The organism is Megasphaera vaginalis (ex Srinivasan et al. 2021) (assembly GCF_000478965.1).
GTDB lineage: Bacteria > Bacillota > Negativicutes > Veillonellales > Megasphaeraceae > Megasphaera > Megasphaera vaginalis.
This window is the reverse complement of the sequence record NZ_AWXA01000007.1, coordinates 1-115343: the sequence shown is the minus strand read 5'-3', so window position 1 is coordinate 115343 and position 115343 is coordinate 1. Positions and strand designations below refer to the sequence as shown.

Genomic DNA, 115343 nt, shown 5'->3' with positions numbered 1-115343 from the left:
GACAGGAAAAGATAAATTATTTTTTTCACATAGTACAACTTCTTTTTATAGAGTAATACAAACAGCCATTTTTTTCCATAGTTTCCGAATGAAATTACTTAATCATTTTTACATCAATCATATTCCGATTCGGCATACGCTGTTATTACGAAATAAGAACCGTCAGGCCTTTTTATCGTTTTCTGTATCCAGGCGACCTATTCCGTACCGTTATCACCTTATTTTCATCGCCCGTTCAGAAAAACGGCGTCTCTCCCCTAAACGGCGGCGCCGCCGCTTGCCGCCTGCGCCGTGCGGAACTATGGACGCGTTTTCCTTCGCCGCCCTTGACGGAAAGCCGCCTTATTCCGGCTGACGCGCTTTGTCCGTCAGTTCCAGCCAGCGCTCCGTCATGGCGTCGATTTTCGCCGCCGTCTCTTCCTGCTCCGCCAAATAGGGGCGCTACGGCGGCGTAATCGCTGCCGGCGGCGGCGATGGCGGCGGCGAGGCCTTTGGCCAGGGCTTCGTAGCGTTCCAGTTCGGCAGACAGCGTCGCCATTTCCTTTTCTTCCCGCGTCGTCAGGCCCCGTTCTTTTTTGTCGGCTTTTTCTTTTTGCGGCGCCGTCTTTTCTTTTTTTACCGCTCCTTCCGACGGCGGCAGCGCCGATTTTTCCAGATAATCGCTGTAATCGCCGTCGTAGCGGCGCCATTCCCGTCCTTCGAGCACGAAGAGCTTATCGACGACGCGATCGAGAAAATACCGATCGTGAGAAACGACGATGACGACGCCCTGGAAAGTGTCGAGGTATCGTTCCAGAACGGTGAGCGTCGGAATGTCGAGATCGTTCGTCGGTTCATCGAGGAGCAGCACGTTAGGCTGATCCATGAGCAGCCGCAGCAGGTAAAGGCGGCGCCGTTCTCCGCCGGAAAGTTTGCGGATCGGCGTGTATTGCATTTCGTCGGTAAAAAGAAATTGTTCCAGCAGCCGACCAGCCGAAATCGTCTGCCCGAATTGATTGGTAAGAAAGCGGCGCGTTTCTCTGACGTAGTCGATGACGCGCAGCTCCTCGTCCAACGGCGGCACATGCTGTCGGAAAAAGCCGCAGGAAACGGTGCTGCCCGTACGCAGCGTTCCCCGCGTCGGCTGCAGTTCTCCTGCCAAGACCTTCAGCAGCGTCGATTTACCGACGCCGTTCGGCCCGACAATCCCCAGGCGGTCATGTTTGACGACGCGATAGGTCAGATTGCGAAAGAGCTCTTCCTGTCCCGTATAGGCGAAAGCGACGCCATCCATGTCGATAATCGTCTTGCCGAGCCGGCGAGACGTATCAAAAAATCCCACCGTTTCGTCGGCTTTGGCCGTTTCGCCGGCGCAAAGGGCTTCATAGCGGTCGCGCCACGCTTTCTGCTTCGTCGATCGCGCCTGCGCGCCGCGCCGGATCCAGGCCGTCTCACGGCGAATGACGTTGCGCAGCTTTGCCGCCGACGCCGCCGCTTCTTCCAGCCGTTGCTACCGCAGCAGCAGGTAGTCGCCGTAATTGCCTTCGTAGCTATACAGCCTGCGGTCGTCGAGTTCGACGATGGAGGTGACGATGTGGTCGAGAAAATACCGGTCGTGCGTACTGACAAGGATGGCGCTCTTGCTGTTGCGCAGGTATTCTTCCAGCCAGATGATCGTCAGTTCATCGAGGTGGTTCGTCGGTTCGTCGAGAATCAGCAGATCACAAGGCATGATCAGCGCCCGGGCCAGACCGAGCCGCTTTCGCTGGCCCCCCGAAAGGGCGCCGACAGGAGCCGTCAGTTCCGTTACGGACAATTTTTGCAAAATAATCGCCGCTTCGTGCTCCAGATCCTAGGCCGCAGCGGCATCCATCGCCGCCGTCAGTCCGGCTACGGCCGCGTCGTCGCCGGCGGCAAGGGCTCCTTCATAGCGGCGCAGGAGCCTCATGACCGGCAGGTCGCCGTCAAGAACGCTTTCCAGTACCGTCTTCTCCGGATCGAACTGCGGTTCTTGCGGCAAAAAATGTATTCGTCCTTTCGGATTTCGCCAGACCGTACCGCCGTCGCAGTCTTCCTGTCCGGCGGCAAGGCGGAGCAAGGTCGTTTTGCCGGCGCCGTTCAGTCCGATGAGTCCCGTCTTTTGGCCGCTGTCGACGGCAAGGGAAAGATCCTCGAAAAGGCCGCGCGTGCCGTATGCTTTTTTAACTTCTTCCAGGCGTATGATATGCATCGTTTTCATCTCCATATGATGATAAATTTCAATTTACTCCTGTTATACAATAGCGGCGCGGCACACGTCAAATCCCCTGTCGGTTCCGCCTGCGGCAAAAGCGCTTTTTTCTTACTTTTTCTTGCTCCTGTGCTGAAATTACAGTACAATGAAAAGCAATCATCGAATAAAGGAGTTTTTTTATGTTCCAGACAAATATTCTTGTTTTATCGGCCTTTGCCATCTATTTGCTCGCCATGCTCAGCATCGGCATCTACTATTCCCGCTCGCAGCAGCGCCTCAGCGACTATATTCTGGGCGGCCGCAGCCTCGGCCCCTGGATCACGTCCATGAGCGCCGAAGCTTCCGATATGAGCGGCTGGATGCTCATGGGGCTGCCGGGTTTCGCCTACGCCATCGGCATTTCCGCATTCTGGACGGCTCTCGGGCTGTGTCTGGGCACCTTTTTGAACTGGCATTTCGTTTCCGAGCGCCTGCGCAACTACACGGAAGTCGCCAACAACAGCTTGACGATCCCCGATTACCTGAAAAACCGGTTTCACGATGATTCCAACATCATCCGCTTGATTTCCGCCGTCTTCATCCTGATCTTTTTCCTCATCTATACATCTTCCGGCTTCGTCGCAGGCGGAAAACTGTTTCAAACCGTCTTTGGACTGGACTATACGACGTCCCTTCTCTGCGGCGCCTGTGTCGTCGTCTTCTACACTTTCCTCGGCGGGTTCATGGCCGTCTCGTGGACCGATTTTATCCAGGGCTGCATGATGTTCTTCGCCATCGTTCTCGTCCCCGTCACCGGTGCGCTTGCCGTCGGCGGCGGTAGCGTCATCGCCGAGCGTCTCGTCACGGAGTCGCCGCAGCTGCTCCAGCTCGTCCCCGACAGTACCATGACCGGGATCATCGCCATCATTTCCGCCATCGGCTGGGGCCTCGGCTACTTCGGCCAGCCTCACATCCTCGTCCGCTTCATGGCCATCGGCAATCCCGGCGAACTGCGCAAGGCCAAGCATATCGCCATGACCTGGGTCATCATCTCCCTGACGGCGGCCGTCCTCGTCGGCCTTGTCGGCAAAGTGGCGCTGACGGAAACGCTGGTCGGCGCCGATGCGGAAAAAGTATTCCTCATCATGAGTCAGGATCTTTTCTCGCCTTTCATGTCCGGTCTCATCTGGTCCGCCGTGCTGGCCGCCATCATGAGCACGGCCTCTTCCCAGCTTCTGGTCACGTCTTCGGCTATTTCCAAGGATTTTTACAATGCTTTTATCCGCAAAGACGCGAGCGAACGGGAACTGATCTATGTCAGCCGTTTCACGGTTCTCCTCGTCTCCGCTCTGGCCTTGGTACTGGCCGCCAATCCGGATAATTACATTCTGACCATGGTGGCATACGCCTGGGCCGGCTTCGGCGCCGCCTTCGGCCCGACGATCTTACTGTCCCTGTTCTGGCGGGAAATGACCCGCAACGGCGCTTTCGCCGGCATCCTCGTCGGCGGCCTGACCGTACTGATTTGGAAACAATTCGCCTGGTTCGGCCTGTATGAAATCGTTCCCGGCTTCCTCTTCTCCTGCCTGGCCATCTATCTCGTCAGCAAGCGGGAAGGCGGACCGGGCCGTGAAATCGAAGAAGAATTCGATACGGCCATCCACTTCAAACAGAAAATATCCGTTCTGCACAATGAAGACTAACAACAAGGAGCCCCTTCTTGACGAAGGGGCTCCTTGTTTTCATCGGCTGCGTCCAGATAGCCATTTTTATTTTTATGGCATCAGACGACTTGAAAAAGATAGAATTTCAGATAATTCGTTTCCGGCACGTTCCAGAGAATCGGGTGGTCCGGCGACTGCTGACGACCTTCGATCTGGCGCAGGCAAACGCCGGCATCGGCCGCCGCGTCACGCAGCATGGCGCGGAAAAGCTCGTCCGTCATGAAATGGGAACAGGAACAGGTCGCCAGATAGCCGCCGCGCGGCAGGAGCTTCATCGCCTTCCGATTGATCTCCTTGTAGCCGCGCACGGCATTGCGAAGCGTATGGCCGGACTTGGTGAAAGCCGGCGGATCGAGGATGATAAAATCGAAATCATGCCGCTTTTCTTCGGACAGCTGCGTCAGCAGATCGAAAACATTGTCCTGAACGGCAAACACGCGATCTTCCCGGTGATTGCGGCGAATATTCGCATTCGTCTGCGCTACGGCCTCGGCGGATATATCGACAGCCGTTACGGACAGCGCGCCGCCTGAAGCGGCGTTCAGCGCAAAGGCGCCCGTATGGGTGAAACAGTCCAGGACGCGGCGTCCCGCAGCCAGTTTGGCGACAGCCAGGCGATTATATTTCTGGTCCAGAAAGAAACCCGTCTTCTGTCCGTTTTCCACATCGACTGCATAAGTGATGCCGTTTTCTTCAATTTCCGTAATAACGGAGCCCGGCGAAGGCAAAAAGTCCGCTTCGTACCACCCCTTGTTCATCATCAGGCCGTCGAGTTCCCGGACGCTCACGTCGTTCCGTTCATAAATGCCGCGGACGGCGACGCCGTATTGCTTCAACTCTTCAACCAGGGCGCGAAAGATGACGTCTTTGACCGTATCCATGCCGTAACACAGCGTTTGCGCAACGAGAACGTCGCGATAAAGATCGACCGTCAGGCCCGGCAGTTGGTCGGCATCGCCAAAGATCAGGCGGCAGCAGGAAAAATCGGTTTCGCCCATTACGGTACGGCGATAGGCGACGGCATATCGGACACGGCGCCGCCAGAAATCTTCCGTAAAGGTATCGTTGGCATTGTTCGAAAGAAGGCGCACGCGGATCTTGGAAATGTCGTTGGCGAAACCCGTACCGAGATAGCGTCCCTTATCGGAACAGACGTCGACGAGATCACCGGTCTCGTAAGCGCCGTCAACGGCGGTCACTTCTTCTCCGAAAACCCAGGGATGCCCGCTCCGCGCGGCCCTTTCCCCTTTGCGTGTCAAGTATAATTTGGCGTAAGGTCTCATAGCGTTTCCTTTACAGAATATAATGGCTCAAATCGACGTTTTGGACGACGTCGTTCAGTTTACCGGCGACGAAGGCCTCATTGACGACTACTTCTTTTTCCTCCCTGTCCGGCGCTTCGTAGGCCACTTCTTCCAGAATTTTTTCCAAGATCGTATGGAGACGGCGGGCGCCGATGTTTTCCGTTTCCAAATTGACGCGATAAGCGTACTCGGCAATGGCGCCGATCCCGTCAGGCGTAAATTCCAGCGTAATGCCGTCGGCTTCGAGAAGGGCCCGATATTGCTTTACCAGCGATTGATTCGGTTCGGTCAGGATGCTGCGGAAATCGTCGACAGTCAGCGACTGGAGTTCGACGCGGATCGGAAAACGGCCCTGCAGTTCGGGAATCAGGTCGGACGGCTTCGATACATGGAAGGCGCCGGCAGCGATAAAGAGAATGTGATCCGTCTTGACGGGGCCGTATTTGGTGTTGACCGTCGCGCCTTCGACGATGGGCAGGATATCGCGCTGCACGCCTTCACGGGAAACGTCGGGACCGCCGGCATGTCCTTTTTCGGCGATCTTGTCAAATTCGTCGATAAAGACGATACCGGCTTCTTCCGTCGCCGCGACGGCTTTTTCTATGATGACGTCCATATCGAGACACTTGCCCAGTTCTTCTTCCTTAAATACTTCACGGGCTTTGGCAATGGACATTTTTTTCTTCTTTTTCTTCTTCGGCATAATGCTGCCGAGCATTTCCTGGAAGTTATTCGTCAACTCTTCCGTCGAATTGCCCGTCAGAATCCCCTGAATCGCCTTATCCTGCTCCGTCACTTCAATTTCGATTTCCCTGTCATCCATACGGTGAGCGGCAATATCTTCCAGCAACTGCTGCCGTTTTCCCGACGGCGCGTCCTGCGGCTGCGGCGCCGGTTGTGCCGGACTTTCTTCGGGCGCGCCGAAAAGAAGTCCCAACGGGTTGTTCGGCTGCGCGGACGTCGCCTCTTTTTTCGGCCAGAGTACCTGCAGAATCCGCTTGTTGGCTTCCCCTTCGGCCTTGGCTTCATACCGCTGTCCTTCTTCTTCCTGTACCATGCGGATCGCATTGGCGACAAGATCGCGTATCATCTGTTCCACGTCGCGGCCGACGTAGCCGACTTCCGTATATTTCGTCGCTTCGACCTTGATAAAAGGCGCGCCGACGAGACGGGCCAGTCGCCTGGCAATTTCCGTTTTGCCGACGCCCGTCGGGCCGATAAGCAAAATATTCTTGGGAATAATTTCGCTTTGCATCTCTTCGCTCAGTCGTTTGCGGCGCCAGCGATTGCGCAAGGCGACGGCGACCGATTTTTTCGCCGCTGCCTGACCGACAATATATTTATTCAGTTCCGCCACAATCTGTTTCGGCGTCAATTCACTTTCGTTCATCATCAGACCTCGTTTCTTACAATTCTTCGACAATAATATGGTGATTCGTAAAGACACAGATATCGGCAGCAATGTGCAGCGATTTTTCGGCAATTTCAGCGGCCGACAGCGCCGTGTTCTGCTGCAGCGCCCGCGCCGCCGCCAAGGCGTACATGCCGCCGGAGCCGATGGCGGAAATCCCGTCGTCCGGCTCAATAACTTCGCCGTTGCCGGACAAGAGGAGGATTTTGTCCTTGTCCGCTACCAGAAGCAGCGCTTCCAGCTTGTGCAGGATCTTATCGCTGCGCCAATCTTTCGCCAGCTCTACGGCGCTGCGAACGAGATTGCCGTTATGCTCGTTCAGCTTGTCTTCGAATTTATCAAAAAGGGAAAAGGCGTCGGCTACGGAGCCGGCAAAACCGCTGATGATCTTGCCGTGATAGAGACGCCGCACTTTTTTCGCCGTTCCCTTCATGATTACCGAATTCCCCATCGTCACCTGGCCGTCGCCGGCAATGGCGACTTTCCCGTCTTTTTGTACGGCTACGATCGTCGTAGCATGAAATGTTGCCTCAGCCATTTATATCCACTCCTTAACCTGGTCGATCTCCGCTAACGCCCGCTGTGCCAAAAGGGCATTTTTTTCCCGCTTTTTCATTTTCTTTTTGAGCCCGAGGGGGTCCATAATGCCGAAGTTGATATTCATCGGCTGGAAATTTTCGTTCGGACCGGCGGCAATATACCGGCTTAGGGCGCCGATGGCCGTTTGCCCGGAAAGGGTCAGGCACGCTTTGCCCTGTAAGAGCCTGGCGCCGTTGACGCCTGCCAGCAGCCCCATCGCCGCCGATTCCAGGTAGCCTTCCACGCCCGTAAGCTGACCGGCGAAAAAGAGCCGCGGCTCCTTGCGGTATTGCAGCGTCGGCAGCAGGAGCTCCGGCGAATTGATGTACGAATTGCGATGCATGACGCCGTAACGGACGAATTCGGCGTGTTCCAGCCCCGGAATAAGGGAAAAGACCCGTTTCTGTTCGGGAAATTTCAGGTGGGTCTGAAAACCGACGATATTGTACAGCGTCGCGCCGCCGTCGTCCTGACGAAGCTGCACGACGGCGTAAGGCAAGGCGCCGTTTCCCGGCAATTCGAGTCCTACCGGCTTCATCGGTCCGTACCGCAGCGTGTCGATACCGCGGCCGGCCATGACTTCGACGGGTATACAGCCTTCAAAGACGCTGTCATCTTTTTCAAAGTCATGGAGTTCGGCGCATTCAGCCGTCGTCAATTCCTGCCAGAATCGCTTATATTCTTCTTCCGTAAAGGGGCAGTTCAAATAATCGGCGCCGCCTTTGCCGTAACGGGCGGCACGGTAAACCTTCGTCATATCGAGGGACTCGACAGTGACGATCGGCGCCGCCGCGTCGTGAAAGTGGAAGTACGCCTCCCCTGTCAGCCGCTGTATCGCCGCCGTCATGGCCGGACTGGTCAACGGCCCTGTAGCGGCGATGACGATCTGATCGTCCGGCAGGGACTGTATTTCTTCTTGGCGAACCGTAATCAACGGATGGTGCCGCAGCGCCTCGGTCACCGTTTGACTGAAGGGAAAGCGATCGACGGCCAGCGCGCCTCCTGCCGGCACGCGGTGCCTGTCGGCTGCCGTCATGATCAGCGAGCCGAGACGCCGCATTTCTTCTTTCAACAGACCTACGGCATTTTCAATGTTGGCGGCGCGAAACGAGTTGCTGCAAACCAATTCCGCAAAAAGTTCCGTATGATGGGCCGGCGACGGCACGGCGGGCCGCATTTCCGCCAATTCGACGGGAATGCCGCGCCGCGCGAGCTGCCAGGCCGCTTCGGACCCCGCCAGACCGGCGCCGATAACAAGTACGCTATTCTTCATTTACGATCTCACCTTTTTTATGATTTTCACATTCGCTATTGCTGCAAAACAGTTTGTCCGGTCCTTTTTTATAATGCTTGACCGTCATGATGCTGCCGCACTTGGCGCATTTTTTATCGACAGGCTCGTTCCAAAGGACAAAGTCGCATTCCGGATAGGTGCTGCAGCCGTAAAAGATACGGCCCCGCTTTGATTTGCGCTTGATCAGCGTCCCCTTGCCGCACTGGGGGCAAGTAATGCCGAGGTCTTCGACGATGGCTTTCGTATTGCGGCAGTCGGGAAAATTCGAACAGGCGAGAAATTTGCCGAAACGGCCGAATTTATAGACCATAGGCGCGCCGCAGCGTTCGCAAACCTGCCCGGAATCCTGGCCGGCTACGGTGACTTTTTCCATATGTCCTTCGGCTTCTTCGATCTCCGGTCGGAAGACGTCGTAAAATTCGCCGAGAACGTGGGCATATGTATCGCTGCCCTGTTCGATAGCGTCAAGCTCTTCTTCCATATGGGCCGTAAAGCTGACGTTGATAATCCCTTCAAAATATTCTTTCAATAAGTTGACGATGACGACGCCCAACTCTGTCGGAACAAATTGTTTGTCTTTCTTTTCAACGTAATTCCGATTCTGAATCGTATCCATAATCGGCGCATACGTACTGGGGCGGCCAATCCCCTTTTCTTCCAGCGTCTTGATCAGGCTGGCTTCCGTGTATCGCGGCGGCGGCTGCGTAAAATGCTGTTGTCTGTCGATTTTCCGATTATGAACGACCGTGCCGGTCTTAAGCTGCGGCAAAACGGCAGCGGTCTTGTCGTTTTTGGCATCTTCATACAATTCCGTAAATCCTTTGAAAAGGACGGTATAACCGGCGGCGCGCATTTCGTAATTGCCGCTCATAATGGTGATCGTCATATGTTCCGTTTCGACCTGCGCCATCTGGCTCGCCAAAAACCGGTTCCAAATCAGCGTATACAGACGCAGCTGATCACGCGAGAGGTAGGCCGCCACCGCTGCCGGCGTCAATTCGAGCGATGTCGGGCGGATGGCTTCGTGCGCGTCCTGACTCGACTGCTTGGTCTTATACGTATGCGCCTTGGCAGGAACATATTCGGAACCGTAACGGGCGGAAATAAATTCCCGCGCCGCCTGCACCATATCATCGTTGATACGCGTCGAATCGGTACGCATATACGTGATCAGGCCGACGTGGCCTTTGTCGCCGATATCAAGCCCTTCATAGAGCTGTTGGGCCAACATCATCGTCTTTTTCGCGCCGAAATTAAGTTTACCGACACATTCCTGCTGCATTGTCGACGTCGTAAAAGGGGGCTGCGGCATCCGTTTGCGGCGCCGTTTTTCGACTTTCGTAATCAGATCGGGATCCTGACTGCGTTTATTTTTTTCCCATTGCAGGGCGGCGGCTATCTCTTCCGCTTCTTCCGCCGTATTGATTCTGATTTTTTTGCCGTTAATTCTGGCCAGTTCCGCCGGCAGCTCCAACCCGTCGTCCGTCGCATAAACGCCGCTGACGGTCCAGTATTCTTCCGGCACGAAGGCGGCGATTTCTTCTTCCCGTTCACAGATCAGGCGCACGGCGACAGACTGCACGCGACCGGCACTCAAACCCTTGCAAACTTTTTTCCACAAAAGGGGACTGAGCTTGTAACCGACGATGCGGTCGAGAACGCGCCGCGCCTGCTGCGCGTCGACGCGGGGCAAATCAATGGGCTGCGGCTCATCTATTCCGCTGAGGACGGCTTTTTTCGTAATCTCATGAAACATGACGCGGCACGGCTCGTGCAGATCCATATCGAGGATATGAGCCAAATGCCAGGAAATTGCCTCGCCTTCACGGTCCGGGTCAGTCGCCAGATATACTTTTTTCGAGCGGACGTATTCATGCCGCAGCTCGTCAATCAGTTTTTTCTTGTCATACATATTGGTATAACTCGGCTTAAATTCGTTTTCAATGTCGACGCCGAACTGGTTGCGCGGCAGATCCCGGAGATGGCCGCGGCTGGCAAGCACCTTGTAGGACGGACCCAGGAAGCGTTCAATCGTCTTCGCCTTGGCCGGCGATTCGACAATGACCAGATTTTTGGCGTTTTTCGGCAGCGGATCCATCTTTTTCAGCGGTTCTCGCTTCGGCAGATTGACAGTGCCGCTGATGACGGTCTTTTCCGCATCGTCACCCTTTTTTTTGCGGCTTCTGCTCTTTTTTTCGTATCGTCAATGACGATCGTTCTCTTAATCGGAAATTCCAGCATCTATATCATCCTTATTTTATCAATGACAGAAACAGGCGCGGTAAAGCCTGTGTATATCAACCTAGTTTTACATAATACACTATAACGCTTTCTCGTTCAACTGCAAGACGCCGGAATCATAAAAAAAGAAGGATTGCCTGCAACCTGTCGCATCGGCAATCCTTCTTCGTTATATATCTTTCGGCCCGTTACAGGCTTTAATTCGGCTCAGCGCCCGTTTTAAGGCTAATTGAGCCCGTTCGACATCAAGATTTTCCGCCCGTTCGCTAAGGCGCTTTTCAGCCCGTTCCTTCGCTTTTTCCGCACGCCGTCTGTCAATCTGTTTTGACAATTCCGATGACGGCGTAATGACGGTAATCTTATTTTCATTGACTTCCAAAAATCCGCCTGCAATGGTCATGCAGTCACGCGTGCCTTCTTTGTCGTAGACTAGCGGCCAAATACGCAAAGAGGCGATAAGCGGCGCATGATTCGGCATGATGCCCAAATCCCCGTCCAATGCGCGAACGCGAACGAAATTCACGTCATCGTTAAAGACGGTAACATCAGGCGTAATGACTTCCAAGCGGATGGTTTTGCCGGTTTCTGCCATCGCCTATTCTCCTTTCAGAGTCTTGGCCTTTTCATATGCTTCCTGAATATTGCCGACCATGTAGAACGCTTGTTCCGGCATATCGTCGCACTTGCCGGAAAGAATTTCTTTGAAGCCTGCAATCGTTTCCTTCAAGGGAACGTAGCGGCCTTCCTGACCGGTAAACTGTTCGGCAACGGCAAAGGGTTGACTCAGGAAACGCTGAATCTTACGGGCACGGGCAACTGTCAGCTTATCTTCTTCCGACAATTCGTCGATACCGAGAATAGCAATGATATCCTGCAAGTCGTTATACTTCTGCAAGATCGATTGTACGGCGCGGGCCGTTTCATAATGATCTTCGCCGATAATGTGGGGATCGAGGATACGAGACGTCGAATCGAGAGGATCAACGGCCGGGTAAATACCGAGTTCGGCGATCTGACGCGACAGAACCGTCGTCGCATCCAAATGCGCGAAGGTGGCTGCCGGCGCGGGGTCCGTCAAGTCGTCGGCAGGCACGTAAACGGCCTGTACCGACGTGATGGAACCGTTCTTCGTCGACGTAATGCGTTCCTGCAGGGCGCCGACGTCGGTTCCCAGCGTCGGCTGATAGCCTACGGCCGACGGTATACGGCCGAGCAGAGCCGATACTTCCGAACCGGCCTGAATGAAACGGAAAATATTGTCGATAAAGAGCAAAACGTCCTGATGTTCTTTGTCGCGGAAATATTCCGCCATCGTAAGACCGGTCAGGCCGACGCGCATACGGGCTCCGGGCGGTTCGTTCATCTGTCCGTAAACCAATGCCGTCTTATTAATAACGCCTGATTCCTTCATTTCGTTCCACAAGTCGTTGCCTTCACGCGTCCGTTCGCCTACGCCGGTAAATACGGAGTAGCCGCCGTGTTCCGTCGCGACATTGTGGATCAGTTCCATGATCAAAACCGTCTTGCCGACGCCGGCGCCGCCGAAGAGACCGATCTTGCCGCCTTTTACGTACGGCGCGATCAGATCGACGACTTTGATCCCCGTTTCAAGGATCTCCGTTTCCGGCGACTGGTCTTCATATTTCGGAACGGGACGATGGATCGGCCAATATTCATCGGCTTCCACTTTATCGTCTACCTTATCTACCGTTTCACCGAGGACGTTGAAAATACGTCCCAATACGCCTTTCCCTACGGGAATCTTGATGGGGTTTCCCGTATTTTCGGCGCTCATGCCGCGTACCAAGCCGTCGGTAGAGCTCATGGCAACACAACGGACGACGTCATCGCCCAGGTGCTGCATGACTTCAGCTACGAGGTCAACGGACTGAGCGCCTTCACCGCCGGTAACATGAATGGCGGTATAAATTGCCGGCAAGTCTTCTTCTGCAGAAAACCGCACGTCAATTACAGGTCCGATAACCTGAATTACTTTCCCAATATTATTACTCATGAAGAGGTTCTCCTCTCTAATACATGTATATACGCGCTGCTTACAGAGCATTCGCTCCGCTGACGATTTCCGTCAATTCATTCGTAATGCCTGCCTGACGTACTTTATTATAGTTAACTGTCAGCCGTTCGATCAATTCGCCGGCATTATCCGTCGCCGACGTCATGGCCGTCATCCGCGCGCCCAACTCGCTGGCCGCCGATTGGAGAAGGCCGTTGTACAAAAACCTCTGCACATAATGGGGCAACAGCGTTTCCAACACCTGCTGCGCATCGGGAACGAAGAAATATTCTTCCGACGGCCCCTCTTTCTTTACCGTCGCCGGCATGATCGGCAGCAGCCGTTCCGTAATAACTTCCTGCGACAACGCCGAGCGGAATTTCGTATAGATGACATACACGTCATCAACGGTACCGTCAAGGAAGGCAGCGACAGCTTTATCAGCCAGCTGCTGCGCATGCGTGAACTGCGGCTTATCGGAAAAACCGCTCCACCGTTCTGCCGGCGTCACCCGCAGATGCCTTAAGTATTCGTTCGGTTTCCTGCCGCTGGCGTAGATGGTGAGCGCATCTTTATCCCGGCTTTGCAGGACGGCGGTCATGGCCTTGTTGATGTTGGCGTTAAAGGCGCCGGCCAGACCTTTGTCGGAGCCGATGATGATATAGCAGGTGCGTTTGACGTCACGCTGTTCGAAAAGAGGGCTGTCACTGCTGCCGGCCGCCGCCGACAGGCGCTGCAACATGCCTTCTATCTTTTCTGTATAAGGAGCCGTTGCCAAAGCCCGTTCCTGTGCACGGCGCAAACGCACGGAAGATACCATTTTCATGGCCTTCGTGATTTGCTGCGTATTGGTAACGGACTTAATCCGCCTGTTTATTTCGCGTGCACTCGGCATAGACTATTCCTCCTCTTTGACTAATTCGTGGGATGCGCCGTAATCCTTCGTGAATTCGGCGATCGCCTTTTTGAGGATTTCTTCGTCCGCTGGTGCAAGTTCCTTCGTTTCTTTAATGTGCTGGCCCACTTCGGGATGGTTTGCGTGCATGTAGGCGATGAATTTTTCTTCAAATTCCGTAATTTCATCGACCTGAACAGGCATCAGGTACCCTTTGACAGCCAGATAAATTTCCATTACCTGATCTTCGACCGCCATCGGCTGATACTGCGGCTGAATCAGCATTTGCATCGTCCGTTCGCCGCGATCGATTTGCGCTTTCGTATTTTTATCGAGGTCGGATCCGAACTGCGCAAAAGCGGCCAATTCACGATATTGCGCCAGATCCAGACGAAGTGTGCCGGCGATCTTCTTCATGGCCTTAATCTGCGCCGAACCGCCTACGCGGGATACGGAAAGGCCGACGTTAATAGCCGGACGGACGCCGGAGTTGAAAAGTTCCGTTTCCAGGAATATCTGTCCGTCCGTAATGGAAATAACATTTGTCGGAATATATGCGGACAAATCGCCTGCCAGCGTTTCGATGATCGGCAGGGCCGTAATCGAACCGCCGCCCAATTCATCGGACAGCTTGGCAGCGCGTTCGAGCAGGCGGGAGTGTAAGTAGAATACGTCACCGGGATAGGCTTCACGTCCCGGCGGACGACGGAGAAGCAAACTCATGGCGCGATAAGCCTGGGCATGTTTCGACAAATCATCATAAACGCAAAGAACATCTTTTCCCTGATACATGAAGTATTCGCCCATGGAAACGCCGGAGTACGGAGCCAGGTACTGGAGCGGCGCGCCGTCAGATGCACCGGCAGCGACAACGATGGTATAGTCCATCGCGCCGTGTTCTTCCAGCGTCCGCACAACGCGCGCTACCGTCGAAGCTTTCTGCCCGATAGCGACATAGACGCAGATGACATCGCTGTCTTTCTGGTTGATAATCGTATCAATGGCGATAGCGGTCTTACCGGTACCGCGGTCACCGATGATCAGTTCACGTTGTCCGCGGCCGATGGGAACCATGGAGTCAATAGCCTTCAACCCGGTTTGTAACGGCTTTTTGACAGGTTGCCGGTCGGCAATGCCGGAGGCACGCAATTCTACGAGACGGGATTCGGTCGTATTGATTGCGCCTTTGCCGTCAATGGGCACGCCCAACGGATTCACGACACGGCCGATCAGGGCATCTCCGACGGGAACCTGCATAACGCGGCCCGTACGGCGAACGGTGTCGCCTTCTTTAATCAATTCATCATTTCCCAATAAAACGGCGCCTACATTATCTTCTTCCAGATTCAGGACGAGGCCGTACACGTCGTGAGGAAGTTCCAGCAATTCGCCGGACATGGCCTTATCCAGGCCGTAGATGTGCGCAATGCCGTCGCCGACTTCCAGGACGGTGCCGACGTCGTCGACATTGGTTTCGACGTTATAGTCTTCGATCTGTTTTTTGATTATCGCCGTAATTTCTTCTGGCTTCATATTCATTTTTCGTCCGTCACCTCATTCGTTACATTCACATTCAGCAGTGAATGTTTCATATTACGGAGCTGCCGCAGCAAGCTGCCGTCGATTACTTGATCACCAATCTGGATGACGACGCCGCCGATAATAGACGGATCGGTGTAGTATAACGGTTCGATCTTCTTGCCTGTCATACTTTCAAGGCTGGCTACAAGTTTAGCTTCTTCTTCGGCCGACAACGGTTTGACGACACGGATCTTGGCAATATCGATATTCTGCGCAGCACGTGACAAATCGATGAACCCTTCGATCGCTTCGGCAATCGCGGCTTCTCTGCGCCGATCTACCATGACATAAAGAAATTGACAGACAATGGGCGACAGAACATCGGCAAAAACCTGCCTGATCGTATCCTTTTTCGCGGCCTGCGGCACCAGGGGATGAGCCAGAAATTTACGCAACTCGGGATTTTCCCGAAGCGTATCCCGCACACTTTTCAATTCCCTGCCATATTCGTCAAGTTTCTGCTGTTCCGTGGCAATATCGAACATTGCCTGGCTGTACTTACTGTAAACGACTTCCGGTATCATGATCAGTTACCGTTAGCCTGCCGCGCATCCATCTGTTCGATGCATTCGGCGATGAGCTTTGAATTCATATCTGTATCCATATTCTTTTTGAGCAGCTTTTCTGCCACAGCCATAGACAGGTTCACTACTTCATTACGCATTTCACGGATAGCAGCTTCTCTCTCGCTGGCAATCTGCGCCTGCGCCAACTCTTTTTCTCTGGTTATCTGTTGGCGAATGGCATCCAAATGTGCCTGCCCTTCCACATCGGCCTGTTTGACGGCCTTGTCAATAATAGCCTGCGCTTCTGCCCGGGCTGTCTGCAATTGCTTTTGATAGTCGAGCTTCAGCTGTTCAGCTTCTTCACGTGCGTTTTCGGCACTGCTCAGATCATCGGCAATCTTATTCTTGCGGTCTTCCAACACCTTTAAAATAGGCTTATAGGCGAATTTCGCCAAAATAGCGACGAGGATAAAAAAGTTGATGAATTGGAAGATCAGTGTACCGTTGATGGTGACCAAGGTATTTCCCTCCTTTTATCATACCTATGCCAAAGCATATCAGATAAGCGGATTGGCAAATACTAAGACGATGGCGATAACGGCTGCAATAATAGGCATGGATTCGATCAGGCCTACGGAGATCAACATGTTGACGAGAAGCTTACCGCCCATTTCCGGCTGACGCGCCGTACCTTCGAGCATTTTAGCGGCTGCATGGCCGTCACCGATAGCGGCGCCCAAAGCTGCCAAACCGATACCAATTGCTGCACCTAATGCGGAAAATGCCAATACTAATGAATGATCCATGATATAATTCCTCCCTGAATGTAGATAAATGAAAATCTTACTTGTTTCTGCGCATTTGTTCTTAATCGGATTCTAAGGAATCTGCCAAATACGACGTAACCAGAATTGTGAAAATAAAAGCCTGAATCAGGCCGATGAACAGACTGAAAATCAACCAGACGATCGGCACCCCTGCCGGCACCAGTTTATATAAAACTTCCAGCAGTATCTCTCCGGCCAGAATATTGCCGAAAAGACGGAAGGCCAAAGTCAACGGTTTGGTAAACTCTTCCAGAATATTCATGAGGACAAAAGGAACAAAGGGTTCAAAATAATGCTTGACATGCTTCTTGACTCCTTGATTCTTCAGCGCCACGTAATGGACCATGAAGGTCGATACCAGTGCCAATCCCAGCGTCGTATTCAAGTCATTCGTAGGTGAAGCCAACAGATGCGGGCTCGGTAAAAGACCGAGTTCATTACTGAAAAGGATGAATAAGAAGAATGTTAATAAGACAGAGACGACTTGTTGCCACTTCGGCCCCAGCGTTTCCTTGAATTGGGCCAAAAGAGCCTCAATGATCATTTCAACGGCATTTTGCAATCCCGAAGGAACAAGCGCCCTGCTTCTCGTCGCACTTACGGTCACGATAATGACCAACAGCGCTACTAGCCACGTCAAGTAGATCGTATCCATATTGACGCCCATTCCCAAAAACTGAATTATCAGATGATGCCCCGTGTGCAGTTCCAAGAATTCCACCTCCTTCCTTATTCAGAATGTCGTACGAAAATACTCACGGTTTCTGCAAAGATCAATAATCTGTAGGTGAAAATGCCGCCTACAAAAGAGAAGATATTAATCTGCGGAAACTGTAAAACCAAAATAACGGCCAGCACGATCAGTAAAAGCCTGATAACGGCGCCGGTGCGAATGAAATGCAGCGCTTTAACCGGCTGCATCTTTGCAGAACGGAAAAGGCGACTGCTCAGCATCAAAAAATAAACAATATTGAGCAAACTGCCGATAAACCAACCGGAAAGGAGTCCGTATTTTCCGGCGGCAGCCATGACGGCAGCGCCGACAAGGGTCAAGGCCGTGAGGCGGAGCAGCGTTTTTTTTACATACCGTACAAATTCGTCCATGGGCACTCCCCTTCGCGCCGCGTTCAGCGCTCATCATCTTCTTGATAAAGTGCAAGCGCCCGCTTGTACAAGGACCAAAATCCGGTCGCCGCTCCCAGAAGTGCGCAAAAGATCAAACCGAAAGGCTCACTGTTCAAGAACCCGTCAATAAAGCGCCCGATCAGAACGCCGACGACGATATTGACGAACAGGGTCAGCCCCAAAGAAGCGGCGACGGCAATTAAATGCAGCAAACCTGTATTTTTTCCGTTTTTCCGAATCATCTGCCACCACGACACTTATCCGTTTTCATAGAGCAGTCCGTTTACGGCAACAAAATGCCCTCGTAAAAAAGACTGCATACTCATTTTATCACTCATAATATTCTGAAAGCAACTTTTTACGTATGGTTTCTTTTTATCATTATTTTCATGTATCAGTTTACTGCAATTCGCCGAAGGGACGGCGAATTTTTTAAAGAAATTCTTCCGGTTTTTCTTTAAATTTACAGAAAACATACAAAATCGCCTGAACGATCCGTTTCGCCGCTAAGCCGTCTCCGTAAGGATTAACGGCATTACTCATCTGCTCGTAAGCAGCATCGTCAGTCAACAGCTTTTTTGTTTCCCCATAGACGACATCCTTACGGGTGCCGATCAATCGCACCGTACCGGCTGCAATGGCTTCAGGACGTTCCGTCGTATCGCGCAAGACCAAGACGGGCTTGCCCAACGACGGCGCCTCTTCCTGAATGCCGCCGGAATCGGTGAGGACCAGACAGCTGCGATTCATTAAGTTAGCAAACGGTTCATATTCAAGCGGTTCAATAAGATGTATTCGCGCGGCGCCGGACAATTCTTCTTCGACGACGCGGCGCACCAGCGGATTGCGGTGGACGGGAAAAACGATTTCCGTATCGGGAATTTCGTCGATAATAGAACGCAATGCCTTATAAATATGCCGCATGGGCTCGCCGAGATTTTCCCGCCGATGCGTTGTAAGCAGAATCATCCGGCGCCGGCCGAAATCGATTCCCTGCAACTCGTCATCGGCGAAACGGTAATCGTCGCGAACCGTATTCATCAGCGCGTCGATTACCGTATTTCCCGTTACGTAGACGGAATTCTCCGCAATGCCTTCGCAAAGAAGGTTTGCCTTGGCCGTAGGCGTCGGCGAAAAATGAACGGCCGTCATGGCGCCGGTCAGCTTGCGATTCATCTCTTCCGGAAAAGGGGAATAGATGTTTCCCGTGCGCAGGCCGGCTTCGACATGCCCTACGGGAATTTGCTGATAATACGCCGCCAGCGCTCCGGCGAAGGTCGTCGTCGTATCGCCGTGAACCAGGACGAGATCGGGTTTTTCTTTTTCCAGCACGGTTTTCAGCCCCTGCAGCGCCCGTGTCGTAATATCATATAACGTTTGGCCCTGCGACATGATATCCAGATCGTAATCGGGCCGAATACGGAACAACTTCAAGACCTGATCCAGCATCTGCCTGTGCTGCGCCGTAACGGTAACGACCGTCTCGATTTCTGCAGCATGCTTTTTCAGTTCCAAGACGACTGGAGCCATCTTGATCGCTTCAGGCCGTGTACCGAATATGGTCATCACCTTGAGCATGAACGTGCCACCTCCAAATTCATTTTACCGGCTTTTGCGCCGCCGGGTTCGGCATTTTACGTAAGATGCCGATGCGCTTCGCCGTATAAATAATCGCCGTCAGTACAATAAGGACGGTGATTATTCCCGTCTTATAGCTGACCGTCGCCACAAATACGGCGACAAGGCCTAAGATCAACGTAATCAGATACATAATCAGTACGGCCTGTTTTTGCGTCATGCCTAAAGCCAGAAGGCGATGGTGCAGGTGCCCCTTGTCAGGCTGAAAAACAGGTACGCCGCTCATCTTACGGCGCACAATGGCAAAGAGCGTATCCAAAATAGGCAGCCCCAAAGCGATGACCGGCACGACGAGAGCCACGGTAGCCGCCGTTTTCACCAGGCCGAGGACGGCGACGACGGCCATGGTATAGCCGAGCAGCATGCTGCCCGTATCGCCCATGAAAATCTTTGCCGGATTGAAGTTATATTGCAAAAAGCCGAGCGAAGCACCGGCCATGGCGACGATGATCATTGCCGGCAGGTACTGATTCATCGTGACGGCAATAAAAAACATGGCAATGGACGCGATGACGGAGACTCCGGCGGCCAGACCGTCCAAGCCGTCGATAAGGTTAACGGTGTTGGTAAAGCCGATGATCCAAAAAATCGTCACCGGTACGGCGATCCAGTCAGGCAGCACGATAAGCGTCCCGAAAGGATTGGTCAGCCATTCGATCCGAATCCCGAAAGCTACGGGAATGGCTGCGGCGATGATCTGACCGGCAAGTTTCACCTTCGCCGGAATATTGCAAATATCATCCCAAATGCCCAGAGCGACGATCGCCGTGCAACCTGCCAGCAGTCCGAAAAGCTCGCTCGTCAGGGGCATGCAAAAAAGAACGGAAACGATAAACCCGGCAAAAATCGCCAATCCTCCCAGACGCGGAATGATACGGGTATGCACCTTTCTGGCGTTGGGCCGGTCCACGGCGCCGACTTTAATAGCCAGCTTCTTGACAGCCGGAGTCAACGCATAGGCCAAAATGAGGGAAATAAAAAAAGGCACAAAATATGCTTGCACGAAATACGCCTACTTTCTCTGAAATCGCTGCTACGCTCTAATTCGTCAAACTGCGCATCGGCGCCGGAATACGACCGCCGCGGGCAATAAAATCATCGGCTTTATAGGAGTTGACGGCAATGACGGGGCAATGTCCCAAGAGACCGCCGAATTCCACGGCATCGCCGACGTTCTTACCCGGAACCGGGATCAGGCGGACTGCCGTCGTCTTATTATTGATCATGCCGATCGCCGCTTCGTCGGCAATAATTGCCGCGACAGTCGCCGCCGGCGTATCGCCGGGAACGGCGATCATATCAAGTCCGACGGAACAGACACAGGTCATGGCCTCCAATTTTTCCAACGTCAGGCTGCCGCGAGCAACCGCTTCGATCATCCCCTTATCTTCACTGACGGGAATGAAGGCGCCGGACAGGCCGCCGACACGGGAAGACGCCATAAGACCGCCTTTTTTTACGGCGTCGTTCAACAATGCCAGCGCCGCCGTCGTACCGCTGGCTCCACAACTTTCCAGTCCCATTTCTTCCAAGATGGCGGCAACGCTGTCCCCGACCGCCGGAGTCGGCGCCAAAGAAAGATCGATAATACCGAAAGGAACGTGCAGGCGTTTGGAAGCTTCCATCGCGACCAACTGCCCTACACGCGTGATTTTGAAAGCCGTCTTCTTGATCGTTTCGGCGACGACATCAAAGGGGGCGCCCTGCACTTCTTCCAGAGCCCGCTTCACGACGCCGGGCCCGCTGACGCCGACGCTGACGCAGGCATCGCCTTGTGTTACGCCGTGAAAAGCGCCGGCCATAAAGGGATTATCTTCAACGGCGTTGGAAAAGACTACCAGTTTGGCACAACCTAAAGCATCATTTTCTTTTGTCAGAAAACTCAATTCTTTGATGACGCGGCCCATTTCGGCAACGGCGTCCATATTGATGCCGGCCTTAGTCGAAGCGACGGCAACGGAACTACAGACGAGATCGGTCGTGCTCAACGCCTCGGCGATGGAAGCGATGAGCTTTCGATCCCCTGCAGTATATCCCCGTTCGACGAGCGCGGAAAAACCGCCGATAAAATCAATGCCGATTTCCTTCGCCGCCTTGTCCATAACCTGCGCAACAGGCGCGTAGGTTTCCAGGTCGCTGGAATCGGCTACAATACCAATCGGCGTTACGGAAACGCGCTTGTTGATGATGGGCACGCCGAATTCACGGCCAATATCTTCACCCGTTTTCACCAAGTTTTCCCCATATTTCGTGATCTTATCATAAATATTCCGGCACAATGTCTTGCCGTCGGCGGCGCAACAGTCGAGAAGACTGATTCCCAGCGTTATCGTTCGAACGTCAAGATTATTTTTCTGAATCATCTGATTCGTTTCTAATACGTCATGAATCGTCAGCATATCGTCACTCCTTATCCGATGCGGTGCATGGCATTGAAAATTTCCTGATTCTGTGCCCGAATTTCCACGCCCAATTCATCTCCCGCAGCCTTCAGCAGGGACTGCAATTCGCTCAATCCGATAGCGGCCCCTTCGGTATCGACGATCATAACCATATTGAAAATACCGTCTAAAATCACCTGATTAATCGTTAAAATATTGATTGCCTGTTCCGCCATGATGCGGCTGACGGAAGCAATAATTCCCGTACGGTCTACGCCGACAACAGTAATAACCACCTTCATAAATATGCCAACTCCTCTATATTTGACTGTCATATACGTTATTATAGCATGTTAATGTTGCAAATTCCATAACGGCAACGATGCATAAACTACCTTTTTCTATCTGTTTATATTTATTTGGCTAAGGCTTTAGCAATTAAATTTTTTCCTTCTTCCAGCAATTCATTTGCATGTTCTTCAGATACAAAGCTTTCGGCATACAGCTTATACATGTCCTCCGTTCCCGACGGCCTGGCAGCGATCCAGCCGTTTGCCAGGGATATCTTGACGCCGCCGACAGCGTAATCGCCATACGGGGATTTCGAGAGAACGGACAAAATGGGACTGCCGCAAAGAGAGGTCTCCGACACGTCAGCCGCCGTCAACCTGCTGATTTTATCCTTCTCTTCCAGCGATGCCGGCGCGTCACTGCGGACTGCCACCGGCCGCCCCAGCGAAGCGCACAGGTCAGTATAATACGGCAAGGGAGATTTTCCGGTAACAGCCTTGATTTCCGCTGCCAGCAGACACATTACGATACCGTCCTTATCGGTCGTCCAAACGGCGCCGTCTTTGGCAACGAACGAGGCGCCGGCACTTTCTTCGCCGGCAAAAGCGATTTTTCCTGCCGAAAACAGAGACCCGAAATACTTGAACCCGACAGGTACCTCATAGACCGGCACTGCCAACTGTTCCGCCACGCGTGACAGCAAATCCGTCGTCACGACGGTCTTGGCAATTCCCTTGCCGCTGAACTGCCGATGCGTCAACAGATAATGAGCCGCAACGGTCAAATACGCGTTGGCGGAAATCATGCCGTCGCGTCCCGACACGACACCGAAGCGATCATAGTCGGGATCGTTGGCCAAAATCAGATCATACGCCGTAGCCGCCGTCGCCACGGCAGACATGACGTAGGACGAAGAGCAATCCATCCTCACCTTGCCGTCGTGGTCATAATTCATAAAGGTGAATTGCGGATCGTACGAATCATTGACGAAATCGATGGGAATCCCGTACTGTTCCGAGATCTTATGCCAGTAGTTCATTCCCGAACCGCCTAAGGCATTGACCAGAATACGGCTATTACCGCGGCGAATAGCGTCCATGTCCAGCATGGTTTCCAGTTCGCCGACATACAGCCCCTTGAAATCGTAAGGCGTCCCGCAGGCCGCGCCGGCAGCAACGCTTCTGACCTCTCGGTTCCCGCCTGCCAGCAAACGGTTCGCCTCCGCTTCTATGGCTTGCGTAATCGCCGTTTCGGCAGGGCCGCCGCTGATCGGATTGTATTTGATCCCGCCGTGCTCCGGCGGATTGTGGGACGGCGTAATGATGAGACCGTCAGCCAGTCCCTGCGTGCGTTCCCGATTATAACGCAAAATCGCCCGGGATACGGACGGCGTGGGAACGAAGTCATCATCGCTGTCAACAAAGGCCTCGACGCCGTTCGCCGTTAACACGGAAAGAACCGTATGGTAAGCCAATTTGGACAAAAAATGAGTGTCGGCGCCGACAAAAAGAGGCCCCGACGCGCCGAAAGAACGGCGCAGCGTGCAAACGGCCTGCGTGACGGCTGCTACATGGGCGGCCGTAAAACTGCCGTTCCCGGCCTGTCCGCGATGCCCCGACGTGCCGAAGCAGACACGCTGCGCCGGCTGCGTTACATCGGGCTGAATCGTTGCATAGGCCGTCGCCAACTGCTGCAAATCGATGTAATCTTCCTTTCTTATTCTCGTACCTGCTAATGCATGAATCGCCATCTCCGTCACCTTACCCATCTGATTTTGACAACCTAATGAAGTTTCTATACAATAGGATCAATAAAGCAAACTGTCTTCAATCAACAGACTTTTGTCTTTACAAGCTCAATTATACCAAATTCGAATTACTTCGGACAGTACCGAAACGAAAGGATAACAGATCATGAAACTGGTTTCCTGGAATGTAAACGGCCTGCGCGCCGTCATGAAAAAAGGCTTTACAGAAATTTTCAACGAACTGGACGCCGACATCGTCGGTCTGCAGGAAACAAAATTGCAGGAAGGGCAGATCGAATTGACGCTGCCCGGTTATGAACAATATTGGAACTACGCCGACAAAAAAGGCTACAGCGGCACCGCCGTCTTTACGCGTATCCAGCCGAAAGCCGTAACCTACGGCATGGGCATTGACGAACACGATCACGAGGGCCGGTTAATAACGCTGGAGTTCGCCGATTTTTATTTTCTCACGTGTTATACGCCGAACAGCCAAAGCGAATTGGTCCGACTGCCATACCGCATGAAATGGGAAGACGATTTTCGCACCTATCTGCTCGGCCTGACCGATAAGAAGCCGGTTATCGTCTGCGGCGACCTGAACGTGGCCCATGAAGAAATCGATCTGAAAAACCCGAAAACCAACCGCAACAACGCCGGTTTTTCCGATGAAGAACGGCAAAAGATGACCGATCTTCTCGCCGGCGGCTTTATCGATACGTGGCGCTATTTCTACCCTGATACGGCCGGCATCTATTCCTGGTGGAGCTACCGTTTCAAAGCGCGCCAAAACAACGCCGGTTGGCGCATCGATTACTTTTTAGCGTCTCAAACGCTCGCCGACCGTCTGCAAGACGCTCATATTTATACCGATATCGAAGGCAGCGACCACTGTCCCGTAGGACTTTCGCTGCGCTGAACTTCCATTGACGCCTATTACCGCTTGTGGTAAAATACGTAGCGTATTCGACCATGCGAGTGTGGCGGAATGGCAGACGCACCAGACTTAGGATCTGGCGTCTCACGACGTGAGGGTTCAAGTCCCTCCACTCGCACCAAGCAAAAAGACATCCCTCGCGAGGGATGTCTTTTTTTATTGAAAAACTGCGCCAAACAATACCACGTCTCTCTTATCTCTTATCTCTTATCTCTTATCTCTTATCTCTTATCTCTTATCTCTTATCTCTTATCTCTTATCTCTTATCTCTTATCTCTTATGAACGGCGTTGTAATCCTCCTCGCTGATAGCTTCCAGCCATTCTGTACTAACCCCTTCGCCGCTGATACCGATCGACAAATGGGAAAACCACGAATCTGCCGCTGCGCCGTGCCAATGCTTGATATTGGCCGGAATGTGAACAACGCTTCCCGGCATCATTAAGACGGCTTCTTTGCCCCATTCTTGGTAATAGCCCCGGCCGCCGACACAGATCAGCATCTGTCCGCCGCCCTTGAGGGCACGATGACTATGCCAATGATTACGGCAGCCCGGTTCAAAGGTGATGTTGTGAATCACGACCTGTTCTTCCGACAGGGACGCCAAATAACTTTGACCGTCAAAATACGCTTGATAATCATCGTTCTGCCTATGGGGAAGATCAATTCTTTTTCATATTGTTCCTTATCTTTCATCTCTATCCTTCCTCTCATCATCTGCCGGTCTGTGTTATTCTTTTCTCTGCCGCCCCAGATATACGCTCTTTGAAATACTTCTTTGAAATCAGTGAGAAAGGCATTGCCCGAACCAAAGGCCGACAGCCATTTCTTCCGCTCGACTAAGTGAAAATTTCCTCGCCTCTGCGCCGCAACATAAGACCGGCGTCGGTAAGGACAACATGCCGGCAGCGCACAAAAAGCGGCGCCTTCACCTCCGCTCCCCATTGGCGGCTGAAAGTCAGCTGCGTCAAAGGAAGCAAGGCTGTTGATCGGGAAATATTTTCTTTTTGAGCAACAGCCAACTAATATTGCAGCGATCACGTTCCATCGCTATCCTGAACCTTCACTGATGATAGCGTCATTATATGCTTTTTCACTCCTCTATAGCCGTAAATCGTTGATGAATGACGCCTTTTCGTCCCGTAACGTTCCTATTCCACTCTTTCGATGGTCACATCTGCATCGCTGCCGTCGGCGAAGATACTCAAATCGCCGTTCAAATGACCTAACTGCTGCCGTTCAAATTCTTCGCCGTTCTGTTGATAAAGAATGACAAAGCTGCCGCGCGGCGCCCAGTAAACGATATCGCCCACGTCATACCGATCGGCCCGTAAATGTTCCGTCGGCAAAGCGCCTTGACCATAGCGGTACGTCATTTCACGGCCATAGAGATTGACCATGTGCAAGTGCAAAGGGAATTGTTTTAACAAGGCTTTTGTCGCTGCATTGTTTTCCAGCGTGCCATATAAGCTTTGTCCACGCACCGTCACTTTAATGGTATACATTCGTTTTTCCTCCTCCCTATCCTGTCCGTCCATAACCTGCTTCAACGCCGTTTCTCCCTGACTGAGAGATGATTCGTCAGCCTTGCTCGGAACGCAGCCCGAGAGCAGGAGCAATAAACAGGCTGCTAATAAAAGAACACTCCATTTCGCTTGCATATATTTCATCATTGCCGTCTCCTTCACGCGCATTTTCTTCTCTGCCGGAATCAAGGTTCGCCGCCCACGGGTTCCATCCGACTCGACACAGCGCCGGACAAGGACGAAAACGGAAAAAGAAAGATCCCCATACTGTCGATATCGAAACCAATCGCCTCATTGAAGCAACTCACCTTATCCCCTTACCGCGTCATTTTTAAAGAGATCTCTCCCGATCGCTGCCGTATCGTGAGCGCTACCTTCTCGGAACGGTTATCCTCTCGTGCCGTATGACCTGCATGCGGCGCTCCCTTCGCAGCAACGGGATAAGCAGTTGGTCCCTGTCACGAAAAGTCGCTTAAAAACCGCTTTCACTTAGCCACTCGGAAAGACCGTCCGTCCCGGAACCGTTCGGCAAAGTCAAACCCGGCAGCACCGTGGCTCCATGAGCTTGCCGGCGTATATTGTCAACGCTTTGATCGACAGTACTGCCGCCGCTGGTGCAAAAGGGAAGAATGATTTTTCCTTCCCACGTCGCCGCTGCCAAAAAGCTGTCGACGATCATCGGTTCTTCATACCACCAAATCGGATAGCCTAAGATGATGACATCGTACAACGAAAGATCAGGCAGAGGGTTCTTGATCTTTGGCCGATATGCCTGCTCCTGCTCCTCTTTTGCCTGTTCCGATACGTCACTATGAGACCCCGTGTAAGGCTTTTCAGGCATTAACTCATACACGTCGCCGCCTGTCTTTTTCCGTATCTCATATATAACGTCTCTCGTCGTTCCCGACCAGGAGTAATAGACCAATAAGACTCGTTTATCTTGCAGACTATGGGGCGCCGCCGCAGTTTGCTCCCTTGGCGTGACAACCGCTCTATTTCTCATCATATACATTCCTCCCGGCAACAATACCAATACACTCAGTATACTTACAATCTATAAAATAATTTTTTTATTTTTCTTCATTGTCTCTCCTTCAATCTTACTATCTCCATCTTGCTTTCAGTATACAAGCAAAACGAAAACATAGCTAATACCTATGTCAACTATACACATATACTTAAGAAGCATGTTTTTTTGCAAAAAAAATCCCTTGCCACAAAGGCAAGGGATCAACTGCTCAGAATTCCGGCTCAATAAGTCCGTATTTACCATGTTTCCGTTTATAGACCACACTGATCGTATCCGTGTCAGAGTTGAGGAAAACGAAGAAATCATGACCGATGAGATTCATTTGCAGAATCGCTTCTTCCACATCCATCGGCCGTGCGGCAAATTTCTTGGTTCTGACAACTTCAAATTCTTCTTCCGGAGCGTCAGGACCTTCTACCAACGCGGCATGGAAGGAATCGCCCTTCATGCGGCGCGCAATTTTTGTCTTATATTTATGGATCTGACGCACGATCTTGTCAAAGCCGAGATCAATTGCGGCATACATATCGTCATTACGTTCTACAACCCGCAGCACGACGCCGTCGACCTTGACTGTAAGTTCAGCAATTTTAGTGTCTTTTTCAATAGAAAGAACGGCCTGCAAATTCACTTCGCTATCGAAATACTTGGTAACCTTTTTCTCATGCTTCAGTACGTACTCCTTTAATGCCGGAGTAATTTCAATATTCTTACCTCTTACAACTGCTGCCATAAAAATCCCTTCCTTTCATAAAGGAAATAAAGCTTGCACCGTATTTCCCCTTATATTTTATATATTCAACAGCAACATGCAAATTCCTGCTGTGAAAGTTTTGCAATAAACGGCAACTCCCGTTTGACATCATTTCCCGTTCATGATAAGATAAACGGCAACAGCATAATATACTGTTCATCCAGAGCAGCAGAGGGACTGGCCCTATGAAGCTGCGGCAACCCCCACTCGGGAAGGTGCCAATTCCATCGGAGATTCCGACAGATGACATGAGCTTAGTTCTGGTGCGCCGTCAACTGTTGACGGCTTTTTTTATTTTACAAACTGTGTTTTAAGGAGCTGATACCGTGATTATCCTGGAAAATATCACCAAAACTTACGGCGGCAAGGCGAAGGTCACCGCCTTAAACGGCATTGATCTGACGATCGAAGACGGCGAGATATTCGGCATCATCGGCAAGAGCGGCGCCGGTAAATCAACGTTGGTGCGTTGCATCAATATGCTGGAAAAACCGACGAGCGGCAAAGTCATTATCAATACCAAAGAGCTGACGGCAATGAACGACAGCCAGTTGCGCCGGGAAAGAAAAAACATCGGCATGATCTTTCAACATTTTAATCTCCTGTCTTCACGTACGGTTTTTGACAACATTGCTTTCCCCCTCGAATTGATCGGAGCCTCAAAAGAGGTGATCAAAAAAAAGGTCGATGAATTGCTTGATCTCGTAGACCTGACGGACCGCCAATACAATTATCCGTCCCAATTATCTGGCGGCCAGAAACAACGCGTCGGCATCGCCCGGGCCCTGGCCAGCGATCCGAAAATTCTCCTCTGCGATGAAGCCACATCGGCCCTCGATCCGCAAACGACGAAATCGATCCTCGACTTGTTGAAGAATATCAACAAAAGCCTGAACCTTACGATTGTCCTGATCACGCATGAAATGGCGGTCATTAAAGAAATCTGTGACCGCGTCGCCGTTATCGAAGGCGGCGTTATTAAAGAGCAAGGGCGGGTTGTCGATATTTTTACGGCCCCGCAATCACAAACGATGCAGGACTTCGTCAAATCCGTTATCAATACGGAAATCCCCGAGGGAATCCGTAAAATGGGCATCAGCGACCAACCGGCGCCTGACCGCAATATGCTCGTGCGCCTTCGCTTCAAAGGCGAGATTACGAAAGATCCGGTCGTGATGAATATCGCCAAAAAATCAAATGCCGCCGTCAGCGTCCTCTACGGCGACATCGACTATATCCAGGACGAGCCCTTCGGGTATCTCGTCATCGTCATTATGGGCGACATGGAAACACAAACGGCAGCATTTTCATACATCAAGGAATTACCCATTGAAAGCGAGGTTTTAGGTTATGTCCCCGGAAATCATTAAATTACTGACGCAAGGCATAGAAGAAACGGTATTCATGGTTTGTGTAGCGACGTTCATCGGCTCTTTGATCGGCATCCCTCTCGGCGTCACCTTGGTCACTTCATCGAAAGGCCATATTCTGGAAAACAGTTTCATCAATCGTATTCTCGGCACTGTCGTCAATATTGTCCGTTCCGTGCCGTTTATTATTCTTATGGTCGCCATCATCCCGTTGACCCGTATTATTGCCGGCACTTCAATCGGCACGTTAGCAGCCTGTGTCCCGCTGACGATCGTCGCAATTCCTTTTCTCAGCCGCCTCGTCGAAACCTCGATCCGCGACGTCGACTTCGGACTCATTGAAGCAGCGCAATCCATGGGAGCCACACCCTTTCAGATCATCTGTAAGGTACTCTTGCCGGAAGCGCTGCCGACAATTATTAACAATGTTACCGTCCTCATCGTCAATCTCATCGGCGCATCGGCAATGGCCGGTGCCATCGGCGGCGGCGGACTCGGCGATATCGCCATTCGTTACGGCTATCAGCGGTTCCGCGCCGACGTCATGCTGGCGACGATCATCATCCTCATTATCGGTGTAAATCTGATTCAAAGCGGCGGAGATTGGATTTCCCGAAAAAAGAATAAACGCTGAACATATGCGCCGAAGGCACCGTATCATTGCATACGGTGCCTTCTTAATGGGTAAACGATATAACTATGTAGACCATGCGTGTTATTTTTCGGCAGCCGCTGCCGCAATCATTGCGACAGGCTATTGCCCATCCCGCACCTTTTTCGAAAAGAGAATCCGCTCAATAGGGCCGGCCATCGTACAGCCGATCAGTATCAACAGCAAACCGATAACGGCGCCGCACGTAATCGGCTCGGATAAAATCACGGCAGAGAGAACAAGGGCAATAACGGGTTTGAGGAAGAACGCAAACGACGCATTCGACGGCCCAGTCAGTTCGATGGCCTTCATGAAACACAGATAGCCGAAACCGGTAACGACAAGGGAACAATATAAAAGTGACCAGATCGTCTGTGAATTAATTCCGCCAAAAACAGGATCGCCGTGAATGTGCAAGAAAATCAACAAAAAGGCGCATCCAATAAGAAAGCTGAAGGCGTTTTCCACGTTGCCGCCCAATTTTTCGATACGCAATTTGCCGAGAGTCGTGTATAAAGCGAATACTACGGCGGCGGCAGCAGAAACGCAGAGTCCGAAATTGCCGCTCCTCACGATGGCGACAGGATCGGCGACAATGATCAGTCCTGCCAAACTGAGCACAAGGGTAATCGCCTTTCTCCTCGTAAAGGCTTCATGAATGATAAAATAAGAAAAGATCATGACAAAAACCGGGTTGCTGGAGAAGACGATGGCCGCCAACCCTGCATTGGCCATGTTGACGCCGATTTGAAACAGGATCATGCTGAAGCAAACATTTACCAGTCCCAAAACGGCCAGATACATCCAGTCCCCCTTATTCAGGCGAATGCCTCGCTGCCGCACATCGCGCACAGCAAGCGGCAAAAGCAGCAACCCGCCGACAAGAAAGCGAAGAAAAGTCAGCTGAAAAGGCGTAAACGCCGTTCCTGCGATTTTTAGCGCTATTTCCATCGTCCCAAAGGCTATGGCTGTCAAGACGATGCAAAGGATACCTGTTTTTGATGACATTTTGCATACCTCCTGTTTTCCAATACGCTTTACAGTATACGCCAACGACTGTTGAACTGCAACCGTCAGTTTTTCCTCTACTGTCGTCACCCTGTTTTTTAAGAACAAAATTCATTTATTGCTATAAGCGCCAACACAAAACCTTGCGTGCAACTGCCCTTTTCCCGTCGCTGCCGGCGGTTCCCCTTTCCATGACCGGAGAAAATGTTTACGTCACCACGACGAAAACAGACGCCCCAATTAACAAAAAAACGGCCTCTCCATAAGGAAAGACCGCTTGTATGCTGATGGTGACCCAGTAGGGATTCGAACCCTAGACCCACAGCTTAGAAGGCTGTTGCTCTATCCAGCTGAGCTACTGAGTCAAAGACGAAGTTGTAATAAAAAATGGAGCGGGTGATGGGAATCGAACCCACGTAACCAGCTTGGAAGGCTGGCGCTCTACCATTGAGCTACACCCGCATGCGACAGTGGTCGGAGCAGCAGGATTCGAACCTGCGACCCCCTGGTCCCAAGCCAGGTGCGCTACCAAACTGCGCTATGCCCCGTCAACGGTATAAATTATACCAACGTCATCACTGTTTGTCAACTGAGAAAAGTGCTTTTTTAACGAATTGACGGCATGTTACGGCCGTTAAAAATTTCGATCATTTCCTGCCGCAGCTGTTGCCTGATCAGCCTGCGGTCTTTTTCCGTCAACGCATCGGCTGTCGTGTTGAACAGGTAGTTATTTAAGTCAAATTCATTCAAGATCATCTTCGTATGAAAGATATGTTCCTGGTAAACATTGACATCTACCATATTGTAACGATTGCGCGTCTTCGGCGCAATATAATTCTGAATAGAATTAATGCGGTGATCAATAAATAACTTTTTCCCCGTCAGATCACGTGTAAACCCGCGGACACGATAATCAAGGGTAACGATATCAGAGTCAAAGCTGTCGAGGAGAAAATTCAATGCATTGAGGGGCGATATGCGACCGCAGGTGGATACATCTATATCGGCACGGAAGGTCGTCACGCCTTTTTGCGGATGGCTTTCGGGATAAGTATGCACCGTCAAATGACTTTTATCGAGATGACAGACGACATCGGCATCACTTTCCTTCATTTCTTCTTCAGAAATAAGTATTGTGACGCTGGCTCCCTGCGGATCATAATCCTGACTGGCAATGTTCAAAATATTTGCGCCGATAATGGAAGCAACTTGCTTCAATATTTCCGTCAAGCGCTGTGCATTGTATTCTTCGTCAATATATTCAATGTAATGCCGTCGCGCTTCTTCCGTATCGGCGTAACAAATATCATAAATATTGAAACTCAACGTTTTCGTCAAATTATTGAAACCATAGAGCTTTAGTTTATTCTTTTTCACTGTCATCGTAACATCGTACCTCTGCCAATAGGATCAAATTTCATAAAATCGGATATCTTTCAAGATACCGTCTGCACAAAGGGCAACGGCGAAGGTGCCGCGACATCCGTCGCGCGGCAATGCGACACTCCCGGGATTGACGAGCGTTATGCCGTGCTGTTCAGTCATGAACCGCCGATGGGTATGACCGAAAACTACTAACAAAGCTTTTTTCTCTTCTCCTAAGGCCAACAGTCCTTTCATTCGCTCCGCACCGTACCACTGATGGCCATGAACGGCAACGATGGGCACACCGCCGAAGGAAACGACGCCGTGCTCCGGAACCGACGCCGGCGCCAAGTAATCATTATTGCCGCGGACAACATAGACCGGACGGTCCGTATAAACAGCCAGATCGTCTGCGTCTTCACAGTAATCCCCGCAATGGATCCAAGCGTCGACAGCAGGCACTGTTGCCGTCATTTTTTCCAGTGCCGCAAAATGTCCGTGACTGTCGCTTACCAAGCCGACCCGAATGTCATTCATGACTCAGGCGGTCCGCCAATTGCCGCAGCGCCCGGCCGCGATGACTGATCTGATTCTTTTCTGCCAAGGACAGTTCCGCCATCGTTTTTCCTAATTGGGGAAGATAAAACAAGGGATCATAACCGAAACCGCCGGCGCCGGCATAAACGTCACGCACGATGCCATCGCACCGTCCTTCCGCCGTTTCTTTGCTGCCGTCAGGACGGATCAGAACGAGAACGCAGGCATACGAGGCAGTCCGTTTCTCGTAAGGAACATGGGCCAATTCGCGAATCAACTTCCGGTTGTTTCTTTCATCATCGCAGTCTTCTCCGGCATATCGGGCCGAAAAAACACCGGGCCTGCCGTCCAATGCATCGACGATAAGTCCCGAGTCGTCAGCCAGACAAGGCAATCCCGTATGTTTCATATAATAAGCCGCCTTAAGCGATGCATTCTCCATAAATGTCAGTCCCGTTTCTTCCGGCTCAGCCAGCGACGGCATGAGCTCCCGGACAGAAAGGACACGATATCCCAGCGGTTCCAGCACACTTCGAAACTCTCTGATTTTGCCGTCATTATGTGTCGCCATGACGATCGTAGCCGGCCCTTTCATGCATCCGCCCCGGCAGCCTTTTTCGCAACGGCCGCATAATTTTTGATAATAACGATCGGCGTCTTCTGCGAAGCGTTGCCGAAGGGATTATCAATCAGGATCCTGGCGATCTCATTCGGATCCAATCCCTTGGAATGTCCGAGCACGGCGGACCGCTTCAAATCGTTAACGTCAGCCACACAAGCCCCGTAACAACCTAACCGCTCCTTGATCCGTTCCGCCACCGTATCCGGTTCGGCAGGACCATAAACGATACATTTGTCGAAAGGAGGCATCGTGCCGGTCACGTCATCAGTCAGCGACGCCTGCCGGCAGAGCTTGTACCACACGCCGTTCTTACCGAAAAGTTTGGCAATAAAGCCGATGATAAAGCAAACAAGCATTTTCCATTCACCCTCAAGCTCCATTGCCGCCTGCATGCCGTACAGGCTGGCCATACTTCCTTCACCGGGAACAAACCGACGCATAAGACGGGCCTGCCAGGACGGCGTCAATTCTTCTGGCCGCGTATAACGGCGTTGCGTAATAGCCACAACGCTTTCGGCCGTACAAATAATATCATCGGGCCCGACCAGTTCCCGCGCATAAGACTCGATGACATCCACAATATCATCTTTATCTGTCAGAATGCGCGTTTTTACCGGGATTAATTCCAAATTTGCCATGTCACATTACCTCCTACGCATTTTCCAATGCACGTTTTACTTCCGATGCTTTCAGCGTAATGCGGGCTTTGTGAATGAACCATTCGCTGCGCGCCACGACTTGGTAGACCAGATCAATAGCCATGTCGGGAAACGTCTGCAAATCCTCGCGAATCATACGATTTTTGCTGATCAGCGTGACGGTCACGCGAAGATTGCCGCCCTTGCCGGGATAATAGATGACCGACTCCCAATATCCGTCGTCCCGCTCCGCATCTTTATTCGCCAATTGTGCCTGCACGACGCACTTGTCAAATTGTTCACGCGGCAACAACGTCCGGGGATAAAAATCCATAATCGTTCCTAATTGTTTACCGCCGTTGCGAAAAGGGACTTCCGTTTCGAAAACGGCTGTATCTCCCGTCAGGCTGATAAGGGCAAACGGTTTGCGATGGCGCGCTTCAATGACGAAATGCGCGTCGCCCTGATGCCAGGCATAGATGCGGAAAAGGATATACAGCAATGCGCCGATACCGATGAGAGCTATGACAATGTTCAAAATAAGATACAGCAACACGAGGCAGGACTCCTTTGTGATGAATACATCAGGTCAATGAAATTTCTTCTACTGTAAACTTGTGGGGCGGAATCAGATGGGCCGCACTGTTGCCGCCGCGCTCCGCTTCGGCGGTGAAATAAAGATGCAAGGCTCCCTCTTTGCCGTCTTGTTTCAGCAAATCGTCCTTTTTCAGGACATCCAGGGTCTGCAGAGCCATTTCATGAGCCGGGTCGACAAAGACAACGGCATCGCCGCAAAGCGATTCAAACAGATTTTGAATAAAAGGGAAATGGGTGCAGCCGAAAATAGCCGTATCGGCGCCGGCGGCCAGAACGGGAGCTGTGTATTCTTTGAGCGCGTCCATAATCTCCGGACCGGAAACGATTCCCCGCTCGATCAAACCGGCAAGAGGCGGACACGGCTGTTCGATAATCGTCAGCGTCGGATCGACAGCGGCGGCTTCCCGGCGATGAATGTGCTTGCCGATCGTCAACGGCGTTGCAAATACGCCGATCCGTTTCTTTAAGCTGATCTCTTTCGCCGTTTGAATACCGCGGCTCATCCCGATCAACGGAAACGGTACCGTCTTGACAACAGTATCATAGGCTACGGCCGTCGCCGTATTACACCCCATGGCAACGAGCTTTACCCCTTTTTTCTCCATAAAATGAAGGATCTGCCGCGTATAGGCAATAACCTCCGCAGCCGTCCTGGTTCCGTAAGGATTCCGCTTCGTATCCCCCAAATAAATGATATTTTCATAGGGCAACAGAGTCCGCAGCTTATTGACAACCGTCAAACCGCCGATGCCGGAATCGAAGACACCGATAGGCCGTTCCTTTCTATCCAACGGACATGCCTCCATTACCTGCCGCTTTTTTGTCCTCTTCATACATGCTCTGGAAGCGCCGGAAATCGCTGTCAGAAAGGCGCGCAATCTTGCCGCTCGCCTGATGTGTAAAGACATTCTGTGTCGTTCCTTCGGCCAAAACCGTATCGTCATAGTCGCGAATAAGGCGGTAGGAGAAAACGACCTGCGCACGGGACAACTTGATCAGTCTGGTTTCGATACGGATGACGTCGGCAAATCGGATCGGAACGAGATAGTTGCAAGAAACACTTTTTATAGGAAAGACAATTCCTTCATCCATCAATTTGAACAGATCGACGCCGGCCGCTTCAAAGTAAGCGCACCGGCCGCATTCAAACCACCGGATATGATTGGAATGATGGGCTACGCCCATCAGATCCGTTTCGTAAAAACGAACCTTTTCTGTAATGGTGACCATACTACATAACTCCTCAAATAATTGACATTCATTTAATTTTATGATGTTTAAAAGTGTTTGTCAATTTGATTGTTACTGCCGTTGCAGCGGTAATCGAGAAAAGAAAACAAAACAATTCCAACAGAACGCTGCCGCGCCCTGTTGGAATTGTCATATTATTTACACCTTTGCAAAGGGAATTAAACGCTTTACCTTTTCCCGATGTTCCGGCTTGATATAGGTGCCGGCAAAACGCCAGGCTGCTGCCAGTACCGCGGCATCGTCAACCCAACCGAATCCTAAAATCGTATCCGGCAGAAAATCGAAAGGTAAAATCGCATAGCCGATCGCTCCCATGAGGACGAGCCTGACATAGTTCGGCGTGTCCTTATCCTGCATACAGTAATACGCCGCTAACAGCTTCGGCAAAAAATGAATCTTGTGACCTGCCGTACGCAGGAAAAGAATAAATTTTCCAGGTGTGTAAAAACGAGCAAAAAAGGTTAGCCATCTTACCATACAGTATCACCTTTTCAATTACTCATCCAACGGAATTTTAGCATCTTCGACAGCTGCGCGAACCTGTTCTTCGACAGATTTTTCTTCGGCGGCAACAGCCTTTTCCGCTTCCTCTTTTTCAGCAGTTGCGGCGGCAGCCTGCTCCTTTTCGGCAGCAACGTCCTCTACGAGCGTATCCCGATGCCGTACGTGCTGAATGGCTTCCTGTCCCTTCTCCTTCACTTCCATAACGACATCTTTGGCGGCATTGCCCCATTTCTTCATGTAATCGACCGTTTCATCGCCAAGGGGAATGTTTTTCAACGGATTGGCGCGAAGCCTGTCAACCTGTTCCCTTGCCTTGTCTTTCCATTCGGACATCATATCGGCATACGGCGCCATGTCCGTAGGCATGCCATCCTTCAACCAACGCTGCGTCACCCGTCCCAGGCTGTATGTAATGCCGACGGCAACAGGCACTTGGATCGCGCTGAAAGGAATCAGGGTCGTTAAAAAATTGCCGGCCATGCGGCTGCCCATGGCGCCCAGAAACGCCAAAACGGCACGCTCCGTCAACTTGACGTCATATTCTCTGGCAATACGACTGACCAAGTATACTTCATTAGCCATAAGCGCGACAGTCCCCAACAGCGGCGCAATAACGATGGCTCCGGCACGGGCGGCAGCCCAGCGGCAGAGGGTCTCCACCTTGAGATCGACATCTGTCGTCGTCTTGTCTATCGTGTCCAAGACCGTCAGCGCCGTGCTCTGTTCGCCGGCATCCTGCGTCGTCTTCGCATTAGCCAGCTCTTCCTGCAATTTAGCGACTTCATCTTGCAATCGTTTCATTTCTTCCAATTCTGCTTCGGTCATTTGAACCACCCCGTTTGTATGAACTAGAACATAGGTAAAGGTTTATCTGTGTTTATTATATTTTCCCATGTTTTCACCAGCTTGTCAAACCGCCGTCAACAGGCAGCGAAGCCGCTGTTATGAACGAAGCATCGTCACTGAGCAAAAAGGCGACGGCTTTTCCCACTTCAGCCGGTTCCGCCAAACGCAGCAGCGGATAATGCGAAGCCAGATCCGCTTCCGTCAAAGTCGGATCGGCAGCCAGTTGTCGTGCCAGGAGCGGTGTCCTGACATCACCGGGACAAACACAGTTGACACGCACCTGATGCGGCGCTGCCTCCAGCGCCAACGAACGGGAAAAAGCCAAGACGGCGCCTTTTGTCGCGCAATAGAGCGAGCAGGCTACATTTCCCTGCAGCGCCGCGTCACTGGCGACGGTAACGACAGCGCCGCCGCGCCGTTTCAAATACGGCAACGCGGCCCGGCAAAGATAAATGGTGCCGTAAACGTTGACGGAAAACATGGACTGAATGTCTGCCGCCGTAAGAGATTCCAACAGTTTTTCATCATAAAAACCGGCCGCCGTCACCAAACCGTCCAGGCTGCCGAAGTGAGCCGCCGTCTCGTCGGCCAGGGCAGTGCAAACGGCCTCGTCCGTTATGTCACCGGCAAGAAACAGGACGCGGCTGCCGCCGCCAAGAAGGCGCAGCGCCGCTTCTCCCCGCTCCCGGTTCCTGCCGTTGAGCACAACCTGCCAATCCCGCCGCAGCAGTATCTCCGCCGCCGCCAAGCCGATGCCGGACGTACCGCCGCTGATAAGAACCGTTTTTCTCATGCCCGCTCCTTTCCTTTCTAAAGAATTCCGACGTATTCAAGCAGCAATTTACCGATCAGAACCGTCGTCACCGTCAGCATGACATACCGAATAAACGACGAGCCCCTGCGGATCGCCAGACGCGAGCCGAAATAGGCGCCGCCGAAGATGGCCGCCGCCATTACCAGCCCCTGAAAATAAAGGATCTGCCGCCAATAGATAAGCAGGGCGAGAGAAGTCGCATTGCTCATCAGATTCAATACCTTCGCGTTCCCGGCTGAAACGATAAAATCAAAGCCGAGCATGGCAAAAGACATGATCAGAAACGTCCCCGTGCCGGGACCGACAAAGCCGTCGTAAGCGCCGATAAGAAAAGCGGCGGCTATCCCCTTGGCAAGGCGGCGCCGAATCGTTTCGGCCGACCGTACCTGCACGCCCAGATCACGTTTCGTAAAGACAAAAACGGCAGTGCCGATCAAGGCGGCGATGACGATGGGACGCAAAAGAGCTGCAGAAAGAAAAACCATAAGCGTACAACCCGCAGCCGCTCCTAAAAAAGTAAAAGGCAGTAATTTTTTCAGCAACGCCCTGTCAACTTTTCCGGCACGCCAAAACTGCCAGGCACTCATGACGGCGCCAAAGGTGGCGGAAAACTTATTCGTTCCCAAGGCAAAGTGAGTGGGCATCCCCGACGCCAGCAACACCGGCAGGGAAACGAGACCGCCGCCGCCGGCAATGGAGTCGATAAAGCCGGCCAAAAAACCGCCGCCAAGGAGCAGCAAAAAAGTGTACAAAGACATTGTCATACCAAAAATTTCCAAGTTTCTTCCCCCATTTACATCAGATCCGTCACAAAGACGAAATCGATTCCTTCATGATGCAATTCATCAATCATTTCCCGAATGGCGGCAATCGTCTTCGCCCGGCAATGGCCGATAACGACGGCGCTGCCGTTGGCCTTGGCGATCCTGCCGGCCTGACGCAGCCGCTCCTTGACCGCTCCGACGTCGGCATCATTGTCGATAAACAAGTTGTTCCGCGTCTCCGGAACGCCCATGGCCTCTGCCGTCTGCGCCGCTACAGAAGCGCTGTTCGTACGGCTGTCCAGAAAAGAAAGACCCCGTTCCTTCAAAACGGCCATGACCGCCTTCATCGTCCTGCTGTCGGCGGTTGCCGCCGAACCTTGATGATTATTCATGCCGACGGCATGAGGAACCTGATCGAGAAGTTCGGCCGTCGTCGCTTTGATTTTGCTGTCACTCATATCGCCGGAAATGAAGATCTCTTCCGACGAAGCCACATTCAGCGGTTCCATCGGCAAATGAACGATAATTCGGCGGCCCGCCTGATAACCGCTTTCGGCGCTTGCCGCCGTAGCCGACTTGAAAGGCATGACGGCATAAGTCAATTTGACAGGCAACGCATTCAGCTCTTCAATGAGCCCCAAATTGCTGCCGCAGTCATCAATAACGATGGCCAGACGGCCTTCCGTTTTGGCCGGCGATGCCGACGGCGCACCGCTCTTATTCTTTGCGGCATCCTTTCCCGCCGGCTTCGCGAGCGTATCCCTGACTGCCTTCGCCGCTGCGCTGTCCGTTCCGGAAGCCGCAACATAAACCTTAGCTACGACTAAAAAGAGCTGTTCTTTATCCAACATGTCAAAAAGCGCAATGTCGTATTCCGTCACCTCGCTGCCGCCGATCTGCTTGCTTTCCGTACGGTATAACGTCACTTTGCCGCCGCTTTTAGCCAACTCTTGCTCCAAAGCTTCCTTGGAAAATGACGGCGGCGGCGCAACAAAGACACTTTCCGTCGTCCAGAGAATCTTGCCGCCCGTCTGCCGCCGCGCCGCCTCCCGATCTTCGGTCTGCAACGTTTCCGCCGTATACCCCTGCGACTTCAGCCAGGCTGTCACTGCAACTTGAATCTCACCGGACTCTTTCGTATAATCGGCGTTTTTTCCGTCATCCTCAAGCCCCTGCAATTCTTCAAACTTCGTGTCGGCCAGCTTTTCTGACACCGTACCGCCGTTCAGCAGCCAATATGCTCCGATGCAGAGGGCGATCAGCAGGATCAAAACGGCTGCCGGTCTGAGTGAACCGCCTCTTTTTCTTTGCCTCATCATCATTCCTCCTAAACAAAAAAGCGGCCAATACCTGCAGGTATTGCACCGCTCTTATCCGAAACGTCACACAGACGGCTGTGAGTAAGGCCGTTCCGCACGGTCGGGCCATTTCCTTTCGGGCGCGAGCATTTGCATGACGCGCCGGCCAATACGCCGCGCGCCGTCACGACGACAATTCAGAGCCGCCGCCGAAAGACGCTGCAACTTGTCGGGGTGTCCCAACAAATCGGCAACAACGACAGACAGCTGCTCCTTGCTCTTTACCCAGCAGGCGCAGCCTTTTTCCTGCATATACGAAGCGTTTGCCTCTTCCTGTCCCGGTATGGGACTGAACAGAACGAGCGGTACTTGCGCCGCCGCCGCTTCCGTACAAGTCAGAGCGCCCGGCTTGGTAACGAGGAGCGAAGCATTGACCATCAGCTGCGCTATCTGATTCGTGTATCCCCACACGTCCACGGGGTGCCGCATGGTCTGCTTCAGCTGCGACAGCTCATCGAACAGATCGGCATTATGGCCCGTAACGACGGTAAAAGAATCAATCTCCGTCAAGCAGTCGAGAACGGAGAGGGATTCCTTGATCGAACCCATTCCCAGACCGCCGCCCATGATCAATACGTTACGATTACGGCGATGTCGTTCATCCCACTGCCAACGGTGCTGTAAAAACGTATTGCGTACAGGAATGCCGGAAACCAAAACCCGGTTGCCGTCGACTTCCTGACCGATCAAAATTTCTTTCAGCTGCGACGCGGCGACGCAATATTGATCGATCTGCGGATAGATCCAAAGCTGATGGATGGCAAAATCCGTGATTACGCCGACAAGGGGAACGGACAAGCGATGCTGCCGCTTTAAAAGAGCTGCCGCCCCGGCGGGAAAAGGGTGCGTGAAAATGAGAATATCAGGTTTCCTGTCCGCCAACACGCGCAGCATTCGGCGTTTAAGTCCCCAGGCGATAAGAGTCTTTACCGCCAGACCTTTCTTATACCCTTGAGAAGAATAATACATCAAATCGTAGAGAATGGGAAAAACATCGAGGATTTTAATGTACGTTTCCTTGACCAGATTGTCAAAGGAAAGAAAATCATTGGAAAGAAAGTCCAAATGCTCAACTTCACATTCTTCCGGTATGGTTCGCAAATATTCTTCTATCGCCCGTGCAGCCTGTGCGTGGCCTGTCCCGATGGAGGCAGACATGATCAGCACTTTTTTTCTAGCCATCACTATTACCTCTCTTATGTGGAAAACGATACGCTGTATCTGCTGTATATGCAGGAAAAATAAAGGGCCGTAACGAACAGCGGCCCTTGTAGATACAAATTATTTTTTCTTGTTAACTAAGTCTTTAAGCTGTTTGCCAGCCTTAAACGCCGGTGTCTTAGAAGCTTTGATCTTGATAACTTCATTGTTGCGCGGATTACGTCCTTCACGAGCTTTGCGATGACGGACTTCAAAAGTACCGAAACCGATAATCTGAACCTTATCACCTTTCTTCAGTGTTTCGCTGACCGATTCGAAAACAGCTTTCACAGCTTTTTCAGCATCTTTTTTTGTCAAATCGGATTTTTGAGCTACGCTAGCAATCAATTCAGTTTTGTTCATTACAAGTCCTCCTTTAATTAGTTACATCTATATAATAATCCGGCTAACCTCATAGACCGCGTTCGATTGCTTTGGCGTCCTGCCAGAAACGATCCAGTTCTGCCAGTGTATAGTCTTCCCATTTTCGTTGCGAACGCAACACGCACTCTTCCACATGAGAAAACCTACGGCGGAACTTACTGTTAGCACGATGTAACGCACATTCCGGTTCAATTTTATGCCGTCTGCATAAATTAGCCAAGACAAATAATACATCTCCTGCTTCTTCTTCAGCATGATCTGCATCGTTCTCTCCCAACGCTTCCCGCCATTCCGACAGCTCTTCTTCGAGCTTGTCCCAGACGGAAGCGTCTTCAGGCCATTCAAAACCGACTTTCGCCGATTTTTCCTGCAGCTTCAGCGATTCAAGCAAGGCCGGCATTCCCTTGACGACTCCGTCCAAAAGATGCTGATGCCGCTGACGGCGCTCTCCCTGCTTAATTCTATCCCAGTTTAACACACTACCGCTACTATTTTCAAGGCTTTTTTCGCCAAAAACATGGGGATGACGGCGTATCATCTTTGTCGTCACATGATCCACAATTTCCTGTGCCGAAAAAAGTCCTCTTTCTTCTCCGATGCGGGCGTGAATCACGACCTGATAGAGGATATCGCCCAGTTCCTCGCAAATGCCTTCATCGTCACCGGCGTCAACGGCGTCGAGCATTTCGTACACTTCTTCCAGCAGATACCGCCGCAACGATTTATGGGTTTGCGCTTTGTCCCAAGGGCAGCCGGCTTCACCGCGGAGACGGGCCATGACGGAGACAAGGGGCGTCAGATCAAAGGGCAGCGAAGGTGAGGCCGGCCGCGGCAGTACCAAGCTCGTCAAATGATCGATCGTTTCCAACCTGTCCAATTCATACAACTTGACAGGCCTGACCGCTTCATCAGGCAAACTGATGTGATAAACAAGCAGCGCCTCGTATTCGTCGCCATATATATCCATGAGGGCCAGTTTGACATCGGAGGCGACCTTTCTGTCATAGATCTGCGTGACGATAACCGGCGCCGCCGGCGGCAGCAACGAAGCAATATCGCTGCTGTCGATGACGGTCAAGCCATTGACGGGATCGAGGCGAAGCCGTGTATACAACGTTTCCAGAAAACTCATTCCCGGCAACACTTCGACCGTTACCTCTGCTCTATTTCCCGCTGCTTCCAGAAGCTGCACCGTTTTTTCGGCGACGACGGGACTGCCGGGAACGGCATAGACGACATCGGTATCGGCCGCTTTCTGCAAAACATACTCGACGATTGCCGCGTAGACCGCCGCAAAGGAATCTCCCTGTTCGTAAAAACGATCCAGCGCTTCATACGGGATCCCCTCCTGATCCAACCGGGTGACGGAAGGGTGAATTGCCGTTCGCAGCAAAAGGCACGGCGCTTCCCGCATCGCCTGCATTGCCGCCACGGTGATCAGCCCCGCATCGCCGGGACCCAGCCCGACGATCCGTATTTTTTTCATATCTGCATTTCCCCCTTATTTTCTTAAATGGTCCGATACGTTCTTCAACTTGGCGCCGACAACAGGTATTTTTCCGACCAGTTCACTGTCGACGGCGCGAAAGGCCAATAGGCTGACAAGATAAACGACTGCCGCCGTGCCGATGGCCAAAAGTGTTGCCGCCGTATCCGGCAAAAGCGGTCCGGATATTTCCGAAACGATCCATGCCGTTCCCGCCATGGCCGCAGCGGACAGAAATATTTTCCCCAAGTGCAGCCAATCCATTCGATAGGCGACATAACGGCCGGCAAACCAGAGATTCAAAGCGGCGGCAACAGCTAAATCCGCATTGGTCGCCCATGCGGCCCCTGCTTCCCCGAGCCAGGGGAGCGCGGTCAGGTACCAGCTCAATCCTATTTTCAGCACCGCTGCAACCAGAATGCAGTACAAGGGCACACAGGCCTTGCCGATCCCCTGCAAAAGGCCGCTCGTCACCTGCTGTACACCGATCAGAAAAGCGGCCAAAGAAAGAACGCAAATAGCGGGACCGGCGGCAGCCGTCCCATATAACAGTCGTGAAATGGGCGTCGCCAGTACGGCAAGGCCGAAAAAAGAAGGGACTGTAATCAAGTTGGCAATGGCCATGGCGGCATGAGTTCGTCGCAGCACGTCGCTCCGCGTACCGCCGGTATACGCCGCCGACACGGCCGGCACCAGGCTCGTGGACAACGCGATCGTCAAAATTGCCGGCAACTGGATCAGGCCGTTGGCCATACCGCTCAAATACCCGAAGTGCGTCGTCGCTTCCGAAATGGTATAGCCGGCTTCAGTCAAGCGGTGCGGCACGATAAAAAGATCGATACTGGCTACTGCCGGCAAGAGCATGTTGGCCGCCGCAACGGGAATCGCCAAGGTCAGCAACCGCCGCACGATATGCAAAGACGATTCCCGCGCTGCCGCACCGTTAGACAAAGCGGCATATTCCGCCGAACGCAAATGGCGAAAATAGAAAAAAAGCATGACGGCCAACCCGGCCGCAGCACCCGGAACGGCGCCAAAAGCGGCGCCAGCGGCAGCCTTCTCCAGTCCCGACGGAAACAGCAGAAAAGCCAGGGAAAGCATGACGCAAACACGGATGAACTGGTCGCACATTTGCGACACGGCAGTCGGCGTCATCAGCTGTAGCCCCTGAAAGTAACCGCGAAAGCAGCAGGTAACGATCGAAATGGCCAGCGCCGGCGCCAAAACGGCGAGGGAGAGCTGGACACGACCGTCGCTGACGATACCGGCAGAGACGAGAATGGAGGCGGCAGGAATCATGGCGGCAGCCAACAAGACGCCGCAGCCGCCCAATGCCAACAGCGCTATCTTCAGTATCCGCCGTCCTTCTCCGTATGCGCTTTGCGACGCTTTCTCGGCGACAAGGATCGACACGGCAATAGGAATGCCGGCGCCGGCAATACTCAGCAGCAAAATGTAAAGCGGATAGGCCATTTGATAAAGACCGATGCCTTCACCGCCGAGAATACGCGACAGGAGTATCCGGTTGACGCCGCCCAGCATTTTGACAACAACGCCGGCAACAGTCAGGATCATGGCGCCTCGCAAAAAAGATGTCTTACGCAAAGGACCTCTCCTTTCTTACTTTCTCAAAGCCTTGAAAAATGTATTCAATATAAGTCAATACATCGGGGATATTCTTCAGCGAAAACCGCAGCAGTGTCGGAATGCCCGGAACGGGACGGCAACGGCGCCGCAGAACCGGTTCCAACGCAGCTGCCGGCGGCATAACCGCTACCTCCTGCCATTTCAGTTCGATGTATTCCGCTTTTTGCCCGATATAAACCAGGCCCAGAGAACGTCCTTGCAGACGCAGCCGCGTAGCGAACAGAAGCGTCGCTACCGGACGCGTCGGTTTGCCATAGCGGTCGATCAGTTCCTTTTTCAACGCCGCCAACTCGTCTGTATTTCTGACCAGTGCCAACCGCTGGTACATTTCGATCTTCTGGCCGCCGTTTGCAATATAGGCGGCATCGATGAACGCATCGACATGAACTTCGAAGACCGTATGCAGCACAGGCTTTTCCCGCCGCTCCGCATGCCGTACTTTGGCGATGGCCTCTTCCAGCATCGTACAGTACATGGCAAAACCGACGCTGGCTATATTACCGTGTTGTTCCCGTCCCAGCAGATTGCCGGCGCCGCGGATCTCCAGATCGCGCATGGCAATTTTAAAGCCCGAGCCCAATTCGGTAAATTCTTTTATCGCCTGCAAACGTTTTTCCGCCACTTCCGATAAAACCTTGTTACGACGGTAAAGAAAATAGGCATACGCCATCCGGTGACTTCGTCCGACGCGGCCGCGCATCTGGTAAAGCTGCGAAAGACCGAGCCTGTCGGCATCGTAGATGATGATCGTATTGGCGTTGGCAATATCCAAGCCGTTTTCGATCAAACTCGTGCACAGGAGGACATCGTATTTTCCTTCATAAAAATCGAACATTGTCTGTTCCAGCAGCGGCCCGGTCATCTGTCCGTGCGCCGTACCGACAGCGATATCCGGCAACAGCGCTTCCAGTTCGAGACGCATGCGGTCAATCGAGGCGACGCGGTTATAAACGAAAAAGACTTGCCCGCCCCGTCTCTTTTCACGCATAACGGCATCGCGGACAATACGGGCATCGTACTCGGTCACATATGTCTGTACCGGAAAACGGTCGATCGGCGCCGTATCGATGATGCACATCTGCCGCAAGTGGACAAGCGACATATGCAGTGTTCGCGGAATAGGCGTCGCACTTAGCGTAAGCACGTCGATGTTCGCAGACCAGGCCTTCCACTTCTCTTTTTGGGCAACGCCGAACCGCTGCTCTTCGTCAACGACGAGAAGGCCGAGGTTTTTAAATTGCACATTCTTGTTCAAAATGCTGTGCGTTCCGATGAGGACATCGACGGCGCCGTCTGCGGTACGGGCCAGAATCGATTTCCGCTCTTTATACGAACGGAAACGATTGAGTACTTCACATTGAACGCCGAAGCTGCGGAACCGTTCGGTAAACGTCTTAAAATGCTGCTGCGCCAGCACCGTCGTCGGAACCAGCACAGCAACCTGCTTGCCGCCCATAACGGCCTTGAAAACGGCGCGGATGGCGACTTCCGTCTTGCCGAAACCGACGTCGCCGCAGACAAGACAATCCATCGGCGCCGGTGCTTCCATGGCCGTCTTGATCTCCTGAACGGCCTTCAATTGATCCTGCGTCTCTTCATAAGGAAACGCTTCCTCGAATTCCTGCTGAAACGGCGTGTCCGGCGGAAAAGCAAACCCTTCTACGACCTCCCGTTTAGCATAAAGGGCCACCAGCTTTTCCGCCAGATCGTCAATCGATTTTTGCGCTTTCGAACGCGCTTTCTGCCAATCGCTGCCACCCATACGGTGCAGCTTCGGCGTATCGCCTTCATTGCCGATATATCGCTGCAACAGCTCAAGCTGGTCTGTCGGCACATACAGGACATCCTGTCCGGCATAGTGAATCTCCAGATAATCTTTATGAACACCGTTAACGGCGATCGTCTTGATCCCGAGATAACGACCGATGCCGTGCATTTCGTGAACGACATAGTCGCCGCTCTTCAAATCGGTAAATGCGCTGATTTCCTGTGCTTTGCCGAAATGACGCCGCAGCCGTTTTTTCTGCATGCCGTAAACGTCACGTTCAGCAACGAATACCGTTTTGGCATAAGGAAGTTCGAACCCGTTGCCGATTTCACCGCTGACGATATACATGCCGGGACCGGTCACTTCAATCTGCCCGTCGAGTTCCTTATAGGCCAAGCCGCACTGCCGCAGCCAGGCCGCAAGCGATCGGGACCGGTCACGGCCGGTCATGACGAAGATGACGCTGTATTCCTTCTGCAGCCATTCATGCAGCTCATCGGCAAGGAGATTGAATTGTTTTTGAAATGTAGCAACGATTTTTGCCGTAAAGCTCGTCACTGCCTGCGGCGCCAGTTCCGCAGCAGCCTGAGACAACAAGGAAAGGACAATCTCCGTCCCCTGCCGATTTTTGCCTGCCCACGTGCGCCACGGCGCCAGCTGGCGGCCGTACTCCGCCGTTTCGCCGAGACTCTTTTTTAACGCTTCGCGAATCCGGTTTGCTTCGTCCCAGATAATGACGCCGTTAGCCGCGTAATCAAGCAGTGTGTATTCACCGCCGTCAGCAGCCAATGACAACGGCAAAATACGCACAGACGAAAGAGTGTCGACAGAAGTCTGACTGATCGGGTCGAAGGGGCGGATGCTTTCAAGTCCGTCTCCGAAAAAGGCAAAGCGCAGCGGTTCTTCGTAATTGACCGCATAGATATCGATAATATCGCCGCGAACCGAAAAATGACCGCGCCGCTCCACCATGTCGACGCGTTCATATCCATCGGCAACCAGATCCGTCAACAGCTTCTCCCGGTCATATTCAGCCCCGACCCGGAGAGCGACGGCACTGCTGTCGATCTGCTGCGGCCCGACGATATACTGCGCCGCTTCCTCTGCAGATGCCAGAACGATGATCGGCTTCTCTCCGCGAAGGCGGCCTAATATTTCCATTTGCAGCGCTGCCCGTTCCATGCTCCTGGCAGTCGTATGAAAGGAAGCTCTGTCGACGAAGGGAAACTCGTATATCTCCCGGCCGGCAGCAAAAAAGCGCAGATCCGTATGCCACGCCGCCACCTGTTCTTTCGTTGCCGCAACGATAAGCAAATGAGCAGGAGCAGCGGCAATGCCGCAGGCCGCAAAAGCAGCCTTGACTGAACCGCCGAGACCGTAAACGCCGTACCGCCCCGGTTTCGCAAAAAACGCAGCGCCGCTGCGTATACTGTCATCCGTTTCCAGAAAGGAAAATAAATGATTCATCCGTTTTTAACCTCACAACAAAGGGGGCTTTAGGAAATCTAAAGCCCTTTTGCATCCGTATGGTATTCATCTGTCTGAACGATTATACCACAATGCGATTTGCTTGCGCAATGAAGTAAAACCCTATATAATCAATAGTGATTTTATTTTATTACGAAAACGAGGTATTTGAATGTCACTGATAGAGGAAGTAAACAGCCGTCGTACTTTTGCCATCATTTCTCACCCCGACGCCGGCAAGACGACACTCACGGAAAAATTGCTGCTTTACGGCGGCGCCATTCATCTGGCAGGCTCCGTAAAAGCCAGAAAAACGACAAAACACGCCGTTTCCGATTGGATGGAAATCGAAAAACAGCGTGGCATTTCCGTTACCAGTTCCGTATTGCAGTTTGACTATGAAGGGCATCACATCAATATACTCGATACCCCCGGACACCAGGACTTCAGTGAAGATACATACCGCACGTTGATGGCTGCCGACAGCGCCGTCATGCTCATCGACGTTGCCAAGGGCGTCGAAGCACAGACGAAAAAGCTGTTCCGCGTCTGCAAAGAACGGGGCATTCCCATTTTTACGTTCGTCAACAAGATTGACCATTTCGGCCGTAATCCCTTCGATTTGCTGTCCGAAATAGAAGATATTCTCGGCATCCGGGCCTATCCGATGAATTGGCCGATCGGCATCAACGGCAATTATCAGGGCATTTACGATCGAAATGCCGCTTCGATCGAACTGTTCGAAAAGGACACGTCTCACGGTCAACACAAGCTTGCTTCGACAAAAGGTTCCGCCGCGGATCCTCTTTTCAGCGACTTATTGGACGAAGACGTCCACCAGTCGCTCATTGACGATATTGAACTGCTCGACGAAGCAGGCGACGATTTCGATATGGAAAAAGTAAAAAACGGTACGCTGACACCGATGTTTTTCGGTTCGGCAATGACCAATTTCGGCGTCAAGCCTTTTTTGGATAAATTTTTAGAGCTGGCGCCGCAACCGCAGCCGCGCAAGTGCCTTGAAGGTACGGTTTTACCGGATGCAGAGCAATTTACGTCATTCGTGTTCAAAATTCAGGCCAACATGAATCCGCAACACCACGACCGCATCGTCTTTATGCGCATTTGTTCCGGAAAATTCGAAAAGGGAATGACCGTGACGCACCGCCAATCGGGAAGAACCTTGCGACTCATGCAGCCGCAGCAATTTTTGGCAACAGAGCGGACGATCATCGAGGATGCTTATCCGGGTGATATCATCGGCGTTTTCGACAGCGGCAATCTCGGCGTCGGCGATACGCTTTTTTCAGACAAGAAGACCGTCACCTTCGCCGACTTCCCGACGTTCCCGCCGGAGTTGTTCGCCCGTATCCGCGCCAAGGATTCGATGAAACGAAAACAATTTCTGAAAGGCATGACGCAGCTGGCCCAGGAAGGAGCAGTCCAGATCTACGAAAACCTGGGCTCCATGGAAAGCTATATTGTCGGCGCCGTCGGCCAACTGCAGTTTGAAGTATTGGAATACAGATTGAAACACGAATACGGCGTCGATCTGGAAATGAACACGCTGCCCTACTCCGTCGCCCGTTGGATCGAATCGGACAGTCAGACATATGAGCACCTGAAAAATATCGACAGCGCCATGATCGTTAAAGATCACAAACAACGCGTCGTCCTGCTGATCACTAATGAGTGGCAAGCCAATTGGATTATTGAACGCAATCCGGACTTTCATTTCTGTGCGACACCGGACGAACTCGCCCTGCCGGCAACATTGATGGAATAATCAAAAGCACTCTCCGCAAAACGCGAAGAGTGCTTCTTCGTTTTACATAACATGGGAACACGTTATTTTTTCTCCGTTCTGCTGCGCACGGCCGACAGCCTGACAACGCGGTCATGTTTCAGCTTCGTCAGATACATGGAGCCGCCGATGATGAGAAGGCCGCCGCTTAAAGTAAGCAGCGTCAGCATTTCATCAAAGATAACGAACCCCCACAAGGCGTTGAAAAAAACGCCGATATAGGCGACAAAGCTGACGACGACAGGATTCCCGTAGGTATAGGAATCGGTCATCCAAATTTGAGCGGCAATGGTAATGATGCCGAGCAGAACATAAAGGAACCATTCTCTCCCGTCAGGCATAATAAAATCCGTTCCCATAAGAGCGAGCCCGGAAATGGCGGCACAAACAAGAAAATACAGAACGATCTCGTCCTGATGATGACGCCCCGAACGGGTCAGCTTGCTGACTGTCGTATAGGCTGCGGCGGCAAACACGGCCTGCGCCAAAACGAAGAGCGAATAGCTATTAAAGGAAGAAAAATTCCACGGCCGCACGACCAAACAAGCCCCGAAAATAATAACGAAGAGCGGTATGACCGCCCCCTTCGGCAGGGATTCCTTCAAAAAAACGACGGCAAAGATCATGACAAAAAATGCCGACAACTGTGACAAGATGGAAACATCGGCCAACGGCATCCCGCGCAGGCCGTAAAAAATGCAAACCATGCCGATACCGCCGGCGATACCTCGAAATACCAATGCCGGACGATCTTCGTGAGACAAATGAATATGTTGCGCCTTCATGATCCCAATGAGCAGCAGCGCACTGAGAAATCCTCTGAAAAACGCGATCTCGCCGGTCCCCATCGTAACGGAAAGCTCCTTGACAATCACATTTTGAAGACTGAAGGCAAGGGCGGCCAAAACGGAATAAACGACACCTTTGTTCAACGCTTCTCCACCTCTAGCCCTTTTGTTTGTTTTTTTCGTAAATCGTATCAATAAAAGCCAACACGGCTTTTTTCATTTCTTCTTTTTCAAGGGTTTGATTGAAGCGGAGCTCTTTTTGCCGCAAATCGGCCAACGGCTGCGGCAAACCGAGAGAGGTGACGGCGCTGATTTCCCCCAGGGCAAGGAAGGGATCCGCAGCCTCGGGAAGCGCTAAAGCACGGCAAATGACGGGCGGAAATTTATACGGATGAGCCGTTGCCATCACGACGGTATGCCGTCCTTCCGTCAGCCCCCGCTTGCGTCGGTTCAAGTAAACGCCGTATGCCACCGCCGTATGCGGATCCAGAAGATAACCGCAATCGTTATACACGTGGCTGATAACGGCCCTGGTTTCATCATCGTCGATCCAGTCTCCGTCAAAATCCTGCCGCAACGAGGTCAGTTCCGCCGCGCTGACGGCCATCTTCCCCGTACGCGCCAGCTCATCTTCCCAGGCCGCCACCCTTTGCGTATCTCCACCGGCGACATAGTACAAGAATCGTTCAAAATTACTGGACAGGAGAATATCCATAGACGGACTGTCCGTCGTATAAAATTCGCGGTTCATGTCATAGACGCCATTTTTAAAGAAATCCGTAAGAACGTTGTTGCGATTAGATGCGCAAATCAGTTTGCCAATGGGCACGCCCATCTTTTTGGCAAAATACCCGGCCAAAATATTGCCGAAGTTCCCGGTCGGAACAACGACGTCAACAATTTCTCCGGCAGCAACGGCACCGTTTTCCATCAGCGATGCATACGTTGCGGCATAATAAACAATCTGCGGCAGAAGACGCCCGATATTGATCGAATTGGCACTGGAAAAAAGGATATTTCGTTCAGCCGCATAATCGCGAACATCTTTATCGACGAAAATCCTTTTCAGAAAACTCTGCGCATCGTCGAAATTTCCTTGAATAGCGGCAACACGGACATTTTCCCCTTCTTGCGTGCGCATTTGCCGCTCTTGCATGGGACTGACTCCGTCATTGGGACAAAACACCATAATATGCGTACCCTTTACGTCTTTAAACCCTTCCAGGGCCGCCTTGCCCGTATCGCCGCTCGTGGCTGTCAGAATCAGTATGTCTTTACATTCGCCTTCCTGTCTTCTGGCCGCAGTAAGCAAATGGGGAAACAGGGATAGCGCCAAATCCTTAAAAGCCAACGTCCGGCCATGAAAGAGTTCGGCCAAGGTCACATCCGTATCCAGGGAGTGCAACGGCACAATACGCGCATCGCGAAACGTATCCGCATTATAAGCAGCCGCAGCCAGCGCCTTCCGTTCTGCAGCCGTAAAATTGGTAAAGAAATAGGACAGAACCAATTCTGTCAATTCCTGATATGATTTATGGTCAAGCGTTGCAGACGATAAAACTTGTTCGGGAAATGTTTCAGGCACATACAAACCGCCGTCTGCAGCCAAACCGTGAAGCAAAGCATACGACGGCGAAACAGTTTCCCCGGATCTGGTACTGCAATAGTTCATAAATAACCTCCTCATAAATGTAACAACAATTGAATGATGTCTTTATATTATATCAAACCGACTGCACAATACAACTCAAAAAAAAAGCGAGATATCCGCTGGATATCTCGCAGTCAGCTATGCTAATCAACCTTGATGCCGGTCCGGCGCAACGCAATAATAATCGGGGTTACAATAACACCGGAAATCAAAGCCTCCGGAATACCGTTGGCAATGGTAATTCCGGTCATGATATTAACGACGTTCATCAGCGGAATGCCCTTACTTTCGGCATAGGCGGAACCGACAAGGAGTGTAAAGGAGCCGAGAAACATCACGGTATGACAGACAGTCGCCAGAACGGCCGTTACCGCCGTCCTGATCGTTTCCGTCCCTTTCATATGGCGATACAATTCGTAAGCAACCAGCCCTAACAGTATGCGCGGCACAATACAAATAATCGCGTCATAGGCGATATTATACTGTACGGCAAAGAGGAGCAACAGACTGGGCGCCTGCAATGTCCTGATAAAAGAAAAAAGCCCGAAAATAAATCCAACGACGATACCCACTTTCCTGCCTCCTGCAATGCTGCCGATAATCGTCGGGATATGCAGGATCGTCGCATTCATGACAATAAGCGGGATAAACCCGTAGCCGGTCAATCCGAGAAAAATGGTGATTGCCGCAAGAAATCCTGTCACTGTCAATTGACGCACATTCATAAAGCCGCTGTGTGCCGGTACTTGATTGATCTTTTCCATCGTAGCCTCCGTTCTTGTTCCTGTACAGATACAAGTCGCAATAAATTGGTGTTTTCAGAAAAGCATTCCAGTTCATCTCCCTGCGGATAACGACTGAAACGGGTCTATTCCTTTTCTGCATTTAATACATCGTGAGTATATCATATATAAAAGGGATTGCCAATAGATTGCCTGATACTTTAAGCATGGCATTGCGGTATGAATATCAATTCTCTTTCAGATAATACGCTGTGCCTCCTTACACGGCACAGCAAGCCATTCTTTCGGCTACTGTCCGCCGCAAATCGTCAGGGCTTCAGAAACGGAACCGACAATATGCGACGCCGCCAGCCGCACCTGCAACGGCGAATCAAAAAAGGTAAAGCTCTTCGCTGCAGCCTGCAGCATGGGAATATCATTATAAGAATCACCGATCGCCGCCGTTTCCGCTACGCCGTAATGAGCTTTGACGCATTGCAAGGCAGCGCCTTTGGAAACGCCGTCAGCTACGATATCGACATTAGCGACATTTTGGAATGCCCTTATTTCTCCGCCGCACCACGCATTGATCTGTTCAGCCATAGCGGCGGCCGCTTCCGGTGTCCACACATGGAAAGACATACCGTAAACGGCCATGCCAGAAAGACTGTCAAAGGTGTCGATATGCTCTTGCATCGCATTTCCGGCGGCAAAGATATAAACACCTCCGGCGGCATGAATAACACTGAGCGTATCCGCTTTATACCGTTCATAGATCTGCCGCAATCGTTCCGTACTTATCTCGCTGGCGGCGATAAGCTGACAGTCTCCGTCGAGAACCAAAGCGCCGCTCGTCAAAATATAGAAATCAAAAGGAATATCTCCGGCGGCATGGCGTATCCCCCGCAAGGACCGCCCCGTACTGATTCCGAAAAGATTTCCTGCCGATTGAAAGCGGCGAATTTCTTCTCTATCCTCGATACGGCAACCGCTTTTTTCCGCCCCGAAATACAGGGTATTATCAAAGTCGCTGGCAAAGGCAATGGCGTGCTTCATCCGTTTCGATTCATCCTTTCTTCCTCCGCCCCTCTTGCAGAGGAAAAGGGGAAATAAAAAAATCCTGCAGAAGAACTGCAGGATTTCGTTCAGTTTTTTATGCTTCCACGGGATAAACGCTAACCTTACGATTAACGCGGCCAGCACGTTCAAAAGCAACCTTTCCGGGAACCAAGGCGAACAACGTATCATCTTTGCCGATGCCTACGTTAGTGCCGGGATGGAAATGAGTGCCGCGCTGGCGAACGATGATGTTGCCCGCTTTGACAACGACGCCATCATGGCATTTGACGCCAAGACGCTTTGCTTCGCTGTCGCGGCCGTTACGCGTGCTGCCGACGCCTTTTTTATGAGCGAAGAGCTGCAAATCAAAATTGAACATTTCGTTCACCTCCTGCCTCTGATGAATATACTGCGACATACTTTTCGTATTGTCGTGAAATTTCCTGTAAACCTAATTGCAATGTTTCCATAATAACTTCGGTCTCATCTGTCACTGCTTGCAGACGAACGGATACAAAACCGTCCTTTACAGAATAGGACAACCGACCGCCGGCATACTTCAGCAGACCTAAAAGAGCCGTTTGCGTCAATGCGGAAACAGCTGCGCAGACAATGTCGGCGCCTGCCTCGCCGTAATCGGCATGACCGGAAGCTTCGAATCCGGAAAACCTATGTTCTCCATTACGAAATAAGGAAACCGTAATCATTAGCCCTCAATCTTTTCAATGGCAACCTTGGTAAACGGCTGACGATGACCCTGACGGCGGCGATAGTTTGATTTTGCTTTATATTTAAAAACAAGAATCTTCTTTTCTTTGCCCTGAGCCAAAACCTTCGCCGTAACCTTGGCGCCTGCAACAACAGGAGATCCGATCTTGATATCTCCGTCATTACCGACTGCCAATACCTGATCAAATACGACTTCGGAATCAACATCGCCGGCCAGTTTTTCAACAAAAATATTGTCGCCTTCCTGAACACGATACTGCTTTCCGCCGGTTTCAATAATAGCGTACATGAGTGACACCTCCCTCACAATATACTCGCTGAATACGGCGCCTTGCGGACTTAAATGCCTCTCCATGCGGCTTACCTTCACAGCCACTAAGTATGCTATGACTTTTCTATTTTATATGACTTTTTCATATTTGTCAACTTACTTGCCGTTGTTGTCAAAATAATCAGCCAAGCCCTTGACGATGCTTTCTGCAAAATTCTGCTGCTGTTCATCGGTATTCAATGTCCGTTCTTCACCGGCATTGGAAATAAAGCCCAATTCCAACAGTGTAGCCGGCATCTGCGTATGCAACAACACGTAATAGTTGGCAACACGAATACCACGATCATCAAAGGAAGTCGCCTTCATGTTCTGCGCGTGGATACGAGTGGTCAAAGCGGAATCATACGCCGTTTTGCCGTTATAATATGCCGTCACTCCGCCGGCGTCGGCGGCAGACGAAGAATCAATGTGAATGCTGACAAACGCGTCGGCACCGGCAGCATTGGCTATGTTGCAACGGGCTTGCAGTTCTTCGACGGCACCGGCATTCGGCGCATAAACGTCAACATCACCGGTACGCGTCATGACGACATTGGCGCCGGCGTCATGCAAAAGCGTCTGGACTCTTTTGGCAATGCCGAGGGTAATATTTTTTTCAAAGGAATAGGAACCGACAGCTCCGGAATCCGTACCGCCGTGACCGGGATCAATGCAGATCGTCTTCCCTTTCAGTCCTTTGGTCAAACTGTAATTGCGGCTGCCGCTATACGTCGGCACAGGCAGGGCGGCGCCGCCGCTCTTTCCGTCCGTCGTATGGGTTCGCAAATTAAGCTCATTCCAATGGTTCCACTGCTTAATCTTCCCCGACTTGTCATTGACGTCAATGACGACACGAGCCGGTTTGTTATTTTTAGCATCTGCCGGCAAGGTGAAAACGTGCAGATCATCTTTGCCGACCGCCTGCGGAACTTTGATATCGACATAAGTCGCCGATGAACGCTGCGACAACGACACTTTCGTAATAACGCGGGGATCTGCCGTATATGTCTTGTCGACATCTTTTTGAAGCACCGTGTTAGGTAAAGAAACAGTAATGTATTCACCGCTTTTATCAATATACAGTTTTGGCGTAACCTTCTTGGTCACGTCCAGAACAGTTCGGACAAAGGGTGTATTGGAATCGTTGCGCGTAGCAATACGGACACTGCTGATTTCCGCTTTGGAAGCAGCCTGAGCCGGCAGCAGCGGACATAAACAAAGGAACAACAACAGCGGTAACAGTAACAGTTTTTTCATTGCACATACCTCTCTAGTTAAAATGCTGACGGACTCATTATAGCACAATCTGCTTCCAATAGTAAGAAAAGTCGTTATTGTTCACAAAGCTGACATATTTGTCAACTTTATCACAATCGCCGCGTCAGCCTTCTATAAGCGGCCGCCGCAATACAGGCAAACGGCGCCCTTCATCCAACTCGGCCAAAACCCGCGGTATCGCAGCGGCGACCTCGAGTGGAGAGTATCCGTAGGGACCGTACGCCTGTCGGCAGACATCCCCTGCGGCACCATGGAGATAAACGGCGGCACAGGCCGCTTCCGTCAGCCCCAAATCGCGATGCGCCGCCAGAGCGGCCACCATACCGGTCAAAACGTCGCCCATACCGCCGCAAGCCATGCCGGCATTCCCGGTCGGATTCAAATACGCGTTACCGGTTTTCCGGGAAACGATTATCGTCGGCGCACCTTTTAAAACGAGCGTGACATTCCAGCGTTTCACGAAGTCCTTCGCGGCACGAATGCAGTCCTCTTTGATCGTCGCGACGGAAAGACCGCTGAGTCGGCCGAATTCGGCCAAGTGCGGCGTCATAATGATACGTTCACCGTGGGCCGCAATAAATCCCCGTTCTTCGGTAAGCGCGTTCAGCGCATCCGCGTCAAGAACGATAGGACAAGACGTTTCCTCAATCAGCTTTTTTAAAAATGACGTCAGACCGCTGTCTTTACCCATACCGGGCCCCATAGCCAGCGCGGACCAGCCATGCGCCGCCGCAGCCAAAACGTCTGCATCGCCGGGGGCAAAGGAAGAACCGGCCCCGACGCCGCGCACCATCACTTCCGGTACTCTGCCGATACAGTACGGAGCCGTTGCCGCCGGCACCTGCAAAAATATCTTGCCGGCGCCGGCGCGCATGGCGCCTTGCGCCGTCATCAAAGCGGCGCCGGCCATATCGTTCGACCCGGCGACCACGGCAATTGTGCCATGCGTTCCTTTATGGCTGTCAGGCTGACGGGGCGGCAGCAGTTCCGCAACATCAGCCGATTCCAAAACGTAAGCGCCATCCGTCTCCTGTTGCCGCAGTAACGGCGCCGGCATGCCGATCGGATCGAAACGAAGCTCACCGACGCTGGTCTTACCGGGATAAAAAAGCTGTCCCCGTTTCAGCGCGCCAAAAGTCACCGTCAAATCGGCAAACAGAGGTCCCCCCGCGCCGTCAGCGCCGTCAGTGACGCTGACGGCGCCCGTGTCGGCATCAACGCCGCTGGGCATATCGACAGCAATGACCTTGATCCGTCCCATAGCCGCCGCCTCATTTATTTTACCGACAATATTCCGCACCGGCTGCCGCAATTCACCATGGAAACCCGTACCGATCATGGCGTCAATAACGACTTGGCTGGCAAACAGGCGATGACACAGAAGGTGCCATGCTTCAAAGGACTCGCCATAGTCGACGACAATACAGTCAGCCCCGGCCAATTGACGCAGCGAATGCAAATGGCACTGCGCTTCCGGGCTATACGCCGCCGCTTGCCCCAAAACATACACGTATACGCGGGCGTCGGCAGCTAAAAGATGCCTGGCGATGACAAATCCGTCACCGCCGTTATTCCCTTGCCCGCAAAAAATGATGACATCCTTATTCGCCCATCCGTCAAGGTAAGCCGCACCGGCCGTCACAACGGCATGACCGGCATTTTCCATCAGTACCGCCGGCGGCATACGGTAAATCCCGGTCATGGCCGCCGCATCCATCGCCTTCATTTGCGCCGTTTGATTTACTTTTTTCACGTTCAGGCCTCCCTGTCTTCTTCCCAAATCACCTGCGCGACGGCATAATCGCCATCATGACTGATCGATACTGCCGGCGGCCGCGTCGACCTTGCCGCTGCCGCAAGGGCATGAACGCCGCTGAGCCGCAAAAACGGCGCACCCAGACGATCATGATCCACTTCGACGTCATGCCACGTTCCTTGTCGAAACCCTGTGCCCAAGGCCTTGAAAAAAGCCTCTTTAGCTGCAAAAATACCGGCCAGCGAATGATACCGGCTTTTTTCACGCCGATTGCAGTAGGCAATTTCGGCAGGCGTAAAAAAACGCTGTAATGCTTTTTCATGGCGCTTTGCCATGGCTTCTATCCGTCCGATTTCGACGATATCAATTCCTATGAACATGAAACCTCCAAAAAAAGTACCGCAATTCCCTCGGGAACTGCGGTATAAATTACCATTTCTGCATGCGGATGCAAAGGGAAAGTCCTTCCAACAGAACGCGAAACGTTCCAAACGACACGGTTACATCGGGATAAACGGCGCTGGCAACCTTATAAGAGAGCGTTACTTCCCGCTTTTGGTAATCATAGCTCAGACCATGCAAATTACTTTCAAATGTATACTTCGGCAACGGCACCTTGAACTGCGGCGGCCTTTCTTTTTCCAACCCGCGCAACAAGCGGCCGAGAAAAGCCTGTTTTGACCCCTTTGACTGCAACAACCCTTCAGCATGCAGTATCTCTTCTACAAAGTTATCCAAAACGGACATTTTATGCTTCACTTTCAGCAAAGAAATGGTCGTGTATCTTTTGCACGGCCTTATCGACGCTCTCTTCGGCGATCAGGCAAGTAATGCTAATTTCTGAAGTCGAAATGATTTCGATATTGATATCATTATCGCCGAGAATGCCGAACATGCTGGCTGCAATGCCGGGATGCCCCGCCATACCGGCGCCAACGACAGAAACCTTGGCCATCTTATCGTCGATCAAAATATCTTCAGCCCCGATTTCGCCGCGTATTTTAGCGAATACATCGCGTACGGCCGGCAATTCGGAACGGGAAACGGTAAACGTAATATCCGTCGTCCCTTCTTTGGCAACACGCACGCTCTGCACGATCATATCGACATCGATATTCTGATCCGCCAATTCGGAGAATATTTTATACGCATGTCCGGGCTGATTGAGCACGCCCAGAACCGTTACTTTGGCCACATTCTTGTCTTCGGCAACGCCGCGAATCAAATACTGCTTAATTTCCATCGAGTAATCCTCCTGTATCATTGTCCCCTGCACATCGGAAAAAGTTGAACGAACGTGGATCGGCACGTTGAAACGGCTGCCCATTTCCACGGCGCGCGGCTGCATAACACCGGCGCCCAGCTTCGCCATCTCCAACATTTCTCCATAGGTGATTTCGCCCATTTTCTGCGCATTGGTAACAACGCGGGGATCGGATGTGTAAATACCGTCAACGTCAGTATATATTTCGCAAGCATCGGCATGAATGGCGCCGGCAATGGCGACGGCCGTCGTATCGGATCCGCCGCGGCCCAAAGTCGTAATATCGCCATGCTCCGTAATCCCTTGAAAACCGGCGATGATAACGATATTGCCGTCCTTTAATTCGTCGATAACGCGCTGCGCCTGAATATCAAGAATCCGTCCCTTATTAAAGGCGTCGCTCGTCGTGATGCCCGCCTGCTGACCTGTCAGCGAAATCGCTTTATGCCCCGCTTCCCGGAAAGCCATGGCCATGAGCGCAATCGATACTTGCTCACCTGTCGAAAGGAGCATATCCATTTCGCGCCCGTAGGGCTTGGAGGTTATTTCCTTGGCAAGAGCAACTAAATCATCCGTCGTATCTCCCATTGCGGAGACGACGATAACGATTTGGTCGCCAGGTTGTTTTCCTGCCAAAACACGCTGTACGATTGCTCTCATCTTATCCGGCGTAGCAACGGAACTGCCGCCGAATTTTTTAACGATCAGTGCCAACTTGAATCCCTCACTTTTATATTGATAGAGACAACAGGAACCATTTTCCCGCTATTTCACTTATTGTTTATGATATCATGCCCCTATGTAATTGTAAAGAAATTATCACTTTCTCTGCAAGCAAATGCAAAACAAGCTGTCCGCAGATGCGGACAGCTTGGTATCTGCAAGCTGATGAGTAATCAATAAGCCGAGTTTTGTTCTGCCTGCGCAGCGGTAATCATCTATCTAGACAGACCATTACTGGCCTGTTCAAGCGACACAACCCGGAAGATCAGCGGGCCACTTCATCCCTCCCCTATTCGGTCTTGCTCCAGATGGGGTTTGCCTAGCCAGTAAGTTACCTTACTGCTGGTGCGCTCTTACCGCACCGTTCCACCCTTGCCACAAACGTGGCGGTACACATTTCTGTGGCACTTTCCCTAAAGTCGCCTTCGCCGGACGTTATCCGGCATCCTGCCCTGTGGAGCTCGGACTTTCCTCCAGTACAGCGTACTGGCGATTACCTTTCATACTCATCAGTATTATATGCTATCTCATATCGCCCTGTTCGTCAAGACAACGACGCTCATCGTGCCAAAATACGGCGCAATTCGCCGACGGCGGCAGCAATATCGGCCTGAGACACGAGCGCGCTGATCATGGCGAAGGAGCGAAAGCCTTGCTCGTAAACGTCGCGAATATTATCACGGCCGATACCGCCGATCGTCACGACAGGCAGCGGCAGCCGGAGTGCAAAGTCAATGCTGTCGGCCGTAACGACTTCATTGGCATCGGCTTTCGATCGCGTCGGAAACATCGGCCCGAAACCGACATAATCGGCGCCGGCGGCAACGGCGCCCTTCAATTCTTCAACCGTATTCGTCGAAAGCCCGATAAAGACGTCGGGGCCGGCCAGAGAGCGGACAATCTCGACGGGCGCGTCGTCCTGACCTACATGAATGCCGTCAACACCGCAGGCAATGGCCAAATCGACGGAATCATTCATGATAAACGTGGCGTTTCGTTCATGACATAAGGCGGCGATCGCCTTTCCTTCGGCATATTTTTCACGCCAAGTCTTATGTTTTTCGCGGTATTGAATGATTTTCACGCCGCTGTCAAGCAGCGCCTTGGCGACTTCGACATTTTTTCGTCCCAGCGACAAGGCTTCGCCCATGATAGCGTAAATGGGATCTTCCTGCAACCGTTTGATGTGATCTGCTTTATTCATGACTTGTCACTCCTCTTATCAGTAATACGAGAAAAAGCTTTTGCTCGTCGGATCAACGATGCACTCCGCTCCCCATCCTTTTTCCCTGCCGATCTGTTGCAATCGCTTCGCCAAATCGTAAACGACGGGAATTTCCGAGCCGTAATGACCTGCATCGGCAATAAGGATCCCCTGCTTTACCGCGTTCTGCGCATCGTGGTATTTGACGTCTCCAGTCACATAAAGATCGGCGCCGGCAGCGGCGGCGTCTTCCAAAAAAGATGCCGCCGCCCCGCCGCAAAGGGCTACGCGGAAAATTTCCTTCGTCGCATCGCCGGCATACGGCAAAACCGGCAGCGCTAATTCTTTTTTCATAAATTCCAAAAATTCACAGGCCCGCGTCTTTTGCGGCAAAGAACCGATGCGCCCCATGACCTCCGTATCCGTCGTTTTCAACGGTGTCACATCACGCAGACGCAACCGCGCAGCAAGGACGTCATTGACGCCGCCAAAGGCGCTGTCCAAATTCGTATGAGCGCTGTAAACGGCCGTTTTATGCGTTAACAGGCTGCTGAACAAGGCACCGTCATACGTATCCGTTCGAATCGACTTGATACCGCCAAAAATCACGGGATGGTGGCTGATAATCAGGTCGATCCCGTTTTCTGCGGCATAAGCCGCATTCTCCAAGGTAACGTCCAGGGTAACCATGATCTTTGCCGCACTTGCACGAGGATCGCCGATCAAAAGTCCCGGATTGTCCCATGCTTCCTGAAGCCGCAAAGGCGCCAATTCATTCATTACTTTCATGACTTCCGCTATTTGCACTGCCATCTCCGTTCCTCCCATTCCGCTATTTCCCGACGCAAAAGCAGCAGCTCTTCAGCGTGAATCGCGCGGCTTTTTCTCATGCCCTGCAGGATTTTTTTCTTTTTGTCAATGATCTCGTCCAACAACGCCCCCAATAAAGGCGTCCTTTCGCGCCAATTTTCCGCGCCGATCTCCAGCTGCCACTGCGGCGGTGTTTTCCGCCGCCCCTGTCGCGCCCGCAAAAGCTGATAGATTCTGCCGCCGTCGGCAATCAACGTCTCCCTGTCCGGATACCAACCGATCCGATAAAGATATGACCGCAATGCCGCCGCATCGCTCATGGGCTGCAACACCAAAAAAGAAAGACGGTCGCGGACGGCGGCGCTCTCCGTCAGAATACGAATCATCAGCGAACCGCCCATGCCGCAGATAAGAGCACCGTCAACCTCTCCGAGACGAACGCCTTTGAGTCCGTCTGCCAGACGGCAGTCAATCCGTTCCGTCAACGACGCTTGCCGCACGTGAGCCGCAGCGGCAGATAAGGGCCCCCGTACAATGTCGGAAGCGACGGCACGCGGACAGACGCCGCGTTGACAGAGATCGATCGGTATATAGCCGTGATCCGTCCCGACATCGACAATCACGCTGCCGCGGGGAACGAAGGCGGCTGCAGCGGCTAATCTTGCCGTCAATTTCATAAAAAAAACTCCTATCGAAAAAAAGCTATCCCACAATGCTGCGGAATAGCTTGTTCATGATTTGGTGGGCCTACTTGGGTTCGAACCAAGGACCAACCGGTTATGAGCCGGTGGCTCTACCGCTGAGCTATAGGCCCGGCAGATAAAGGTTGCGGAGAACCTTGCCTATGTATTATACGCTAATCAATATAGACCGTCAAGCTGTCTGCATCAAAGAAAATCTTTGATTTTTTCCCGTTTCCCCCAGTTGCGCAGCTTGTTCAACGCCTTTCCTTCAATCTGGCGGATGCGCTCGCGCGTAACGTTGAAATGTTGTCCCACCTCTTCCAGCGTTCTCGGCCTGCCGTCTTTCAATCCGAAGCGAAGGTACAACACCTTGCGTTCCCGGTCGGTAAGACAGGAGAACACATCTTCAATCTGCTCCTTCAACAAAATGAAGGAAGCGGCGTCATCAGGAGCGACAGCTTCCTGATCTTCAATGAAGTCTCCCAAATGGGAGTCCTCTTCTTCCCCGATCGGGGTTTCCAGAGAAACCGGTTCCTGCGCAATTTTCATGATCTCCCGCACCCGTTCAATGGGCACTTCCATTTTTTCGGCAATTTCCTCCGGCAACGGTTCCCGTCCTTTGTCCTGCAAAAGCTGGCGAGAAATCCGAATCAATTTATTGATCGTTTCCACCATGTGGACGGGAATGCGAATCGTCCGCGCCTGATCGGCAATCGCGCGGGTAATCGCCTGACGAATCCACCACGTCGCATAGGTGCTGAATTTATAGCCCTTGCTGTAATCAAATTTATCGACGGCTTTGAGCAGGCCCAGGTTCCCTTCCTGAATTAAATCCAAAAAGAGCATGCCGCGGCCGACATAACGCTTGGCAATGCTGACGACGAGGCGAAGATTGGCATCGGTGAGTTTCTTTTTGGCCGCCACGCCGGCCTGTATGTCTTCCGGCGCGGCATCTTCCGCACAACCCCGTTCAATCGTTTTCGCCAAAGTAATCTCTTCTTCCGCCGTAAGCAGCGGCACCCGCCCGATTTCCTTCAAATACATGCGTACGGGATCATCGATATTGACACCTTCGGGAACACTTAAATTGATGGCATGTTCATCAACCTTTTCGTTTTCTTCGTCATCAAGATCTTCATTTTCATTGACCTGATCCGACTCGCCGACAATATCAATCCCCTTTTCGGCAAACACTTCATACATCTTGTCAATTTGATCAGGCGTCAGATCATCTTCTTCCATGACATTCATGATTTCCGTGTAAGAAAGACACCCTTTTTGCTGGCCCTCTTGTATGAGTTGCGTAATGTGGGACAATGCCAGTTCCTGCCGTTCCTTCTCTGTCAGTCCCTTTACTTCCTCCGTTTTTTTTGCCGCCTTTTTTTTGCCTTTTACCGGCTTCGCCTTCGCCGCTTTCGCCATCTTCTTTTCCGTCACTGCGTTCTCCTTCTCCTCTATCGTCATTGTTTCCTCTTGTTTTTCGTCTATACGCATACGATACCGCCCCCTTCTGCCGTCAAGACCATCTTTTCATTTCATCGCTGATTTTCTTACATGCCTCTAATTCTTCAAGGAGCCGTATGTCATTGGTACGGCTGTAGGCGGCGGCTTGCCGGCTGTGCAGACGATAAGCCTGCTGCAGCTCTGCAAAGCGGAACCGCTTCACATAATCCAATACTACTTTTTCATCGAGCGGCACGTCTTGCAGTACCATAATGCGGGACAGTTCTGCCCATTCCTCCGGCGCAAGCTGTTCCTGCACATCGCCTTGCGTATAGTCGCCGCCCCTATCATGCAGTCTCAACAGGGTTTCATAAATACCCCGCCGTTTTTCATCTTTAAAGAAATCACGCTCAATCATCTTGCCGATACGCGCACAGGCATCCGGCTTTTCCATGAGAAATCGCAGGATATTCTCTTCGGCCACAGCCATTGCATGCGGGCCGCGCGCCGTCTTATTGGCAGCCGCAATATTGCCCGATATGACCACCTTCTGCCGACCGGCTTCAGGATGTTTCGTCAAGTAAGCGTTATATTCCGTGCGAACTGCTGTTTCCGATATCTGCAGTCGTTCGGATAGGCGTTTCAAAAACGCTTCGATGACGATTTGACTATCTGCCTGTATCAACGCCGGAAATACCATGGCCGTAATCGCCGACTTTCCTTCCAACGTCGCACCGTCGTGTTCCTGCATCGCCGTTTGCAGCATATATTCCAGCGCATTCGGCGCCGCCGCGACAGCCGCTTCAAAAGCGGCGGCGCCGGCGGTATTGATATACTCGTCAGGATCCTTTCCCTGCGGCAACGATACGACACGCACGGTCAGCCCCAACCCGCGCACGACTTCCATAGCGCGCAGCGTCGCCTGCCGACCGGCGCCGTCCATATCATAGGACAGAACCAGTTCCTTGCTCTGCCGCTGCAGGAGCCTCGCCTGTTCTCCCGTAAAAGCGGTTCCCAAGGAAGCGACAACATTGGTAATGCCGCGGTTATGAGCCGAAATGACATCCATATATCCTTCTACCAGGACAGCCCTGCCCTTTTCATAAATTCCTTTATGTGCCACATCCATAGCAAAGAGAAGACTGCGCTTATCAAAAACCGGCGTTTCCGGAGAATTCAGATACTTCGGTTTGCTGTCATCCAAAACACGGCCGCCGAAGGCAACGGTTTTGCCTCGCCCCTCCCGTATGGGAAAAATGACGCGATTGCGAAATGCGTCGTAAACCTTATGATTGCTCTCCTTTGCCAACCCCAACAACAGCAGTTCCTCTTTGGCGATCCCCTTTTTCTGAAAGGCCTCGGTCAACTTATCCCAGCTGTCAGGTGCGAACCCGAGTCGAAAAGTCCGGATCGTCTCATCCGATACATGGCGCTGCCGGAAATAGGCAAGCCCTTTTTCACCGTAATGTGTCTTCACCAGGCAATTATGGAAAAAAGTACAGGCCATTTCATTGATTTCATATAACCGGCTGCGCTGTCGCTCCCTGGCCTGCTCCGCCGGCGTCTGCTCGAAGGCGGGCAGCGCAATATGAGCTCTGGCAGCCAATATTTCCACGGCTTCGGAAAAAGAAATATTCTCTTTCTTCATGATAAAGGTAAAAACATCTCCCGATGCATGACAGCCGAAACAATGAAAAAAGCCTTTATCGGGCGCTACGCTGAAAGAAGCGGTTTTTTCGTTGTGAAAGGGGCAACAGGCCCAAAAATTCCGTCCGCTTCGCTTCAGCACCAAATAGTCGGAAACGACGCTGACAATATCATTAGCCTGGCGGACTTGTTCGATAAATTCACTGGAAAACTTCTTCACTCGTATCACCTGATCATCATTTAAGTAACACTGCTGCAACTACTATAATTCTATGCAACCCTCGCAAATCCTTCCCGTCATAATAAAATTGAGGTTACGAAAACAGCAATCAACGTATACGAACCCGACATACTAACTTATTCCATGTGAGCCGACTGTTTTCCTGCTTTTTATGAATAGGTTTTCCTATGTATAAAGAAAATATAAATTTAATAATATAATTGTTAAATTTCTTTTTCTTAATTGGCTTTCTGCATTTCTCTCCTGTATACTATACATAGCGATAGGAAGGGGATATCATGCAGGAAACAATGATACCGATGCTTCAATTTACAGTAGGGCCTCTGGAAAGGCCGACGTCGCTGGCAGGGGCGCTGCGTCACTTCGGCATTTCGGCCACCTTGCGGCGCCGCTTGAAACACAACGGCAGTTGTGCCGTAAACGGCGCGCCGGCATTACTCAAAGATCTGGTGCGCGAAGGGGACCGGATCACAGTCAATCTGAGCATTAATCAACACATTTCGCCTTGCCCCATTCCCCTGGATATAGCTTACGAGGATGCCTACCTTTTGGTTGTCAACAAGCCGGCCGGTCTGCTGATGCATCCAACGGCAGCAGTGCGGCAAAACACGCTGGCCAATGCCGTCGCTTTTCATTATCACGAAAGCGGCCAACAGTCTTCTTATCATCCCATGCACAGGTTGGATAAAAACACGTCCGGCCTTTGTCTGATCGCCAAAGCGCCGCATATACAATATGCTTTTGACAGAAAAAAGTCTTTTTATCACCGCACCTATCTGGCTATTTCCGAAGGCCGCTTTCCGGCCAAAACAGCGCATATTTCCTGTCCCATCGGACGTTGCAGCGACAGCATAATAAAACGCCGCACGTGCGATAACGGCAAAGAGGCGGTCTCTGATTTTACCCGTCTTGCAGCCGCCGATAACTGCAGTCTCCTCAGCATCACCTTGCATACGGGACGGACACACCAGATTCGCGTGCACAGCGCTTACCTCGGCTGCCCCTTGGCAGGAGACGACTTGTATGGCGGTCACCGCACTTTATTGACACGTCAGGCGTTACACGCCGGAAAAATCGAATTTATTCATCCCGTGACGGGAAACCGACTCACCGTTAATTCCCCATTGCCGACGGATATAAAACATATCATCGACAAATTTGGCTGGAATGATATAGTGCACGATTATATTTAGGAGGAATGTCTCATGCCATTAGTAACGACAACGGAAATGTTTAAAAAAGCGTATGAAGGCCATTATGCAATCGGCGCTTTCAACATCAACAATATGGAATTAGTACAGGCAATCACGGATGCGGCGGCAGCGCTGCATTCTCCGGTCATCCTGCAGGCCTCCGCGGGAGCGCGAAATTACGCCAAACCGCCGTATCTGAAACACCTCGTGGAAGCCGCCCTGGAAGACCATGATCTGCTCGTAGCGCTTCACCTAGATCACGGCGCCGACTTTGAAGCCTGCAAAGATTGCATTGATAACGGCTTTACGTCGGTCATGATCGACGGCTCGCAGTATGCGTTCGATGAAAATGTCGCCTTGGCGAAACGCGTCGTCGAATACGCGCATGCCCACGGTGTCGTCGTCGAAGCGGAACTCGGACAACTGGCCGGCATTGAAGATGAGGTCCATGTCGATGCGGCAGACGCTTCTTATACGCGCCCGGAAGAAGTGGAAGAATTTGTTTCCAGAACCGGCGTCGACTCTCTGGCCATTGCGATCGGTACCAGCCACGGCGCCTATAAATTCAAGCCGGAACAATGCACGCGCAACGAACAAGGCGTTTTAGTGCCGCCTACGCTCCGCTTCGATATTCTCGAAGAAGTTTCAAGACGCCTGCCCGGCTTCCCCATCGTTCTCCACGGCGCTTCTTCCGTCGTTCCTGCTTACGTAAAAATCATCAATGACAACGGCGGCAAATTGAAAGATGCCGTCGGTATTCCTGAAGAACAACTGCGCAAAGCCGCCTCCCTTTCGGTCTGCAAGATCAATGTCGACTCCGATCTGCGCCTGGCCCTGACTGCCGGCATTCGCCAACATATGGCAGAACATCCCGATCACTTCGATCCCCGTCAATATTTGAAAGACGGTCGCCAAAATGTACAGGAACTTGTTGCTCATAAGATTAAAGCCGTTTTCGGCTCTGAAAACAAGGCGTAAACGCTTGCTTTTTGCAATATACTATGATAAAATTCTTTTTAGTGTTCTTGTAATGTAGGGAGGTGAATCAATTGCCGCAAATCAAATCCAACATCAAAACAATGGAAAAAGACGCAGCCCGTCACGCAGCCAACTCTCGGGTAAAATCTTCGGTACACACAGTTATCCGCCATACGACCGAAGCCGTTGCCGCAGGAGATGCAGAAGCCGCTAAAACAGCGTTTAATAAAGCCAGCAGTGTTATTGACAGCGCCGCTCAAAAGGGTGTCATTCACAAAAATACAGCAGCCCGTAAAAAATCTCGCTTAGCTATTAAAGTAAACGGCTTGGAAAAATAATTTGAATGCCTGCAGGCCCCGTGCAAACGGGGCTTGTTTTAGTATGTATTTCTTATAGGAGGAATTATGACCTTTCCCGCACGAAATCAACTCAACTATTTTTTCATGTTATTCTTCCCCTTGCTTTTGACGCAAATGGCGCAAGTCGGCACCAATGTCTTCAGCAGCGTCTTCAGCGGCCGGGCCGGTACGGTCGATTTGGCAGGCGTCGCTGTCGCCGTTAACATCTGGTATCCCGTCTTTGCCGGAGTCTGCGGCATTTTTTTCGGCATTTCACCAATTCTTTCGCAGCTGCGCGGCGCCAACAAAACGGATGATATCCCTTCCTACATTATGCAAAGCATTTATCTTTCTCTTTTCTTCACCATCTTTATTATCCTTTTCGGAATCATTTTTACGGATCCGTTTCTTCGTCTCATGTCCCTGGACCCGGCTGTCTACTACATCGCAAAAGAATATCTCTTTGCCCTGTCTCTCGGGATTCTTCCTACCTTCATACAGGCCACCTTACGCTACGTTGTTGATGCACACGGCATGACGCACCTTTCCATGGCCGTACTGCTGACCAACATGGTGCTGACCATTTTCCTGTTCTACGGACTAATCTTCGGAGCGGCCGGGCTGCCGGCCCTGGGCGGCGCCGGCGCCGGCTACGCTATCACGATTGCCGCTTGGCTCACGCTCTTTCTCTTTATCCTCATCTTTCGCTTCAAAGAACCTTTCCGCTCATACCGGCTGTGGCGCGTCTTTCGGCCTTTCGACTGGTTTCTGTGCCGCGAACAACTGCGACTGGGCATTCCTATCTTCATTGCCGTTTTTTGCGAAACGAGCCTATTCAGCATAGTCGGCCTCCTCATGAGTGAATTCGGCACCGTTTTTTTGGCCGCCAATCAGGCGGCGACCAGTTATTCCGAGTTTATATACACGATTCCCTGGAGCATCAGTCTGACGGCAACGATCGTCATCGGCTATGAAGTCGGCGCCAAAAATCCTGCAGGCGCACGGCAATACGCCGTGATCTGCCAAGGCGTATCGCTGTTTATTGCCTGCCTTACGGTAATGTTGACCTACATCGGTCTAGACATTATCAGCGGCGCCTTCACCAGTGATTATGAAACCTTTACTCACATCCGCACCTTCATCATTTACGCCATGCTGTTTGCCTTCTTTGATGCCCTCGGCACACCGGTACAAGGGATCTTGCGCGGCTATAAAGATGTCAAGGTCATCACTTTCGTCTCTTTCATCACGTATTGGCTCATTTCCATCCCTTTGGGCATCGCGCTGGCCCATGCAACGGACTGGGGCGCCTATGGGTACTGGTTGAGTCTGATCATCGGCCTGGCCATAAACGCGTTTTTATTGAACGCCCGTCTCTGGCACCATACGGCCTGGCGCGCTTAATGCAAAGGAGGATCTCATGGAACGAGCAAAATTACTAAACTATACCGATGTCTTGCTGCAAAAAGGCCTTTTTCTGCGAAAAGGGCAGATTCTTGTCGTCAATGCACCTGTCGACGCGTCCGATTTCGTCACGCTGCTGACCAAGAGGGCCTATGACCTGGGCGCCTCCCAAGTCATTGTCAATTGGCGATCTGACGCTGTCACACGCCTTCGCTATGAATACGAAGAGCTGAAAAACTTCAAAATACTGCCCGACTGGCGCCGTGATTTCAGTCTCCATTACTATCGACAGGGCGCCGCCTTCTGCAATCTGATTTCAGCCAATCCTTATTTAATGGACCGTATCGACAGTAAAAAGATTTTTGCGGCGCAGCGAGCGCAAAACGAGGCGCTGAAAGAATATATAGACGGCATGATGGCATCAAAGGTCAGTTGGCTTGTCGCCGCCGTGCCCGGCCCGGCCTGGGCACGGCTGTTGTATCCCGACCTGCCGGAAAAGGAAGCGATCGATGCCTTGTGGCGTGAAATTCTGAAAGCGTCCCGCGCCGACGGAGATGATCCCCTTGAAGATTGGAACCGTCATCTGAGTCACTTAAAAAGCAGACGTCAATGGATGACGGCGCAGGCATTTACGGCGCTCCGATACACAAGCGCAAACGGAACCAACCTGACTGTCGGCCTGCCGGAGACGCATATCTGGCAAGGCGGGGTCGAAGAGACAACTGCCCATCACCCTTTCAACGCCAATATTCCTACGGAAGAAATCTACACGGCGCCGCATAAAGACGCCGTCGACGGTATTGTTTTCAGCACGAAACCGCTGGTTTATCAGGGAAAGGTCATCCGTGATTTCTCCTTGACCTTTTCCAACGGTAAAGTGACGGAAGTACACGCCGCTGCGGGAGAAACGGTGCTGAAAGAATTACTGCAAATGGATGCCGGCGCCTGCCGCTTGGGAGAGGTCGCTCTAATCCCCTATACATCACCGATTTCTCTCTCCGGTAAATTGTTTTATGAAACCCTTTTTGATGAAAACGCTTCCTGCCACTTGGCTCTCGGCAAAGCATACCCTACTTGTCTGAAAGGCGGTCCCGATCAATCTGCCGAAGCGTTGGCTAAAGCCGGATTAAATGATTCCATGCTTCACATTGACTTTATGATCGGTTCAGCAGATCTGAACATAACGGGAATCAAAAAGGACGGTTTGGAAGTCCCTGTTTTCAGTCACGGAAATTGGACGTAAAAAAGATGCGGATCATAAGATCCGCATCTTTTTTACGTCTAAGTTTTATTCATCTTATTTTATCTTTTTAATTTCCTCTTCCAGCACCGGCAGTGCATCGAAGAGATCGCCGACGATACCGTAATGGGCAAATTCAAAAATTGGCGCATCAGGATCGGAATTGACGGCGATAATCAGCTCTGCGTCCTGCAAACCGAGCTTATGTTGAATCGCGCCGGAAATACCGAGAGCGATATAGATCTTCGGCGCAATTTTCGAACCTGTTATGCCGACCTGTTTTTCATGGGGAGCCCAGCCGCTGTCAACGAGCGGCTTGGAAACACCAAGTGCGGCGCCGATAGAAGCGGCAAAATCAGCGACTTTCTGCAAGCCTTCAGGACTGCCTACGCCGCGGCCTGCGCCGACGACGATTTCCGCATTCGTAATCGTCAGTTCCTGTTCTTCAGCCGATAACGGTTCGAAACCGACAACCTGCTGCAACGGCTTTGCCCCATTTAACGAAACCGTTTCATGAATGATCTCACCTGTACGCCCCGCATCGAAAACGTTGCCGCGGAATATTTTATCACTGATCGTAGCCAACTGCGGCCGCGTCGTCGTCAATATTTTCACGAACAATTTACCGGTAAAGGCGGGACGAATCCAGGTAATGGAATCATCGTCGCCTTCGTAGCCGCAATTGATGCAATCGGCAACGAGCCCCAGATTCATAGCCGCTGACAGGCGCCCGCCCAAATCACGACCGTTATGCGAAGCGCCGATGAGGACAACATTCGGTTCATATTTATTTAAAACTTCTTCGGCCGCCTTCGTATATAGCGACGATTCGAAAGAAGCTAATTCCGGATTATCAACAACGACAACGGCATCAGCGCCATATCCGATGACCTGTTCGGCTGCCGCAGCAGCACCTTCACCCATAATCCAGCCGACAAGTCCGTTCTTTTTACTGTCAGCCAATTCACGGCCTTTACCGAGAAGTTCCAAGCTCAGCGGACTGATCGTGCCGTTTACCAATTCAATATATACCCAGACATTTTGTTTTAATTCCATCGCTTTTCCCTCCCCTTACAGTATTTTTTCGGAAGCTAATGTATCAACCAGTTTTTTAACGGCATCCTTCGTGTCGCTGCCTTCTATCATCATGCCGACTGCATGTTTTTCCGGAGCAAAGGTCGTTGTAACCGTTGTCGCCGATCCGCTCTTCCCTGCTTCAGCGGGATCCAACTGGATATCTTCCAAACGCCATACATCGAAGATCGCTTTTTTGGCATTCATCTTACCCTTGATCTTGGGCGAACGCGGCGTGTTGATCAATTCCGTAACCGAGCATACAGCCGGAAGCTGGGCTTCTACCGTTTCAATACCGCCGTGATTATGGCGGGTTGCCTTCACCGTCGTACCGTCTACAACAACGGAATCTGCATAAGAAACCAGCGACATGCCTAAATGCTGCGCAACTGCCGGCGGAATCTGCCCCGTATCACCGTCAGCCGATTGTTTTCCCGTAAAGACGAGATCAACATCACCGATAGCGGCAATAGCTTTGGCCAGTATCTTTCCGGTAGCCAGCGTATCCGAACCGCCCATTCGTTCGTCGGAGACAAGAATCCCCTTATCGGCGCCGATAGCAATGCCATCGCGCATCGCTTCCCCGGCCAATGCGGTTCCCATGGTGATCAGCGTAACCGTACCGCCAACCGCCTCTTTTACTTGTAAAGCCGCTTCGACAGCATTGAAATCAACGGGATTCAGCATTGAAGGCGCGCCGATACGAACCAGATTATTGGTTTTCGGATCTATTTCAATATCGGAAACGGCAGGTACTTGTTTTACTAATACAACAATATTCATCTTCCAATCCTCCCTTATATATTTTCTTAGAGCAAATCTATCCTTTATGAGTATATAATATCATATTATTTTTTATATATCAACTAATAATAATTATTTTTTATATTAATTGAAAAATTTTTTCAATTGTTCTTTTGCTACTGCCGTGTTCTCTCCGGAGAATCGGCAAAAACACCTCGCCGATACAAAAAAACAGCCTTTACGGCTGTTTTTCTCAAAGTATTTTAGACAGAAATTCTTGCGTTCGCCCTTCTTTTGGATGAGAAAAAATATCATCCGGTTTTCCTTCTTCAAGAATCAATCCTTCGTCAATGAAGAGAACCCTGTCGGCAACTTCACGGGCAAAACCCATTTCATGCGTAACAATAGCCATTGCCATACCGTCTTTTGCCAAGGCCTTGATGACATCGAGAACCTCCCGCACCATCTCGGGATCCAACGCCGACGTAGGTTCATCAAAAAGCATGAATTTCGGTTTCATCGCCAAAGCCCGCGCAATGGCGACACGCTGCTGCTGCCCGCCGGACAAGGTATCGGGATACGCATCTTTTTTGTCTTCAAGTCCCACTTTTTCCAGCAGGCGCATCGCGGTCTCAGCCGCTTCCTTTTTATCAATATGCCGAGTCTTGATCGGAGAAAGCATGATATTTTCCAGAACCGTCATATGGGGAAACAGATTGAAACGCTGAAAAACCATGCCAACTTCCATGCGAATAGCATTAATGCTTTTCGCATCGCTCATGCTGATGCCGTCTACGGAAATCTCGCCGGAACTCGGCGCTTCCAAATAATTGATGCAGCGCAGGATCGTACTCTTACCGGACCCGGAAGGCCCGATAATAACGACGACCTCCTGATCATGGATCGTGAGATCAATCCCGTTCAGAACGTTATGGCTGCCGAAACTTTTTTTCAACCCTTTAATTTCTATCATCTGTCGCAAACCTCCGTTCTAAATAACTTACCAACTGCGCGATGCCCAACGTCATAATTAAATACAGGCAGGCTACGGTCATCCAAATCTCAAAAGATCCGTAGGTCTTGGCAATGATCAGCTGACCGCGCCGCGTCAATTCCTCAAAGCCGATGACGGAAACCATGGAGGTCTCTTTCGTCATGGAAATGAATTCATTGCCGAGGGGGGGAATCATATTTTTGAAGGCCTGCGGCAAAATAACGTACCGCATCGTCTGTCCCCAGGAAAGACCGAGAGACCGGCCTGCTTCCATCTGTCCTTTATTGACCGATTGAATGCCGGCGCGGAAAATTTCGGAAACATAGGCGCCGCTGTTAATGGAGCAGGCGGCAACAGCCGCCACCAAAGGATTGATACGCATGCCGAGTATCTGAGGTAACGCGAAATAAATGAGGAATATCTGCACCAGCATAGGCGTACCGCGAATAACGTTCACATAGCAGACGGCAAGAACCTTCAACAGTTTTATGTTGGATAAGCGGCAAACGCTGGTGATCAAACCCAAAATAAAGCCGATGCCGACGGCAATGGCCGTAATTTCGATCGTAACAGCCGCCCCTTGCAGCAGCAAGGGCAAAGAGTCCCAGATTAGAGAAAAATCAAAATGCATACTCGTAAACACTCCTTACATGATTATCGTCCCAGATCCAAAATCAACTCATACATGCGTTCATCAATGGCAAAATGGAGTTTTTCCGCCTCTTTATACGGCGTTGCCACAATACGGCCGTCGATCGTTCCGACAACGCAGTCATACAAACCGGCCAGCAGACTTTCTACGGCTACCTGCGCATAACGGCTGGCCATGATCGCGTCGTGCGCCGTCGGAGAGCCGCCGCGTTGCACATATCCCAAAACGGTCAGATTCGGCTCCAAATACGAATGTTTTTTAATATATTCAACGACATCGGAGCCTTTGGCCGCTCCTTCGGCAACGATAACGATACTGCTCATTTTCTTCATGCTGTGCGATTCATAAAGATGTCGGCACAACGCTTCCAGATCGACAGGATGTTCAGGAATCAAAACCGCCTCCGCTCCTGCCGCCATCCCGGCGTAAAGAGCGATAAAACCGGCGTGCCTGCCCATCACCTCAACAACGGCTACGCGTTCGTGAGAAAAAGCCGTATCGCGAATCTTATTGACCGACTGCAACACCGTATTGACCGCCGTGTCAAAGCCGAGCGTATATTCGGTCCCCATCATATCACAGTCAATCGTACCGGGAATGACGACCGTATGAATGCCGAGGCGGCTCAGTGCCTGTGCCCCGCGCAAAGAACCGTCGCCGCCGATGACGACAAGCGCATCAACTCCCTGTTCGCGCAAATACGCCGCCGCTTCCTCCTGTACCTCTTCCCGCAGAAATTCCAGACATCTTGCCGTACGCAGCATCGTACCGCCGCGATGAATGATTTCTCCCACATCACGTCTGCCCAACGTCTTCAACTGACGGCTCAGCAACCCTTCGTAGCCCCGAATCACGCCTTCGACGCTCAGCCCCTTGTGAATCGCATAACGCGTTACGCCGCGAATAGCCGCATTCATCCCCGGCGCATCGCCGCCACTCGTCAGCATAGCAATTTTACTAATCATCTTACTCATACTCCTTTTGCTTACGTTCAGCAAAGCTGACACCTTGCCGGTCAATTTCTTCAACAATGGTCTCTACAAGCTGCGACGCACCGCCCCGTGTCGTATCGACCACATAATCACAATACGAATAAATGTCTTCCCAAGACCGTATCATTTTTATGACAAATTCATGAAGATTGCCGTAATCCACGGTAGGGCGCTTGCCAATATGCCGTCCTACGCGTTCCTCCACACGATGCGGATCCGACTGCAGCGCAATAATATATCCATATCGGTGTAAAACTCTATAAGCTTCAATATTCATCGGGAAATTGCCGCCAAAAGAGATGATCGCTTCATGATACCGGCTGACTTGCTGCAGTATATTGAATTCTTTTTCCCGAAATGCTTTTTCTCCCTCATGCCGGTAAAAGTCGGAAATACTCATGCCTACGGACCGTTCTATTTTGCGATCCGTATCGACAAACTGCCAATTCAACCGTTGCGCCAGTTTACGTCCGATATGGCTTTTTCCGCTTCCCATCATGCCGACAAGAACAATATTACGTTTCATTCTGTCCCCCCTTGCGTACGTGCCAAATGATTATACGCAATATGTGCATATCATTATACCAAAAAAACGTTTAAATTAACATAAAAAAACAGTACTTTTTACACAATAAATTTATGTATAAACGTACTGTCCATTTTATTACATATGAAATTGACCGCCTATCGGCTCTCCACCTCCATGAGTGTATAAATAGTCCCTTCTCTTCTTTCCATCTTCTTTACGCGACACCGTATAAGAGGTGATGCCCCTTCCATACGGTTTAAAAAACAGATCGCATCGCCATATGCCCCTGTGAATTCCACCTCAACGCTTCTGTTTTGATCCGGCAGGGATTGTATGGAAAGAAGAAGCAGATGACAAGCCTTGCCGTTCGTATCGATTACCGTTTCCAGATCTGGCGGATCCTCTGCCGGACGGAACCGGTTATGCGTGTTACCGGGCGCCTGTTCCGACGCCGCCTGGTAACGCGCCGCGTTCTGCAGCGCCTCGTCCCAGGCGGCGCTCTTTGCATATAACTGACGGCAAACGACAATGAGTCCTGTCGTTATTAAAAACACGATAATTAGAACAATCAGGTGCCGTTTGGCCGAATCAGTTTTCATTTTTCCCCTCCGAAAACGTTTCTCCTTCCATAGAAAAGGAAATGTTGCCGTTCTTATCATTTGCCGTTTTGCGCAAGGCGATATTCGTCATTGCTTTCAACTGCCTGAGTTTCCCCTGCCATTCCGTCAACGCCTTCCGGTCCGGCGTCCGTCCTTCGATGAGAAGCTTTCCTTTATCCGCTTGTAACGACGTCACCGTTACGGAACTCGGCCTGGTCTCCGCCAAAGAGACCAGCAGTGCACTCCAATGAACGCCTCGGTCTGCATTTACTTTCCGGCTGTAGTCCAGCACCGTTTGAAGCGCCGCGTTCTGCTCCTCAATTTTTTGCTGATTTGGCCAAAAATACGCCTCATACACCTGTTTCTGTTTGCAAATTCTGCAATATAATACGCCATTCGCTGTCGCCAGCAGCAGCAAAGCGATGATCAACCCGTATAGGGAAAAGCTGTACAGATACCGTACCGCCTTTTTTTCCCATAAGCCGTTTTCCCGTTCCGTCAAATCGAAACGCATGGACGAATCTAAAGCTTTTCGAATAAGAAAGCGCCAAGATACGGAATTTCCCACTGCTTCATCACCTTTCCCACCGTCGTCTTTACTACGGCCTCCTGCCAGCGGCCATCCTTCTTCAGGACGGCTGTCGCCGACGGCATGTCATCTGTCGGCAGCAACGGCCTTTCTCCCTGCCATTCATACGCCTCGACAGCGCCGCTGTTAACGGCGAAGACATGACAACCATTGCCTTCCGGCAAATATACGGTCCCCTCGCAAGCGGAAAATATACGCGCCGCCAGTGTCGGCAAAATATCGATTTCTTCAAGTCCCGCCGTATACGCATTGGCACCTTCCGCAAGCATGCGAATTTCCGACAGCGGGTAGGCGCCGATAATCCAGCGGTAAGCGTCCTGACCCGATACCTTGCTGGCCCTGTAAATGTCGATTGCCAAATCTTCGCTCTGATCCAAAAGCGTATTATCCCAAAAAACGGACTCTTTCGCCTTTTTCTTGGACGCTGTCGGCAATATCGTTTGTTTATAAATCAGCTTGCCCCCGCCGACAACAATGCTGACCCTGTACTGTTGAAGACCGTATATTTCACTTAGTTCCCGGAACCCTTTTTCTCGTATGCCCGACGCCTGTCCTGTCCCGGCTCTGATCCGATGGGCGTCAAACAGGCAGGAGACGACGGAAAAACGCCAGTTCCTGATTCCCTTCAAAATATATACCGTGTCCTTCGAAAACCAAAGAACCGCTCTTCTATACAGTAACATAACCTGCCTCCTCAATAAGAGATGCGTGTAATCACTATCTGATCTCCTGCATCACCCTCACCGGGTCGGACCTGAAACCGAATCGAACAGGTTCTGGTCATACCGCTCAGCTTCATCGTACAGCTTGCCTGTGCAGTGCCTTCAAAAGTTGAATTGTGCACGCCCGTAACACAATGAACTTCCAAGTCGGCTGCCGTCGGAGCTGACGGATAAAACTTCCGGCCGTCTTTTTTCTCGCTGAGCGGCATAGCCCGACACGGCTGCGCCGACATTTCGTCCCAATACAAATGCAGAAGGTTCTCCGCATAATACGCCGCCGTCACCGTATCACAATAAGCCTCGGCCTCCTTCAGCTGATCCTGCGCCAATCTGGCGCTGCCCATGGCTATCATCAATACAGTCAGCCCCAAGGCCAAGACAAAGCAGGAGACAAAGCCGTTATTTTTCTTTTGCAGATCCATTAAACATCAACTCCGTAAGCGGCCGGACCGCAAGACGGCAAGGCCACGCCAGCCCGGTACTGCTTTCTTCAAGGATAAAGGAAATGTGAAGAAAGCCGCCTTTGTCCTTAAAAAAAGGCGCGTTGCCGAATGTTTTGACAGCGTATCGCCCCTGTTTCGAAATACCTGTATCACGACCGCTCAACGGCTGTTCTCCACCATTGCTGAGGAGTCGATAGACCGTGCCGTTATGCACGGAAAAACCGGATCGCTTGCCGGCGCTGTCAAGGAAGCGAATGCGTGCGTCCTGCGTTTCGATTTGTGAAGCAAAACGCAATTCCGTATATAAAGTCTCATCAATCAGAATTCCCTGCCGCATCAGGTCTTCCCTCACTTCATTGTCCTTATAGATCTTTACGACTGTTGTTCCCAGAAAAAGAAATGACGTGAACATCATGAAAAAAATAAGACACGAGAGCAGCATATCCAGTAAAACAAAACCATTTTGCTTCCTATCTTTCATTAATGAAACGTTCAAATTTTTTTGTCCTGCCATCAGGCATCTCCACCGTAAGACGATGACAACTGTACCGATGAGATACAACTGTTTTTTCCATCGTAAGAAGATATCTGTCGCCGCCGGCGTCATACATGGCCGGTATATGTTGACCGTTCTCTTCCAAATACAACCGCCCCAGCATGGCCGCTGTACGGATCCACTTCGCCTTGGTGACCATGTCAAGCGATGAATGAAGCAAAACGGCTGACGACAGAAAGATAAAGGACCCGAATACGGCCGCCAGGAGAACGTCGCTTAAGATGAAACCGTTTTTATTCAATCCGTATTCTGCCTGTCTGCGCGGCGATGATAATTTTGCGTTCATAGGCAGCATTTTTCTGACGCAAAATAATCTGCATATGCTTTCCCAACGGCTTTCCTTTATCATCAAATTCAAAATAACATTGCCTCCCTCCGTAACTGGCGACACACACGTTTTTCGGATATGACCGCTCCCTAACGGCCGCACCGTTATGAAGTACCGTATATCCGCCGCTGCGAAGGGAAATGATCCATCGGTCTCCGTAGCGCTTGCCGTTTCCCAAGGCATGTTCACGAATATGCTGCAACTCCATCACCGTTTCACGAGCCGCCAAATCGACTGCATGAGCCGCTCCGTATCTGCCGGCACGAGGAAGGGCAGAGGAAAGAAGCAGGAGCAGCACAGCGACGGCAACTAGCAACTCTGTCAACATGAATCCTCCGTTTTTCGTTCTTATATGCCTGTCCATTGTAGCCATTCCTTTCCCCAGAATAGGGAAAACCACCAGCCGACAATTAAAAAAGGCGCGAAGGGCAACATCTTCTTCCTGCACAACCAATACTGCGCCAACGCCGCCGGAAAAGCCGTCCAAAAAGCACAGAGAACGAGCACGCAGACGCCGCAACAGATGCAGCCCGGCAGGAGGGCCAAAAACAACTTCAGGTCGCCGCTGCCCATACCGCCGGGAAAGAAGACATACAACAACGTGAAGAACAACGCGGCGGCCAAGGATACGAGAGGATCCGGGCGAAACAAACCACCGGCCAAAGCGGCGACGTTGGCGGCGCCTAAAAGCAGTACCGGTAAATCGGGTATCCAAAAACAGGCGAGATCGGTACAAACAATGACCAGCGAAGCGGCAACTGCCGTCACAAACCAGACGGATACCGGCCATACCAGCATATTTTTTATCATCAAACTCTCCATTTATTTACTGCTTTATCTGTTCGCGTCGTGAATTATAGGTCACACCGTCAAAAGTACCGGAAACGGTACCGTCGGCGGCAATCGTATATTTCGAATTATCGGGAAGAACCGGTTCGAACTGCAAATAACTTTTGCCGTTGGCGTCCCTTTCGACCAACACGCTAATCGTCTTCGGATAGGTACCCTTTTCAAGTTCATAAAGAGCAGCGGCGTTATCAATCGTCCTGATATCGGCTTCTATTTTCGCCACTTTTGCCGTTTTGCCGGCTGTCGTAAACTTCGGCACCGCAATTGTTGCTAAAATCAAAATAATGCTGACGACAATAAGCATTTCCAATAAGGAAAAGCCGTTCCGTACCCGATACTGCCGAAAGGCAATTAAGTTCATCTTCTTATTCATCATTTCTACTCCTCTCCTTATTGCGAAAGTTCCGTCGTCATAGCCAACAACGGCAAAAGCAGACAAAGAACAACTATGCCGACAATAGTGCCGATAATAAGCAGCATGAGCGGCTCAAGCGCTTTCCCCGCCTTTACCGACAACGACTCCAGCCGCCAGGAATAATATGCGGCAATAGACTGCAAGATCGCTTCGTAATTCCCCGTCGATTCGGCAACACGCAGCATTGCACCTACATACGGCGTGTCAAAGGCGCAGATACGGACAGCTTCATTCAGGGAAAGGCCTCCTTCCAAATACTGGAGAGACCGATAAACGCGCTGCCGAAACCATGGGGCATCTACCGTATCTGCAGCCAGACGCATAGCCTCTGTAAGCGGAACCGTACCGCCCAGCTGCATAGCCAGTACCAAGGAAAAGCGCTGCCAGCACCAACTCAAATACAATTCTCGGGCTTTTTCACACTGACACAACGCCCCTTCTATTTTCCCTCGTCGGATTTCATTCCCGAAGCCGTACCAGATAGAAGCTGTGGCGGCGACCAAAAAAAGGACAAGGCCAATGCTGTTTTCTCTGATCAGCTCGCCGCCGCTTAACAAAAGCCGCGTTACTGCCGGCAACGGCGTCTGCATGTGAGAAAAAAGCGCTGCAAAAACAGGCAGAATATACAGGACGGCGCCGACAGATACGAAGCTCGTAACAACCAGCAAAAACAGCGGATAGATAAGGGCCTGTACTATCTTTTGCCGCGTTTTCCCGACTCTTTCATAATACGCACCTAAAAGCTGCAACGTTCCTTCCAATGTGCCGGCATATTCTCCGGCAGCCAGGATGCGGCACGCAGACGCCGGAAACAAGCCGGTCCCCTCCATCGCCGCTGAAAGCGTCATTCCCCGTTCCATTTTACTTACTCCCTCTTCCAACAAGGCCGCCGCCTTGTCCTTCCGCATCTCCCGACAAATAAGGCGCCAGCTTTCCGCTACGGGGAGCCCGGCCTGCAGCAACATCGCCAATTGTGAAAAAAAGAAGGCTAATCTTGCCGTGCTGAATTTGGGTGCTGAAGCGAAGCAAAAGAAAAAATATGCTCCTTCCCCTTCAATAGTTCGAATCTGCCATCCCCGTTTCGCCACAGCACTGTCGACATCTTCTTCGGACGGCGCGCTGATATGCATATGACGAAGCTTTCCTTCTCTGTCGACGACTTCAATCCGAAAGCGTCTCACAGCCGCCTCCCGCGTTGCAGCGCCTGCGCCATCGTCCGCATGCCGAATTGAGCGCCTGTCTGCATGACAGCCGGAAGCTGATACTCCTTGCCGCTGCGGATCAGCTGACTTACAGCCGGCGTGACCACAAGAATTTCGCAAAAAATGCGATATCCTTCCTCCTCTTGTTTTCCCTGTTGCGCCAATACGGCCTGTAAGATTAAGGCAAGACGGCAGCGAATATCCGCCTGACGCCCGGCCGGGCTCATGCCGACGACACGGCTGATAGCTTGCGGCGCCGACCGCGTATGAAGCGTGGAAAGGACAAGGTGTCCCGTCTCGGCGGCATGCAAAGCAGCCTCCATAGTTAAAAAATCACGAATTTCTCCGATCAGGATAATATCCGGATCCTGACGCAGCGATTGCTTGAGACCGTCTTCATAGGAAGAAAAATGCCGTCCGAATTCCCGTTGCGAAATGAGCGCTTCCTTACTTTGCAGTACATACTCAATCGGTTCTTCCAAGGTGATGATATGACATTTTCTCGCCTCATTGACAGCGGAAAGAATGCGCCAAATCGCCGTCGTCTTGCCGCTCCCCGTAGGACCGCATAATAAAATCAGCCCGTCTTTCAGCCTTCCCAGATCGTTCAGGAACGGCTGATCCTCATCAGGAGGCAAGTCCGCCAACGGATAGAGCAAACGAATGACAGCGTGTATGCCGGCCAGTTCACGGGAAATGTGTACGCAACAGCGAATCCCCCGATCCCAAGTGTAAGCTGCAGACGCAAACCCGGTTTCTTCCGCTTTCGGCCCCAGCGTATCGAGCCACGTTTGCAGCAAAGACGCTTCCACGGTAACGCCGCCTGCGTCTTCCAGAAGGTCGCCGCAACGAAACAACGGATCACGGCCTTCCTGCAAATGAATATCCGAAGCCTTCCGCGAAACGGCTTTCTCTATAATCCCGTTCAACTGTCTTCCCAGGTCATTCTGTACAGACCCGATCAATTTCGTCCGCATCGGTTAATCCTTTCTGCAACGCAGCTGCAGCCGCGTCATGAAAAAACAGCGCGCCGTCCTTTATTGCCGCCGCCGACAGGAGATCTTTGCCGGCACCGTTCCGCACGGCGGCTCTGACATGATATCGTACAGGCACGATTTCACAGAGGCAAAAGCGGCCGTAATAGCCGCACTGATGACAATGCGCACAGCCTGGGCCGCGGCTGCCGCCGCTGCGGCACTGCGGACAAAGACGGCGTGCCAACCGCTGCGCGGCAATGCCGCTGAGGGCATCTGCAACGAGATAAGCCTCAATCCCCATGTCCAACAGGCGCGTCACCGCGTCCAACGCGGAAGAAGCATGCAGCGTCGTTAACACTAAATGACCGGTCAACGATGCGCGAACGGCAATTTCCGCCGTTTCTCTGTCACGAATCTCGCCGATCACGAGAATATCCGGATCCTGACGCAGCAGCGCCCGCAGTCCATTATGAAACTCCACGCCGCCTTTGGCGTGAACTTGACTTTGACAGAAACCGTCCACCTTGTATTCCACAGGGTCTTCCAACGTTGCAATGCTTACAGTAGCCGCATCCAGCTCGTGCAGAATCGCATACAACGTAGTAGATTTGCCGCTTCCCGTCGGACCGCTGACGATGAACAAGCCGTGCTGAAGGCGAATGACCGATCTGATTTCTTTGATGACGCATTCCGTCAACCCGAGCTGGGTCAGCGTCAGGCTTGCCGAAACGGCGTCCAATATACGCAAGACCGCTTTTTCCCCACGTATCGTCGGCATCGTGCTGAGGCGCAAATCAAAACGCCTGCCGCAGTCTTCCCAGAAGAAGCGCCCGTCTTGAGGCAACCGCTTCATGGCAATATCCAAAGAAGCCAACACCTTCAGGCGTACTAACATGGCCTCCAGTTTATCACGCTGAATATAGCCCAGCGTCATCAGTACGCCGTCAATGCGCAAACGTATTCGCACCATATTATCCATAGGCTCAATGTGAACGTCACTGGCCCGGAAAGACACTGCTTTTTCAAGCAAGGCGTCAATCAACTCCCGCGCCGTTCCTTTTAAGTGCGGCAGGCCCTTATCCATATCCAAAACACGGCCTCCTTTCCTTTTTAAGGCAAGAATACCATGTAATTTCTGTTCAGCAGAAATTCTAATCAAATTTTAATCATCGGCGAAGCAATTTCCATTTAGTTTTAATGGAATTTTAATTTACCTTTAATTTACGCCCTTTTTCTGTCGTTGAAGCTATGCCGAAATATTTACCCCCTCTCATAATCTGATCATTTTTATTGTAAACTTTTTATTTTTATATAATTGTTAACATTGACACGGAATAAGTTACGTTCTATACTGTGAACATGTTTTTCGGCCGAACGATACTTTATTCAGCGAGGTGTTTTCATGCGTTGTTTTCATTCACTACAAACGGCAAGAGTTTCCGTTCTCTGCGCCCTCTTTACGGCGTTAATCGCCATCGGCGCCTTCATTCGGGTACCGCTGCCATATTGCCCTTTCACGCTGCAATTTTTCTTTACAACCTTAGCCGGCATGGTTCTCGGCAAACGCGGCGCAATTGCTACCGGAACATACGTTCTTCTCGGGTTCATCGGCTTACCGATCTTTACTGCCGGCGGTGGCCCCGCCTATGTGCTGCAACCTACTTTCGGCTATCTGCTCGGCTTTATCGGCGGCACGTGGCTGACAGGTTATCTGGTCGAAAAAGGCGTCAACTTGACCGGCACGTATCTGCTGGTTGCAGCGCTGTCCGGTCTGGCCGTCGTTTACAGTTGCGGCATTGCCTACGTATACTTCATCAATACCGTCTACCTGCAATCGCCGATTGGGCTCTGGCCGCTTTTTTTGTATTGTTTTCTCCTCGCCGTACCGGGCGATATTTGTCTCTCCCTGTTGGCGGCATTCTTTTATAAGCGCATCCGGCCCTTTGTCTCACTGCCGGCGAGAAGGGAGGGGGAAAAATGACAAAAGGCCTTTTTGTAACGGCAACAGGCACGGATGTCGGCAAGACCTATATAGCGGCACTCCTCAGTAAAACGCTGCGCCGCGGCGGCTACGCATGCGGCTACTACAAAGCGGCTGTCAGCGGTGCTCCGCAAAACGAAGACTGTGACGCCGACTACGTAAATAAGATGGCAAAAATCAATGATCCACCCGAATTCTTGCTGTCCTATCGCTATACACACGCCGTCTCGCCGCATCTGGCAGCCCGCTGGGAAGGAAACCAGCCGGAAAAAGAAGTGATCTGCCATGATTATGAAACGGCGAAACAGCGTCATGCATACCTTACCGTAGAAGGAAGCGGCGGAATCGTCTGCCCGATCCGCCATGACGGCAGTGCCGTCTATTACCTGACCGATATCATTTCCTGGTTTCGGCTGCCCTCCGTCATTGTCAGTTCATCCGGCTTAGGCAGCATCAACAGCGCCGTTTTAACGGCACATTATATGCGGGCCCTCCGGCTGCCCGTGAAAGGTTTTATCCTTAATCGTTACACCGATACCGCCATGGAAAGGGACAATGCCGAGATGATTGAAGAGCTGACGGCACTGCCCGTTTTGGCCACCGTCGCACCTGATGAAAAAACGCTGCCCCGCAGTGCCGGATTTTGGGCCAGCCTGTATGAATAGAGGTGTAAAATGAATACCGATATCTGGCAAGAAGACGATAAAAAATACATCTGGCATCCGGCAACACAGATGAAGGATGCGGAAAGTTTCGCCTTTCCCGTTATTGAGCGCGGCAAAGGCCCCTATCTGTACGACAGGGTCGGAAAAGAATATATTGATATTATCAGCTCATGGTGGTGCAATCTCCTCGGCCATTGCAATGCAGAAATCAACGCTGCCGTAAAAAAGCAGCTCGACACACTGGAGCACGTGATCTTCGCTTCTTTTACCCATCGTCCGGCCATTTCTCTTTGCCGCGAATTGACGCCGTTATTGCCGCCGGGATTGCAGCGCTACAATTTCTGCGACAACGGCTCGTCCGCCGTTGAATGCGCCCTAAAAATGGCTTTTCAATATCACTGCCAAACGGGGCATCCCGAACGGCAACGATTCATGTGCCTTGCCGGGTCGTATCACGGCGAAACCATCGGCGCACTGGCCGTCGGCAGCATGGATCTCTACGCCCGATTATACCGACCGTTGCTGACCGAAGCGATTCACATCGACGGTCTCGATTGTTATCGCTGCCCTTACGGAGAACAACGTGACAGTTGTAACTGTGCCTGCATCGAACATGCCGAAGCGGCCTTCGCCCGTTACGGAAACGTAACGGCAGCACTGATCATCGAACCGCTACTGCAAGGCGCCGCCGGTATGCGCATATATCCACCGGCCTACATAACGAAGCTCCGCCGTTTGTGCGATGCTTACGGCGTACTCCTCATTGATGACGAAATCGCCGCCGGCTTCGGCCGTACAGGCACATACTTCGCCATCGAACAGAGCCGGGTCAGTCCGGACATCCTCTGTACCTCAAAAGGCTTGACAGGCGGTTATCTGCCCATGTCGCTGACGATTACGACAGAAGCCGTTTACCGCGCCTTTTACGACGATTACGAAACGCATAAGGCTTTTGTCCACAGTCACACCTATGCCGGCAATCCGCTGGGCTGCACGGCGGCAACGACAGTTTTGCGCATCCTGCAGCGAGATGCCGTTCTGGAAACGGCCAGCGCAACGGGAACGTATTTGCACGCGCAACTGCAAGCGTCACTGGGAAATCACAGTCACATCGGCGAAATCCGCCATATCGCGCTGATCAACGCCTTGGAAATTGTCGCTTCCAAAGACGAAAAGAAACCGTATCCCCCATCACGGCGAATCGGTTTTCAAATTGCCCGGCAGGCCATGAAAAGAGGCCTGCTCCTTCGTCCCATTGGCGACGTGATCTATTTCAACCCGCCCTTGAATATCGACCGGACCACGCTGGACCAGGCCGTTGCCATCTGTACGGACGCAGTTCACGCCGTTTTGGGATATCGCTGACCGACAGAATCTGCACCTGTCTTCACCATAGATTCGCAGCGGCAACGGCATGCAATTGAAAAAAGTCCTGCACGTAACGATGTATACAATCGCACGTGCAGGACTTTTTTTTCGATTATTATTATAAACTGTTGTCAAACGACACCTGCTCAGATACATCATCGTACGTAATCAATTCCGCATAACGCATCCAGCCGATGATCAGATCCATTTGTTTTTCCGCATTTTCATCGCCGATGGATGCGGCCAATTGTTCCTGAAAATAATCAATATCCATCTTCTGATCCGTATCATTTTCTATTTTTTGAGCCATTTCGTGAATAAAGGCGACATTGTCCAGAATATGCTGTTTAAATAATGCTTTGCGCTCCAACACGCTGGCTTCGGCAAAAATTTTGCCGTCTTCAGTCAAGGCGATATCCCCTTCCGTAACGGCAGAAAAGCGTAATAAATTGGAAAACTCCACCAACGGAAAAAAGTCCTTAATATCCATAATAAACCGATCAGCCAACTTATAGAGATCGGTTTTTTCTCCCGAATCGGCCAATAATTCCAAAAATCCGGTCAAAGCACTAGCCGTCACATTCGGCAATAACACCGGTTCGCGGCGCTGTTGCCTGCCGCCGTCGGCAGCGCCGAAGACGCCGCTCGCCGCATCTCCGTTTCCGACAGTTTCCGGATTTGTCATAAGTGAATAGATTTTATCAACATATGTCAAAAATTCCGTTGACTTTCGTTCACGCCACCGCGGTAGCAAAATCGGTAAATTCGTCCGCACCGTAGCCGGCCGAGTAGAAAGGATAACGGCTCTGTCCGCCATGTATACGGCTTCTTCAATGCCGTGCGTAACCAGGATAATCGCCTTTGTAGGAATCTTTTTTTCCAGCCACAGATCCAACAAGTCACGACGCAGGTTCTCGGCCGTAAGAATATCCAAGGCCGAAAACGCTTCATCCATCAACAGGATATCCGGCTCGCTGACCAGGGCCCGCCCAATGCCGACACGCTGTCGCATACCGCCGGACAGCTCTTTCGGAAACGCGCTTTCAAAACCGTCTAAGCCGACAACGTCCAAAATATTCATCGAACGTTCTAATTTCTCTTTTTCCGACATCTCCTTGCCTTCCAGACCCAGCATGACATTATCCAAAATAGTCAGCCAGGGGAATAAGGCAAACGATTGGAACACCATGGCAATCCCCGGATTGACGCCGATAATCGGCTTCCCCAAATAGGATACCGTCCCCTGCGAAGGCGTGATCAGGCCGGCAATAATCCGCAGCAAAGTCGACTTACCTGCTCCTGATGGCCCCAAAATCGCTACAAACTCCCCTTCGTTGAAGGAAAGGTTGATATCTTTCAAAATCGTTACCGCTTCTCTTCCTTTGATTCGGAACGATTGATTCACTTTCTCTAAGCTAAGGAGCTGTTTCATCGTAAGTAACCTCTTATTCTATGTGGAATTGACTTTCGGCAAGATCATATAATTTCTGCCAAATCAGCCTGTTGGCCATAATGACGAACAGACACATAATCATGATGCCGATAATGATCTGCGGCCAATTACCGGCTGTCGTCGCCTGACTTACATAGGCTCCCAGGCCCTGCGCAATCAGCGGCTGATCTTTCCAGATGACGATTTCGGAAATGATACTGGCATTCCAAGCTCCGCCGGAAGCGGTAATCAGCCCGGTAAGCAAATGCGGAAAAATACTCGGTAAAATAACATAGCGCCATCTCCGCCATCCCGTTATATGAAAAACGGCGGCCGCTTCCAGTAAATCGTTAGGAATACTCATGGCTCCTGCAATAACATTAAAAAGGATATACCATTGCGTCCCCAGCATCATCAAAAAAACGGAGCCGAACTCGAAATCCAGATGATACTTCAAGAAAATAATTGTCACAAAGGGAAAAATCATGTTTGCCGGAAAAGCGGAAATGATCTGAATCACAGGTTGCATTTTTTCCGACAGATTAGGTCTCAAGCCGATGGCAACGCCCAGAGGAAGTGTCCAAAGCAAGCCGATGGTCAAGGCCGCCAACACTCGCAGCAGCGTATATAGACCCAAAACAACCGCGTTTTCTATATCTCCCACTTTGATCTCACTGATATTCGACAAGGTGCTCTGCAAGAGGGGAAACAGAAAATAGACGGCAGCCAAAAGGAGAACTCCTTTTATAACCCCATCGACGACATGCTTTTTTTTATCTCTTGCCAAACGCTGCTGAAAAGAAGCGACGGCGTCGGCAAAAAAGTTGATTGCCTTATTGACCGCACGGCAGGGAAAAAGGATGATGTTCTTCACCAGACAGTTCATCAGCCAAGAACGCTGCAGCGCTTCATAAAGCCAGGAAGAAGGCTGCTGTCCGCTCTCGGACAGTTCAATCTTAAACTTCCGGCTCCAGACGACAAGGGGCCGCCAAAACAGCTGATCAATGAGAACGATCAGTATGAACATCGTAATAACGGCGTAAAACATAGCCGTAAAATCGCCTTCCGTCGTGGCAACGGCCAAATAGGTACCGACGCCGGGAAGCTGAATATTTTGACCCATGACACTGATCGCTTCACTGGCAGCTAAAAAAAACCAGGCACCGCCGAAGGACATCATTCCGTTCCAAACGAGGCCGATGGCGGAGACCGGCGCATCGAGATGTAAAAACCGCTGCCAGCCGTTCATGTGCAGCACGTCCGCCGCTTCCTGCAAATCGCCCGGTTCCGCAAGAATCGATTGGTAGACGCTGAAAGTCATATTCCAAGCCATACTCGTGAAAATAGCGAAAATGGAAGCAATTTCGACGCCGGTCAACCGATGCGGAAAAAGATTGATAAACATGAGTATTGTCGCCGACAAAAAGCCCAGGACAGGAATGGACTGCAAAATATCCAGCAGCGGAATCATGATCCGGCGCGCCGTAGGATTTTTTGCGGCGATATATCCGTACAACAAAGAAAAGAGCAGGGAAAAAAAGAAGGCAATAAAAATGCGCAGCGCAGACCGTCCGGCATAATAGGGTAAATAGAGCGGATCCAACGTGATCCGCGGTTCATCTGTCAGCGAAAAAGGCACCGTCATTCCCCTGCTCAGATAGTATACGCCGTAAAAGAGCAGAAACGTTGCCAGAAACAAAAAAACGTCAATAATCACTGTATATTTTTCTTTATCTGAAAAAACAGCCATATCCTTACCCTCAGTCAAAAATATCGTCAAAGTTCGTATTCACTTGTACTATATATCATAAAAGGATTACAAAGGTCAAGCTGTCGCCGACAATCGTTCTGTAAAAAAATGTAAATTTATTTTTCCCCATTGTCTTTTGTTGAAAAGAGTGGCATAATCAATCAGCATCAATTGAAAACATCTTTCTCATGATTCAGGAAAGGATCCTATATGCTCAAAAATCTTCACCGCATCTTAATCGGTCGCCCCTTATCATCAGCTGATTTAAAAGGCGAGGCGTTGCCTAAATGGAAGGCACTGCCCATTTTCTCTTCCGACGCCCTTTCATCCGTCGGCTACGGGCCGGAACAGATCGCTATCATTCTGGCCGCCGCCTCGCTGTACGCCTATTTCAGCTGGATCGTCATTGCCATAACGATCTTACTGGCCGTCGTGGCAACGTCGTACTCCCAGGTTATCAAAGTCCATCCCGAAGGAGGCGGCTCCTATGCCGTCGCCAAGGAATATTTAGGCCGGACACCGGCGCTCATAGCCGGCGCCGCCCTGTTGGCCGACTATACGCTGACGGTGGCCGTATCCGTTTCGTCGGGAACGGCCGCTTTCGTGAGCGCCTTCCCCGCTTTACTTCCCTATGCGATGGCCATCAATCTGTTTGTCCTCTTCTGTCTCCTCATGCTCATCAATTTGCGCGGCGTTCGGGAATCATCTACCGTCTTCGTCTGGCCCACCTACGCCTTCGTCTTCGGCATGCTGGTCCTGATCGGCTGCGGTCTGTATCAACTCTCCTCCGGTGCCGCCGTGCCCGCCACTGTCGAATCGGTAACGCCGGCCATAAGCAACGTGACGATATTTTATTTGCTCCATGCTTTTGCCAACGGCTGCAGTTCCATGACAGGCGTCGAAGCCATTTCCAACGGCGTCAGCGTTTTCAAAAAGCCGCAGGATACAAACGCCATAAAAACGACCGTATATATGGCCGTTTTACTGGGGATCATGCTTCTTGGCATATCGTATCTGACCCTTACCCACCATCTGCTGCCGATGGAAAATACTACCTTGCTGTCCACGTTGGCTAAGAGCATTTTCGGACAAACTATCTTTTATTATTTCATCCAAATCGCCACCATGCTGATTCTCTACCTGGCTGCCAACACCTCTTACAACGGACTCCCGCCACTTCTGTCGTTAATGGCCGATGACGGCTATGTTCCCCGTTATCTGCGCAACCGAGGCGACCGGCTCAGCTATGACAACAGCATTATCTTCCTGACAATCGCCGCAGCCGCACTGCTCTACCTGTTTCACGGTAACGTCGATCACTTGATTTCTTTATATGCGCTCGGCGTCTTCATCTCCTTCACAATCGCCCAGTTGGGGCTGGTAGTTCACCGCTTTAAAACGAGGACCAAAGGCTGGCAGCTAGGTGCATTGATTAACGCCTTCGGCGCTTCCATCACCTTCACTGTTATTGTGATCATCATTTTGACCAAGTTTTTATACGGCGCCTGGATCATCATGGTTTTCATTCCTTTCGCCGTATACATTTTCACGAAAATCCGCAGTCATTATGACGACGTGAAAGCGCAACTATTGTTGACAGACGCCGAATACGCAGAAGTAAAAGAAAAGGAGCTGGGCAAAAACTATATCATCATCCCCCTGGACTCTCCGACACGAACGATCGTAAGAACATTGCGCTATGCCAAAATAATCGACAACGGCAACCACCATATCAGCGCCGTTCACATCAATACGAATGAAGAATACGCGGCAAGAGTCAAACAAGTATGGCACGATCTGGAACCCGATCTGCCCCTGACCCTTATCGCCAGCTGACCGTACCGTTGCTGACATATATTCGCCGGCTGCAAAGCAATATCGGCCCGAACGATGTTATTACCATCGTCATTCCCGAATTTGAAACCAAAAAAATGTGGCATATGCTTTTGCACAATCAAAGCGGCATGCTTTTGCGGCTGCGGCTGCTGCGGGAAAAAAACATCATTATTACGACGGTGCCGCTGATGCTGAAATAAGGACACGCCAAGCTGTACAACCTGCGACGCTCCCGGCATAAAGCGGCGCCGCCGGCAAGCCCGGCCCTGTCGGAATACGGCGTAGCCGAATTATGCCGCAGAAACCGCGTCCTGTACGCTCTATCAACACCGTCCCTTCTGCCAAACACGGCCCCGCCCGGGAAGACAAGATCATCTTCCGGGCGGAGCCGTGTGTTACGGAACAACAGTTCAACGCTGCAACCGAATTTTATCGCTTCCGTCAATAGTGACACCTTCATGGGCAAGAAGCCATTTTTTCTTTTCCAGGCCGCCGGCGTAGCCGGTCAGAAACCCTGTCGTTCCGACAACGCGATGACACGGTATGATAATGGAAATCGGATTATGACCGATTGCATTGCCGACGGCCTGCGCCGCCATCCGTTCTTTCCCCAACAACTTCGCCGCCGCCAACGCCAACGACTGATACGTACGCACTTCCCCGTAAGGAATCGAACAAAGCAGCTTCCATACGGTTTTTCTGAACAGACTTCCCTGCAAATGCAGCGGCAACCCGTCCAAAGACGGGTTCTCTCCGGCAAAATAAGCGTCCAGCCAACGCCTTGCCTGCAATAAAACAGCGTTGCTTTCATAACGGACTGCTTCCAGATCAACGGTGCCGCCTTCGTATTTCTGCCCGATAAACCAAAGTCCCGTTAAGGCCTCGGCATCGGCAACGAGCCGTATATCTCCCAAGGGCGAAGAATAAATCGAACCGACGTGGGAAAAAACATCAGTTTTTTTTGTCTTCATCGTTTACCCCTTCCTTCTTTTCACCTTGTTCATCTTTATGTACTTCTTCCTTAAATTCCCGCAGGCTTGTTCCCAACGCCTTACCTAAGCCGCTGACCTTCTTGCCGCCGACGAGTACCAGGACAATGACTAAAATAACGACCAATTCCTGTAATCCCAAATGCATCGTATCCCTCCTTCACTATTATTTACCGTTAGTATACACCTGCAAGACCGGTCAACGTCAAGTATTCCCGTCCTTCCTTATCGTCTCTTTTCTATGCTTCCCCGGCTATTTGTGATAGTATAATAGCATAACAAATCTCATGCGAGGAGTCCTGCCCATGTTTACAATCGGCCTTTCACAATTTGATATTAAAGCCGCAGATCCGCGCGCCAACACGGCACGTATGAAAGCGGACATCGGTAAGGCGAAAGCGGCAAACTGCGATATATTGATTTTTCCCGAGTTGTCTATTCCCGGCTATTTTATCGGTGACATTTGGGACCAACCCGACTTCATCGACGAATGTGTCGCTTTCGGTAAAGAAATCCAGTCATTATCCGAAGGAATCACTCTTATTTTCGGCAACGTCGCCAAAGAAGAAGGACGCGTCAATCTTGACGGACGCCTGCGTAAATACAATGCGATGTTCATTGCCAGAGACGGAAAATTGATTTCTCCCGGCCGCTCGCCATATCCTTTTTATATCAAGACGCTCTTGCCGAATTATCGTGAATTCAGCGATATCCGATATTTCACTTCGCTGATGGAAGTAGCCCAGGAGCGTCATGCTTTCCCGGAAGACTTCCTTTCGCCTGTACAGCTTTCTTTCGGCGACAAGGGTACACTCTGCATCGGTCCGCTCATTTGCGAAGACAGTTGGGATGAAAATTACCCGTTCAAGCCGATGGCTTACTTGGGCGAAATGTATGATATTGATTTATTTGTCAATATTTCCAATTCGCCCTTCACCTTAGGCAAAACGGACCGTCGCCATCGCCTTTTCGGCAATGCCATCGGCAGCCTTCACCGTCCTGCAGTCTACGTCAATTGTACGGGCATTCAAAACAACGGGAAAAATATTTATACCTTTGACGGCTCCTCCGGAGCCTACAACGGCGACGGCAGTCTTCATTACCAGTGCGACAGCTTTACGGAGGAGTTGGCTGTCGTGCAGTTTGACAAGGCGACGGGCCGATTCGCGTCTGCCGCCAAAACGGCGCCGCCAAAAGGCGAAACGGCTGAATTGTACGACAGTTTACACTTTGCCTTGTCTTCCTTTCTTCGCGATCTCGGTCTGAAAAAAGTCGTCATCGGCGTCTCCGGCGGTATCGATTCCGCTGTCAACGCCGCTTTATACGCTTCCGTCCTGCCGCCTGAAAACATCTTGCTGATTAATATGCCGAGCTGTTATAATTCGGCGACAACCAAGGGACTGGCTAAAGAATTGGCTGATAACATAGGCTGTCTTTACACGGTTATCCCCGTTCAGGAAAGCCTGGAATTGTCACGGCAACAATTTGCCGAAGCGGCTCTGTACCAAAGCGGTAAAAAACGGGGCCATCTGGAGCTGACAAGTTTCATCGAAGAAAACATACAGGCTCGCGACCGCTCCAGTCGTATTCTTGCGGCTGCTGCTGCGGCCTTCGGCGGCGTTTTCACCTGCAATGCCAACAAAGCGGAATCTGCCGTCGGCTACGCTACACTTTACGGTGACAGCGCCGGTTTTCTCGCGGCCACAGCCGATTTGTGGAAGCACCAGGTATACGACTTGGCGCGCTATCTGAATCAAGCCGTCTTCAGACGTGAAGTGGTTCCGCAAGGCAGCATCGATATCATTCCCAGCGCCGAACTGTCTGCCAACCAGAATATTGACAAGGGACAAGGCGACCCGTTGATTTATCCCTACCACGATTATCTCTTCGCAGCCTTTATCGAACGCTGGCAGCGGGCTACACCGCAGTCTATTCTGGAATGGTATGCTGCCGGAACATTGGAAGACCATATCGGCTGCCCGCTTAAGGTTGCTGCTATTTTCCCCACTGCCGCTTCTTTTATTGCCGATCTGGAAAAATGGTGGAATCTGATTGCCGGCTTTGCCGTCGCCAAACGGATCCAGGCGCCGCCGCTTCTCGCCGTCAGCCGCCGCTCCTTCGGCAACGATTTGCGCGAATCGCAGGTAAAGCCGTACTATTCGACAGCATATCTGGCACTGAAAGAAAAACTGCTCCGACAGTAACTACACACGCTTCCGACAAAAAAGGACGCACAGCAAAAGCTGTGTGTCCTTTTCTTATACAACTGCCTGCTTATTCGCGGAAGCGGCCAGTTGCCGTTTCTTTTCTCTTCGATCGGCGGCCGACCTGTTCAACAATAATGAACAGCATCGGTATCAAAAACAGTCCCAGAACAGTCGCCATCGACGTCCCGAAAACGACGGTAACCCCCATTGTCGTTCGCGAGGCTGCGCCGGCTCCGGTGGCAAGAGCCAACGGAACACAACCGACAACAAAAGCCAAGGAAGTCATAATAATCGGACGAAGCCGTATCTTCGCCGCTTCGATAGCTGCCGAAACGACATCCATACCGCGTTCGTCGACCCGCACTTTCGCGTATTCGACAATCAGTATTGCATTCTTTGCCGCCAAACCGATGACGGCAAGCATACCGATCTGGAAGTAAATGTTATTCTGCTGGTTCAGCAAATACGTGAACAGCGTCGCGCCGAACAAGCCCGTAGGCACGCTGAAGAGTACGGCAAAGGGTACTTTCCAGCTTTCGTATAGCGCCGCCAACACCAGAAATACAAAGAGCAAGGCCAGGACAAAGACGTAGATAGTCTTATTTCCCGCTTCAATTTCTTCACGGCTCATACCGGACCATTCGTACGCATAGCCTTCGCCTAAAGTATCTTTGGCGACTTCCGCCAACGCGGTCAGCGCATCGCCGGAGCTGTATCCCGTTGCCGGCGAGCCTTGCACCTTGATGGACGGATAATCATTGAAACGCGTAATAATCGACGCGGACCCGATCAGCTTCGGCTGCACGAAATTGTCGACGGAAATCAGCTGATTATCGGAATTGCGTACGTACAAATAACGGTTGTCATTCAGGTTTTGCCGATACTCCGGCTTCGCCTGTACCATGACCTTGAAGTTTCTCCCGAAAATCGTAAAATCATTGATCTGGTAAGATCCGTAATACGTTTGCAGTATTGTATACAAATCACTTAGCGACACCTTTTCGCGAGCCGCTTTGTCGCGGTCAATATCAAGCTGATAGCCCGGCGTATCATTAGTAAAAGCCGTATAAACGGAACCGATTTCCGGCCGTTTGCGGGCAGCGCCGATAAATTTTTTCGTCACGTCCATCAATTCATTCGTCGAATGACCGCCACGATTCTCGATCTGTATCGTAAATCCGGAGGAAGTCCCCATGCCGTCAATCGGCGGCGGATTCATGGCGACAACCGTAGCCTGCGGCAACCGGTTGCCGAAACCCATAATCTTGCCGACCAGCGTATCGACGGAAAGAGCCGCGCCGGAACGCTGCGACCAGTCATCGAGCGTAATAAAGGTAACGCCGCCGTTCGTCTTAGTACTGCCCGCCAGCAGACTGAACCCGACAACCTGCATAACGTCCTTGACCCCCGGTTGTTGCTGCAGCCAGGCGCCGATCTGATTCATCGTCTTTTCCGTCTCAGCCTGCGTCGTTCCTTCCGGGAGCGTCGTATTTACCATAGCGAACCCGTTATCTTCAGAAGGCACGAAGCTCGTCGGAATAACGGTAAAAAGTCCTGCCGTAATCACACTGATGACAACCAGGAAGGCGACGCATCCTTTCAAATGGAGCTGCAAATGGGCCAAACGGATACCGTACCAGTTGACCAGGCTGTCAAATTTTTCATTAAAGATCTGAAAGAATCGGAAAAGGCCTTTCGCATTTTCCGTCGGTTTATGAACGCGAAGAACGGTCGCACAAAGAGCGGGTGTCAAGGTCAACGCGATAAAAGCGGAGATCATGACGGAAACGGCTATCGTCAAGGCGAACTGCTTATATAGAACACCGCTCATACCGCTCAGGAAAGATACGGGAATGAAAACGGCTGAAAGAACGCAGGCAACGCCGATAACCGGATTTTGCACATTTTCCATCGCAATCAGCGTCGCCTCTTTCGGCGTCTTCTTGTTGTATTTGATCTCATATTCCACGGCTTCAATAACGACAATGGCGTCATCGACAAGCAGTCCGATGGACAGCACCATGGCAAATAAGGTCAAGGTGTTAATCGAAAACTCAAGCGCCTTGAACGCCGCAAAGGTACCCAACAGCGATACGGGAACGGCAATCAGCGGAATCAGCGTCGATCTGCCGCTTTGGAGAAACAGGTATACGATAAGCGCAACCAGGAGCAGCGCTTCGACAAAAGTTTGAATAACTTCTTCAATGGAAGCTCGAACAAATTGCGTACTGTCATACACCACGAGATAATCCATATCCGTCGGAAAAGACTTTTTAGCCTTTTCCAGTACGGCGCGGACACCGCTGACACTTTGCATGGCATTGGCGTCAGACGTCAAGCTGACCATAAAGGTCGCACTCGGATTCCCTTTATAGCTGCCGAAAACGTCGTAACTCTTTGAGCCCAGTTCAACATCGGCAACATCGCCGACACGGACCATACTGCCGTCGGAATTGGTGCGAATAATGACTTTCTTGAATTCGTCGGCACTTTCCAGGCGGCCGTCTGCACGCAGCGTATATTGGAAATTCTGATCGGACACGTACGGACGCGCGCCGATAGTACCGACGGCGGCCTGCGTATTTTGACTTTTAATGGCGCTGATAACATCGGTCGGCGTCACTTTCAGGACACTCATCTTTAACGGATCCATCCAGATACGCATGGCATAATCGGCGCCGAATTCCTGTACACTGCCGATGCCCGAAACAGATTTCATTTCGTCCATAAAGTACTGTGTCGCATAGTTCTTCATAAACGTCTGATCATAGGTCCCGTTAGGCGAGATCAGCGAAAAAACCATGGCCATAGAACTTGATGACTTTTGCACCGTTACCCCCGTCGCCGTTACTTCAGACGGCAACGTCGAAGAAATCTGGCTGACGCGGTTCTGGGTGTTAACCGTGTCCATATCGTCATTTGAGCCGGTTTCAAACTGTGCCGTCATGGAATAGACGCCGCTGTCATTACTGCTGCTTTCCATGCTGACCAGATTATCGACGCCTGTCATCTGCCGTTCAATGACACTGGCAACCGTCGTGCCGACAACCTCCGCATTCGCTCCGACATAGGACGCCGATATCCGCACCTGCGGCGGCGTAACCTTCGGATATTTTGCAATAGGCAGCGTAAACATCGCCAAAAGTCCGATAACGGAGATCATCAAGGAAATGACGATGGCGAAAATCGGCCTGTTGATAAACAATTTAGATAACACTTTTTTGCCCCCTATTTAGACTGACTGTCCGTCGTTCCGTTTACGATATCCGCCTTTGTCAGCAAATGCTGCTCCAACGTTGCCCCGTTCGCCTTCTGGAACCCGTCGACAATGATCAGGTCGCCGTCCGAAAGCCCGGAGGTGACGATCCAGAACTTACCGACCTGCGCGCCTACTTTCACTTCCTTGTTCTGGGCTTCTCCGTTTTCATTAATAACGGAAACGAAGTATTTGCCCAGCGTTTGCTGCACAGCGCGCTGTGGCACAGAAATAGCTTTCTGCTGCACCTGCGTATCGGAAATAACAGTAGCATACATTCCCGGTAAAAGCAGATTTTCCGGATTATCAAAGACGGCCTTCACGACAATAGAACCGGAATTGCCGTCCATCCCGTGATTGACTTGCGTCACATGGCCTTCATAGGCATAAACGGAGCCGTCGCTGAGACGGAGCTTCAAATGATCGCCCCAGCTTCCCGACGCGGACGGCATTTTTTTTACCATATCCAAATATTCGGCTTCGCTGATCGTAAACTCCACAAAGACGGGATTCGTCGTCGAAATGGTCACCAATGCCGTCGAGCCGGCAGTCGCAAAAGTTCCGACGGGAACATCGTCAACATTCAATTTACCGGAAAAAGGCGCATAAACAATCGTGTCGTCGACATTATCCTGCGCCGCCTGAACTTGTGCCGCCTGTGCTTCCACGGCGGCGGCCTGCTGATTGGTAGCCGCCTCCTGGTCCGTTACGGTCTGCGCCGAAACAGCATCCTGCGAAGCCAGCGTCTGATACCGTCTGAGATTCAGTTCCTGATTAGCCAGGTTGGCAGCCGCCTGTGCCTGACTTGCCTTAGCTGCCGCCAAAGCGGCGTCATACGTACGGCTGTCCAGACGGAAAAGCGGCTGCCCCTGGCTGACATCCTGGCCGCCTTGTACGAACTTTTCGACAACACGCCCCGATATTTTCGGCTGTACCGGCACCTTGTCCGTCGCCGCCACAATGCCGCTGTACTCGGCCTTCACCGGTGTATCTTCGGCAGCTACTTTATACGTATTGACGGCTACCGCCTGCTGCTGCATTCCCTTGGTAGCGCCGCAGCCGGCCAAAAGAGCCGCCACGGTGAATGCCGCCACGCCTGCCGTTACAATCCTATGCTTCTGTATCATTTGTTATTTGCCCCCTGTCTCTTGATCCCATATAAAATGATGCGGATGCATTCTTCCATATATTCGGGATACGAGTAATCTCTTTCTGTCGCATGGAGATGATCTTAAAATGTCATTTACAGCTCCTTGCAGCATGTGCATCAGTAACGGCGTATGAAAATGACGGAACGCGTCGCTCTCCTGCGCCACTTCAAAAAAACGCTGCAGCAGTTGCCAATCCCGCCGGGAACGGGCAAGCAGTTCGGAGCGGACATCCGGCATTTTAGCCAGCAAGGCGTTCATTTCACGGACAGTCATTACCGCCACCCGAGGCGATTTGACCTGAAAATAACCGATCAATTTCTCTTCGGCCGAGATATTCGGGTTCTCAAGAATTTGCAGATGCTGTTCATACAGTTCATCTTGCACCGATATAAAAGCGGCACGAACGATTTCCTGTTTTGATGAAAAATGCTCATATAAAGTCCGTTTACTGATGTGGAGATTTTTTGCCAAATCGTCCATATGGAAATCGGCGCCGTATTTACTTATCTCATGCAAAGCTGCCTGCAAAATATCCTTGCTGATATCTTTCGCCATAATGCCACCTAACGTTATCCTTGTGCCGAGCGAAACTGAAAAAGAAAACTCAGTACCATCCTTTAGTTTAATATGGATACGCCTATAAGTCAATAGCGCGGCCTGACTCTAACACCTCTTCATCTTCTGCGTTCGTCACTTGACGCAGCCGGACTGCCCCATTCCCATAAACGAGGACAAATCGATTCATTCGGGTAAACGAACTTTCAAAATGGCCTTGCGAACCGTCGCACCGGTCCCGACAGGACTGCAAAGGCAACGATGCCCGTCTGTCGGGAAAAAGACGGCAATCGTTTTCTTCGGGACCATGGAAATGACCAGATCATCGGCAACAGGCGGTTCGTAAAACCGGGCGTCGGCACCGCTGCGCTCCTCCGTAACGGGACCGGCGTCGCTGATCGGCTGATACCCGATGTTTTCCGTACCCTCCAACAGCAACTGGATATCGACATAGCGGCAATGGGCTTCCATCTTTCGCCGCACTGCCGGAGCCGTTTCCGCCTCGTCAATATTCAGATAATTGCCGTCAGGCAATTCATGGCGGCCTACAGGCAGCGCCAGGAGATCTTGCCCTGCCAAATACGTGATCCAAGGAACGATGAATGACGGCAATGTCCTGCATTCTTCCCGCCATTGCGCCAGATTTCCGATATACATGATACCCTCTCCTTCTCATGCCGGCTTTATCCAACGGATACCGCAGCGGCTATACTGTAGCATTAAATTTCCAGAAACCCGCTTTCCCGCCGACATGGGCGGCATCGGCATCTGCCGGTTGCAATGTCGCGGCGCCTCCGGCAAACCGATTCATGAAAACCGGGAAGCCAGTGAACCGAAGTCTATAGGATAACCGGCATGAATATCCGCGGCTTTTCCGTTTGCTTGATCAAACAGAAGACCGATGATAGCCGTATTTTCCAAAAAGCGCCTTGTCAAATCGCTGCCGAAAAGCTTTTCTATTTATATGACGCCGAACAGATACGAAGTCATCGCCATTGATCCGAGCTCACAATAATCGTTGAACACCGTCACGTTTTCATTGCCGTCCAGGGCTCCCAGAACAGTCAGAAGGGGATTAAAATGATCCGGAGTCGGTACGGCCAAGTGTTGCTGATCCAGCTTTTTGTAATTGATAACGGCAGTGTAATCGTGTTGCAAAACGGCCTGTTTGATCTGATCGTTAAAAGTCTCCGCCCACGTATACCCTCCTGTCATATCCCAATCCGTCATCATCAGGTTATGCACGACATTACCGCTGCCCATAATCAGCACCCCTTCCCGACGCAGCGGCGCCAACCTTCTGCCCACTTCAAATTGAGCGGAACTGTCGGCCGAACCGTCGACGCTGACCATGACGACGGGTACGTCAGCTTGCGGATAAACATTGGCCAGAACGGACCATACGCCGTGATCAAGACCCCAATCATTGCCGGCGCGGCCGGCCGGTTCCAAAAGGCGCAGCACTTTTGCCGCTTCTTCCGGACAGGCCGGCGCCGCATAACGCAGCCGGTACAAGGCTTCCGGAAAGCCGTACATATCATCGATCTTCGGATTGTTGTCGGCTGTCCGCACATAAAGGCCCTGCGTATACCAGTGCGCCGATATAGCGACAATGCATCGCGGTTTTTCAAGGATCCGGCTCATTTTCCCCCACGTCGCCCTGGCTTTACTGTTCTCATCAATCGCATTCAGCGGTGACCCGTGACCGAAAAAAACAACGGGCATCATGTCTTTATTCACCATCATCTATTCCCCCTCTATTCATCATTCTGCCGGTCAAAACGTAGGGCTGTCCTTCAGTCTCCATGGTCGACGCTGCTACGACAGGCAAACACCAAAAAGGGCGGACACGCGCGCCGTTTTACCCGCTGCTGCCCAAAAGGAGGCCTTATCGGCCCGCAGCCGGTAACGAACCCGATAACTGTCCCGCGCTTTCCTGATTACACCGTTCCGTCGCTGCCTTTTGCGTTCTCCGCCGCCGGCTCCTTTGCCTATACCGTAAAGCGTTCAAAATCCTTCGCACAATTAGTCGGATAAAATTCGGTAACCGTATATGCTGCAATGCCGTGCACATGAAACGGATCTTCTAAAATGATCGCCTCCATTTCCTTTTCATCAATGGCATTAAACAGAATTATGCCGCCTGTTCTCGGGTTCTTCCTCCCGGAGCAAATAAACTTGCCTGCACGGTAATATTTTTCCAAAAAAGCCCGATGTTCCGGTAAATATCTTTCCACCTCTGCCAACGGTTTGACATAGTTCAGATCTGCAATATACACTGGATCATCTCCCCTTTCCTCCAACGGCTCCACATACTTGTTCATCATGCGAATTTGTCCTCTTATACGGATACTTCATTCGGCGTCGTCCTGAGTAAAATTTTACGGCTCCCGGCAACAATAGTCAATCACTTCCCCGCTTTTTGGTGATCCCGTTTTAGCTGCACTTGAAAACTATATAAAAAACGATCTCTCATGACGGAGAGATCGCCTGTATATCCGTGAGCCGGTTCGGCTTCGGCCTGCGGAGCGGAAGATTAATCGCCGGCAGCCTCTCGTTCCGCTATATTTTTATCAAATAAGGCGTCGGCAAATTGCACGGGATCAAAGGGACGGAGATCATCAACACCCTCGCCGACACCGATCCAGCGGACAGGTACGCCCAATTCCCGCTTTACCGACAAAATCACGCCGCCTTTGGCCGTACCGTCAAGCTTCGTCAAGACGACGCCGGTCAACGGAACGACGTCACCGAAAAGCTTCGCTTGGCTGACCGCGTTCTGCCCCGTCGTCGCATCAAGTACCAACAGCGTTTCCTGGGGCGCACCGTCAATGTTCTTACTGGCAACGCGCGCCATTTTTCGCAATTCTTCCATCAAATTCGACTTGGTATGCAGCCGCCCTGCCGTATCGACGAGCAGGACGTCGATCTTCCTGGCCTTGGCCGAAGCGGTCGCATCGAAAACGACGGCAGCCGCATCGGCTCCCTCCTGGTGCTTGATGATCGGCACGCCGGCACGCTGCGCCCAGATTGTCAACTGCTCCGAAGCGGCGGCGCGAAAGGTATCGCCGGCAGCAACCATGACGGATTTTCCTTGCTGCATGTAGTAGGACGCCAACTTGCCGATCGTCGTCGTTTTGCCGACGCCGTTGACTCCGACGATGAAAATAACATTCGTCGTTCCCGTCGTGTCGGGAAGGGGCGCTTCATTTTCCGCCAACAAGGCGACGATGGCCTTTTCCAAATAGGGCACGACATCTTTACCGTCCCTGATCTCCTTGCTCCTGACGCCTTCGCGTATTTTTCCGAGTAAATATTCCGTCGTTTCTACGCCGATATCACCGGTAAGCATGACGGCTTCCAAATCATCGTACATTTCCTCGTCTATTTTGGCATAGCCGCGAACGACCGTTTCGATATTGCTGATTAATGAATGCTTCGTTTTTTCCAGCCCTTGCCGCAATTTAGAAAAAAATCCCATGATCATCTTCCTTTCTCCAGTAACGTATCCACTTCAACCGTCAGAAGGCGGGATATCCCTTTTTCTTCCATCGTCACGCCCTGCAATGTATTCGCCGCTTCCATCGTCTGCCGTCTGTGAGTAATGACGATAAACTGCGTATTGCCGCTGTAATTTTTCAAATACCGCGCCATGCGTTCGACATTCGCCTCATCCAAAGCGGCATCTACTTCATCGACCAGACAGAACGGCGCCGGATGATAAGCCAAAAAAGCCAGCAGCAACGCAATGACGGTCAACGCCCGTTCGCCGCCGGAAAGCAGCGTCAGCGGCTGCTGTTTCTTCCCCGGCGGCTGAATCATAAATTCAATTCCCGCCGTTAACACTTGATGACTGTCCGTTAACAGTATCTTTGCTTCACCGCCGCCGAAAAGACGGCTGAAGACATTCTGGAAATGACAGCTAATTTCCTTGAAAGCAGCGCTGAACTGTTCAGCCATTGCCTTGTCGATCTCGGCCACCACGGCTGTCAGTTTGCGGCGCGCTTCCAGCAAATCGTCGCATTGTCGCTGATAAAAGGCATGCTTTTCAGCGGCACTTTCATATTCTCTGTCTGCATTCGGATTGATCTGCCCCAAGGCAGCAATTGATTGCTGCAAATCGCGCAGTGTCCGCTGAAGTTCTTGCAAAGATCCTTCACGTCGTTTTTCCATCGCCTCTGCCCGGGATAATCCTTGCAGCGCCAGACGCTCTTCACTGCGACGTATTTCTCCGCCGTACTTTTCTATCAGTATATTCTGCCCGTTAATGCGGTGATCCCAGTGTTCCAATGCATCCCGCAGCTGCTGCAGCGCTTCTTCCAATTCCTTGTTCTTGCGGAAATTATCTTCTTTCGATCGGTAAAATGCGTCCTTATCCCGTTCCTTCTGCATCAGCTCCTCTTCCTTCTTCTGCAGATGGGCCTGAACTTCGCCATAAAGCCGCGTCAGTTCCTCTTCTTTAGCGGCAAGATCTTGCCGTCTTTTGACGTTTCCTTCGGTTTCCTCCATCAGCTGTTGCAGCCAGTCTCCATTCTGAGCCAGTTGTATCTCCGCATGGCGGACTTGTTCCTGCAATGCCGCAACTGCTACTTGACGTTCTGTCACCGTTTCCCGACAACGTTCCGCTTCGGCCAAGGCGGCCGCATGCATTTGACGCAACGCCTCGTTTCCTTCTTCCGGTTCGTTCTGCCAGCGCGTCAACGTTTCATTGGCTGCGACCAGTTCGGCTTGAATATCGGAACGAAGTTCTGTCAGTGCCTCCAGCTTCCGAATTGCTTCCTGCAAGGAGACCGACAACCTGTCCGCCTCTCGCCGTGTCGTCTCAGCCTGCCAGCGAACCTGCTGCAAATCTTGTTCACGCTGACGAAGCGTTTTTTCCTGCGCCGCGACAGCAGCCGACGCAGCCGTCTCTTCCCGCTGACAAACGGCGGCCTTATGACGCAATTGAAGCAGTTCCTCCTCACAACGGTCATACTGACTGCGCAGTTCGTGCAGAAGAACCCGCCTGCCGATCAGCGACCCCTCCCGCTTCTGATTGCTGCCGCCGGTCAGCGATCCACCGACATGGAACTGCGTGCCATCAAGGCAGACGATCCTCAATCTGTACCCGTATTTCCGGGCGACGGCCGAGCCGGTATCCGCCGAATCGGCAATCAACGTCTTTCCCAAAAGAGAAGAAAAAACACCGGCATATTTACCATCATACCAGATTAATGCATCGGCAAAACCGGCGATTCCCTTTTCTTCGGCGGCGGCAGTCTCTTCGGCCGTCCGCTTCCTCGACTTGACCGTATTGAGCGGCAAAAACGTCGTCCTGCCGCCGTGCTGCTGTTTCAAATACCGGATCGCCGCACGGGCGGCTTCTTCATGTTCGACGATAACATGGCGCGCCGCCCCGCCAAGAGCGACATCGACGGCGACGGCATACGCCGCCGGTATCGCGCAGAGCTCCCCGACAATGCCGCATACATGATTGCGCCACGGCTGGTTAGCCGCCAAGACCGCCTGCGCGGCCTGCCCCGCTCCTTCATGGGCTTCTTCCATTCCGGCTAAAACACGAATGCGCTGCTGCAATCGTTCCGCCTCATTATGCCGTTGCCGTTCTTTGCGGATTGCGTCTTCAACGGCAGCAACTGCTTGTTGCCGTACCGTTGCGGCCTCGGCCATGGTCTCGCGGCAACGTACGGCGAGCTTTTCACTTTCGATCAGCGCGGACGCGGCAGCTGTATGTCCCTGACGGGCCTGCTGCAACAACGCTTCCTGCTCCTGCCGGTCGGCTTTAAGCTGCCCGACGGTCGCCGCGTTTTCTTCCAAACGCCGTTGCAAATCGGCTATATCACGCTGAATCATGAACAGCTTTTGCTGTCGTGACGCAGCGGCGGCAACGGCCTTATCCAAATCGGCGGCGACCTGCCGGGCGCCCCTCTCGGCCTCCCCCAGCAGCGACGCAGCCAAATGCTGTCCCTGCCTGGCGGCGGTAAGCGCCTTTTTCTTGCTTTCCAATTCTCCGGCAAGCTCCTGCTGCCGTACCTCAGCTTTCTTTCTTTTTTCTGTCGCGACGACACCTTCTGCAGCCAGGTCTTTTGCATTTTCCGTCAGAGATTGCCGTCGTTGTTCAAAGGCTTCGGCCCGGCTCTTCAAACTTTCCCACTCATTCCGAGCGGCTGCGGCAGCTTCATCAAGACGGCGCATCGCCACGCTTTCGCTCTCCATGGCGGCCATCAGCCGCTGCCGTTCTCCTTCGCTGCAGGCTACGCCCTTCGCCGCCGCTTCCCGTTCCTGAAGTGCCATATTGCGATTATTTTCAGCCTTACTCAGGAGACGCTCGTAGTTACGCAGTTCCTGTAGAACCAGCGTCCCTTCATAAGCCTGCCTTTCACCGTCAAGATGACGAAAACGCTGCAGCTTGTCGGACGCTTGCCGCATCGGTTCCAGCCGCTCTTCAAGAATCGTCATCATATCGTGAATACGTTCCAAATTACGCTCTGTTTCACTTATCTTGCGCAGCCCTTCTTCTTTACGCCCCTTAAAGCGACTGATGCCGGCTACTTCTTCAAAAATAATCCGCCGTTCTTCAGGCTTGCTGTTCAAGATACGATCCACGCGATTCTGCCCGATAACCGCCATTGAATCCTGTCCGATTCCGGTATCGGCAAAAAGATGATGAATATCCTTCAGTCTGCACGGCCGCTTATTGATATAAAATTCACTGTCTCCGGAGCGAAAATAACGTCTTGTAACGGCGACTTCCGTAAAATCAATATCCAGCGCATGATCGCTGTTGTCAAAATAAAGGGATACTTCGGCAACACCGTGCGGTTTGCGCTTTTCCGTTCCCGAAAAAATGATATCTTCCGATTTTTGACCTCGCAGCTGCCGAATATTCTGTTCTCCCATAACCCAACGTACGGCATCGGAAATATTGCTTTTGCCGCTGCCGTTAGGCCCGACAATGGCCGTAATGCCTTTATCAAAAGTCAATACCGTTTTATCGGCGAAGGACTTAAATCCCCGCAGTTCCATTCGTAATAATTGCAACGTCCACTCCTCTTTCTACGACAGCCATGCCAATACAGTGAAATAAATGACGGGAATGAAAGCAGCCGGCAGATAATCGGCGACTTTCAGCTTAACAATACCGAGTAAATTCAAGCCGATCGCCAAAATAAGCAAATTGCCTACGGCATTTAATTCCCGTACCACATCGGGAGTCATCAACGGTGACAAAACGGATGCAAAAAAATAAAACAGCAGCTCATAAACGATAACGACAAGCCCGACCGGTAAAATACCGACACCGTAAACGGAAGCAAAAAGGAAGGCCGACACAAAATCCAGCACCAATTTTAAATACAGGAGCGACGGATCGTTAACCAGCGCCGCCTGTATCGGCCCCAAGATCGCCCTGGCGCCGACAATTTGTAAAACGGATAAAGTAACGAAGCCGTCAACGAATCTGGCATCATTGCCGGCATGCAATTTTTCTTTCAACACCTCGCCGACATGCTGCATCTTATCTTCCAGCGAAACGATCGTACCAATCAAGGCGCCGAGACTCATGCTGACCAGTACCAGCAGCCAATTCTCCGTTTTGATGGCTCCTTGTATGCCGATACCGATGTTGACCAGAGCAATGGCGGAAAATAATGCTTTTTCCCATTTTTCCTCAAACCATTTCCCTAAAAAAATTCCCAGTAACGCCCCGGCCGCCGTACTGAGACCGTTAATAAAAATTGCCAGCAAAACCTGTTCCTCCTCTTATCCGCATGGTGTGGACCTAATAAATATATGCGTTCTTATTATAACAAAAAAAGCCTTTCCTCTCCAGTATTCCGCTGCAATGCAACTGCCGGGCGGCAGTACGCCCGCACCGTGTAAAAACGAGGGAAATACTCCGTCTCCCCTTGACTTACATCACTGAATATGATTATATTAAATTTAGAATTTTCGGAATAATCGAAAAAGGAGGCGACGCCATGATTGACGTATACAAACATAATAACGGTCACCTGGAAGAAAACATTTCTTTGGCGGTCGCTGAAAAAGGCTCCTGGATCAATGTCGTCAATCCTGATTCCGATGATTTGCAATTGGTTTCGATGATTACGGAAATCCCGACGGATGTTTTAAAAACACCTCTCGATACGGAAGAACGTTCACACGTTGAACTGGAAGATAATTATATCTTCGTCGTCATCAACATTCCGATCATCTTGGAAACGGACAGCTACGATACGTTGCCTCTCGGCATCTTCATTACGCCGGACTTTATCGTAACCCTCTGCATTCAGGAAACCGATGTTCTCCATTCTTTTACGGAAAACAAGTACCCCTTCTTTTACACGTTCAAAAAAACGCGCTTTCTCTTTCAAATACTTTACCGGACGGCAACCTTATTCTTAAAATATCTGCAGCAAATCAACCATCGCACAGATGACATCGAGAGCGTGCTGCGTCACTCCATGCGAAACAAAGAATTCTTCATGCTGCTGGAGTTGCAGAAATCCTTGACCTTCTTCACTTCGGCACTCCGCGGCAACGGCATCGTAATGGAACGGCTCATGCGGCTGCGGCGCAATACGGCGTTGCACCATCTTCTGAAAATGTATGAAGAAGATGAAAATTTGTTGGAAGATGTCATCATTGAAAACAAACAGGCGATTGAAATGGTCGAAATGTATTCCAACGTCCTTATCAGCATGTCCGATACGTTTGCTTCCATTATTTCCAACAACCTGAATATGGTCATGAAGTTTTTGGCCTCCATTACGATTATTCTGGCTGTGCCGACAATCGTTTTCAGCCTCTGGGGCATGAATGTCAGCGTCCCTTTTTCTTCCAACGAATTCGGATTTTATTACGTTATCGGCATTTCCCTGCTCGGTTCCATCTGCGCTTTCGCCATGTTATGGATGAAAAATCTGTTTTAAGACGAATACAACCCTGCTGCAAGCAGATGCAGCAGGGCTTTCTTTATTTAATCATGCTTTTGATCGGCTCAAAGCTGCGTCGATGAATCGGACAAGGGCCGAAAGCAAGCACGGCGTCGCGATGGCGCTGCGTCAAATACCCTTTATGCACGGCAAAGCCGTATGCCGGATATGCGCGGTCGTATTCCTGCATCAGCCGGTCACGCGTCACCTTGGCGATGATTGAAGCGGCCGCAATGGAAGCGCTGAGAGCGTCACCGCCGATAATGGATCGATGCGGCACGGATAGCTGCGGCAAGGGCATGGCATCGCAAAGAACAGCCTCTGCAGCCGTCGACAGCGTATTGACCGCTTCGTACATGCCCGCCTGTGTCGCATGGTAAATATCAAGCTCGTCAATTTCCTTCTCCGTCTTCGCGATACAGGAAACGGCGACGGCGTGTGTCATAATTTCGTCATAGAGACGGTCCCTCTTTTTCGGTGATACCTTTTTGCTGTCATTCAGCCCGGGACAAACCCACAGCGGCGGCAAAATGACGGCAGCAATCATGACCGGGCCGGCAATTGGGCCGCGACCGGCTTCATCAACACCGGCAACATGAAAGATCCCCCGGTCATAATACGCCTTCTCCAACCGATACATCTCTTCCAATCGCTTCAGTTCCTCTGCCTGCCGCTGCATGCGTTTGAAAAAAGATGTTGCCAGATTCCGAACCGACCGCCTCGCATCACCTCGCATGGCCGTCAATATCGCTGTCTTGTCCGCATCGGGTGACAGGAGCAGTTTCTGCAATTCCGCTACCGTAAAATCTCCGCTGTTCATCGCACTTCACCGCCTTCGGCAAAATCTTCCGGAAAATCCAATGAAATTAAACCGATACGCCCTTCCCGGTAATCTTTCAAAATCAGCTTATACGTTTTTTCCAAGTCTACCGTACCGCCGCCGACAATGCATCCCCGCTTTCTGCCGATCGCCTCAATTGTTTGCGCCGCCGTCACCGGCAGTGCGTCAAGCTTAAATCGATTCCGCAACGCTTCCGGATATCGCGCCGTCAGTTCTGTAATCAACTGCCGAACTACGTCTTCCATATCAAAAACCGTATCGGAAATTGCTCCCGTAGCCGCTAAGCGATAAGCGCTCACCTGATTTTCCAGCTTCGGCCACAATACGCCGGGAGTATCCAACAACTCCAACTTTTCCGCAAGGCTCACCCACTGCTTTCCTTTCGTTTCTCCGGGCTTGTCGGCAGTCTTTGCCGAACGCCTTCCGGCAAGGCGATTGATCAGCGTCGACTTGCCTACATTGGGAATCCCTAAAATCATGGTTCGTACCGAGCGCGTTTTCAGCCCTCTCGCCTTCCAGTGCGCCAGCTTTGGAGCCGCTAACTGACGGATCAGGTGCAGCAAACCCTTAACATCTTTGTCGTCCTTACTGTTCAGCGCGATGACAGGCCTTCCCCCTTGAGCATAGTATGCTGTCCACGCTTTCACCTTTTGCGGATCCGCCAAATCAGCCTTATTCAGTACAAGCACAGACGGTTTCTGACCGATCAGCCGCCCGATCATCGGATTCGCGCTGCTATAGGGAATACGGGCGTCGACCAGTTCGACAATAACATCAATAACCTTTATATTTTCTTCAATCAATCGCTTTGCTTTGGCCATGTGGCCGGGATACCAATTTATCAACATAATAACTAAAAACGCTCCGTTCTTTTGATTTATCATATTTATTGTAGATGAATCGTAACGGCAAGTAAAGACGGCCGGCAAAAAAAGATCTATGCCACATAAATGGCATAGATCTTTTATCTTATCCCTTGCGGGTTTCCGACAATTCGCACACATGTTCGATGAAATCGTCTATTTCCTTAGCGCCTAAGTCCCCTTTGACACGGTCGCGTATGGAAATAGTGTTATCTTCCATTTCCTTGTCACCGATAATGCCCATATAGGGAACCTTTTCCATCTGCGCCTTTCGAATCTTATAACCGATCTTTTCATTGCTTTCATCAACTTCCGCACGAACGCCGAGTTTTTTGAGCTGCCCCTGCAAGCGTTTGGCATAACTCAGATGACGTTCCGAAATCGGCAAAAGTTTGATCTGTACCGGGGCCAGCCATACGGGAAACGCACCGGCATAGTTTTCGATCAAAATACCGATGAATCGTTCAATGCTGCCGAAACAGGTCCGGTGGATCATGACGGGACGATGCTTCTGCCCGTCTTCACCGATATAGGTCATGTCAAACCGTTCCGGCATCAGCATATCGAGTTGAATCGTGCCGCACTGCCAGGTACGGCCGATAGAGTCCTTGACATGGAAATCCAGCTTCGGCCCGTAGAAGGCGCCATCTCCCTCATTGATCTGATAAGGAACGCCTTTTTCTTCAATAGCTTCGCGTAAGGTCTGCGTTGCGAGTTCCCAAATTTCATCACTGCCCATGGAATCTTCCGGACGAGTTGACAGCTCTACATGATAATCCAAGCCGAACGCCTTATACGCTCTGTCAAAAAGATCAAGGACACTGCCTATTTCCTGTTTAATCTGACTGGGAAGCATAAAAATATGCGCGTCATCTTGCGTGAAGCTGCGGACACGGAAGAGACCGTGCAAAGCGCCGTGAAGTTCATGACGATGTACCAAGCCCAGTTCAGCCGAACGGATCGGCAGATCACGGTAGCTGTGAACATTACTCTTATAAATCAAGATGCCTCCGGGACAGTTCATCGGCTTGATCGCGTACGGTTCATCATCAATCGTCGTAAAATACATATTATCGCGATAATGATCCCAATGTCCTGACTGCTCCCACAATTTCCGATTCAAGATGATCGGCGTGCTGATTTGTTCATAGCCGAATTCTTCATGCAATTCATTCCAGAATTTCAAAAGCGTGTTACGAAGAACCATCCCTTTATTGTGGAAGAACGGGAACCCGGGCCCTTCTTCATGAAAACTGAACAGATCCATTTCCTTCCCGATTTTGCGATGATCCCGCTTTTCCGCCTCTGCGAGCATCGTCAAATATTCTTCCAGTTGATCTTGGTTTTCAAAAGCCGTTCCGTAAATTCGCTGCAACATTTTATTCTTTTCATCGCCGCGCCAATAGGCCCCGGCAACAGATTGCAATTTAAAGGCTTTTACCTGCCCCGTCCGTTCTACATGGGGACCGGCGCAAAGATCAACGTATTCGCCCTGCCGGTAAATGGAAATCGCAACATCGGCGGGCAGATCGTTAATCAATTCCACTTTATAGTCTTCATGCAAATCAGTGAAAAGTTTGATCGCTTCATCTCGGGAAAGCGTTTCTGCTGTTATCGGCAAATTTTCTTTAACGATTTTATTCATTTCCGCTTCAATATCGGCAAAATCATCTTGCGCGAAACGGTGCTCCGTATCCAGATCGTAATAAAAACCGTTTTGAATAGCAGGACCAATCGCGAGCTTTACGTCACTGTAAAGGCGTTTAATAGCCTGCGCCATAATGTGAGCCGCCGAATGACGAAGCGTATCTTTTCCTTCTTGGCTGTCAAAAGTGCAAAACTCTACTTGAGATCCATTAACAATCGTGCGGCGTAAATCCGTCACCACTCCGTCTACCTTTGCGACCAACACTTTTTTCGCCAAGCTGTTGCTCAATTGTTGAACAGCATCATACAGAGAAATCCCATCGGCAAATTCTTTGTTACTGCCGTCTTTTAAAATTATTTCTGCCATGATTATACCTCCTTAAATAAAAAAGACCTCATCCCAAAGGGACGAGAGTCTTATTCACGCGGTTCCACCCTATTTACCGAAAGTATCCGGTATCTTGAGCGCTGTAACGTAGCGACCGCACAAACATACTGTTTTCAGTTTGTGAGCTCCGAGGTGGTGACAAGAGACATTTCACAGGATACTTTCAGCATACATATCCTTCTCTGTAGAGAAATCGGCATCTTGCCTTGTCCTCATCTTTACTGATTACCTATTTATATGTTTGCATAAATTATACGTCTGCACGATACATATGTCAAGTACGCCAAATAAAGTTTGCCTGCATTCTGCTGCGTATAAAAAGAAGACTGTCGATTCAGACAGTCTTCTCAGTCGTACAATGCTGCTTAACCTTTAATCTTTTTAATAGCTTCCGTAATCATCGGAACGATCTGGAAAGCGTCGCCGACAATACCATAATCGCAAACTTTGAAAATCGGAGCATCTTCATCTTTATTGATTGCAATGACGCAATCGGAGCCGCTCATACCGGCTAAATGCTGAATGGCACCGGAAATACCGCAGGCAACATAGATCTTCGGGCCGACAGTTTTACCCGTCTGTCCGACCTGATGAAGGGCGTCAATCCAACCGGCGTCAACAGCGGCACGGGAAGCACCGACAGCACCGCCAAGAGCGTCAGCCAATTCTTTCAGCATACCCGTAAACGGTTCGGAACCGTTCATGCCGCGGCCACCGGAAACGATGATATCGGCTTCTTCAATTTTAATACCGCCGCCGCCTAATTTAATGAGTTCAATGAATTTCGTCAAGAAATCAGCATCCGTCAATTCTACGGACATATCGATAACTTCACCCGTTGCATTGGCATCCGGTTCCGGTTTCTTGAATACGTTCGGACGAACTGTCCCCATTTGCGGACGATTGTCACGGCAAATGATTTCAGCCATGATGTTACCGCCCAGTGCCGGACGGGTCCAGACGATAGTTTTGCCGTCTTCATCAACAGCCAGGCTCGTGCAGTCGGCAGTTAAACCCGTTTTCAGTTCATTGGCAACGCGGGGGCCGAGATCACGACCAATATTCGTAGCACCAACGAGATATACATTCGGTTTAACTTTTTCAAAGAAATCCGTTAAAGCTTTTGTATAAGCCGTCGTGTTGTAGTTTTCGAATTTAGGATCATCATACACATACACTTTTTTTGCACCGCTGGCAATAAGTTCCTGTGCCAAGGGTTTTACGTTATGGCCAATCAGTACAGCGCCAACTTCGTCACCAATGGTGTCAGCCAGTATTTTGCCCTGACCCAACAGTTCGAAAGCTACGTTACGTAATTTGCCTTCAAATTGTTCAGCGATTACATATACGCCTTTGTATTCTGCTACATCCATCTTCACTTATCCTCCTTAGATTATATGATCTTTTGTGCAGTCAATTTTTCCATCAACGTTGCTACAGCTACACTCGGATCTTCTTCCTTGATGATGAGACCCTGTGTTCTCTGAGGCGGAGTGAAAATTTTGCGAACCTTTGTCGGAGACCCGGACAAGCCGATGAGCGATTCATCAACTTTAATATCTTCTGCAGAAAGCGTCGGGATTTCACGACGTTTTGCTTTCATTGTGCCGCGAATGGTCGGGAAACGAGGTTCATTCAATTCCTTAACTGCAGTGATCAAAACAGGGAAGTTAGCTTCCGTTACGATGTAGCCTTCTTCGTTCTGTTGTTTAACCGTAACTTTGGTGCCGTCAACGTCAATATGAGCAGCATAGGTAATCTGCGGAATGCCCAATTCAGTAGCAACCTGCGGACCGACCTGAGCCGTATCGCCGTCAATGGCCTGCTTGCCGCAAAGAATGATATCAAACTGTTCGATACCTTTAATTTCAGCAACTTTCTTAACAGCCTGTGCCAAGCAATAGCCTGTAGCCAACGTATCGGAACCGCCGACCTTTCTGTCTGTGAGGAGATAAGCATCGTCAGCACCCATTGCCAAGCCTTCGCGCAATACTTCGACAGCCTGGGGTGGCCCCATCGAAAGCAATGTTACCGTTGCTCCCTGGTTATCCTTTAACTGCAGAGCTGCTTCCAGAGCATTCTGGTCAAAGGGGTTGAAAATGTTAGGAACGCCGGCGCGAATGACCGTATGTTTTACGGGATCAATCTTTACTTCTGCCGTGTCCGGAACCTGTTTGACACATACCAATATTTCCATATTACATTTGCCTCCTAAAAAATTTTTATTTTATTCAACAGGTCCGGTCATAAGGCCGGACCTGTATCCTAAACAATTTTA

The 115343-nt window shown here is 51.3% G+C and carries 113 protein-coding genes, 5 tRNA genes, 1 other RNA gene, 2 pseudogenes, 1 riboswitch and 1 other annotated feature; of the genes and pseudogenes, 18 read left to right on the top strand and 103 right to left on the bottom strand.

Annotated elements, in window-relative coordinates; translation table 11 throughout:
* Positions 1–235: 235 nt before the first annotated feature.
* Together HMPREF1250_RS11965 and HMPREF1250_RS11960 are read right to left on the bottom strand one after the other, a co-directional pair.
* On the bottom strand, positions 236–1321 hold the full coding sequence (locus HMPREF1250_RS11965; protein ID WP_023052910.1) for an ATP-binding cassette domain-containing protein: 1086 nt from the start codon (positions 1319–1321) through the stop codon (positions 236–238).
* Between the two features lie 168 nt (positions 1322–1489).
* Positions 1490–2209 (bottom strand): annotated as a pseudogene (locus tag HMPREF1250_RS11960) (ATP-binding cassette domain-containing protein).
* A gap of 182 nt (positions 2210–2391) precedes the next feature.
* Between HMPREF1250_RS11960 and putP the strand changes: the two are divergent.
* Entirely contained in the window at positions 2392–3894 is a 1503-nt protein-coding gene (gene putP, locus HMPREF1250_RS01760; protein WP_023052881.1) for a sodium/proline symporter PutP, read from the top strand.
* Between the two features lie 80 nt (positions 3895–3974).
* Here the strand turns inward: putP and HMPREF1250_RS01755 are convergent, their stop codons facing one another.
* The 20 genes and pseudogenes from HMPREF1250_RS01755 to HMPREF1250_RS01655 form a co-directional block, all read right to left on the bottom strand.
* Positions 3975–5198 carry a class I SAM-dependent rRNA methyltransferase gene (locus HMPREF1250_RS01755; RefSeq protein WP_023052805.1) on the bottom strand — a complete coding sequence of 408 codons (1224 nt, stop codon included), beginning with the start codon at positions 5196–5198 and terminating at the stop codon, positions 3975–3977.
* A 10-nt stretch (positions 5199–5208) separates the two neighbouring features.
* Complete coding sequence (gene hslU, locus HMPREF1250_RS01750; RefSeq protein WP_036242302.1) at positions 5209–6609, bottom strand: ATP-dependent protease ATPase subunit HslU; 1401 nt, start codon at positions 6607–6609, stop codon at positions 5209–5211.
* Between the two features lie 16 nt (positions 6610–6625).
* Positions 6626–7168 (bottom strand): ATP-dependent protease subunit HslV, encoded by a 543-nt coding sequence (gene hslV, locus HMPREF1250_RS01745; RefSeq protein WP_023052831.1) that lies wholly within the window; start codon positions 7166–7168, stop codon positions 6626–6628.
* Positions 7169–8482: a methylenetetrahydrofolate--tRNA-(uracil(54)-C(5))-methyltransferase (FADH(2)-oxidizing) TrmFO gene (gene trmFO / locus HMPREF1250_RS01740; protein WP_023052917.1), complete on the bottom strand. Its 1314-nt coding sequence runs from the start codon at positions 8480–8482 to the stop codon at positions 7169–7171. It lies immediately after the preceding gene.
* Positions 8472–10744 (bottom strand): annotated as a pseudogene (gene topA, locus HMPREF1250_RS01735) (type I DNA topoisomerase). The gene trmFO and the pseudogene topA overlap by 11 nt, the downstream one beginning before the upstream one ends.
* Positions 10745–10913: 169 nt before the next feature.
* Entirely contained in the window at positions 10914–11336 is a 423-nt protein-coding gene (locus tag HMPREF1250_RS01730; RefSeq protein ID WP_023052903.1) for a F0F1 ATP synthase subunit epsilon, read from the bottom strand.
* Positions 11337–11339: 3 nt separating this feature from the next.
* A complete protein-coding gene (gene atpD, locus HMPREF1250_RS01725) occupies positions 11340–12758 on the bottom strand; it encodes a F0F1 ATP synthase subunit beta (RefSeq protein WP_023052869.1) in 1419 nt (472 codons plus the stop codon).
* Between the two features lie 40 nt (positions 12759–12798).
* A complete protein-coding gene (gene atpG / locus HMPREF1250_RS01720; RefSeq protein WP_023052793.1) occupies positions 12799–13653 on the bottom strand; it encodes an ATP synthase F1 subunit gamma in 855 nt (284 codons plus the stop codon).
* Between the two features lie 3 nt (positions 13654–13656).
* Positions 13657–15192 (bottom strand): F0F1 ATP synthase subunit alpha, encoded by a 1536-nt coding sequence (gene atpA / locus HMPREF1250_RS01715; RefSeq protein WP_023052810.1) that lies wholly within the window; start codon positions 15190–15192, stop codon positions 13657–13659.
* Complete coding sequence (gene atpH, locus HMPREF1250_RS01710) at positions 15189–15758, bottom strand: ATP synthase F1 subunit delta (RefSeq protein WP_023052905.1); 570 nt, start codon at positions 15756–15758, stop codon at positions 15189–15191. Before atpH ends, atpA begins: the two co-directional genes overlap by 4 nt.
* A 2-nt stretch (positions 15759–15760) precedes the next feature.
* Complete coding sequence (gene atpF / locus HMPREF1250_RS01705; RefSeq protein ID WP_023052885.1) at positions 15761–16258, bottom strand: F0F1 ATP synthase subunit B; 498 nt, start codon at positions 16256–16258, stop codon at positions 15761–15763.
* A gap of 39 nt (positions 16259–16297) precedes the next feature.
* Complete coding sequence (atpE, locus tag HMPREF1250_RS01700; protein WP_023052769.1) at positions 16298–16546, bottom strand: F0F1 ATP synthase subunit C; 249 nt, start codon at positions 16544–16546, stop codon at positions 16298–16300.
* A gap of 61 nt (positions 16547–16607) precedes the next feature.
* The gene (gene atpB, locus HMPREF1250_RS01695; RefSeq protein WP_023052811.1) at positions 16608–17279 is read right to left on the bottom strand and encodes a F0F1 ATP synthase subunit A; all 672 of its coding nucleotides are present in this window, start codon (positions 17277–17279) and stop codon (positions 16608–16610) included.
* Between the two features lie 17 nt (positions 17280–17296).
* Positions 17297–17671 (bottom strand): ATP synthase subunit I, encoded by a 375-nt coding sequence (locus tag HMPREF1250_RS01690; RefSeq protein WP_023052899.1) that lies wholly within the window; start codon positions 17669–17671, stop codon positions 17297–17299.
* Positions 17672–17694: 23 nt separating this feature from the next.
* Positions 17695–17934 (bottom strand): AtpZ/AtpI family protein, encoded by a 240-nt coding sequence (locus tag HMPREF1250_RS01685; RefSeq protein ID WP_023052896.1) that lies wholly within the window; start codon positions 17932–17934, stop codon positions 17695–17697.
* 190 nt (positions 17935–18124) lie between these two features.
* The gene (gene wecB / locus HMPREF1250_RS01675; RefSeq protein ID WP_023052772.1) at positions 18125–19270 is read right to left on the bottom strand and encodes a non-hydrolyzing UDP-N-acetylglucosamine 2-epimerase; all 1146 of its coding nucleotides are present in this window, start codon (positions 19268–19270) and stop codon (positions 18125–18127) included.
* 19 nt (positions 19271–19289) lie between these two features.
* Positions 19290–20333, bottom strand: coding sequence for an MraY family glycosyltransferase (locus HMPREF1250_RS01670; RefSeq protein ID WP_023052828.1), 1044 nt, complete (start codon positions 20331–20333; stop codon positions 19290–19292).
* A 37-nt stretch (positions 20334–20370) separates the two neighbouring features.
* Positions 20371–21729, bottom strand: coding sequence for a PFL family protein (locus HMPREF1250_RS01665; RefSeq protein WP_023052803.1), 1359 nt, complete (start codon positions 21727–21729; stop codon positions 20371–20373).
* Positions 21730–21740: 11 nt separating this feature from the next.
* Positions 21741–22013 carry an ACT domain-containing protein gene (locus tag HMPREF1250_RS01660; RefSeq protein WP_023052809.1) on the bottom strand — a complete coding sequence of 91 codons (273 nt, stop codon included), beginning with the start codon at positions 22011–22013 and terminating at the stop codon, positions 21741–21743.
* A gap of 113 nt (positions 22014–22126) precedes the next feature.
* Positions 22127–23770, bottom strand: a complete 1644-nt coding sequence (locus HMPREF1250_RS01655; protein WP_023052801.1) for an alpha-D-glucose phosphate-specific phosphoglucomutase — start codon at positions 23768–23770, stop codon at positions 22127–22129.
* A 145-nt stretch (positions 23771–23915) separates the two neighbouring features.
* Here HMPREF1250_RS01655 and HMPREF1250_RS01650 point away from each other — a divergent pair, with 145 nt between their 5' ends.
* Together HMPREF1250_RS01650 and HMPREF1250_RS01645 are read left to right on the top strand one after the other, a co-directional pair.
* Positions 23916–24668 carry an exodeoxyribonuclease III gene (locus tag HMPREF1250_RS01650; RefSeq protein ID WP_023052883.1) on the top strand — a complete coding sequence of 251 codons (753 nt, stop codon included), beginning with the start codon at positions 23916–23918 and terminating at the stop codon, positions 24666–24668.
* A 55-nt stretch (positions 24669–24723) separates the two neighbouring features.
* A tRNA-Leu gene (locus HMPREF1250_RS01645) sits at positions 24724–24807 on the top strand.
* Positions 24808–24956: 149 nt separating this feature from the next.
* Here the strand turns inward: HMPREF1250_RS01645 and HMPREF1250_RS11720 are convergent.
* The 5 genes from HMPREF1250_RS11720 to hpf all read right to left on the bottom strand — a co-directional run bounded on the left by HMPREF1250_RS11720 (position 24957) and on the right by hpf (position 27974).
* Positions 24957–25265, bottom strand: coding sequence for a cupin domain-containing protein (locus HMPREF1250_RS11720; protein ID WP_231391262.1), 309 nt, complete (start codon positions 25263–25265; stop codon positions 24957–24959).
* Positions 25262–25726, bottom strand: coding sequence for a hypothetical protein (locus HMPREF1250_RS11950; protein WP_231391261.1), 465 nt, complete (start codon positions 25724–25726; stop codon positions 25262–25264). The genes HMPREF1250_RS11720 and HMPREF1250_RS11950 overlap by 4 nt, the downstream gene beginning before the upstream one ends.
* A 110-nt stretch (positions 25727–25836) precedes the next feature.
* Positions 25837–26358, bottom strand: a complete 522-nt coding sequence (locus HMPREF1250_RS01630; RefSeq protein ID WP_196806838.1) for a cyclophilin-like fold protein — start codon at positions 26356–26358, stop codon at positions 25837–25839.
* Between the two features lie 325 nt (positions 26359–26683).
* Positions 26684–27217: a flavodoxin gene (locus HMPREF1250_RS01625; RefSeq protein ID WP_023052904.1), complete on the bottom strand. Its 534-nt coding sequence runs from the start codon at positions 27215–27217 to the stop codon at positions 26684–26686.
* A gap of 232 nt (positions 27218–27449) precedes the next feature.
* Positions 27450–27974, bottom strand: a complete 525-nt coding sequence (gene hpf / locus HMPREF1250_RS01620; RefSeq protein ID WP_023052838.1) for a ribosome hibernation-promoting factor, HPF/YfiA family — start codon at positions 27972–27974, stop codon at positions 27450–27452.
* A gap of 174 nt (positions 27975–28148) precedes the next feature.
* Positions 28149–28244: riboswitch (SAM riboswitch) on the top strand.
* A gap of 77 nt (positions 28245–28321) precedes the next feature.
* Here hpf and HMPREF1250_RS01615 point away from each other — a divergent pair.
* Together HMPREF1250_RS01615 and HMPREF1250_RS01610 are read left to right on the top strand one after the other, a co-directional pair.
* Positions 28322–29365, top strand: coding sequence for a methionine ABC transporter ATP-binding protein (locus HMPREF1250_RS01615; RefSeq protein WP_023052825.1), 1044 nt, complete (start codon positions 28322–28324; stop codon positions 29363–29365).
* The gene (locus tag HMPREF1250_RS01610) at positions 29346–29999 is read left to right on the top strand and encodes a methionine ABC transporter permease (protein ID WP_023052915.1); all 654 of its coding nucleotides are present in this window, start codon (positions 29346–29348) and stop codon (positions 29997–29999) included. The genes HMPREF1250_RS01615 and HMPREF1250_RS01610 overlap by 20 nt, the downstream gene beginning before the upstream one ends.
* A gap of 120 nt (positions 30000–30119) precedes the next feature.
* Here HMPREF1250_RS01610 and HMPREF1250_RS01605 read toward each other — a convergent pair whose 3' ends face one another.
* From HMPREF1250_RS01605 to mfd, 21 genes are all read right to left on the bottom strand, one after another.
* Positions 30120–31025, bottom strand: coding sequence for a DMT family transporter (locus tag HMPREF1250_RS01605; protein ID WP_023052821.1), 906 nt, complete (start codon positions 31023–31025; stop codon positions 30120–30122).
* A 288-nt stretch (positions 31026–31313) separates the two neighbouring features.
* Positions 31314–31390: transfer RNA gene (locus HMPREF1250_RS01600), tRNA-Arg, on the bottom strand.
* A 23-nt stretch (positions 31391–31413) separates the two neighbouring features.
* Positions 31414–31487, bottom strand: a tRNA-Gly gene (locus HMPREF1250_RS01595).
* A 9-nt stretch (positions 31488–31496) separates the two neighbouring features.
* Positions 31497–31573 (bottom strand) — tRNA-Pro (locus HMPREF1250_RS01590).
* Positions 31574–31631: 58 nt separating this feature from the next.
* Positions 31632–32408, bottom strand: a complete 777-nt coding sequence (speD, locus tag HMPREF1250_RS01585; protein ID WP_023052894.1) for an adenosylmethionine decarboxylase — start codon at positions 32406–32408, stop codon at positions 31632–31634.
* A 27-nt stretch (positions 32409–32435) separates the two neighbouring features.
* Complete coding sequence (locus tag HMPREF1250_RS01580; RefSeq protein ID WP_023052815.1) at positions 32436–32927, bottom strand: metallophosphoesterase family protein; 492 nt, start codon at positions 32925–32927, stop codon at positions 32436–32438.
* Positions 32920–33522 carry an XTP/dITP diphosphatase gene (locus tag HMPREF1250_RS01575; RefSeq protein ID WP_023052851.1) on the bottom strand — a complete coding sequence of 201 codons (603 nt, stop codon included), beginning with the start codon at positions 33520–33522 and terminating at the stop codon, positions 32920–32922. Before HMPREF1250_RS01575 ends, HMPREF1250_RS01580 begins: the two co-directional genes overlap by 8 nt.
* Positions 33519–34187 (bottom strand): coenzyme F420-0:L-glutamate ligase, encoded by a 669-nt coding sequence (locus HMPREF1250_RS01570; RefSeq protein ID WP_023052796.1) that lies wholly within the window; start codon positions 34185–34187, stop codon positions 33519–33521. The genes HMPREF1250_RS01575 and HMPREF1250_RS01570 overlap by 4 nt, the downstream gene beginning before the upstream one ends.
* 13 nt (positions 34188–34200) lie before the next feature.
* Positions 34201–34743 carry a hypothetical protein gene (locus tag HMPREF1250_RS01565; protein ID WP_023052867.1) on the bottom strand — a complete coding sequence of 181 codons (543 nt, stop codon included), beginning with the start codon at positions 34741–34743 and terminating at the stop codon, positions 34201–34203.
* A gap of 28 nt (positions 34744–34771) precedes the next feature.
* The gene (gene murI / locus HMPREF1250_RS01560) at positions 34772–35575 is read right to left on the bottom strand and encodes a glutamate racemase (RefSeq protein ID WP_023052797.1); all 804 of its coding nucleotides are present in this window, start codon (positions 35573–35575) and stop codon (positions 34772–34774) included.
* Positions 35568–36014 (bottom strand): acyl-CoA thioesterase, encoded by a 447-nt coding sequence (locus tag HMPREF1250_RS01555; protein ID WP_023052813.1) that lies wholly within the window; start codon positions 36012–36014, stop codon positions 35568–35570. Before HMPREF1250_RS01555 ends, murI begins: the two co-directional genes overlap by 8 nt.
* 159 nt (positions 36015–36173) lie before the next feature.
* Positions 36174–36512, bottom strand: coding sequence for a YkvA family protein (locus tag HMPREF1250_RS01550; RefSeq protein ID WP_023052850.1), 339 nt, complete (start codon positions 36510–36512; stop codon positions 36174–36176).
* Positions 36513–36530: 18 nt separating this feature from the next.
* Complete coding sequence (locus tag HMPREF1250_RS01545; protein WP_023052919.1) at positions 36531–37364, bottom strand: hypothetical protein; 834 nt, start codon at positions 37362–37364, stop codon at positions 36531–36533.
* Between the two features lie 73 nt (positions 37365–37437).
* Entirely contained in the window at positions 37438–38178 is a 741-nt protein-coding gene (locus HMPREF1250_RS01540; RefSeq protein ID WP_023052814.1) for an SDR family NAD(P)-dependent oxidoreductase, read from the bottom strand.
* A gap of 17 nt (positions 38179–38195) precedes the next feature.
* Positions 38196–38963, bottom strand: coding sequence for a TSUP family transporter (locus HMPREF1250_RS01535; protein WP_036242340.1), 768 nt, complete (start codon positions 38961–38963; stop codon positions 38196–38198).
* Positions 38964–38992: 29 nt separating this feature from the next.
* Entirely contained in the window at positions 38993–40285 is a 1293-nt protein-coding gene (locus HMPREF1250_RS01530) for a divergent polysaccharide deacetylase family protein (protein WP_155914476.1), read from the bottom strand.
* 60 nt (positions 40286–40345) lie between these two features.
* Complete coding sequence (locus HMPREF1250_RS01525) at positions 40346–41503, bottom strand: MGDG synthase family glycosyltransferase (protein WP_023052790.1); 1158 nt, start codon at positions 41501–41503, stop codon at positions 40346–40348.
* Positions 41504–41602: 99 nt separating this feature from the next.
* Complete coding sequence (locus HMPREF1250_RS01520) at positions 41603–41884, bottom strand: HU family DNA-binding protein (RefSeq protein WP_023052866.1); 282 nt, start codon at positions 41882–41884, stop codon at positions 41603–41605.
* A 49-nt stretch (positions 41885–41933) separates the two neighbouring features.
* Entirely contained in the window at positions 41934–43391 is a 1458-nt protein-coding gene (gene mazG, locus HMPREF1250_RS12200; RefSeq protein ID WP_023052782.1) for a nucleoside triphosphate pyrophosphohydrolase, read from the bottom strand.
* Positions 43392–43406: 15 nt separating this feature from the next.
* Positions 43407–44996 carry a putative polysaccharide biosynthesis protein gene (locus HMPREF1250_RS01510; protein WP_023052855.1) on the bottom strand — a complete coding sequence of 530 codons (1590 nt, stop codon included), beginning with the start codon at positions 44994–44996 and terminating at the stop codon, positions 43407–43409.
* Positions 44989–48273, bottom strand: a complete 3285-nt coding sequence (mfd, locus tag HMPREF1250_RS01505) for a transcription-repair coupling factor (protein ID WP_023052837.1) — start codon at positions 48271–48273, stop codon at positions 44989–44991. Before mfd ends, HMPREF1250_RS01510 begins: the two co-directional genes overlap by 8 nt.
* A 172-nt stretch (positions 48274–48445) precedes the next feature.
* On the opposite strand from mfd, the gene HMPREF1250_RS01500 reads away from it, so the two are divergent.
* Entirely contained in the window at positions 48446–50059 is a 1614-nt protein-coding gene (locus HMPREF1250_RS01500; RefSeq protein ID WP_023052862.1) for a peptide chain release factor 3, read from the top strand.
* A gap of 62 nt (positions 50060–50121) precedes the next feature.
* Here HMPREF1250_RS01500 and HMPREF1250_RS01495 read toward each other — a convergent pair whose 3' ends face one another.
* The 19 genes from HMPREF1250_RS01495 to dnaG form a co-directional block, all read right to left on the bottom strand.
* Complete coding sequence (locus HMPREF1250_RS01495; RefSeq protein WP_023052776.1) at positions 50122–51009, bottom strand: DMT family transporter; 888 nt, start codon at positions 51007–51009, stop codon at positions 50122–50124.
* A gap of 13 nt (positions 51010–51022) precedes the next feature.
* Positions 51023–52537 carry a threonine synthase gene (gene thrC, locus HMPREF1250_RS01490; protein WP_023052872.1) on the bottom strand — a complete coding sequence of 505 codons (1515 nt, stop codon included), beginning with the start codon at positions 52535–52537 and terminating at the stop codon, positions 51023–51025.
* A 122-nt stretch (positions 52538–52659) separates the two neighbouring features.
* Positions 52660–53280 (bottom strand): ECF transporter S component, encoded by a 621-nt coding sequence (locus HMPREF1250_RS01485; protein ID WP_023052792.1) that lies wholly within the window; start codon positions 53278–53280, stop codon positions 52660–52662.
* Positions 53281–53547: 267 nt separating this feature from the next.
* The gene (locus HMPREF1250_RS01480; RefSeq protein WP_023052865.1) at positions 53548–54294 is read right to left on the bottom strand and encodes an HAD-IIB family hydrolase; all 747 of its coding nucleotides are present in this window, start codon (positions 54292–54294) and stop codon (positions 53548–53550) included.
* A gap of 97 nt (positions 54295–54391) precedes the next feature.
* The gene (rpmA, locus tag HMPREF1250_RS01470) at positions 54392–54676 is read right to left on the bottom strand and encodes a 50S ribosomal protein L27 (RefSeq protein WP_023052777.1); all 285 of its coding nucleotides are present in this window, start codon (positions 54674–54676) and stop codon (positions 54392–54394) included.
* Positions 54663–55004 carry a ribosomal-processing cysteine protease Prp gene (locus HMPREF1250_RS01465; protein WP_023052882.1) on the bottom strand — a complete coding sequence of 114 codons (342 nt, stop codon included), beginning with the start codon at positions 55002–55004 and terminating at the stop codon, positions 54663–54665. Before HMPREF1250_RS01465 ends, rpmA begins: the two co-directional genes overlap by 14 nt.
* A complete protein-coding gene (gene rplU / locus HMPREF1250_RS01460) occupies positions 55004–55315 on the bottom strand; it encodes a 50S ribosomal protein L21 (RefSeq protein ID WP_023052835.1) in 312 nt (103 codons plus the stop codon). Before rplU ends, HMPREF1250_RS01465 begins: the two co-directional genes overlap by 1 nt.
* A 138-nt stretch (positions 55316–55453) precedes the next feature.
* Positions 55454–56593, bottom strand: coding sequence for an N-acetylmuramoyl-L-alanine amidase family protein (locus HMPREF1250_RS01455; protein WP_023052806.1), 1140 nt, complete (start codon positions 56591–56593; stop codon positions 55454–55456).
* Between the two features lie 124 nt (positions 56594–56717).
* On the bottom strand, positions 56718–58367 hold the full coding sequence (locus HMPREF1250_RS01450; protein WP_023052892.1) for a bifunctional ADP-dependent NAD(P)H-hydrate dehydratase/NAD(P)H-hydrate epimerase: 1650 nt from the start codon (positions 58365–58367) through the stop codon (positions 56718–56720).
* A 2-nt stretch (positions 58368–58369) separates the two neighbouring features.
* A complete protein-coding gene (gene acpS, locus HMPREF1250_RS01445) occupies positions 58370–58750 on the bottom strand; it encodes a holo-ACP synthase (protein WP_023052884.1) in 381 nt (126 codons plus the stop codon).
* 49 nt (positions 58751–58799) lie between these two features.
* On the bottom strand, positions 58800–59117 hold the full coding sequence (locus HMPREF1250_RS01440) for a hypothetical protein (protein ID WP_023052901.1): 318 nt from the start codon (positions 59115–59117) through the stop codon (positions 58800–58802).
* A 1-nt stretch (position 59118) separates the two neighbouring features.
* Entirely contained in the window at positions 59119–60348 is a 1230-nt protein-coding gene (locus HMPREF1250_RS01435) for an aspartate kinase (RefSeq protein WP_023052887.1), read from the bottom strand.
* Positions 60349–60519: 171 nt separating this feature from the next.
* Positions 60520–60866, bottom strand: an RNA gene (gene rnpB, locus HMPREF1250_RS10845) — RNase P RNA component class A.
* A 50-nt stretch (positions 60867–60916) separates the two neighbouring features.
* Positions 60917–61561 (bottom strand): thiamine phosphate synthase, encoded by a 645-nt coding sequence (gene thiE, locus HMPREF1250_RS01430; RefSeq protein WP_023052906.1) that lies wholly within the window; start codon positions 61559–61561, stop codon positions 60917–60919.
* Between the two features lie 18 nt (positions 61562–61579).
* The gene (locus tag HMPREF1250_RS01425) at positions 61580–62374 is read right to left on the bottom strand and encodes a Nif3-like dinuclear metal center hexameric protein (protein ID WP_023052783.1); all 795 of its coding nucleotides are present in this window, start codon (positions 62372–62374) and stop codon (positions 61580–61582) included.
* Positions 62359–63048, bottom strand: a complete 690-nt coding sequence (locus HMPREF1250_RS01420; protein WP_023052864.1) for a tRNA (adenine(22)-N(1))-methyltransferase — start codon at positions 63046–63048, stop codon at positions 62359–62361. Before HMPREF1250_RS01420 ends, HMPREF1250_RS01425 begins: the two co-directional genes overlap by 16 nt.
* A 62-nt stretch (positions 63049–63110) precedes the next feature.
* A tRNA-Ile gene (locus tag HMPREF1250_RS01415) sits at positions 63111–63185 on the bottom strand.
* A gap of 73 nt (positions 63186–63258) precedes the next feature.
* Positions 63259–64548: an RNA polymerase sigma factor RpoD gene (rpoD, locus tag HMPREF1250_RS01410; protein WP_023052916.1), complete on the bottom strand. Its 1290-nt coding sequence runs from the start codon at positions 64546–64548 to the stop codon at positions 63259–63261.
* A gap of 22 nt (positions 64549–64570) precedes the next feature.
* Positions 64571–66364 carry a DNA primase gene (dnaG, locus tag HMPREF1250_RS01405; RefSeq protein ID WP_023052871.1) on the bottom strand — a complete coding sequence of 598 codons (1794 nt, stop codon included), beginning with the start codon at positions 66362–66364 and terminating at the stop codon, positions 64571–64573.
* 299 nt (positions 66365–66663) lie between these two features.
* Between dnaG and HMPREF1250_RS01400 the strand changes: the two genes are divergently transcribed.
* The 5 genes from HMPREF1250_RS01400 (at position 66664) to HMPREF1250_RS01380 (ending at position 71541) form a co-directional block, all read left to right on the top strand.
* On the top strand, positions 66664–67578 hold the full coding sequence (locus tag HMPREF1250_RS01400) for an RluA family pseudouridine synthase (protein ID WP_023052926.1): 915 nt from the start codon (positions 66664–66666) through the stop codon (positions 67576–67578).
* 12 nt (positions 67579–67590) lie between these two features.
* Positions 67591–68556, top strand: a complete 966-nt coding sequence (gene fba, locus HMPREF1250_RS01395) for a class II fructose-1,6-bisphosphate aldolase (protein WP_023052877.1) — start codon at positions 67591–67593, stop codon at positions 68554–68556.
* 71 nt (positions 68557–68627) lie between these two features.
* Positions 68628–68894: a 30S ribosomal protein S20 gene (gene rpsT, locus HMPREF1250_RS01390; protein WP_023052780.1), complete on the top strand. Its 267-nt coding sequence runs from the start codon at positions 68628–68630 to the stop codon at positions 68892–68894.
* A 66-nt stretch (positions 68895–68960) separates the two neighbouring features.
* On the top strand, positions 68961–70298 hold the full coding sequence (locus tag HMPREF1250_RS01385) for an MATE family efflux transporter (RefSeq protein WP_023052902.1): 1338 nt from the start codon (positions 68961–68963) through the stop codon (positions 70296–70298).
* A gap of 16 nt (positions 70299–70314) precedes the next feature.
* Positions 70315–71541 (top strand): aminopeptidase, encoded by a 1227-nt coding sequence (locus HMPREF1250_RS01380; RefSeq protein WP_023052847.1) that lies wholly within the window; start codon positions 70315–70317, stop codon positions 71539–71541.
* Between the two features lie 54 nt (positions 71542–71595).
* Here HMPREF1250_RS01380 and HMPREF1250_RS01375 read toward each other — a convergent pair whose 3' ends face one another.
* From HMPREF1250_RS01375 to HMPREF1250_RS01290, 18 genes are all read right to left on the bottom strand, one after another.
* Positions 71596–72594, bottom strand: coding sequence for an electron transfer flavoprotein subunit alpha/FixB family protein (locus HMPREF1250_RS01375; protein WP_023052800.1), 999 nt, complete (start codon positions 72592–72594; stop codon positions 71596–71598).
* A 15-nt stretch (positions 72595–72609) separates the two neighbouring features.
* Positions 72610–73395 (bottom strand): electron transfer flavoprotein subunit beta/FixA family protein, encoded by a 786-nt coding sequence (locus HMPREF1250_RS01370; protein ID WP_023052870.1) that lies wholly within the window; start codon positions 73393–73395, stop codon positions 72610–72612.
* 214 nt (positions 73396–73609) lie between these two features.
* The gene (locus tag HMPREF1250_RS01365; RefSeq protein ID WP_023052779.1) at positions 73610–74329 is read right to left on the bottom strand and encodes an amino acid ABC transporter ATP-binding protein; all 720 of its coding nucleotides are present in this window, start codon (positions 74327–74329) and stop codon (positions 73610–73612) included.
* Positions 74316–74981, bottom strand: a complete 666-nt coding sequence (locus tag HMPREF1250_RS01360; RefSeq protein ID WP_023052840.1) for an amino acid ABC transporter permease — start codon at positions 74979–74981, stop codon at positions 74316–74318. Before HMPREF1250_RS01360 ends, HMPREF1250_RS01365 begins: the two co-directional genes overlap by 14 nt.
* A 23-nt stretch (positions 74982–75004) precedes the next feature.
* Positions 75005–75967, bottom strand: coding sequence for a 6-phosphofructokinase (gene pfkA / locus HMPREF1250_RS01355; protein ID WP_023052907.1), 963 nt, complete (start codon positions 75965–75967; stop codon positions 75005–75007).
* A 1-nt stretch (position 75968) separates the two neighbouring features.
* The gene (locus HMPREF1250_RS01350; protein WP_023052817.1) at positions 75969–76520 is read right to left on the bottom strand and encodes a shikimate kinase; all 552 of its coding nucleotides are present in this window, start codon (positions 76518–76520) and stop codon (positions 75969–75971) included.
* Between the two features lie 158 nt (positions 76521–76678).
* Positions 76679–77122, bottom strand: a complete 444-nt coding sequence (locus tag HMPREF1250_RS01345; protein WP_023052785.1) for a pilus assembly protein — start codon at positions 77120–77122, stop codon at positions 76679–76681.
* On the bottom strand, positions 77112–77690 hold the full coding sequence (locus tag HMPREF1250_RS01340) for a PilN domain-containing protein (protein WP_036242286.1): 579 nt from the start codon (positions 77688–77690) through the stop codon (positions 77112–77114). The genes HMPREF1250_RS01345 and HMPREF1250_RS01340 overlap by 11 nt, the downstream gene beginning before the upstream one ends.
* A complete protein-coding gene (locus HMPREF1250_RS01335) occupies positions 77645–78394 on the bottom strand; it encodes a hypothetical protein (RefSeq protein ID WP_023052849.1) in 750 nt (249 codons plus the stop codon). Before HMPREF1250_RS01335 ends, HMPREF1250_RS01340 begins: the two co-directional genes overlap by 46 nt.
* An 11-nt stretch (positions 78395–78405) precedes the next feature.
* Positions 78406–78855, bottom strand: a complete 450-nt coding sequence (locus HMPREF1250_RS01330) for a hypothetical protein (RefSeq protein ID WP_023052778.1) — start codon at positions 78853–78855, stop codon at positions 78406–78408.
* Complete coding sequence (locus tag HMPREF1250_RS01325) at positions 78833–79390, bottom strand: hypothetical protein (protein ID WP_023052826.1); 558 nt, start codon at positions 79388–79390, stop codon at positions 78833–78835. Before HMPREF1250_RS01325 ends, HMPREF1250_RS01330 begins: the two co-directional genes overlap by 23 nt.
* Positions 79347–79673 carry a hypothetical protein gene (locus tag HMPREF1250_RS01320; RefSeq protein ID WP_023052893.1) on the bottom strand — a complete coding sequence of 109 codons (327 nt, stop codon included), beginning with the start codon at positions 79671–79673 and terminating at the stop codon, positions 79347–79349. Before HMPREF1250_RS01320 ends, HMPREF1250_RS01325 begins: the two co-directional genes overlap by 44 nt.
* Entirely contained in the window at positions 79666–80088 is a 423-nt protein-coding gene (locus HMPREF1250_RS01315; RefSeq protein WP_023052880.1) for a hypothetical protein, read from the bottom strand. Before HMPREF1250_RS01315 ends, HMPREF1250_RS01320 begins: the two co-directional genes overlap by 8 nt.
* Positions 80089–80108: 20 nt before the next feature.
* The gene (locus tag HMPREF1250_RS10835; protein ID WP_023052918.1) at positions 80109–80570 is read right to left on the bottom strand and encodes a prepilin peptidase; all 462 of its coding nucleotides are present in this window, start codon (positions 80568–80570) and stop codon (positions 80109–80111) included.
* A gap of 16 nt (positions 80571–80586) precedes the next feature.
* Positions 80587–80985 (bottom strand): competence type IV pilus major pilin ComGC, encoded by a 399-nt coding sequence (locus HMPREF1250_RS01305; protein WP_023052834.1) that lies wholly within the window; start codon positions 80983–80985, stop codon positions 80587–80589.
* A gap of 14 nt (positions 80986–80999) precedes the next feature.
* A complete protein-coding gene (locus HMPREF1250_RS01300; RefSeq protein ID WP_023052923.1) occupies positions 81000–82205 on the bottom strand; it encodes a type II secretion system F family protein in 1206 nt (401 codons plus the stop codon).
* Positions 82202–83203 (bottom strand): type IV pilus twitching motility protein PilT, encoded by a 1002-nt coding sequence (locus HMPREF1250_RS01295; protein ID WP_023052921.1) that lies wholly within the window; start codon positions 83201–83203, stop codon positions 82202–82204. Before HMPREF1250_RS01295 ends, HMPREF1250_RS01300 begins: the two co-directional genes overlap by 4 nt.
* Positions 83169–84287 (bottom strand): GspE/PulE family protein, encoded by a 1119-nt coding sequence (locus tag HMPREF1250_RS01290; protein ID WP_036242328.1) that lies wholly within the window; start codon positions 84285–84287, stop codon positions 83169–83171. Before HMPREF1250_RS01290 ends, HMPREF1250_RS01295 begins: the two co-directional genes overlap by 35 nt.
* 318 nt (positions 84288–84605) lie before the next feature.
* On the opposite strand from HMPREF1250_RS01290, the gene HMPREF1250_RS01285 reads away from it, so the two are divergent.
* The 3 genes from HMPREF1250_RS01285 to bioA are packed head-to-tail and all read left to right on the top strand — an operon-like array spanning position 84606 to position 87214.
* The gene (locus HMPREF1250_RS01285; RefSeq protein WP_023052771.1) at positions 84606–85184 is read left to right on the top strand and encodes a biotin transporter BioY; all 579 of its coding nucleotides are present in this window, start codon (positions 84606–84608) and stop codon (positions 85182–85184) included.
* Positions 85181–85849 (top strand): dethiobiotin synthase, encoded by a 669-nt coding sequence (bioD, locus tag HMPREF1250_RS01280; protein ID WP_023052874.1) that lies wholly within the window; start codon positions 85181–85183, stop codon positions 85847–85849. The genes HMPREF1250_RS01285 and bioD overlap by 4 nt, the downstream gene beginning before the upstream one ends.
* A 9-nt stretch (positions 85850–85858) precedes the next feature.
* Positions 85859–87214 (top strand): adenosylmethionine--8-amino-7-oxononanoate transaminase, encoded by a 1356-nt coding sequence (gene bioA / locus HMPREF1250_RS01275; RefSeq protein WP_023052786.1) that lies wholly within the window; start codon positions 85859–85861, stop codon positions 87212–87214.
* Positions 87215–87335: 121 nt separating this feature from the next.
* Here bioA and HMPREF1250_RS01270 read toward each other — a convergent pair whose 3' ends face one another.
* On the bottom strand, positions 87336–88649 hold the full coding sequence (locus tag HMPREF1250_RS01270; RefSeq protein WP_023052853.1) for a nitrate/sulfonate/bicarbonate ABC transporter ATP-binding protein: 1314 nt from the start codon (positions 88647–88649) through the stop codon (positions 87336–87338).
* A gap of 13 nt (positions 88650–88662) precedes the next feature.
* Entirely contained in the window at positions 88663–90399 is a 1737-nt protein-coding gene (locus tag HMPREF1250_RS01265; protein ID WP_023052789.1) for an ABC transporter permease, read from the bottom strand.
* Between the two features lie 210 nt (positions 90400–90609).
* Between HMPREF1250_RS01265 and HMPREF1250_RS01260 the strand changes: the two genes are divergently transcribed.
* Together HMPREF1250_RS01260 and HMPREF1250_RS11715 are read left to right on the top strand one after the other, a co-directional pair.
* Entirely contained in the window at positions 90610–92235 is a 1626-nt protein-coding gene (locus tag HMPREF1250_RS01260; RefSeq protein ID WP_023052891.1) for an APC family permease, read from the top strand.
* Positions 92187–92435, top strand: coding sequence for a hypothetical protein (locus HMPREF1250_RS11715; protein ID WP_196806837.1), 249 nt, complete (start codon positions 92187–92189; stop codon positions 92433–92435). The genes HMPREF1250_RS01260 and HMPREF1250_RS11715 overlap by 49 nt, the downstream gene beginning before the upstream one ends.
* Positions 92436–92645: 210 nt before the next feature.
* Here the strand turns inward: HMPREF1250_RS11715 and HMPREF1250_RS01255 are convergent, their stop codons facing one another.
* On the bottom strand, positions 92646–93206 hold the full coding sequence (locus HMPREF1250_RS01255) for a methylated-DNA--[protein]-cysteine S-methyltransferase (RefSeq protein WP_023052807.1): 561 nt from the start codon (positions 93204–93206) through the stop codon (positions 92646–92648).
* Entirely contained in the window at positions 93187–93372 is a 186-nt protein-coding gene (locus HMPREF1250_RS01250; protein ID WP_023052912.1) for a twin-arginine translocase TatA/TatE family subunit, read from the bottom strand. The genes HMPREF1250_RS01255 and HMPREF1250_RS01250 overlap by 20 nt, the downstream gene beginning before the upstream one ends.
* Before the next feature lie 157 nt (positions 93373–93529).
* Between HMPREF1250_RS01250 and nadE the strand changes: the two genes are divergently transcribed.
* Entirely contained in the window at positions 93530–95428 is a 1899-nt protein-coding gene (gene nadE, locus HMPREF1250_RS01245) for an NAD(+) synthase (protein WP_023052848.1), read from the top strand.
* A 70-nt stretch (positions 95429–95498) separates the two neighbouring features.
* Here the strand turns inward: nadE and HMPREF1250_RS01240 are convergent, their stop codons facing one another.
* The 9 genes from HMPREF1250_RS01240 to HMPREF1250_RS01200 all read right to left on the bottom strand — a co-directional run bounded on the left by HMPREF1250_RS01240 (position 95499) and on the right by HMPREF1250_RS01200 (position 108136).
* Entirely contained in the window at positions 95499–98648 is a 3150-nt protein-coding gene (locus HMPREF1250_RS01240; protein WP_023052925.1) for an efflux RND transporter permease subunit, read from the bottom strand.
* An 11-nt stretch (positions 98649–98659) separates the two neighbouring features.
* Complete coding sequence (locus HMPREF1250_RS01235) at positions 98660–99814, bottom strand: efflux RND transporter periplasmic adaptor subunit (protein ID WP_023052818.1); 1155 nt, start codon at positions 99812–99814, stop codon at positions 98660–98662.
* A 3-nt stretch (positions 99815–99817) separates the two neighbouring features.
* Positions 99818–100393: a TetR/AcrR family transcriptional regulator gene (locus HMPREF1250_RS01230; protein WP_023052909.1), complete on the bottom strand. Its 576-nt coding sequence runs from the start codon at positions 100391–100393 to the stop codon at positions 99818–99820.
* Positions 100394–100579: 186 nt separating this feature from the next.
* On the bottom strand, positions 100580–101050 hold the full coding sequence (locus HMPREF1250_RS01225) for a YhcH/YjgK/YiaL family protein (RefSeq protein ID WP_023052839.1): 471 nt from the start codon (positions 101048–101050) through the stop codon (positions 100580–100582).
* Between the two features lie 303 nt (positions 101051–101353).
* Positions 101354–102139, bottom strand: coding sequence for a 4,5-DOPA dioxygenase extradiol (gene ygiD / locus HMPREF1250_RS01220; RefSeq protein WP_023052845.1), 786 nt, complete (start codon positions 102137–102139; stop codon positions 101354–101356).
* A 245-nt stretch (positions 102140–102384) separates the two neighbouring features.
* On the bottom strand, positions 102385–102720 hold the full coding sequence (locus HMPREF1250_RS01215; RefSeq protein WP_023052823.1) for a YciI family protein: 336 nt from the start codon (positions 102718–102720) through the stop codon (positions 102385–102387).
* Between the two features lie 209 nt (positions 102721–102929).
* Positions 102930–103874, bottom strand: a complete 945-nt coding sequence (gene ftsY, locus HMPREF1250_RS01210) for a signal recognition particle-docking protein FtsY (protein ID WP_023052928.1) — start codon at positions 103872–103874, stop codon at positions 102930–102932.
* A 2-nt stretch (positions 103875–103876) separates the two neighbouring features.
* On the bottom strand, positions 103877–107431 hold the full coding sequence (gene smc, locus HMPREF1250_RS01205) for a chromosome segregation protein SMC (protein ID WP_023052842.1): 3555 nt from the start codon (positions 107429–107431) through the stop codon (positions 103877–103879).
* A 15-nt stretch (positions 107432–107446) separates the two neighbouring features.
* Positions 107447–108136 carry a DUF554 domain-containing protein gene (locus tag HMPREF1250_RS01200; protein WP_023052802.1) on the bottom strand — a complete coding sequence of 230 codons (690 nt, stop codon included), beginning with the start codon at positions 108134–108136 and terminating at the stop codon, positions 107447–107449.
* A 233-nt stretch (positions 108137–108369) separates the two neighbouring features.
* Between HMPREF1250_RS01200 and HMPREF1250_RS01195 the strand changes: the two genes are divergently transcribed.
* Positions 108370–109323 (top strand): magnesium transporter CorA family protein, encoded by a 954-nt coding sequence (locus HMPREF1250_RS01195; RefSeq protein ID WP_023052774.1) that lies wholly within the window; start codon positions 108370–108372, stop codon positions 109321–109323.
* Positions 109324–109366: 43 nt separating this feature from the next.
* Here the strand turns inward: HMPREF1250_RS01195 and HMPREF1250_RS01190 are convergent, their stop codons facing one another.
* From HMPREF1250_RS01190 to HMPREF1250_RS01170, 5 genes are all read right to left on the bottom strand, one after another.
* Complete coding sequence (locus HMPREF1250_RS01190; protein WP_023052860.1) at positions 109367–110146, bottom strand: ribonuclease HII; 780 nt, start codon at positions 110144–110146, stop codon at positions 109367–109369.
* Positions 110143–111015: a ribosome biogenesis GTPase YlqF gene (gene ylqF / locus HMPREF1250_RS01185; protein ID WP_036242279.1), complete on the bottom strand. Its 873-nt coding sequence runs from the start codon at positions 111013–111015 to the stop codon at positions 110143–110145. The genes HMPREF1250_RS01190 and ylqF overlap by 4 nt, the downstream gene beginning before the upstream one ends.
* Positions 111016–111136: 121 nt before the next feature.
* Positions 111137–113044 carry a threonine--tRNA ligase gene (thrS, locus tag HMPREF1250_RS01180; protein ID WP_023052858.1) on the bottom strand — a complete coding sequence of 636 codons (1908 nt, stop codon included), beginning with the start codon at positions 113042–113044 and terminating at the stop codon, positions 111137–111139.
* A gap of 34 nt (positions 113045–113078) precedes the next feature.
* Positions 113079–113293: a binding site (T-box leader), on the bottom strand.
* Positions 113294–113430: 137 nt separating this feature from the next.
* Entirely contained in the window at positions 113431–114438 is a 1008-nt protein-coding gene (locus HMPREF1250_RS01175) for an electron transfer flavoprotein subunit alpha/FixB family protein (RefSeq protein ID WP_023052781.1), read from the bottom strand.
* 20 nt (positions 114439–114458) lie between these two features.
* Complete coding sequence (locus HMPREF1250_RS01170) at positions 114459–115262, bottom strand: electron transfer flavoprotein subunit beta/FixA family protein (RefSeq protein ID WP_023052844.1); 804 nt, start codon at positions 115260–115262, stop codon at positions 114459–114461.
* Positions 115263–115343 lie beyond the last annotated feature (81 nt).

What these genes read in the sequence shown, in the direction of transcription:
- mfd (WP_023052837.1), bottom strand. Translation starts at nt 48,273, where the DNA reads ATGAATCATTTATTTTCCTTTCTGGAAACGGATGACAGTATACGCAGC.
- HMPREF1250_RS01285 (WP_023052771.1), top strand. Translation starts at nt 84,606, where the DNA reads ATGCGTTGTTTTCATTCACTACAAACGGCAAGAGTTTCCGTTCTCTGC.
- HMPREF1250_RS01610 (WP_023052915.1), top strand. Translation starts at nt 29,346, where the DNA reads ATGTCCCCGGAAATCATTAAATTACTGACGCAAGGCATAGAAGAAACG.
- HMPREF1250_RS01380 (WP_023052847.1), top strand. Translation starts at nt 70,315, where the DNA reads ATGGAACGAGCAAAATTACTAAACTATACCGATGTCTTGCTGCAAAAA.
- HMPREF1250_RS01535 (WP_036242340.1), bottom strand. Translation starts at nt 38,963, where the DNA reads ATGACAATGTCTTTGTACACTTTTTTGCTGCTCCTTGGCGGCGGTTTT.
- HMPREF1250_RS01385 (WP_023052902.1), top strand. Translation starts at nt 68,961, where the DNA reads ATGACCTTTCCCGCACGAAATCAACTCAACTATTTTTTCATGTTATTC.
- atpH (WP_023052905.1), bottom strand. Translation starts at nt 15,758, where the DNA reads ATGATACCGGAAGTCGTTTACAGTAAGTACAGCCAGGCAATGTTCGAT.
- bioA (WP_023052786.1), top strand. Translation starts at nt 85,859, where the DNA reads ATGAATACCGATATCTGGCAAGAAGACGATAAAAAATACATCTGGCAT.
- HMPREF1250_RS01655 (WP_023052801.1), bottom strand. Translation starts at nt 23,770, where the DNA reads ATGGGTAAGGTGACGGAGATGGCGATTCATGCATTAGCAGGTACGAGA.
- atpD (WP_023052869.1), bottom strand. Translation starts at nt 12,758, where the DNA reads ATGAGTAATAATATTGGGAAAGTAATTCAGGTTATCGGACCTGTAATT.
- rplU (WP_023052835.1), bottom strand. Translation starts at nt 55,315, where the DNA reads ATGTACGCTATTATTGAAACCGGCGGAAAGCAGTATCGTGTTCAGGAA.
- atpE (WP_023052769.1), bottom strand. Translation starts at nt 16,546, where the DNA reads ATGGATCATTCATTAGTATTGGCATTTTCCGCATTAGGTGCAGCAATT.
- HMPREF1250_RS01520 (WP_023052866.1), bottom strand. Translation starts at nt 41,884, where the DNA reads ATGAACAAAACTGAATTGATTGCTAGCGTAGCTCAAAAATCCGATTTG.
- HMPREF1250_RS01665 (WP_023052803.1), bottom strand. Translation starts at nt 21,729, where the DNA reads ATGCTGACGATTCATGACGTATTAGAAACGAATCAGATGATTCAGAAA.
- HMPREF1250_RS01625 (WP_023052904.1), bottom strand. Translation starts at nt 27,217, where the DNA reads ATGATGAGAAATAGAGCGGTTGTCACGCCAAGGGAGCAAACTGCGGCG.
- ylqF (WP_036242279.1), bottom strand. Translation starts at nt 111,015, where the DNA reads ATGTTGATAAATTGGTATCCCGGCCACATGGCCAAAGCAAAGCGATTG.
- HMPREF1250_RS01255 (WP_023052807.1), bottom strand. Translation starts at nt 93,206, where the DNA reads ATGAAGACAAAAAAAACTGATGTTTTTTCCCACGTCGGTTCGATTTAT.
- HMPREF1250_RS01190 (WP_023052860.1), bottom strand. Translation starts at nt 110,146, where the DNA reads ATGAACAGCGGAGATTTTACGGTAGCGGAATTGCAGAAACTGCTCCTG.
- rpoD (WP_023052916.1), bottom strand. Translation starts at nt 64,548, where the DNA reads ATGCGTATAGACGAAAAACAAGAGGAAACAATGACGATAGAGGAGAAG.
- speD (WP_023052894.1), bottom strand. Translation starts at nt 32,408, where the DNA reads ATGACAGTGAAAAAGAATAAACTAAAGCTCTATGGTTTCAATAATTTG.
- HMPREF1250_RS01175 (WP_023052781.1), bottom strand. Translation starts at nt 114,438, where the DNA reads ATGGATGTAGCAGAATACAAAGGCGTATATGTAATCGCTGAACAATTT.
- HMPREF1250_RS01455 (WP_023052806.1), bottom strand. Translation starts at nt 56,593, where the DNA reads ATGAAAAAACTGTTACTGTTACCGCTGTTGTTGTTCCTTTGTTTATGT.
- HMPREF1250_RS01230 (WP_023052909.1), bottom strand. Translation starts at nt 100,393, where the DNA reads ATGGCGAAAGATATCAGCAAGGATATTTTGCAGGCAGCTTTGCATGAG.
- hpf (WP_023052838.1), bottom strand. Translation starts at nt 27,974, where the DNA reads ATGGCAGCAGTTGTAAGAGGTAAGAATATTGAAATTACTCCGGCATTA.
- HMPREF1250_RS01365 (WP_023052779.1), bottom strand. Translation starts at nt 74,329, where the DNA reads ATGATAGAAATTAAAGGGTTGAAAAAAAGTTTCGGCAGCCATAACGTT.
- putP (WP_023052881.1), top strand. Translation starts at nt 2,392, where the DNA reads ATGTTCCAGACAAATATTCTTGTTTTATCGGCCTTTGCCATCTATTTG.
- HMPREF1250_RS01580 (WP_023052815.1), bottom strand. Translation starts at nt 32,927, where the DNA reads ATGAATGACATTCGGGTCGGCTTGGTAAGCGACAGTCACGGACATTTT.
- atpA (WP_023052810.1), bottom strand. Translation starts at nt 15,192, where the DNA reads ATGAATATGAAGCCAGAAGAAATTACGGCGATAATCAAAAAACAGATC.
- HMPREF1250_RS01440 (WP_023052901.1), bottom strand. Translation starts at nt 59,117, where the DNA reads ATGTCCGTTTTGGATAACTTTGTAGAAGAGATACTGCATGCTGAAGGG.
- HMPREF1250_RS01755 (WP_023052805.1), bottom strand. Translation starts at nt 5,198, where the DNA reads ATGAGACCTTACGCCAAATTATACTTGACACGCAAAGGGGAAAGGGCC.
- acpS (WP_023052884.1), bottom strand. Translation starts at nt 58,750, where the DNA reads ATGTTCATAGGAATTGATATCGTCGAAATCGGACGGATAGAAGCCATG.
- HMPREF1250_RS01550 (WP_023052850.1), bottom strand. Translation starts at nt 36,512, where the DNA reads ATGGTAAGATGGCTAACCTTTTTTGCTCGTTTTTACACACCTGGAAAA.
- bioD (WP_023052874.1), top strand. Translation starts at nt 85,181, where the DNA reads ATGACAAAAGGCCTTTTTGTAACGGCAACAGGCACGGATGTCGGCAAG.
- HMPREF1250_RS01235 (WP_023052818.1), bottom strand. Translation starts at nt 99,814, where the DNA reads ATGATACAGAAGCATAGGATTGTAACGGCAGGCGTGGCGGCATTCACC.
- HMPREF1250_RS01525 (WP_023052790.1), bottom strand. Translation starts at nt 41,503, where the DNA reads ATGGCTAGAAAAAAAGTGCTGATCATGTCTGCCTCCATCGGGACAGGC.
- atpG (WP_023052793.1), bottom strand. Translation starts at nt 13,653, where the DNA reads ATGCCGAGTGCACGCGAAATAAACAGGCGGATTAAGTCCGTTACCAAT.
- HMPREF1250_RS01170 (WP_023052844.1), bottom strand. Translation starts at nt 115,262, where the DNA reads ATGGAAATATTGGTATGTGTCAAACAGGTTCCGGACACGGCAGAAGTA.
- HMPREF1250_RS01420 (WP_023052864.1), bottom strand. Translation starts at nt 63,048, where the DNA reads ATGAAATTGACGGCAAGATTAGCCGCTGCAGCCGCCTTCGTTCCCCGC.
- HMPREF1250_RS01570 (WP_023052796.1), bottom strand. Translation starts at nt 34,187, where the DNA reads ATGGCAAATTTGGAATTAATCCCGGTAAAAACGCGCATTCTGACAGAT.
- HMPREF1250_RS01545 (WP_023052919.1), bottom strand. Translation starts at nt 37,364, where the DNA reads ATGACCGAAGCAGAATTGGAAGAAATGAAACGATTGCAAGATGAAGTC.
- HMPREF1250_RS10835 (WP_023052918.1), bottom strand. Translation starts at nt 80,570, where the DNA reads ATGATAAAAAATATGCTGGTATGGCCGGTATCCGTCTGGTTTGTGACG.
- HMPREF1250_RS01650 (WP_023052883.1), top strand. Translation starts at nt 23,916, where the DNA reads ATGAAACTGGTTTCCTGGAATGTAAACGGCCTGCGCGCCGTCATGAAA.
- rpmA (WP_023052777.1), bottom strand. Translation starts at nt 54,676, where the DNA reads ATGTTCAATTTTGATTTGCAGCTCTTCGCTCATAAAAAAGGCGTCGGC.
- hslV (WP_023052831.1), bottom strand. Translation starts at nt 7,168, where the DNA reads ATGGCTGAGGCAACATTTCATGCTACGACGATCGTAGCCGTACAAAAA.
- HMPREF1250_RS11715 (WP_196806837.1), top strand. Translation starts at nt 92,187, where the DNA reads ATGGCACGATCTGGAACCCGATCTGCCCCTGACCCTTATCGCCAGCTG.
- HMPREF1250_RS01400 (WP_023052926.1), top strand. Translation starts at nt 66,664, where the DNA reads ATGCAGGAAACAATGATACCGATGCTTCAATTTACAGTAGGGCCTCTG.
- HMPREF1250_RS01360 (WP_023052840.1), bottom strand. Translation starts at nt 74,981, where the DNA reads ATGCATTTTGATTTTTCTCTAATCTGGGACTCTTTGCCCTTGCTGCTG.
- HMPREF1250_RS01315 (WP_023052880.1), bottom strand. Translation starts at nt 80,088, where the DNA reads ATGTTGACAGAGTTGCTAGTTGCCGTCGCTGTGCTGCTCCTGCTTCTT.
- thrC (WP_023052872.1), bottom strand. Translation starts at nt 52,537, where the DNA reads ATGAACTATTGCAGTACCAGATCCGGGGAAACTGTTTCGCCGTCGTAT.
- HMPREF1250_RS01350 (WP_023052817.1), bottom strand. Translation starts at nt 76,520, where the DNA reads ATGAAACGTAATATTGTTCTTGTCGGCATGATGGGAAGCGGAAAAAGC.
- HMPREF1250_RS01485 (WP_023052792.1), bottom strand. Translation starts at nt 53,280, where the DNA reads ATGGAAAAGATCAATCAAGTACCGGCACACAGCGGCTTTATGAATGTG.
- mazG (WP_023052782.1), bottom strand. Translation starts at nt 43,391, where the DNA reads ATGAAAAAAATACGGATCGTCGGGCTGGGTCCCGGCGATGCGGGGCTG.
- HMPREF1250_RS01500 (WP_023052862.1), top strand. Translation starts at nt 48,446, where the DNA reads ATGTCACTGATAGAGGAAGTAAACAGCCGTCGTACTTTTGCCATCATT.
- HMPREF1250_RS01730 (WP_023052903.1), bottom strand. Translation starts at nt 11,336, where the DNA reads ATGGCAGAAACCGGCAAAACCATCCGCTTGGAAGTCATTACGCCTGAT.
- HMPREF1250_RS01295 (WP_023052921.1), bottom strand. Translation starts at nt 83,203, where the DNA reads ATGCGGACGAAATTGATCGGGTCTGTACAGAATGACCTGGGAAGACAG.
- HMPREF1250_RS01660 (WP_023052809.1), bottom strand. Translation starts at nt 22,013, where the DNA reads ATGAAGGTGGTTATTACTGTTGTCGGCGTAGACCGTACGGGAATTATT.
- hslU (WP_036242302.1), bottom strand. Translation starts at nt 6,609, where the DNA reads ATGAACGAAAGTGAATTGACGCCGAAACAGATTGTGGCGGAACTGAAT.
- nadE (WP_023052848.1), top strand. Translation starts at nt 93,530, where the DNA reads ATGTTTACAATCGGCCTTTCACAATTTGATATTAAAGCCGCAGATCCG.
- HMPREF1250_RS01480 (WP_023052865.1), bottom strand. Translation starts at nt 54,294, where the DNA reads ATGAAGCACGCCATTGCCTTTGCCAGCGACTTTGATAATACCCTGTAT.
- thrS (WP_023052858.1), bottom strand. Translation starts at nt 113,044, where the DNA reads ATGGCAGAAATAATTTTAAAAGACGGCAGTAACAAAGAATTTGCCGAT.
- HMPREF1250_RS01370 (WP_023052870.1), bottom strand. Translation starts at nt 73,395, where the DNA reads ATGAATATTGTTGTATTAGTAAAACAAGTACCTGCCGTTTCCGATATT.
- HMPREF1250_RS01345 (WP_023052785.1), bottom strand. Translation starts at nt 77,122, where the DNA reads ATGAAAACTGATTCGGCCAAACGGCACCTGATTGTTCTAATTATCGTG.
- fba (WP_023052877.1), top strand. Translation starts at nt 67,591, where the DNA reads ATGCCATTAGTAACGACAACGGAAATGTTTAAAAAAGCGTATGAAGGC.
- HMPREF1250_RS01305 (WP_023052834.1), bottom strand. Translation starts at nt 80,985, where the DNA reads ATGATGAATAAGAAGATGAACTTAATTGCCTTTCGGCAGTATCGGGTA.
- HMPREF1250_RS01195 (WP_023052774.1), top strand. Translation starts at nt 108,370, where the DNA reads ATGATTGACGTATACAAACATAATAACGGTCACCTGGAAGAAAACATT.
- ygiD (WP_023052845.1), bottom strand. Translation starts at nt 102,139, where the DNA reads ATGATGGTGAATAAAGACATGATGCCCGTTGTTTTTTTCGGTCACGGG.
- HMPREF1250_RS01465 (WP_023052882.1), bottom strand. Translation starts at nt 55,004, where the DNA reads ATGATTACGGTTTCCTTATTTCGTAATGGAGAACATAGGTTTTCCGGA.
- HMPREF1250_RS01225 (WP_023052839.1), bottom strand. Translation starts at nt 101,050, where the DNA reads ATGTATATCGGAAATCTGGCGCAATGGCGGGAAGAATGCAGGACATTG.
- HMPREF1250_RS01335 (WP_023052849.1), bottom strand. Translation starts at nt 78,394, where the DNA reads ATGTTACTGTATAGAAGAGCGGTTCTTTGGTTTTCGAAGGACACGGTA.
- HMPREF1250_RS01685 (WP_023052896.1), bottom strand. Translation starts at nt 17,934, where the DNA reads ATGATTCGGAAAAACGGAAAAAATACAGGTTTGCTGCATTTAATTGCC.
- HMPREF1250_RS01260 (WP_023052891.1), top strand. Translation starts at nt 90,610, where the DNA reads ATGCTCAAAAATCTTCACCGCATCTTAATCGGTCGCCCCTTATCATCA.
- HMPREF1250_RS01215 (WP_023052823.1), bottom strand. Translation starts at nt 102,720, where the DNA reads ATGATGAACAAGTATGTGGAGCCGTTGGAGGAAAGGGGAGATGATCCA.
- HMPREF1250_RS01330 (WP_023052778.1), bottom strand. Translation starts at nt 78,855, where the DNA reads ATGGATCTGCAAAAGAAAAATAACGGCTTTGTCTCCTGCTTTGTCTTG.
- HMPREF1250_RS01270 (WP_023052853.1), bottom strand. Translation starts at nt 88,649, where the DNA reads ATGAAACAGCTCCTTAGCTTAGAGAAAGTGAATCAATCGTTCCGAATC.
- HMPREF1250_RS01540 (WP_023052814.1), bottom strand. Translation starts at nt 38,178, where the DNA reads ATGAGAAAAACGGTTCTTATCAGCGGCGGTACGTCCGGCATCGGCTTG.
- trmFO (WP_023052917.1), bottom strand. Translation starts at nt 8,482, where the DNA reads ATGAAGAATAGCGTACTTGTTATCGGCGCCGGTCTGGCGGGGTCCGAA.
- thiE (WP_023052906.1), bottom strand. Translation starts at nt 61,561, where the DNA reads ATGAATAAAGCAGATCACATCAAACGGTTGCAGGAAGATCCCATTTAC.
- ftsY (WP_023052928.1), bottom strand. Translation starts at nt 103,874, where the DNA reads ATGGGATTTTTTTCTAAATTGCGGCAAGGGCTGGAAAAAACGAAGCAT.
- HMPREF1250_RS01530 (WP_155914476.1), bottom strand. Translation starts at nt 40,285, where the DNA reads ATGATGATGAGGCAAAGAAAAAGAGGCGGTTCACTCAGACCGGCAGCC.
- HMPREF1250_RS01250 (WP_023052912.1), bottom strand. Translation starts at nt 93,372, where the DNA reads ATGCATTTGGGATTACAGGAATTGGTCGTTATTTTAGTCATTGTCCTG.
- HMPREF1250_RS01575 (WP_023052851.1), bottom strand. Translation starts at nt 33,522, where the DNA reads ATGAAAGGGCCGGCTACGATCGTCATGGCGACACATAATGACGGCAAA.
- HMPREF1250_RS01265 (WP_023052789.1), bottom strand. Translation starts at nt 90,399, where the DNA reads ATGGCTGTTTTTTCAGATAAAGAAAAATATACAGTGATTATTGACGTT.
- HMPREF1250_RS01290 (WP_036242328.1), bottom strand. Translation starts at nt 84,287, where the DNA reads ATGGATAAGGGCCTGCCGCACTTAAAAGGAACGGCGCGGGAGTTGATT.
- HMPREF1250_RS01605 (WP_023052821.1), bottom strand. Translation starts at nt 31,025, where the DNA reads ATGTCATCAAAAACAGGTATCCTTTGCATCGTCTTGACAGCCATAGCC.
- HMPREF1250_RS01555 (WP_023052813.1), bottom strand. Translation starts at nt 36,014, where the DNA reads ATGGTCACCATTACAGAAAAGGTTCGTTTTTACGAAACGGATCTGATG.
- wecB (WP_023052772.1), bottom strand. Translation starts at nt 19,270, where the DNA reads ATGCTCAAGGTGATGACCATATTCGGTACACGGCCTGAAGCGATCAAG.
- pfkA (WP_023052907.1), bottom strand. Translation starts at nt 75,967, where the DNA reads ATGATTAGTAAAATTGCTATGCTGACGAGTGGCGGCGATGCGCCGGGG.
- HMPREF1250_RS01375 (WP_023052800.1), bottom strand. Translation starts at nt 72,594, where the DNA reads ATGGAATTAAAACAAAATGTCTGGGTATATATTGAATTGGTAAACGGC.
- HMPREF1250_RS01425 (WP_023052783.1), bottom strand. Translation starts at nt 62,374, where the DNA reads ATGGCAGTGCAAATAGCGGAAGTCATGAAAGTAATGAATGAATTGGCG.
- HMPREF1250_RS01325 (WP_023052826.1), bottom strand. Translation starts at nt 79,390, where the DNA reads ATGGCAGGACAAAAAAATTTGAACGTTTCATTAATGAAAGATAGGAAG.
- HMPREF1250_RS01630 (WP_196806838.1), bottom strand. Translation starts at nt 26,358, where the DNA reads ATGATGAAATATATGCAAGCGAAATGGAGTGTTCTTTTATTAGCAGCC.
- HMPREF1250_RS01690 (WP_023052899.1), bottom strand. Translation starts at nt 17,671, where the DNA reads ATGGACGAATTTGTACGGTATGTAAAAAAAACGCTGCTCCGCCTCACG.